106 protein-coding genes, 1 tRNA gene, 1 other RNA gene and 2 riboswitches (2 of these 110 cut by a window edge) are annotated in these 115,343 nt (G+C 41.6%); of the genes, 51 read left to right on the top strand and 57 right to left on the bottom strand.

Annotated elements, in window-relative coordinates; all coding sequences use genetic code 11:
- A protein-coding gene (ettA, locus tag C8D94_RS07415) for an energy-dependent translational throttle protein EttA (RefSeq protein WP_115123294.1) crosses the window boundary here: on the top strand, positions 1–70 show its end. Its footprint begins 1,622 nt before the window's first position; 70 of the gene's 1,692 nt are visible here — the last part of the coding sequence; the start codon falls outside the window, past its left edge; it ends in the stop codon at positions 68–70.
- 107 nt (positions 71–177) lie between these two features.
- Positions 178–2,208, top strand: coding sequence for a S9 family peptidase (locus tag C8D94_RS07420; RefSeq protein ID WP_115123295.1), 2,031 nt, complete (start codon positions 178–180; stop codon positions 2,206–2,208).
- A 52-nt stretch (positions 2,209–2,260) separates the two neighbouring features.
- Here the strand turns inward: C8D94_RS07420 and C8D94_RS07425 are convergent, their stop codons facing one another.
- From C8D94_RS07425 to hutI, 6 genes are all read right to left on the bottom strand, one after another.
- Positions 2,261–2,470: a hypothetical protein gene (locus C8D94_RS07425; RefSeq protein WP_115123296.1), complete on the bottom strand. Its 210-nt coding sequence runs from the start codon at positions 2,468–2,470 to the stop codon at positions 2,261–2,263.
- A 63-nt stretch (positions 2,471–2,533) separates the two neighbouring features.
- Positions 2,534–2,992: a helix-turn-helix domain-containing protein gene (locus C8D94_RS07430; RefSeq protein WP_115123297.1), complete on the bottom strand. Its 459-nt coding sequence runs from the start codon at positions 2,990–2,992 to the stop codon at positions 2,534–2,536.
- Positions 2,993–3,162: 170 nt separating this feature from the next.
- Positions 3,163–4,833, bottom strand: a complete 1,671-nt coding sequence (locus tag C8D94_RS07435; RefSeq protein WP_170134737.1) for a LytTR family transcriptional regulator — start codon at positions 4,831–4,833, stop codon at positions 3,163–3,165.
- Between the two features lie 201 nt (positions 4,834–5,034).
- On the bottom strand, positions 5,035–5,844 hold the full coding sequence (locus tag C8D94_RS07440; protein ID WP_115123299.1) for an MBL fold metallo-hydrolase: 810 nt from the start codon (positions 5,842–5,844) through the stop codon (positions 5,035–5,037).
- A 44-nt stretch (positions 5,845–5,888) separates the two neighbouring features.
- The gene (locus C8D94_RS07445; protein WP_115123300.1) at positions 5,889–6,887 is read right to left on the bottom strand and encodes a formimidoylglutamase; all 999 of its coding nucleotides are present in this window, start codon (positions 6,885–6,887) and stop codon (positions 5,889–5,891) included.
- A complete protein-coding gene (gene hutI / locus C8D94_RS07450; protein WP_115123301.1) occupies positions 6,887–8,125 on the bottom strand; it encodes an imidazolonepropionase in 1,239 nt (412 codons plus the stop codon). The genes C8D94_RS07445 and hutI overlap by 1 nt, the downstream gene beginning before the upstream one ends.
- A gap of 60 nt (positions 8,126–8,185) precedes the next feature.
- On the opposite strand from hutI, the gene C8D94_RS07455 reads away from it, so the two are divergent.
- The 3 genes from C8D94_RS07455 to C8D94_RS07465 all read left to right on the top strand — a co-directional run bounded on the left by C8D94_RS07455 (position 8,186) and on the right by C8D94_RS07465 (position 10,252).
- Positions 8,186–9,355: a trans-sulfuration enzyme family protein gene (locus tag C8D94_RS07455; RefSeq protein WP_115123302.1), complete on the top strand. Its 1,170-nt coding sequence runs from the start codon at positions 8,186–8,188 to the stop codon at positions 9,353–9,355.
- A 29-nt stretch (positions 9,356–9,384) separates the two neighbouring features.
- Positions 9,385–10,101, top strand: coding sequence for a bacillithiol biosynthesis deacetylase BshB1 (bshB1, locus tag C8D94_RS07460; protein ID WP_115123303.1), 717 nt, complete (start codon positions 9,385–9,387; stop codon positions 10,099–10,101).
- A 75-nt stretch (positions 10,102–10,176) separates the two neighbouring features.
- A tRNA-His gene (locus C8D94_RS07465) sits at positions 10,177–10,252 on the top strand.
- Positions 10,253–10,539: 287 nt separating this feature from the next.
- Here C8D94_RS07465 and C8D94_RS07475 read toward each other — a convergent pair.
- Positions 10,540–11,340, bottom strand: a complete 801-nt coding sequence (locus C8D94_RS07475; protein WP_115123305.1) for an anti-sigma factor — start codon at positions 11,338–11,340, stop codon at positions 10,540–10,542.
- A 1-nt stretch (position 11,341) separates the two neighbouring features.
- Positions 11,342–11,881 (bottom strand): RNA polymerase sigma factor, encoded by a 540-nt coding sequence (locus C8D94_RS07480; RefSeq protein WP_115123306.1) that lies wholly within the window; start codon positions 11,879–11,881, stop codon positions 11,342–11,344.
- 220 nt (positions 11,882–12,101) lie between these two features.
- Between C8D94_RS07480 and C8D94_RS07485 the strand changes: the two genes are divergently transcribed.
- A complete protein-coding gene (locus C8D94_RS07485) occupies positions 12,102–15,554 on the top strand; it encodes a M36 family metallopeptidase (RefSeq protein WP_115123307.1) in 3,453 nt (1,150 codons plus the stop codon).
- A gap of 205 nt (positions 15,555–15,759) precedes the next feature.
- Here the strand turns inward: C8D94_RS07485 and C8D94_RS07490 are convergent, their stop codons facing one another.
- The 6 genes from C8D94_RS07490 to C8D94_RS07515 form a co-directional block, all read right to left on the bottom strand.
- Positions 15,760–16,356: a superoxide dismutase family protein gene (locus tag C8D94_RS07490; protein WP_115123308.1), complete on the bottom strand. Its 597-nt coding sequence runs from the start codon at positions 16,354–16,356 to the stop codon at positions 15,760–15,762.
- Positions 16,357–16,438: 82 nt separating this feature from the next.
- Positions 16,439–16,918, bottom strand: coding sequence for a YdeI/OmpD-associated family protein (locus C8D94_RS07495; protein WP_115123309.1), 480 nt, complete (start codon positions 16,916–16,918; stop codon positions 16,439–16,441).
- Position 16,919: 1 nt separating this feature from the next.
- Positions 16,920–18,137 carry a bifunctional alpha/beta hydrolase/OsmC family protein gene (locus C8D94_RS07500; RefSeq protein ID WP_115123310.1) on the bottom strand — a complete coding sequence of 406 codons (1,218 nt, stop codon included), beginning with the start codon at positions 18,135–18,137 and terminating at the stop codon, positions 16,920–16,922.
- A gap of 111 nt (positions 18,138–18,248) precedes the next feature.
- Complete coding sequence (locus C8D94_RS07505; protein WP_115123311.1) at positions 18,249–18,944, bottom strand: DUF2490 domain-containing protein; 696 nt, start codon at positions 18,942–18,944, stop codon at positions 18,249–18,251.
- Between the two features lie 28 nt (positions 18,945–18,972).
- Positions 18,973–22,203 (bottom strand): VPS10 domain-containing protein, encoded by a 3,231-nt coding sequence (locus tag C8D94_RS07510; RefSeq protein ID WP_115123312.1) that lies wholly within the window; start codon positions 22,201–22,203, stop codon positions 18,973–18,975.
- Positions 22,204–22,306: 103 nt separating this feature from the next.
- Positions 22,307–23,329: a mechanosensitive ion channel family protein gene (locus C8D94_RS07515; RefSeq protein ID WP_115123313.1), complete on the bottom strand. Its 1,023-nt coding sequence runs from the start codon at positions 23,327–23,329 to the stop codon at positions 22,307–22,309.
- Between the two features lie 134 nt (positions 23,330–23,463).
- Between C8D94_RS07515 and C8D94_RS07520 the strand changes: the two genes are divergently transcribed.
- Positions 23,464–24,603 carry a vWA domain-containing protein gene (locus C8D94_RS07520; protein ID WP_115123314.1) on the top strand — a complete coding sequence of 380 codons (1,140 nt, stop codon included), beginning with the start codon at positions 23,464–23,466 and terminating at the stop codon, positions 24,601–24,603.
- Between the two features lie 91 nt (positions 24,604–24,694).
- Positions 24,695–26,161, top strand: a complete 1,467-nt coding sequence (locus C8D94_RS07525) for a MoxR family ATPase (protein ID WP_115123315.1) — start codon at positions 24,695–24,697, stop codon at positions 26,159–26,161.
- A gap of 94 nt (positions 26,162–26,255) precedes the next feature.
- Here C8D94_RS07525 and C8D94_RS07530 read toward each other — a convergent pair whose 3' ends face one another.
- The 3 genes from C8D94_RS07530 to C8D94_RS07540 are packed head-to-tail and all read right to left on the bottom strand — an operon-like array spanning position 26,256 to position 28,542.
- Positions 26,256–27,329 carry a S41 family peptidase gene (locus tag C8D94_RS07530; RefSeq protein ID WP_115123316.1) on the bottom strand — a complete coding sequence of 358 codons (1,074 nt, stop codon included), beginning with the start codon at positions 27,327–27,329 and terminating at the stop codon, positions 26,256–26,258.
- Positions 27,330–27,354: 25 nt separating this feature from the next.
- On the bottom strand, positions 27,355–28,116 hold the full coding sequence (locus C8D94_RS07535) for a sulfite exporter TauE/SafE family protein (RefSeq protein WP_115123317.1): 762 nt from the start codon (positions 28,114–28,116) through the stop codon (positions 27,355–27,357).
- A gap of 48 nt (positions 28,117–28,164) precedes the next feature.
- Complete coding sequence (locus tag C8D94_RS07540) at positions 28,165–28,542, bottom strand: LysM peptidoglycan-binding domain-containing protein (RefSeq protein WP_211308904.1); 378 nt, start codon at positions 28,540–28,542, stop codon at positions 28,165–28,167.
- Positions 28,543–28,749: 207 nt separating this feature from the next.
- Between C8D94_RS07540 and C8D94_RS07545 the strand changes: the two genes are divergently transcribed.
- A complete protein-coding gene (locus C8D94_RS07545) occupies positions 28,750–29,379 on the top strand; it encodes a fasciclin domain-containing protein (protein ID WP_245946232.1) in 630 nt (209 codons plus the stop codon).
- A 147-nt stretch (positions 29,380–29,526) separates the two neighbouring features.
- Positions 29,527–30,585 carry an AI-2E family transporter gene (locus C8D94_RS07550; RefSeq protein WP_115123319.1) on the top strand — a complete coding sequence of 353 codons (1,059 nt, stop codon included), beginning with the start codon at positions 29,527–29,529 and terminating at the stop codon, positions 30,583–30,585.
- 6 nt (positions 30,586–30,591) lie between these two features.
- Here C8D94_RS07550 and fsa read toward each other — a convergent pair whose 3' ends face one another.
- The 3 genes from fsa to ffs form a co-directional block, all read right to left on the bottom strand.
- Entirely contained in the window at positions 30,592–31,245 is a 654-nt protein-coding gene (gene fsa / locus C8D94_RS07555; protein ID WP_115123320.1) for a fructose-6-phosphate aldolase, read from the bottom strand.
- A gap of 120 nt (positions 31,246–31,365) precedes the next feature.
- The gene (locus C8D94_RS07560) at positions 31,366–32,172 is read right to left on the bottom strand and encodes an SDR family oxidoreductase (protein ID WP_115123321.1); all 807 of its coding nucleotides are present in this window, start codon (positions 32,170–32,172) and stop codon (positions 31,366–31,368) included.
- Between the two features lie 428 nt (positions 32,173–32,600).
- An RNA gene (ffs, locus tag C8D94_RS07565) (signal recognition particle sRNA small type) lies at positions 32,601–32,699 on the bottom strand.
- Positions 32,700–32,786: 87 nt separating this feature from the next.
- On the opposite strand from ffs, the gene C8D94_RS07570 reads away from it, so the two are divergent.
- The gene (locus tag C8D94_RS07570; RefSeq protein WP_115123322.1) at positions 32,787–33,824 is read left to right on the top strand and encodes a glutaminyl-peptide cyclotransferase; all 1,038 of its coding nucleotides are present in this window, start codon (positions 32,787–32,789) and stop codon (positions 33,822–33,824) included.
- 188 nt (positions 33,825–34,012) lie between these two features.
- Complete coding sequence (locus tag C8D94_RS07575) at positions 34,013–35,563, top strand: hypothetical protein (protein ID WP_115123323.1); 1,551 nt, start codon at positions 34,013–34,015, stop codon at positions 35,561–35,563.
- 4 nt (positions 35,564–35,567) lie between these two features.
- Here C8D94_RS07575 and C8D94_RS07580 read toward each other — a convergent pair whose 3' ends face one another.
- From C8D94_RS07580 to C8D94_RS07590, 3 genes are all read right to left on the bottom strand, one after another.
- Positions 35,568–36,953: a cytochrome-c peroxidase gene (locus C8D94_RS07580; protein ID WP_245946234.1), complete on the bottom strand. Its 1,386-nt coding sequence runs from the start codon at positions 36,951–36,953 to the stop codon at positions 35,568–35,570.
- Positions 36,954–37,080: 127 nt separating this feature from the next.
- Positions 37,081–38,094 carry a M28 family metallopeptidase gene (locus C8D94_RS07585; RefSeq protein WP_115123325.1) on the bottom strand — a complete coding sequence of 338 codons (1,014 nt, stop codon included), beginning with the start codon at positions 38,092–38,094 and terminating at the stop codon, positions 37,081–37,083.
- 121 nt (positions 38,095–38,215) lie between these two features.
- Positions 38,216–38,944 carry a peptidylprolyl isomerase gene (locus C8D94_RS07590; protein ID WP_115123326.1) on the bottom strand — a complete coding sequence of 243 codons (729 nt, stop codon included), beginning with the start codon at positions 38,942–38,944 and terminating at the stop codon, positions 38,216–38,218.
- Positions 38,945–38,946: 2 nt separating this feature from the next.
- Between C8D94_RS07590 and C8D94_RS07595 the strand changes: the two genes are divergently transcribed.
- On the top strand, positions 38,947–39,588 hold the full coding sequence (locus tag C8D94_RS07595; protein WP_115123327.1) for an NUDIX hydrolase: 642 nt from the start codon (positions 38,947–38,949) through the stop codon (positions 39,586–39,588).
- Between the two features lie 78 nt (positions 39,589–39,666).
- Complete coding sequence (locus C8D94_RS07600) at positions 39,667–40,470, top strand: lysophospholipid acyltransferase family protein (protein ID WP_115123328.1); 804 nt, start codon at positions 39,667–39,669, stop codon at positions 40,468–40,470.
- Between the two features lie 6 nt (positions 40,471–40,476).
- On the opposite strand, the gene C8D94_RS07605 is transcribed toward C8D94_RS07600, so the two are convergent.
- Positions 40,477–41,124, bottom strand: a complete 648-nt coding sequence (locus C8D94_RS07605; protein WP_115123329.1) for a hypothetical protein — start codon at positions 41,122–41,124, stop codon at positions 40,477–40,479.
- Between the two features lie 4 nt (positions 41,125–41,128).
- Positions 41,129–41,623 carry an RNA polymerase sigma factor gene (locus tag C8D94_RS07610; protein ID WP_115123330.1) on the bottom strand — a complete coding sequence of 165 codons (495 nt, stop codon included), beginning with the start codon at positions 41,621–41,623 and terminating at the stop codon, positions 41,129–41,131.
- A 115-nt stretch (positions 41,624–41,738) separates the two neighbouring features.
- Here C8D94_RS07610 and C8D94_RS07615 point away from each other — a divergent pair, with 115 nt between their 5' ends.
- Positions 41,739–43,013, top strand: a complete 1,275-nt coding sequence (locus C8D94_RS07615; protein WP_115123331.1) for an NAD(P)/FAD-dependent oxidoreductase — start codon at positions 41,739–41,741, stop codon at positions 43,011–43,013.
- Here C8D94_RS07615 and C8D94_RS07620 read toward each other — a convergent pair.
- The 4 genes from C8D94_RS07620 to C8D94_RS07635 all read right to left on the bottom strand — a co-directional run bounded on the left by C8D94_RS07620 (position 43,010) and on the right by C8D94_RS07635 (position 46,236).
- A complete protein-coding gene (locus tag C8D94_RS07620; protein ID WP_115123332.1) occupies positions 43,010–43,372 on the bottom strand; it encodes a hypothetical protein in 363 nt (120 codons plus the stop codon). The genes C8D94_RS07615 and C8D94_RS07620 overlap by 4 nt on opposite strands.
- A gap of 65 nt (positions 43,373–43,437) precedes the next feature.
- The gene (locus tag C8D94_RS07625; protein ID WP_115123333.1) at positions 43,438–44,550 is read right to left on the bottom strand and encodes an adenylate/guanylate cyclase domain-containing protein; all 1,113 of its coding nucleotides are present in this window, start codon (positions 44,548–44,550) and stop codon (positions 43,438–43,440) included.
- Positions 44,551–45,150: a YdeI/OmpD-associated family protein gene (locus C8D94_RS07630; protein WP_115123334.1), complete on the bottom strand. Its 600-nt coding sequence runs from the start codon at positions 45,148–45,150 to the stop codon at positions 44,551–44,553. It abuts the gene before it with no gap.
- A 78-nt stretch (positions 45,151–45,228) separates the two neighbouring features.
- On the bottom strand, positions 45,229–46,236 hold the full coding sequence (locus C8D94_RS07635; protein ID WP_115123335.1) for a DUF1028 domain-containing protein: 1,008 nt from the start codon (positions 46,234–46,236) through the stop codon (positions 45,229–45,231).
- A 167-nt stretch (positions 46,237–46,403) separates the two neighbouring features.
- Between C8D94_RS07635 and C8D94_RS07640 the strand changes: the two genes are divergently transcribed.
- From C8D94_RS07640 to C8D94_RS07685, 10 genes are all read left to right on the top strand, one after another.
- Positions 46,404–48,566 (top strand): TonB-dependent receptor, encoded by a 2,163-nt coding sequence (locus tag C8D94_RS07640; protein ID WP_115123336.1) that lies wholly within the window; start codon positions 46,404–46,406, stop codon positions 48,564–48,566.
- Between the two features lie 138 nt (positions 48,567–48,704).
- Positions 48,705–49,118 carry a DUF2141 domain-containing protein gene (locus C8D94_RS07645; protein WP_115123337.1) on the top strand — a complete coding sequence of 138 codons (414 nt, stop codon included), beginning with the start codon at positions 48,705–48,707 and terminating at the stop codon, positions 49,116–49,118.
- A 42-nt stretch (positions 49,119–49,160) separates the two neighbouring features.
- A complete protein-coding gene (locus C8D94_RS07650) occupies positions 49,161–49,787 on the top strand; it encodes a hypothetical protein (protein ID WP_115123338.1) in 627 nt (208 codons plus the stop codon).
- Complete coding sequence (locus tag C8D94_RS07655; protein WP_115123339.1) at positions 49,787–51,124, top strand: 2TM domain-containing protein; 1,338 nt, start codon at positions 49,787–49,789, stop codon at positions 51,122–51,124. The genes C8D94_RS07650 and C8D94_RS07655 overlap by 1 nt, the downstream gene beginning before the upstream one ends.
- 104 nt (positions 51,125–51,228) lie before the next feature.
- A complete protein-coding gene (locus C8D94_RS07660; protein WP_115123340.1) occupies positions 51,229–51,513 on the top strand; it encodes a 2TM domain-containing protein in 285 nt (94 codons plus the stop codon).
- Positions 51,514–51,539: 26 nt separating this feature from the next.
- The gene (locus tag C8D94_RS07665) at positions 51,540–51,842 is read left to right on the top strand and encodes a 2TM domain-containing protein (RefSeq protein WP_115123603.1); all 303 of its coding nucleotides are present in this window, start codon (positions 51,540–51,542) and stop codon (positions 51,840–51,842) included.
- Between the two features lie 24 nt (positions 51,843–51,866).
- Positions 51,867–52,196, top strand: coding sequence for a 2TM domain-containing protein (locus tag C8D94_RS07670; protein ID WP_115123341.1), 330 nt, complete (start codon positions 51,867–51,869; stop codon positions 52,194–52,196).
- On the top strand, positions 52,183–52,524 hold the full coding sequence (locus C8D94_RS07675) for a 2TM domain-containing protein (protein WP_115123342.1): 342 nt from the start codon (positions 52,183–52,185) through the stop codon (positions 52,522–52,524). The genes C8D94_RS07670 and C8D94_RS07675 overlap by 14 nt, the downstream gene beginning before the upstream one ends.
- Before the next feature lie 17 nt (positions 52,525–52,541).
- Positions 52,542–53,678: an amidohydrolase family protein gene (locus tag C8D94_RS07680; protein ID WP_115123343.1), complete on the top strand. Its 1,137-nt coding sequence runs from the start codon at positions 52,542–52,544 to the stop codon at positions 53,676–53,678.
- Between the two features lie 10 nt (positions 53,679–53,688).
- Entirely contained in the window at positions 53,689–54,447 is a 759-nt protein-coding gene (locus C8D94_RS07685) for a LytR/AlgR family response regulator transcription factor (protein WP_115123344.1), read from the top strand.
- On the opposite strand, the gene C8D94_RS07690 is transcribed toward C8D94_RS07685, so the two are convergent.
- Genes C8D94_RS07690 through C8D94_RS07700 form a run of 3 tightly spaced genes read right to left on the bottom strand, consistent with a single transcriptional unit; the run spans position 54,448 to position 57,981 of the window.
- Positions 54,448–55,179, bottom strand: a complete 732-nt coding sequence (locus tag C8D94_RS07690) for a hypothetical protein (RefSeq protein ID WP_115123345.1) — start codon at positions 55,177–55,179, stop codon at positions 54,448–54,450.
- Positions 55,166–56,794: a sulfatase-like hydrolase/transferase gene (locus C8D94_RS07695; protein ID WP_115123346.1), complete on the bottom strand. Its 1,629-nt coding sequence runs from the start codon at positions 56,792–56,794 to the stop codon at positions 55,166–55,168. Before C8D94_RS07695 ends, C8D94_RS07690 begins: the two co-directional genes overlap by 14 nt.
- Entirely contained in the window at positions 56,791–57,981 is a 1,191-nt protein-coding gene (locus tag C8D94_RS07700; protein WP_115123347.1) for an LETM1-related biofilm-associated protein, read from the bottom strand. Before C8D94_RS07700 ends, C8D94_RS07695 begins: the two co-directional genes overlap by 4 nt.
- Positions 57,982–58,143: 162 nt before the next feature.
- On the opposite strand from C8D94_RS07700, the gene C8D94_RS07705 reads away from it, so the two are divergent.
- The 3 genes from C8D94_RS07705 (at position 58,144) to C8D94_RS07715 (ending at position 60,966) form a co-directional block, all read left to right on the top strand.
- Entirely contained in the window at positions 58,144–58,863 is a 720-nt protein-coding gene (locus tag C8D94_RS07705; protein ID WP_115123348.1) for a DUF4331 family protein, read from the top strand.
- 33 nt (positions 58,864–58,896) lie between these two features.
- Positions 58,897–59,613 (top strand): DUF4331 domain-containing protein, encoded by a 717-nt coding sequence (locus C8D94_RS07710; RefSeq protein WP_245946236.1) that lies wholly within the window; start codon positions 58,897–58,899, stop codon positions 59,611–59,613.
- Between the two features lie 66 nt (positions 59,614–59,679).
- The gene (locus C8D94_RS07715) at positions 59,680–60,966 is read left to right on the top strand and encodes a tetratricopeptide repeat protein (RefSeq protein WP_115123350.1); all 1,287 of its coding nucleotides are present in this window, start codon (positions 59,680–59,682) and stop codon (positions 60,964–60,966) included.
- Between the two features lie 190 nt (positions 60,967–61,156).
- Here C8D94_RS07715 and C8D94_RS07720 read toward each other — a convergent pair whose 3' ends face one another.
- The 4 genes from C8D94_RS07720 to recG form a co-directional block, all read right to left on the bottom strand.
- Positions 61,157–61,828, bottom strand: coding sequence for an ATP-binding cassette domain-containing protein (locus C8D94_RS07720; RefSeq protein ID WP_115123351.1), 672 nt, complete (start codon positions 61,826–61,828; stop codon positions 61,157–61,159).
- Positions 61,806–62,117, bottom strand: coding sequence for a hypothetical protein (locus C8D94_RS07725; protein WP_115123352.1), 312 nt, complete (start codon positions 62,115–62,117; stop codon positions 61,806–61,808). The genes C8D94_RS07720 and C8D94_RS07725 overlap by 23 nt, the downstream gene beginning before the upstream one ends.
- A gap of 71 nt (positions 62,118–62,188) precedes the next feature.
- Positions 62,189–65,482: an amidohydrolase family protein gene (locus tag C8D94_RS07730; RefSeq protein ID WP_115123353.1), complete on the bottom strand. Its 3,294-nt coding sequence runs from the start codon at positions 65,480–65,482 to the stop codon at positions 62,189–62,191.
- A gap of 96 nt (positions 65,483–65,578) precedes the next feature.
- A riboswitch (TPP riboswitch) is annotated at positions 65,579–65,669 on the top strand.
- Between the two features lie 61 nt (positions 65,670–65,730).
- Positions 65,731–67,836 carry an ATP-dependent DNA helicase RecG gene (gene recG / locus C8D94_RS07735; RefSeq protein ID WP_115123354.1) on the bottom strand — a complete coding sequence of 702 codons (2,106 nt, stop codon included), beginning with the start codon at positions 67,834–67,836 and terminating at the stop codon, positions 65,731–65,733.
- A gap of 46 nt (positions 67,837–67,882) precedes the next feature.
- Here recG and C8D94_RS07740 point away from each other — a divergent pair, with 46 nt between their 5' ends.
- The gene (locus C8D94_RS07740) at positions 67,883–69,934 is read left to right on the top strand and encodes a M1 family metallopeptidase (protein WP_115123355.1); all 2,052 of its coding nucleotides are present in this window, start codon (positions 67,883–67,885) and stop codon (positions 69,932–69,934) included.
- A gap of 65 nt (positions 69,935–69,999) precedes the next feature.
- Here C8D94_RS07740 and C8D94_RS07745 read toward each other — a convergent pair whose 3' ends face one another.
- Complete coding sequence (locus tag C8D94_RS07745; RefSeq protein WP_115123356.1) at positions 70,000–72,039, bottom strand: T9SS type A sorting domain-containing protein; 2,040 nt, start codon at positions 72,037–72,039, stop codon at positions 70,000–70,002.
- Between the two features lie 303 nt (positions 72,040–72,342).
- Here C8D94_RS07745 and C8D94_RS07750 point away from each other — a divergent pair, with 303 nt between their 5' ends.
- From C8D94_RS07750 to C8D94_RS07765, 4 genes are all read left to right on the top strand, one after another.
- The gene (locus C8D94_RS07750) at positions 72,343–73,089 is read left to right on the top strand and encodes a hypothetical protein (protein WP_115123357.1); all 747 of its coding nucleotides are present in this window, start codon (positions 72,343–72,345) and stop codon (positions 73,087–73,089) included.
- Between the two features lie 71 nt (positions 73,090–73,160).
- A complete protein-coding gene (locus C8D94_RS07755; protein WP_147278514.1) occupies positions 73,161–73,754 on the top strand; it encodes a hypothetical protein in 594 nt (197 codons plus the stop codon).
- A complete protein-coding gene (locus tag C8D94_RS07760; protein WP_115123359.1) occupies positions 73,736–74,485 on the top strand; it encodes a sensor histidine kinase in 750 nt (249 codons plus the stop codon). Before C8D94_RS07755 ends, C8D94_RS07760 begins: the two co-directional genes overlap by 19 nt.
- Positions 74,486–74,547: 62 nt before the next feature.
- The gene (locus C8D94_RS07765; RefSeq protein WP_115123360.1) at positions 74,548–75,183 is read left to right on the top strand and encodes a response regulator; all 636 of its coding nucleotides are present in this window, start codon (positions 74,548–74,550) and stop codon (positions 75,181–75,183) included.
- Here C8D94_RS07765 and C8D94_RS07770 read toward each other — a convergent pair.
- Positions 75,180–75,725: a DUF7935 family protein gene (locus tag C8D94_RS07770; RefSeq protein WP_317047710.1), complete on the bottom strand. Its 546-nt coding sequence runs from the start codon at positions 75,723–75,725 to the stop codon at positions 75,180–75,182. The two genes, C8D94_RS07765 and C8D94_RS07770, sit on opposite strands and share 4 nt — an antisense overlap.
- A gap of 158 nt (positions 75,726–75,883) precedes the next feature.
- On the opposite strand from C8D94_RS07770, the gene C8D94_RS07775 reads away from it, so the two are divergent.
- Positions 75,884–76,960 carry a hypothetical protein gene (locus tag C8D94_RS07775; RefSeq protein ID WP_115123362.1) on the top strand — a complete coding sequence of 359 codons (1,077 nt, stop codon included), beginning with the start codon at positions 75,884–75,886 and terminating at the stop codon, positions 76,958–76,960.
- 79 nt (positions 76,961–77,039) lie between these two features.
- On the opposite strand, the gene C8D94_RS07780 is transcribed toward C8D94_RS07775, so the two are convergent.
- From C8D94_RS07780 to C8D94_RS07790, 3 genes are all read right to left on the bottom strand, one after another.
- Complete coding sequence (locus C8D94_RS07780) at positions 77,040–78,650, bottom strand: FMN-binding glutamate synthase family protein (protein ID WP_115123363.1); 1,611 nt, start codon at positions 78,648–78,650, stop codon at positions 77,040–77,042.
- Between the two features lie 82 nt (positions 78,651–78,732).
- Positions 78,733–80,019: an amidohydrolase gene (locus C8D94_RS07785; protein ID WP_115123364.1), complete on the bottom strand. Its 1,287-nt coding sequence runs from the start codon at positions 80,017–80,019 to the stop codon at positions 78,733–78,735.
- 13 nt (positions 80,020–80,032) lie between these two features.
- On the bottom strand, positions 80,033–80,479 hold the full coding sequence (locus C8D94_RS07790; RefSeq protein WP_147278515.1) for a hypothetical protein: 447 nt from the start codon (positions 80,477–80,479) through the stop codon (positions 80,033–80,035).
- 206 nt (positions 80,480–80,685) lie between these two features.
- Here C8D94_RS07790 and C8D94_RS07795 point away from each other — a divergent pair, with 206 nt between their 5' ends.
- Complete coding sequence (locus C8D94_RS07795; protein WP_115123604.1) at positions 80,686–83,010, top strand: ATP-dependent helicase; 2,325 nt, start codon at positions 80,686–80,688, stop codon at positions 83,008–83,010.
- Between the two features lie 16 nt (positions 83,011–83,026).
- On the opposite strand, the gene C8D94_RS07800 is transcribed toward C8D94_RS07795, so the two are convergent.
- Complete coding sequence (locus C8D94_RS07800; protein ID WP_115123366.1) at positions 83,027–83,584, bottom strand: thioredoxin family protein; 558 nt, start codon at positions 83,582–83,584, stop codon at positions 83,027–83,029.
- Positions 83,585–83,634: 50 nt separating this feature from the next.
- Entirely contained in the window at positions 83,635–85,254 is a 1,620-nt protein-coding gene (locus C8D94_RS07805) for an ABC transporter substrate-binding protein (RefSeq protein WP_115123605.1), read from the bottom strand.
- 59 nt (positions 85,255–85,313) lie between these two features.
- Between C8D94_RS07805 and mtaB the strand changes: the two genes are divergently transcribed.
- Entirely contained in the window at positions 85,314–86,666 is a 1,353-nt protein-coding gene (gene mtaB, locus C8D94_RS07810; RefSeq protein ID WP_115123367.1) for a tRNA (N(6)-L-threonylcarbamoyladenosine(37)-C(2))-methylthiotransferase MtaB, read from the top strand.
- Positions 86,667–86,684: 18 nt separating this feature from the next.
- On the opposite strand, the gene C8D94_RS07815 is transcribed toward mtaB, so the two are convergent.
- The 3 genes from C8D94_RS07815 to C8D94_RS07825 all read right to left on the bottom strand — a co-directional run bounded on the left by C8D94_RS07815 (position 86,685) and on the right by C8D94_RS07825 (position 91,551).
- A complete protein-coding gene (locus tag C8D94_RS07815; RefSeq protein ID WP_115123368.1) occupies positions 86,685–90,344 on the bottom strand; it encodes a hypothetical protein in 3,660 nt (1,219 codons plus the stop codon).
- A gap of 172 nt (positions 90,345–90,516) precedes the next feature.
- Positions 90,517–90,816, bottom strand: coding sequence for a GNAT family N-acetyltransferase (locus tag C8D94_RS07820; protein ID WP_115123369.1), 300 nt, complete (start codon positions 90,814–90,816; stop codon positions 90,517–90,519).
- A gap of 18 nt (positions 90,817–90,834) precedes the next feature.
- On the bottom strand, positions 90,835–91,551 hold the full coding sequence (locus C8D94_RS07825) for a pirin family protein (RefSeq protein ID WP_115123370.1): 717 nt from the start codon (positions 91,549–91,551) through the stop codon (positions 90,835–90,837).
- Between the two features lie 95 nt (positions 91,552–91,646).
- On the opposite strand from C8D94_RS07825, the gene C8D94_RS07830 reads away from it, so the two are divergent.
- From C8D94_RS07830 to C8D94_RS07840, 3 genes are all read left to right on the top strand, one after another.
- Positions 91,647–92,309 (top strand): alpha/beta hydrolase, encoded by a 663-nt coding sequence (locus C8D94_RS07830; RefSeq protein WP_115123371.1) that lies wholly within the window; start codon positions 91,647–91,649, stop codon positions 92,307–92,309.
- Between the two features lie 62 nt (positions 92,310–92,371).
- The gene (locus tag C8D94_RS07835) at positions 92,372–93,307 is read left to right on the top strand and encodes a lytic transglycosylase domain-containing protein (RefSeq protein WP_115123372.1); all 936 of its coding nucleotides are present in this window, start codon (positions 92,372–92,374) and stop codon (positions 93,305–93,307) included.
- Positions 93,308–93,338: 31 nt separating this feature from the next.
- Positions 93,339–93,710 (top strand): sulfite exporter TauE/SafE family protein, encoded by a 372-nt coding sequence (locus tag C8D94_RS07840; RefSeq protein WP_115123373.1) that lies wholly within the window; start codon positions 93,339–93,341, stop codon positions 93,708–93,710.
- Between the two features lie 5 nt (positions 93,711–93,715).
- On the opposite strand, the gene C8D94_RS07845 is transcribed toward C8D94_RS07840, so the two are convergent.
- Positions 93,716–94,435 carry a TlpA family protein disulfide reductase gene (locus C8D94_RS07845; protein WP_115123374.1) on the bottom strand — a complete coding sequence of 240 codons (720 nt, stop codon included), beginning with the start codon at positions 94,433–94,435 and terminating at the stop codon, positions 93,716–93,718.
- 136 nt (positions 94,436–94,571) lie between these two features.
- Positions 94,572–95,147: a DUF2892 domain-containing protein gene (locus C8D94_RS07850; protein WP_115123606.1), complete on the bottom strand. Its 576-nt coding sequence runs from the start codon at positions 95,145–95,147 to the stop codon at positions 94,572–94,574.
- Between the two features lie 223 nt (positions 95,148–95,370).
- Between C8D94_RS07850 and rpmH the strand changes: the two genes are divergently transcribed.
- From rpmH to C8D94_RS07865, 3 genes are all read left to right on the top strand, one after another.
- Positions 95,371–95,529 (top strand): 50S ribosomal protein L34, encoded by a 159-nt coding sequence (rpmH, locus tag C8D94_RS07855; RefSeq protein ID WP_115123375.1) that lies wholly within the window; start codon positions 95,371–95,373, stop codon positions 95,527–95,529.
- A gap of 102 nt (positions 95,530–95,631) precedes the next feature.
- Entirely contained in the window at positions 95,632–98,484 is a 2,853-nt protein-coding gene (gene carB / locus C8D94_RS07860; RefSeq protein WP_115123376.1) for a carbamoyl-phosphate synthase large subunit, read from the top strand.
- 126 nt (positions 98,485–98,610) lie between these two features.
- Positions 98,611–99,186, top strand: a complete 576-nt coding sequence (locus C8D94_RS07865) for a T9SS type A sorting domain-containing protein (protein WP_115123377.1) — start codon at positions 98,611–98,613, stop codon at positions 99,184–99,186.
- Between the two features lie 44 nt (positions 99,187–99,230).
- Here C8D94_RS07865 and C8D94_RS07870 read toward each other — a convergent pair whose 3' ends face one another.
- From C8D94_RS07870 to C8D94_RS07890, 5 genes are all read right to left on the bottom strand, one after another.
- Positions 99,231–99,602, bottom strand: coding sequence for a 6-phosphogluconate dehydrogenase (locus C8D94_RS07870; RefSeq protein WP_115123378.1), 372 nt, complete (start codon positions 99,600–99,602; stop codon positions 99,231–99,233).
- Positions 99,603–99,878: 276 nt separating this feature from the next.
- Positions 99,879–101,204, bottom strand: a complete 1,326-nt coding sequence (gene rmuC / locus C8D94_RS07875; protein WP_115123379.1) for a DNA recombination protein RmuC — start codon at positions 101,202–101,204, stop codon at positions 99,879–99,881.
- Between the two features lie 213 nt (positions 101,205–101,417).
- Positions 101,418–102,212, bottom strand: coding sequence for an ABC transporter ATP-binding protein (locus tag C8D94_RS07880; protein ID WP_115123380.1), 795 nt, complete (start codon positions 102,210–102,212; stop codon positions 101,418–101,420).
- Entirely contained in the window at positions 102,212–103,243 is a 1,032-nt protein-coding gene (locus C8D94_RS07885; RefSeq protein WP_115123381.1) for a FecCD family ABC transporter permease, read from the bottom strand. Before C8D94_RS07885 ends, C8D94_RS07880 begins: the two co-directional genes overlap by 1 nt.
- A complete protein-coding gene (locus tag C8D94_RS07890) occupies positions 103,243–104,379 on the bottom strand; it encodes an ABC transporter substrate-binding protein (protein WP_115123382.1) in 1,137 nt (378 codons plus the stop codon). The genes C8D94_RS07885 and C8D94_RS07890 overlap by 1 nt, the downstream gene beginning before the upstream one ends.
- 50 nt (positions 104,380–104,429) lie before the next feature.
- Positions 104,430–104,676, top strand: a riboswitch (cobalamin riboswitch).
- A 105-nt stretch (positions 104,677–104,781) separates the two neighbouring features.
- On the opposite strand from C8D94_RS07890, the gene C8D94_RS07895 reads away from it, so the two are divergent.
- On the top strand, positions 104,782–106,704 hold the full coding sequence (locus tag C8D94_RS07895) for a TonB-dependent receptor plug domain-containing protein (RefSeq protein ID WP_115123383.1): 1,923 nt from the start codon (positions 104,782–104,784) through the stop codon (positions 106,702–106,704).
- A gap of 94 nt (positions 106,705–106,798) precedes the next feature.
- Here the strand turns inward: C8D94_RS07895 and C8D94_RS07900 are convergent, their stop codons facing one another.
- Entirely contained in the window at positions 106,799–108,214 is a 1,416-nt protein-coding gene (locus C8D94_RS07900; RefSeq protein ID WP_115123384.1) for a S41 family peptidase, read from the bottom strand.
- 155 nt (positions 108,215–108,369) lie between these two features.
- On the opposite strand from C8D94_RS07900, the gene C8D94_RS07905 reads away from it, so the two are divergent.
- From C8D94_RS07905 to C8D94_RS07920, 4 genes are read left to right on the top strand one after another with little or no spacing between them, the layout of a single operon-like run.
- Positions 108,370–108,876 carry an RNA polymerase sigma factor gene (locus C8D94_RS07905; protein ID WP_115123385.1) on the top strand — a complete coding sequence of 169 codons (507 nt, stop codon included), beginning with the start codon at positions 108,370–108,372 and terminating at the stop codon, positions 108,874–108,876.
- Positions 108,863–109,297 carry a hypothetical protein gene (locus C8D94_RS07910; protein ID WP_115123386.1) on the top strand — a complete coding sequence of 145 codons (435 nt, stop codon included), beginning with the start codon at positions 108,863–108,865 and terminating at the stop codon, positions 109,295–109,297. Before C8D94_RS07905 ends, C8D94_RS07910 begins: the two co-directional genes overlap by 14 nt.
- Before the next feature lie 18 nt (positions 109,298–109,315).
- Positions 109,316–109,852, top strand: a complete 537-nt coding sequence (locus C8D94_RS07915; RefSeq protein WP_115123387.1) for a DUF4252 domain-containing protein — start codon at positions 109,316–109,318, stop codon at positions 109,850–109,852.
- A gap of 2 nt (positions 109,853–109,854) precedes the next feature.
- A complete protein-coding gene (locus tag C8D94_RS07920) occupies positions 109,855–110,406 on the top strand; it encodes a DUF4252 domain-containing protein (protein ID WP_115123388.1) in 552 nt (183 codons plus the stop codon).
- A gap of 108 nt (positions 110,407–110,514) precedes the next feature.
- Here C8D94_RS07920 and purB read toward each other — a convergent pair whose 3' ends face one another.
- The 3 genes from purB to C8D94_RS07935 all read right to left on the bottom strand — a co-directional run bounded on the left by purB (position 110,515) and on the right by C8D94_RS07935 (position 113,402).
- Positions 110,515–111,858 (bottom strand): adenylosuccinate lyase, encoded by a 1,344-nt coding sequence (purB, locus tag C8D94_RS07925; RefSeq protein ID WP_115123389.1) that lies wholly within the window; start codon positions 111,856–111,858, stop codon positions 110,515–110,517.
- Positions 111,859–112,136: 278 nt separating this feature from the next.
- On the bottom strand, positions 112,137–112,709 hold the full coding sequence (locus C8D94_RS07930; protein ID WP_115123390.1) for an adenylosuccinate lyase: 573 nt from the start codon (positions 112,707–112,709) through the stop codon (positions 112,137–112,139).
- Between the two features lie 9 nt (positions 112,710–112,718).
- Positions 112,719–113,402: an SIR2 family NAD-dependent protein deacylase gene (locus C8D94_RS07935; RefSeq protein ID WP_115123391.1), complete on the bottom strand. Its 684-nt coding sequence runs from the start codon at positions 113,400–113,402 to the stop codon at positions 112,719–112,721.
- A 127-nt stretch (positions 113,403–113,529) separates the two neighbouring features.
- On the opposite strand from C8D94_RS07935, the gene C8D94_RS07940 reads away from it, so the two are divergent.
- The 4 genes from C8D94_RS07940 to C8D94_RS07955 form a co-directional block, all read left to right on the top strand.
- Positions 113,530–114,198 carry a TrmH family RNA methyltransferase gene (locus C8D94_RS07940; protein ID WP_115123607.1) on the top strand — a complete coding sequence of 223 codons (669 nt, stop codon included), beginning with the start codon at positions 113,530–113,532 and terminating at the stop codon, positions 114,196–114,198.
- 32 nt (positions 114,199–114,230) lie between these two features.
- Positions 114,231–114,761, top strand: coding sequence for an SRPBCC family protein (locus tag C8D94_RS07945; protein WP_115123392.1), 531 nt, complete (start codon positions 114,231–114,233; stop codon positions 114,759–114,761).
- 9 nt (positions 114,762–114,770) lie between these two features.
- Entirely contained in the window at positions 114,771–115,145 is a 375-nt protein-coding gene (locus C8D94_RS07950; RefSeq protein ID WP_115123393.1) for a VOC family protein, read from the top strand.
- Between the two features lie 142 nt (positions 115,146–115,287).
- Positions 115,288–115,343: the 5' portion of a non-canonical purine NTP diphosphatase gene (locus tag C8D94_RS07955; protein ID WP_115123394.1), read on the top strand. Its footprint extends 520 nt past the window's final position; 56 of the gene's 576 nt are visible here — the first part of the coding sequence; the start codon lies at positions 115,288–115,290; its stop codon lies beyond the right edge, outside the window.

The raw sequence follows: 115,343 nt of genomic DNA on the forward strand, positions 1-115,343 counted from the left end.
AAACAAAAAGAAACGCTTGGGTGGCGATGTAATGCCAAAACGTATCAAGTACAAGAAACTGATACGATAGCATCCCTACTTTTGAATAGATAAAAAACCCCCGCAATTGTTGTGGGGGTTTTCTTTTGAAGCCCTCATCAAATCTTCCTATCTTTAAGCTCCTAAAATTCAATATTGATGAAACTTTCAAAACTCTTATTCCTTCTTAGCTTTTTATTCATATTCTCATTACATGCGCAAGTTCAAAGACCATTTGAATCCCTGGATGTTTTTCAACTTGAATACGCTGGTGATCCACAGATTTCCCCAAACGGAGATTATGTAGTGTACCGCCGTACGGGTTTTGATATTATGAAAGACCGTTCTGCAGGCAACCTATGGATGTTGAGTACGGACGATAGGAACATACACCATAAACTTACCTCTCGGGACGCAAACGAAAGCCGGGCACGTTGGTCGCCCAGCGGGGACAGGATTGCTTTTGTAAGCAGTACCGATAACGGCAGTGAGGTTTTTGTATACTGGACAAACTCTGGCACAATGGCAAAATTGACGCAGTTGGAGAACAGCCCATCCAACATCACTTGGTCACCCGATGGAAAACAGATCGCTTTTACAATGAAGGTGAATGCAAAAGCCCCGGTCCTGGCAAAGATGCCTCCAAAACCAAAGGGGGCCAAATGGGCAAAAGCCCCACGCATTACCGATAGGTTGAAACACGAGGCAGATGGTGCGGGATATTTAAAGCCCGGATTTACCCACATTTTCACGATTTCAGCTGAAGGTGGTGCTCCAAGACAACTTACTTCGGGAGATTTTAACCATAGCGGCACTCTCTCTTGGAGTAATGATGGCGGGAAGATATATTTTTCAGCAAACAGAAATGAGGATTGGGAATACGATTTCAGGAACAGTGAAGTGTATTCGGTAAATACCCGTACTGGCGTTATCGACCAACTTACAGAGGCCAATGGTCCCGATGGTTCGCCTATGGTTTCACCCAACGGTAAACATATAGCCTACATTGGTTTTGTGGATAAGGTACAAACCTACCAAACACGAAAGTTGCACGTAATGAATATAGACGGAACGGGGAAGCGAGTTGTTTCTGATGGAATAGATAGAAGTTTTTCAAGAGTACAATGGGGCGATGATAGTAAGGGACTGTATGTTCAATACAACGATTTGGGACTTACCAAGATTGGGTATTTGGATTTAAATGGAAAACTTACTGAAATTATCAATAATGTAGGCGGTACCACCTTGGGGAGGCCTTATGCCAGTGGAAGTTTTTCAGTTTCGAATGGTGGAAGTATTGCTTATACCCTTTCCAGACCAGACCGCCCTGCCGATGTTGCAATGATCTCAAAAAAAGGAAAAGAGCCCAAAGTGTTAACGGGCTTGAATGACGACCTCATCAACTACCGAACAATGGGAGAGGTAGAAGAAATTTGGTACAACTCTACGGTAGATGGCCGTAAAATTCAGGGATGGGTAGTGTATCCACCCAACCACGACAAATCGAAACCTGCTCCGCTTCTGGTTGAAAATCACGGTGGCCCCATTTTAAATTACGGCCCTCACTTTTCTGCTGAAATCCAGTTGTATGCTGCAGCGGGCTATGTGGTTTTTTATCCCAATCCGCGAGGGAGTACGAGTTATGGTGAGGAATTCGGGAATCTGCTCTACAACAACTATCCCGGTGAGGATTATAACGATGTGATGGATGGAGTACACGAGCTTGTTAAAAAAGGTATTGCAAACAGAGACCAGCTGTATGTTACGGGAGGAAGTGCTGGGGGTATTATGACGGCTTGGATTATTGGCAAGACCAACGAGTTTAAAGCTGCCGTAGTGGCAAAACCCGTTATGAACTGGATAAGCAAGACCTTGGTGGCCGATAATTACTACGGTTATGCCAACTCTCGCTATCCTGGACAACCGTGGGAAAATTTTGAAAACTACTGGAAGTTCTCGCCCATATCTCTAGTGGGTAATGTGGAAACCCCAACCATGGTCTTGGTGGGGATGGACGATTTGCGCACCCCGCCCAGCGAGGCCAAGCAATTGTACCATGCCTTGAAACTGCGAAAAATTGAAACCGTCTTGGTTGAGATCCCGGAAGCTTCGCATGGCATTGCAGCCCGCCCAAGCAACTTGATTACCAAGGTAGCACATACCTTGGCTTGGTTTGAGAAATTTCAATAGGAGGGGTTCGGTGAGAGGGTAGTTTTTTTAAATGTGACCTTACGAAGCTGGTTCATTCCTTGTTGCTTTTGTTCAGTTGTTCTTTCAGCATCTTGTTTTCTTGTTGTACTTTTTGGTATTTTACCAATATAAAGATTAGTAATGCTATCATTACTATCAATGCCATAGAAAGGCCTGACGTTAGTTTGCCATTGACGGCATTTTGTGCAAGTGATGTTGCAGGTATACCTAAACACAATAAAAAGGTTGAAGCTAATCTCATAGTAATTTATTTATAAGATCTTAATATACTAATTTTCAGCTTGTATCACAAGTAGCATCAAGACTATAGGTTTAGCACCAAAGATATTTTTATGAGGTCTGCCACCGAAGTTACATTCAATTTTCTGTAAATGTTTTTTCGGTGTGTTTGTACAGTGTGTTTGGAAATAAAAAGCGTATCGGCAATTTCCTTGGATTGTGATCCTTCGGCAATTAACGTGATAATTTTTTTCTCCTGATGGGTAAGTGTGGTTAGAAGCTTTGTGTTCACTCCTTTTTTTTCAAGATCGGTTTCTAAATTTTCGTACAAGTGTACCATTTTCTCCAGTTTTTTTAGTGCAGCCAGATCCTGGTGAATATAACGAACCTTTTCTTCTGGAAGCGTAACGAGGAGTTCTCTGGAATTTTTTGAAATGAAGGATTCTACAAACGAGACTATACTGGGTTTGTTCTTTTGGTGTACTTTATAGTGTATTCTTTCTGAAAGTGGAGGGTGGATTGTAAATAGTGGTTGAGACTTCATAAGTTTATTTTGAGGGGTAAAATATAGTTGCTGTTTCAGCTAAACTATATGAAATCTGCTGTAAGTGTGTGGTTTATGTCATTACTTACGTGTTTTTAGTCACGAATAACAACAGGTCCTTCTTAACATTTCACGAACAACTGGAAACTGTGAATGAAAAAAAGAGCAAATTATTTTTTTTCTGATGTGTGAAGTAGTGTTTCCTTGAGTCGCGGTTTGTAGGTTCTTGAAAGTGGCAGCCAGGTACCATCTTCCAGCATCAATTTTGTAGAGTTGATAATGCGTATAAAATCCAGATTTACAAGATACGACTTGTGTATTTGCGCAAAACCTTCGGTGGCCAAGCGTTCGTTCATTTCCTTGAGGGTGTTTCGGTCTATCTCTGGATTGGAGTTTCCTTGCGTATAAAATTCCAGGTAGTGGCCATCAGATTTTATGTATAAGAGCTCTTTGGTATTTACAACCGCCTTGCTCTTTAAATGGAGCAGGGTGGGGGAGTTTTCTTCTGCCGCGACCTTGCTGTAATTTTCCAATTGTTCACGTAAGGATTCCAGTTCCTTTTTCGACTTTTTGTTCCGAACCCAAAAAATTATCACGATGAAAAAAAGAACCAAAGAAATTAATCCTACCAAGAATGATGTGGATATGTAAAAAGATTTTTGGTTATGTAGGTTTTCAATTTGCTCATCCTTTTTTTCTACTTCGTATTTGGTAATGATCTCGTTTAGCTTTTCTACACTTTCAATTTTGTAGGCTTCGTCTCCAATTTTTCTTGCTGCCTTAATATATTTGTTTGCTTCTTTAAAATTACCCAAGGCTTCAAGAACCATAGCTCTGGCTTCGTAGGTGTCCTTAAGGTTTCCCACCAGCGTGAGTTTTTTAAAGATAGTTGTAGCACTGTCTGAATAGGCAAGTGCAATAGGGTTTTCTCCTTTTTTATGATGGTTGAGACTCTTTAGGTAGAACAGTTCTCCCAAGCGGGCCTTGGCCTCAGATTTTTTATATTCTTTTTCTACCTTGTCAAAATATACATCGGCACTATCCTGTCTGTTCAAATACATAAACGCCTTTCCTATATTCTGGTTTGCAAGGGTTTCTGCTCCACTACTATTATTGGCCTTATAGAACGCTGCAGCTTTCCTTCCGTAGTAGAGGGCAGAGTCGTGCTGTTTTAAAATGTTGTGGTTTACTGCCAGGTTGTTGTAAAACCTATAAATATCCCTGTCTATGCTATGTTTTTTTGCTAGATCCAGCCCTTGGTGGTATGTTCTTACACTCTGCTTATGGTTTTTAAGGTTGTTCTGCAACAAGCCAATATTAAGTAGAACACTGGTTTTGTAACGGTCTACCCCAAGGCTGTCCCATATATACATGGCTTGTTGGTACAGGTCCAAAGCTTTATCGTAGTTGCCCTTATTTTTAACTCCTATGGCATAGTCGCTAAGGGCTAGAGCGTGGTTTTTGGGGTCATCGCGTTCTTTTGTAATAGTGACTACCTGTTTAAAAATGGCCTGGGCACTATCTGGTTTTCCAAGCCGTACCAAGGCTACTGCTTTATTTTTGAGCAGCCTATACGTAATAGGGTGGGTTTCTGGAATGTCTCGATCGTATTCCAAACCTTTTTCAAAGTTTGTTATCGCCTCCCTAAAATCACCTTTCAAGTATTCTGAATAGCCCAACATAAAGTAGCCTTCCAAAAATCCTTTTTGCAATGTATGCTTTTTGGCGTGTGCAATGGTCTTGTTCCCAATTACCAAAAGGCTATCTGAATTATTCGTGTTTTTTCTTGCTCTTTGTACATACCCCTCAATCACCGGATCTGTGAAGGTTTGCGCTAGCATTGTTGAATATGAAGAAAAAACCAAAAGGAAAAAAATTGCCGATGGCAAAAAGATATTACGGAACATAAATTGGGGAGGGCTTCGCTAATTAATTTTCATAAAGTTAGAAAAAATATACCGGTATTTTCACCTAAGGTGCAAAAATTGAATTTTGTAACAGCTAACAGTTTGATATTTTGTTGTTTACCTAAAGCTGTGTTTCTATTGTTCTGGATACCAATCTAATTGTACAACCTCGATCTGGTTGGATACACTGGATTTTTTGATCAAATCCCGGAACACCCCAACATCGCTCATTCCCTCTGCGCCTCTGTAGTGGTAGGGGTATACTTTTTTCGGCTTAAAAGCTACCACGGCACTGGCAGCGCTCTGGACGGTCATGGTGTAAGGAAGGTTCATACATACAAAGGCAATATCTATATTTTCCAGCGAACGCATTTCGGGTATATCTTCGGTATCTCCTGAAATATAAACCCGCTTGTTGCCATCGTCAATTACATAACCGTTACCTCTTCCCTGGGGATGGAACTTTAAAGCTTCTTCCCGGAGATTGTACATAGGAACGGCATGGAACTTAACCCCCAACATCATCTTTAGCTCAGTGGAAGTCCCATTGTTCAAGATACTTGTTTGGGACTGTAGGGAGGGATTCATTTTTTCCATAACGGCCTTGGGCACTATAATAACAGTTTTTTCGGTTATAACGGCCTCTAGGGTTTCTTCGTTAAAGTGGTCGCCGTGGATATCGGTCACCAATATTACATCAGGGCTGGGTTGCCCTTCAAAAGCTTCGGCACCGCCTACGGGATCTACATATATTACATTCTCGTTCCATTGCAGTACCATAGTGGCGTGGGAGATTGGGGTAATAGCTATGCTAGTTTCAATCGCTTCAATTGTGTTTTCAGGAGTGGTGGTCTTTTCCAGTTGGGCTTCAGAAGTTTTTTGATTTGTGTCCTTGCAAGAAAAGAACACTAACAACAACAGTGAAAATAGTACGGGAGTCTTCATAACGTGGGTTTTGTATAAAGGTACAAATCAAAACCCAATAATCCCTAATGCGCAATGATATCTGAAACCAAATAGGCTATCGTCTTCCCTACTTGTCCCGCAAACAGTTCTCTGTTGGGCGCTCCTTCGCAAATGTGGATGTAGGAGCAGTGTTTCTTTTCTGAAAAATAACGAACAAACCGCCTACAGTCTTCCACACTAAAGCCACTGGGACCTATAGCACTACTACCCATCCCTGCAATGGCGTCCATATCTATTTCAAGACCAAAGGATGCTGTACAGCAGAACCCTTCAGCTTCCTGCATTGCTTCAGCAAAGCTCTTTTTTTGTGTTACTGAAATATCCTCAAAAAATGAAAACCGTACCTTTTCAGCAACTTTTGCCATGCGGTCCAATTGTACTTGGGAGGTATAATTGCGATGCAAACCAAAGATAAAATACCGCTCTAAAAACCCTTCTTGTGCAGCATAACTGAAACCATTTCCGCTGTGGCGATGTTCCAAGGCGCGAAAATCGGTATGGGCATCAAAATTTATACAGTTTATAGGGATTCCCAATGCTTTTGAAGCACCTTTTAAATTCCCAAAACTATTATTGTGCCCGCCACCAACCACAATGGGAACCTTCCCGAAGGAAACAATAGTTTCAATAATTTCAGCAAGTAGATGATCTATCTGCGAGACCAGCTCACCCAGTTTTTCAACATAATGTGTTTCACTTGTATCCAGTGCTGCTGCTTGTTGCATTTGCTGTGTACAGTCTAGCTCACCCAACACGATACAGCTGTTTGCTTGGCAATATTGGGTTTGTTGTATGTTGCATAGGGCTGATAGTAAAGCTTCCCAAGCTTTTGAAGCACCTGGTTTTCCATGATTGGCACGTACGCCAATATCTTCAGGAATGCCTAAGAGTATATATTTTTGTGGGGCATCCTTTAAGTCTTCCAACGACGAAACCGTTAGCGTAACCTGTCCAAACTTGAGTTCCCCACGGCGGGCGTTGGTGTAAGATAACAAATCTTCCTTCGTGTAAATTTTCAGCATTACTCGATTGTTTTTCCGTTTATAATTACGGTTTCAATATTGTTGTTACCAAAGTCGTAGGGTAAATACGCGTAGCTAGGAATCTCTTTTGTAACCATGACACTGGCATTTTTTCCTTTGGTGATACTTCCGTGGGTATCGCTCAACCCCATTGCGTAGGCACCGTTCAGAGTTGCAGCGTTGATTGCTTCTTCTGGGGTAAGCTTCATTTTTATACAAGCGGTAGCAACTACAAAATTCATATTTCCGCTAGGGGTAGAACCTGGATTATAGTCGGTAGCCAGGGCCAAGGGCAAGCCTGCATCTATCAATTCTCTTCCCGGGGTATAGGGAATGCTCAAAAAGTAAGAGCAGGAGGGAAGCGCCACGGGCATAGTATCGCTGTTTTGGAGTACCGAGATATCCGCATTGGTCAATACTTCTAGATGGTCCACGCTAAGTGCATCGTGTACCACCCCTGCTTTAACGCCTCCTATAGCATTAAACTGGTTTACGTGAATTTTGGGCATCAAGCCATAGCTGTTGCCAGCTTGCAGTAATTTGTGGGTATCCTCAACACTAAAGTATCCTTTTTCACAAAATATATCGATATAGTCTGCAAGGTTCTCCTGGGCTACTTTTGGGAGCATATTGGTTATAATATGATTTAAATACCCATCTTTATCTCCTTTAAATTCAGCAGGTACGGCATGTGCGCCCAAGAATGTTGTTTTTACGGTTACAGGAAAGTTATCCCCCAATTTTTTGGCCACCCGTAGCATTTTCAGTTCGGCTTCGGTTGTAAGGCCATAGCCACTTTTAATCTCAATGGCACCTGTGCCCATTCGCATGACCTGCTCCAATCTTTGGGCAGATTGTTTATATAGATCCTCTTCGTGTGTTTCTTGCAATTTTTTGGCGCTGTTCAGGATACCACCACCTTTTTCGGCAATTTCTTGGTAGCTCAATCCATTTATCCTATCTACGAATTCCTGTTCGCGGTTACCGGCATATACAATGTGGGTATGGCTATCGCACCACGTGGGAAGTACCATTTTTCCAGTACAGTCTATGGTTTTTTCTGCTGAAATATCTGCCAAGGAATCCATTGTCCCAAAATCCTTGATCGTATTATCTTCCAGCAGCAACCAAGCATTTTTTAGCGAGGGGAGTTCCTTCATAGCCCCACCGGCTATTTTTTTGGTGTCTTGTTCGCGGATTTGGAGGAGTTCCTTTATATTAGTTAACAATAATTTCATAGGCTAAATATAGCAAACCTTCATAGTATTTGATACCTTAGAACCCTAAAAATTGAAGTAATGGCAAAAACCGAAAATATGGGCGTAAACACAATTTGTACGCACGTGGGAGAAGTAGCGGACGAACAATTTAAAGGAGCTATTTCACCTTTGTATATGAGCAGTTCGTATGCGTATGAGAATGTGGATATTAAGCGCTACCCGAGGTATTTTAACACTCCCAACCAAGAAGCTTTGGGAAAAAAAATAGCTGCGCTGGAACATACCGAAGCAGGAATGATCTTTGGTAGTGGTATGGCAGCCGTAAGCCATTGTTTGTTGGCGTTTCTTCAAAAAGGCGACCATGTTGTATTACAAAAAACACTCTATGGCGGCACATACAATTTTGTGGTGGAAGAGTTTGGGAAATTTGGGATTGAATATACGTTTACGAATGGTTTTGCCGAAGAGGATTTCAGAAATGCACTACAGGACAACTCTAAGGTTATTTATGTTGAGACCCCCAGCAACCCGTTGATGCTCATTACAGATTTGGAGATGATAACCAGATTGGCCAAAGAGCACGATCTGGTCTCCATGATAGACAATACGTTTGCTTCGCCCATCAACCAAAACCCGGCAGACTTTGGTATAGACATCGTTATCCATAGTGCTACAAAATATATGGGAGGCCACAGCGATATTTGTGCAGGGGCCGTTGCCGCGAGCGATGAGCATATTGAACAAATTTGGAACCTCTCTAAAAATATAGGAGGTAGTTTGAGCGATTATACCGTGTGGCTCTTGGAGCGTAGCCTAAAAACGTTGGCACTTCGCGTAAAAGCCCAAAACCGAAATGCAAAGAAAATGGCCAAATGGTTACACAAGCACCCACTTGTAAAAAAGGTATATTACCCAGGATTGAAGGATCATCCAGACTATACTTTGGCAAAAAAGCAAATGAAGGGCTATACGGGTATGCTATCTTTTGAATTGATCCCCACGGTAAATGCGGAGACATTTATGCAATCACTACAATTAATAAAACAATCTATGAGTCTGGCAGGGGTAGAATCAACCATCTTATCCCCCGCAAAAACAAGCCACACACTACTTTCTGCTGAAGAAAGGACCCATCAGGGAATAAGTGACGGGTTGTTGCGTTTTTCGGTGGGAATTGAAGAGAAGAAAGACCTCATAGCAGATTTTGAACACGCTTTTGAAGTTGCCGCAAAAAAAGAAATAGCATAAATGTGCCGAACCATAAAATTGAATTTTAGATGAAATTAGATATACTCGCAATAGGTGCACACCCCGACGACGTTGAGATGAGTTGTGGAGGTACGTTGGCAAAAGAAATAGCCAATGGGAAAAAAGTTGGAATCCTTGACTTAACAAGGGGAGAGCTAGGTACAAGGGGGAATGCCGCGATACGTGAAAAAGAAGCAAAGACAGCTGCTGAAACTTTAGGGATTTCGGTTAGGGAGAATCTAGAGTTTGGTGATGGTTTTTTTGTGAATAACCAGGCTACCCAACTGGAAGTGATTAAAATTATACGTAAATACCGTCCTGAAATTATTCTGTGCAATGCCATTGACGATAGGCATATAGACCATGGTAAAGGAAGCAAACTGGTTAGTGATGCTAGTTTTTTAAGCGGTTTGGCAAAAATTGAGACCATCCACCAAGGAAACCACCAACATCCGTGGAGACCTAAACAGGTTTACCATTACGTACAGTGGAAAGAACTCACCCCAGATTTTGTTGTGGATATCACGGGCTTTGAGGACAAAAAGATGGAAGCTATTTTTGCTTACAAAAGTCAATTCTTTGATGAGAATTCCAGAGAGCCCAATACACCCATTTCTTCAAAAAATGCAACGGATAGTATGTTGTACCGAAATAGAAACCTAGGTAGGTTAATAGGCACAGAAGCAGCTGAAGGTTTTACGGTAGAACGATTACCTGCAGTGTCTTCAATTTTCGATTTGATTTAAAAATTTTTACTTCTTATTGTACAACCGTGATAATTGAAGTATATTTGCATCCGCTTTTCGAATGAAAAGCAATATGGTGGTTGTAGCTCAGTTGGTTAGAGCGCCTGATTGTGGTTCAGGAGGTCGTCGGTTCGAGACCGATCTTCCACCCAAAAATACAAGTCCTTCAGCAATGGGGGACTTTTTTTGTCGTACTGGGTTCATAAAGATAGAATAGGTCGAGAAGTTTATACTGAGCGTGCAGCAGTCGAAGTAAGACCGATCTTCCACCCAAAAATACAAGTCCTTCAGCAATGGGGAACTTTTTTTGTTGTACTAAGTTCACAAATAGGTCGAGAAGATTATGCTGAACGCCAAGTAAGGTCAACCTGCCACTGGAACAAAAAGGGAGGGGGTTTCCATACAAAAACACAAGTCCTTCAGCAATGAGGGGCTTTTTTATGGAGCAGTGTTAACGGTGCCCAATACGTACAGTTGTGATAGGGTTGGTGTTTCGCTTCCGCCTTCAGGTTCTAGTGTTATCCCAAAGCCTTCTGCTTCTGGGAAATTTTCTAATTTATAGAGGCCGGTATCAACGAGTGAAGCTTCATCTAACAGTCCCATACTTGTAGGTGTTAATGGTTCCATGATCAAGGACCACACTTGGTAAACTTTTCCTCTTGGGGGTGTTGGCAGTTCCTTGGTGTCTATGTACGCAACTTGCTGGTCTTTGTTGTAGAAAATTTTGGCTTTTGCTTCAGGAGCCACGTTTTGGTTTCCTGGTAGGGATATAGGTGTAAACGCCTCACTCCTTATATCTGCCAAGATAGTTTCGGTTTTTATCTTTTGTTCTGTTACGTCTTCGAGCTGTTCTTTTACGTTATTGGTTTCGGTAGTGGTAATTTCCAGTTCTTCCTGGAGTGCATTGTTCTCATTTAGAAAATAGAAGAGACCACATAGGAGCAAAATAGCTGCTGCCCATCCAGAAATTGCTTTCCAGTTGGTTGTGTCGCTGGTTTCTTTTGTGATGTTCCGTACATTTTTAATGCTGTTTAAAATATACGTCCAAACCATTGCAGAGAGTGGTGGGGCTACTCCTTCGGCAAGCTGGATGAGGGAGGATTCTATTATTTCAATTTCCTTTTTTAAATTGGGATATTGTGCAATAGCGTCCTCAACTTCCTGTACCTCATTTTCGGGCAAGGAACCGCAAACGTATAATTCTAATTTTCCGGATGCTATTAGTTCTTGTTCTGTCATGTTATTGTGGGCCTAATACTATTAAACGTAAATCGCTTAAACAATTTCTATTCCTTGTTTTTAATGTTCCCAATGGCATTTCAAGTTTTTCTGCGGCGTCCTTTTGCGTAAAACCTTTAAAAAACAGTAGGTCTATTATAGAGATACAAACTGGTTTCAGCTTGTCTACAAATTTTTTTAGACCTATTGCGTTGGTTTTTTTGTTTAGGTTATCAGAGGACGACAAAATATCTACGAAATTAGTAGTGCTCAGGTTTTTTTTACTGTTCTTAAAACTCTTGGAGCGTGTTTTGTCAATCGCGCTATTCCTAGCAATATTGAGTATCCACGTGAAAAAACGACCTTTTGTATTATCGTAGGATGAAGCGTTGTCCCAAATTTTTATAAATACGTCCTGAAGCACTTCTTCTGCAATGTCCTCGTCCAGAACAATGCTGTAAATTATTCCGAAGATCGCTTCGGAGTACATCATATACAGTTTCGAGAAAGCACGTTCGTTGCGTTCTTTCAATAAATCAATCAAATAATCCGGTTGCTCCATGTAAGGTTATAAAATTTAAGAGCACTAAGTTAATTAATTCTTGAATTAAAAACTTCAAATTTATTATTAATTAAAAAATATATAACAAAACTGGTATTAAATTCAAGAAATGTTAAAAAAAACGAGTTTCAGTTTAAATATTTGTTAAAAATTAAAAATTGTATATTTTTACATCCTTAACTTAAAATTACTTATCCTACACTTTAAATCAATTTTTTCTATGAAAAAAATAACTTTTGGAATACTATGTGTATTTCTTTCTTTTTTAATTGGCACATCGCAGGCGCAAACTTCTGCGAGTCAAATAGAAGCAGTTGTTGATCAATTGCTTGAGAATAACGAACTGCAATCCAACGATACACAATGGGTTGTTACAGACCAATCTACAAGTACAATTAGCGGCGTAACCCATGTCTACTATAGGCAAGTTGTAAATGGCTTAGAGGTTTATGGAACCGAATCTGGTATTCACCTTACAGCTTCTGGTGATGTACTTACACAAAACAATCACTTTATAAACCAAGCTACAAATAGAGCGGTTTCAGGGAACACACCCTCTATAAGTGCTGCACAGGCCGTACAAGCAGTTGCAGACCAACTAGGGTATAACATAAATGGTGGTATTTCGGTTGTAGCATCAAAAGAAGGTGTAGCACAGGAGACGCTATTGTCAAAAAGTGGAATCTCCCTAAGTGAAATTCCAGCAAAACTAACCTATCAACTTAATGATAACGACGAGCTTGTATTGGTTTGGGACCTTTCCATTCAGGAAATATCAGGTCACGATTGGTGGAGTTTACGAGTAGATGCAAACACAGGTAATATAGTAGACAAAGTTAACTGGATAGTAAGCTGTAATCTTTCACACGACCATAGTGCCGATGAAGCGGAAATATTGGACTACAACAAAAACTTGTACAATATTCCCAATTATACCGAAGCAGTTGAAACCGAAAACATGCCCCCCAATAGTTATGAGGTTATCGCAATTCCTACCGAAAGTCCTTACTTTGCACCAAGGACTATAGTAACAAGCCCCGAGGATTTAACGGCCTCTCCTTTTGGATGGCATGATACCAATGGTGTCCCAGGAGCAGAATTTACCACTACACGTGGAAATAATGTTAATGCTTACGAAGATGGGGACAACCAAGGTTTTCAACCAGATGGTGGTATAGACTTGGACTTTACTGGAGCAGGATTTCCGTTTGATCAAAACTATAGCAATGCAACACAATACGAAGCTGCAGCTATAACCAACCTATTTTACTGGAACAATATTATTCACGATGTTCTTTTCCAATATGGATTTGATGAAGCTTCAGGAAATTTCCAAGAAACCAATTATAGTGGAGCTGGTGCAGGAAGTGATTCTGTAAATGCTGAAGCTCAAGATGGCTCAGGGACATGTAATGCAAATTTTGGCACCCCGCCAGATGGTTCAAATCCAACAATGCAGATGTATGTTTGTGGCGACAAGGATGGCGATTTTGACAACTTGGTTATCGTGCACGAATATGGTCACGGAGTATCCAATAGATTGACAGGAGGCCCAAGCCAATCGGGATGTCTTGGAAACTCAGAGCAAATGGGTGAAGGATGGAGCGATTATTTGGGAGCTATCTTAACTATGAACCCAGGCGATATGGCTACAGATGCCCGTCCAGTGGGTACGTATCTTTTTGGTCAAGGACCTACTGGTGGTGGGATTAGATCATTTCCATATAGCACAGATTTTAGCATAAACCCTCAAACGTACGACTATATTAAAACTGAATCTGTTCCTCACGGTGTTGGTTCTGTTTGGGCAACAATGCTCTGGGAGCTTACTTGGGAACTTATTGCCGAACATGGCGTAGACAACAACATTTATAATTTTACTGGAGACGTAAACCTGGATGCAGGTAACGTACAAGCTCTTGCACTGGTTATGGAAGGGATGAAACTTCAACCCTGTAGCCCAGGTTTCGTAGATGGCCGTGATGCCATTTTTGCAGCAGACCAAGCCCTTTATGGTGGCGCTAACGAATGTCTTATCTGGGATGCTTTTGCACGTCGTGGTTTAGGGGTAAGTGCAGATCAAGGCTCTTCAAATAGCCGTAGCGACGGTACAGAAGCTTTTGACACACCTACTGGTGTGGCTAGTTTTGTAGCACCAGAAGACGTATGTGCATCGGCAGATGTTCTTACAGGATTATCTGGTGGTACTCCGTTTGGAGGGATGTATAGTGGACCTGGTGTAACAGACGATGGTAACGGAAATACATATTCTTTCGACCCTGGAGCTGCTGGAGTTGGTGTACACAGTATAACTTATACTGTTCAAGCTAACGATTGTACCGTGGCTTCTTCAGATTCTGATACTATTGAAGTATTGGCAATACCCAACAGTCCAACAACAACTGGAGATATGGATATTTGTGTTGGAGATGCTGCCACAGTAACCGCTACACCGGTAGATCCCGCTAATGTTATTAGATGGTACGATGCCCAAAATGGAGGGAACTTCTTATTTGAAGGCACAGACTATACATTCAATCCAACAGGAAATACTACTGTATACGCACAGGAAAACCCTCCTGGACCACTTTCGCAATTGGTGATTTCTGAACTTACACTGGAAACCCCAGATAGGCTTGAAATCCAAAACGTAGGTATTGCTCAAGATTATTCAGGTTACACTGTTGCTGTGAGCGAACAGCCTTATACTAATATAAACACCCAAAACAGTGTTGAACAAACATTGGGAGCTATGGGCGCAGATTCTGTTGTCACGTTCAGTGACGAGTCTGGTAATGCAGATTACTGGGGCGATAATATTTGGTGGGATAACGATGGTACCGGATGGATCATAGTTATCGACGATGCCGGTAATGTTGTAGACTCTGTATTCTGGAACTTCACTGCTGCCGAAATTTCTGGCCTCAATGTTACGATAAATGGATTTAATATCACTGCGGCAGATCTAGATTGGTCTGGTCCTGGTGCTGCACTTACTGCAGATTGTGGTGAATCCTTCAAGAGATTTGGTGAAACAGACTCTAGTGCAGATTGGTCTAATACGTGTGATGATGAAACCTATGGTGTGGCTGGAGATGTAGGCCTTGGCTTTGCAGGCTGTCTTGCTGAAAGAGCTCCTGCCCAAGTAACAGTAGATGCTGTTGACCCTACCATTACTTGCCCAGCAGACGAAACTGTAACGGTTAACCAAGGTGAACAATACACGTTGCCAGACTATACAGGGGTTGCAACTGCTACAGATAATTGTGCTGCTACACCTGTAATCTCACAAAACCCAACAGCGGGAACACAGGTAGGTCCTGGCGTTACACAAATAACCATGACAGCTACTGATGCTGCTGGGAATGAGGCAACCTGTACTTTTGATGTTACGGTTGAAGAGAATATACTAAGTATTGAAGAACTTTCGCTTAAAAACGGAATCGCTTTGTATCCTAACCCAACCACAGGAATGGTTACTATTAGCAACAATAGCGAGCAAGTATTGACCAATGCTGTAGTTACCGACGTAAACGGTCGAACTATTTACACAATAGATCTCTCCGGAGCAAATGCAACTACACTATCATTGGAAAATGTTGCAACTGGTTTGTATTTTGTTAGGATTAATTCTGAACAAGCAAGCATTATAAAACGAATTATCAAAAGGTAAGTCTATATAGGATATAGATTCAATAAAGCCCTGACTCTTTAGCCGGGGTTTTATTTTTGGTATTGTCTTTGTATTATATGTACCGTAGTATTGAAACATACAGTAAACACGACAGCTTACCGTGTCCCTAAAAAGAAACAAGACTATATACAAAAGCCTCTAGTGTATCACTAGAGGCTTTTTATGTATAAATAGTTGTTGTGTCTTACTGAATTATCCCTCCGCAGCTCACTCGGGCTCCTGCGGCTCCAGAAGGTTGTGAGGTGAAATCGTCAGCTCCTTTGTGTACTATAATGGCTTTACCAATGATGTTCTTGGTATCATCGTCACAGCCTATGCACCACTCATTGGTAGTCATTGTGATAGAGCCATTCCCATCGCTATCTGCTTCAAAGTTACCTATGTCCCCTTTATGGTATCCATCTGCATCTCCCCACTTTCCGTGATCTTCAAATGTAGGGTTCCAGTGACCCCCAGAAGATGTTGCATCTGCTGCTGAGCAGTCTGCTTCTTCGTGGATATGTATGGCGTGCGTACCTGGTTCCAGTCCGCTTATTTCAGCAACCATTTTTACGTTTCCACCCGTTTCAGTAAACTGGACCTTTCCGGTTGCGTTGCTATTGCTCTTCGAATCAAGGCGCAAAGTTACCTCCTTGGCAGTTAGTGCTTGTGCTTTCTTGGTTTCAGTTTGCTCAATTTCTTGTTTAACATCTTCCTCTTTTTCAGAATCTTTAGTTTCGTTCTTACAGCTTACCAACCCCAAAATTGCTACGCTCAGACAGGTTATAAATATTCGTTTCATAATTATTGTTTTTAAGTTATTGTCCTATAAATGTACAGTCTATTAAGCGTAACAACAAACTTTTAAAACAATCTTAACGATGCTATTTTGTAAGTAGTTTAAGATCTGTAAGCCCTTTTTTTAAATTTTCAGAAATCAACAAAGCTCTGTCCACTCTTTTTTGGGTGTCCTTGATACGTATGATATGATAGATGAGACTTCGTTTTTTTCCATCGGGCAATCTTTCAAAAAGCTGTAATGCCTCGTAATCTGTTTCAATAACTGCCTTAAACTCTTCGGGCATTTCAACCCCGTATTTAGTAGTGTTTTCAAGAATCTGTAGTTGAAAATACTCTGACGTGGTAACCCCCAGTTCTTTTTGGTACCGTTTTCCGAAGCTGATCAATACCTCATCGTTTCGCTTATGCAGTTTTCCGTGAAAACTAATTGTATTGCCCTTGTAAAATGCTTTGAGTGCCACACGAGAATGTTTATCCTCAATAAAAGGTTGCGCATAAGTATACGGAACTATAACCGAGTGGGTTCCAGTGATGTTTACTTCAAATTTGGGAGATTGTAACACGCTATTCTATAATGCTGGTGATTATTTGGGTTTCGCTGTGCAAGGTTTTGTGGACGGGACATTTATCGGCAATTTGAAGCAATCGTTTTACTTGTTTTTCATTTAGGTCTCCTATTAGTTTAATTTCTCTTGTAAAAGTGTCAATCTTTGCATTCTCGTTTTCACAATCATCACAATCTATAGCATGTTTTTTCCCATAGCTAACGTGTACTTCTACATTTCTAATTTTCCACCCTTTTCGCCTTGCGTACATTTGTAGGGTCATTGCGGTACAGGATGCCAATCCTCCAGAGACCAACTCGTATGGTGTAGGGCCATAATCGTCACCTCCCAAGCGCACTGGTTCATCGGCTTTAGAGTAATGATTTCCTAGCTTTAGAAGAGTTGTAAACGTATCCTCATCATCCAAGCTGGCAACAACTTGATGGCTGCTCTTAATTTCTTCTTGTAAAGGTATATCAATATATCTTGCTGCCCATCCAGCTACTACCTTGCCTACATAGGCTGCATTTTTTTTATCAATAAGTAAATGTTCCGAGCCGTCCAATGTCACAAAACTCTTAGGGTGTTTTGCAGCATGGTAGATTTCTTCGGCATTTTTAATAGAAACCGTGGCATCTTGTGGTGAGTGCATAATAAGTAGCGCTTTTCCGTCCAGTTTTGCAGCTGCTTGTTCGCAAGATTGTTTTTCAAGGTCGTCCAAGAATTGTTTTTTGAATGTAAAGTCACGACCGGCAAGGCTTACCGTGGCTTGTCCGTCTTCGACGATAGTTTCAGCTTTTTCACCAAATTGTTTTTTTACATGAATAGGATTGCTGGGCGCACCAATAGTAGCCAGGGCTTGGATACTTTCAATCTCGCTTGCGGCAAAAATCGCTGCGGCTCCTCCCAACGAATGGCCCACGAGTAGGGAAGGGGCTTTATATTCTTTTGCAAGGAAGGTTGCGGCACTTACCAAATCGTCCACATTGCTGGAAAAGTTGGTGTCTGCAAAATCGCCCTCGCTATCACCAAGACCGGTGAAATCGAACCGTAAAACACCAAATCCTTGGCTGGCCAAGGCCTTGCTTACATTCCTCACGGCACTAAAATCCTTGGTACACGTAAAACAATGCGCAAAAATGGCGAAGTTGTGCGGGTCTTGCTCCAACGGTAAATCCATACGCCCAGAAAGGGTAGCCCCGTTATGGTTGGTAAAGGTGATTTTGCTGCTTTTCATATGAAGGGAATAAAGAGTAAAGACCGTACGCAAGCTCTCTGAAAAAACAAAGGCTTACTCATTGGATCTTATAATTATTAATAATCTTTTTTTATTCGTCAAGATTTTCCTCTAACTCCCATTATCACCTTTTGTAAAATCCAGACTAAAATGTAACTGAACCAACAATCTATCAAAATCCGGTCCGTCCAAGTGGATTCTTTGGTAGCCCACGCGTGTCTTCAGCAAATCACTTATGGTATAGCTTAGTCCAACACCCAGCCAGTTTTGTGCAAAAGTAGGCTCATCGCCTACATTTAACCATATTTCGTTATAGATATCGGCACTCCACTTGTCGTAAAAAGGATACACCAATTTTCCCATATAACGGAACCAATGGCGGGTATCTGTATTGCCATTATTTACAATAAACCTATTTTCCAGCCTCGCACGGTGATCTACCTTCACTTTCCCGAGATTATGGTCTAGATAAATATCCTCTACAATCCGGTGCTCATCAAAAGAGGGCGGAATGTCACTAAGGTACGAAAAATCATTTCTGAAATACGCATATCCCAAACCAACAGATAGTCCTTCCATTATACGGTATTTTGCTCCCGTGCGGACCTTGAACTGTTGGATTTCACTGGTCAGTTCAAAAAAGCGAACTTGTGTTTGCAACCCAATAGAAAGTTTTTCTGAAGCTTTACTGCTTGACGAAAGTATATACCAAGCTCCAAATTCTTCAAATTCATTTGGTGTTTCTTGTGCTGTACTATTTGCGAATGCGAGTAGGGCCATAACGATCCCTAACAGTAATTTTCTCATAAAATGTAATGATTTTTTTATTATAGTCTTATTTTTCTAATGTAAAGGTTTTTGTCTCTTTGAACCTATCGAGTGTGATGTTTTCCATACGGGTTCTATATGCGGCCCACTCCTTATTAAAGAATGCATTGGTTTTTTGGAGTGCACTCTGTAACTCGTCCTCGGCCTGTTGGATCAAGGTGCGTTCGGTTTTCGTTAAACCGTTGGGGCGGCTCCCGCTGTACCAATTGGCCTGGCCAATACGTTGCATAACCGTAATCTCGGGGTTACGGGTTATACCTTGACGTTTGTCTTCTTTACCAATGAAGAAAGCAATGACAGAATCTATTTGTTTCACGATTTCTTTTGAAGCCTTAATCTCTTCCTTGTATCTTTTCTTATCCTCTTTTGAAAGTTTTTTGCTAAAATCTTCAGCAGAATTTTTGCTCTCCACTAGTTGTTTTACAGCATCGGCAGCGGTTTGGGTCATTTTTTCCAAGTCTTTGGAAGCATTGTAACTATCAATTATGGCTTGCTGCGGAATATCTAACCTTGGATCACTTTCTACTTTCACCGTGGTTGTGGTTGTATTACCATCAAACTCCATATCTATACGATACGTTCCAGGCTTCACCTGCGTCCCACGGGGTTCACTTTTACGCTTTTGTATTTTTCTAGATGGTCTGTCCACACCCGCTTCGTCCATACGCCAGTGCCAAGTGTAAATACCTGTACTGTCTGGTTTTTTCTGCTTTAGGGTACGTATCAACTTGGTTCCGTCATAAATCTTCATATAAATGGAGTCCTTGCTTGGTTTGCTATCTTCCATATCATCGTCGTCTTGTGCTTCTGTACCTGTCGAGCTATCATCTTCATTAGCATCTTTTTCTTCACTATCCTTTTCATCTTCGGGAGCATTAAAGTAATAGCGAATTCTTGCACCACCCGCTCTGTTTTCTGCATTGTACAACGCATCGCCACCAAAACGGCTTCCTGTGGGTTGTTGGTAGGCAGCCTGATAAGCCGTAGGCGGATCGAAAACCTTGATAGTTTCATTAAATACTGAAGAATTTTTAGCAATTTCCCGTAAAGGTTTTATATCGTCCAATACCCAAGCGGAACGGCCAAAGGTTCCTATCACCAAATCGTCCTCCCGTTCTTGAATCACCAGGTCTTTTACCGAAACCGTTGGGAAACCATTGGTCCATTTCATCCAATCGCTACCTGCGTTTGTGGAAACGTACAACCCATCATCAGTTCCCAAGAAGAGTAGATTTTTTTCTTTCGGGTCTTCCACAATACTCAGGGTATAGCTCTCAACATCGTTTTCATCAACAATACGGTTCCACGTTTTTCCATAGTTGGTTGTTCTATAGGCGTATGGGGTATAATTGAACCTTCGGTAATCGTTGGCCACCAAAAGAGCTTCGCCTTTGTTTTTGTTACTGGCCTTGATTTGCACTATCCAGCTTCCTTCTGGCAATCCAGGAAGATTCTTGGAGACATCGGTCCAGCTTTGTCCGCCATTTTGGGTGTAATGTACCCGGCCATCATCGGTTCCCGCCCAAAGCATATTTTGCTCTAGGGGAGAGGGTTCAATCACTAAAATAGTAGTATGGTTTTCTGCTCCGGTGGCATCCATTGTTAAGCCACCGCTTTCGCTCTGTTTTTGCTTTTCGGGATCGTTGGTAGTAAGGTCTGGCGAGATTACTTCCCAGGTCAAGCCCTTATTGGTAGACTTATGCACAAATTGACTTCCGAAGTAAATGGTACTAGTATCAAACGGATCGATATTTATGGCACTGTTCCAGTTAAAACGAAGAAATACCTCTGGGTCAGGATGTGTTGGCTTTACGGTATAGTTATTACCGGTTTTCCAGTCGTAACGGCTTACGAAACCTTGCTGGCTCATACTCCACCCATAGCGGCTGTCGTCACGGTCTGGCACTACGTCAAACCCATCACCAAAACTGATTTCCTGCCAATAGCTGTTACGAATACCCTGCGCTTTCCAAACATAGGCAGGCCCGCGCCAGCTTCCGTTATCCTGCATCCCGCCATAGACGTTGTAGGGAAATTCGTTATCTACATTGATATGGTAAAACTGGGCCACGGGAAGGTTGCCCACAAAACGCCAGGACTTTCCTCCATCGTGGGTGATGTTAAGACCCCCGTCGTTTCCGTCCATCATGAAACTACCATCGGTGGGATGGATCCACCAGGCGTGGTGGTCTGGATGCACACCGTTGTCCACACCGTAAGCGGGCATTAATTGTTTGAAGTTATTTCCGCCATCTTCGGAAACATTCACATACGTAAATACCGAATAGACCCTGTTTTCATTTTCGGGATCTACAAAAATATCGCTGTAGTAAAAGGGACGGTTGCCTATGTCGTTCTTGTCGTTAATTTTTTTCCAATTGAAGCCACCGTCTTCAGATTTATAAAGTGCGTTTTTCTTGGCTTCTACCAGTGCATATACAATATTGGGTTTGTTGGGAGCTATGGCAAGACCAATACGGCCTAGTTCACCTTTCGGCAAACCATCGGCATCAGTTCGCTCTTCCCAAGTTTCTCCACCGTCGTGGGTAATAAAAAGTCCAGAACCTTCTCCACCCGAATTAAAAAACCACGGGTCGCGTTTGTGTTCCCACATGGCCACGATCAATTTGTTAGGGTTGGTGGGATCCATCACCATATCGGCTACACCTGTTTTTTCATTCTGAAACAGAATTTTCTTCCACGTTTTTCCACCATCGGTTGTTTTGTAAACGCCACGCTCTGGGTGTATGCCCCAGGGAGAGCCAATGGCACCCACGTACACGGTATTGGGATCGGTAGGGTCAATGATGATTCGGTGGATGTGGCGGGTGTTCTGTAGTCCCATTTCCATCCAGTTTTTTCCACCGTCCAAACTTTTATACACACCGAAGCCACCGTTCAGGCTGTTTCTAGGGTTTCCTTCGCCAGTCCCAACCCAGATCACGCTGGGGTTGCTCTGCTGGATAGCTACCGCACCAATACTAGCGGTTTTTTCATTATCGAAAATGGGCTCCCACTTTATGCCGCCACTGGTACTTTTCCAAAGTCCACCCGATGCCGTGCCCACATACATTACATCAGGATTTTCGGTTACCACATCAATCGAGGTAACGCGACCGGACATTCCCCCTGGGCCAATATTGCGGGGTTTTATATCTTTTAGCATGTCGTTGGTGAGTTGTTGGGCCGAAAGGCTGCTAACAACCAATACAAAAATTAGGGTGAGAATATGTTTCATTTGTGTGGAAGTTTAAGGGGCCTAAAGATACCATTCTTATACCACAATTGAAAAATCCCTTTAGGGAAGCAGTTAAAGGGATTTAGGTGTTGCAGGTAGAATATTATTTTTCTTCTGAATTTGATGTATCCTCAGCTTCTTGTGCTTTTTTGGATTTGGTTTTCTTGTGTGTAGTGACCTTATTTTCCAAATCTTCTCTTGCCTCTTTCAAGTCATGGGCATTTTGAATTTCAACTTGGGTTGGGAACGGTAAATCTATACCGGCATCGTCCATGGCTTTTTGTGTATCGTGTAATACCTTGCTCCATACATGTACAACACTAGCTCTATCACTTTTGGTCCACCACCTAACGCGTATGGTTAACCAACTATCGGCCTGGTCCCAAACTAAAGTTTCTACTGGTTTTTCGGAGGTAACCCCTTCTACCTTTTCAATGGTTTCCTTCAATATTTTCATAGCCTCCATGTAGTTTTCGTCATAGCCTAATCCTACATCGTATTGGGAACGAATATATTCGTGGGCCGTTTTCACTACTACCGATGTATTGTAAACCGTATTGTTTGGAATTACCACTCTTTGTCCGTCGTAGGTTTTGATTATGGTGGCTCTGGTTTTAATCTTTTCAACAGTGCCCTCATAATTATTCACGATGATCTGGTCGCCAATTTCAAACGGTTGGCGTAGTAGTATAAGGATTCCTGCCAACCAGTTTTGCAAAATATCCTGAAATGCAAAACCAATCGCTACAGACGAAACCCCCATACCTGCAATTAAATCTGCAGGACTTAAATTGGGCGCCATAATAGTTAGCGCAATGGCAATACCACCTATCATCACTAAGTATCTTGTGAAAGCTCCCAATAAATCACCAAAGTTGGCGCGCCCTTTATTTTTAAGCAATCTTTTTACCAACCTTCCAAGCCATCGAGAAATGTAAATGAAAGCGATGAGTACTGCAATTCCAATAAGGATGTTAGGAAGGGCTTTTATAAAACTATCCAGCCATTTGTCTAATTTTTCAATTATAGATGTTGGATTTACATCTATTTCACCTTCTCTATCTTTGGGACCTGTTACATCTTCTTGTAGCAAAAGAAGATGTATGAAAAGTTTGTTTAGTAGCATATTGTTGAAGTTTTCAGCAAATTAAAGCTTCAGTTTGGCACTTGTTCTTAACAAATTCGTAAATTTTTATCTTCTAACTTTTGTTTAACAAATTACCATAGCTGCTTCAACGTAATATTCCGTATTTTTAGAAGATGAAAAAAAGTCCTCCCAAGACAGGTTTTGTATTTACTAAGCACAATCCCAAGGAACAATCTATTTTCGATAGGCTTTTTGAGATATTCCAAGAGCTTATCACACATACTTCGGGCGATTTTGACGAAGCCATAGATTGGTTGCGCCAGTTGGACGAGGAATACAAGCTGACCACACCAGACTATACCATAGACGATTTTATCCAAGAGTTGAAAGATCGTGGCTTTATTCGTGAAGTGTTTAGGCCTGACGGTTCGGGTAATGGTAAGGGTGACGGCAAGGTTTCTATTACTGAAAAGTTAGAGCGTGCCCTCAGGAAACGTTCGTTGGAACAGATCTTTGGAAAACTGAAACGTGCTGCCAGTGGAAACCATAAAACGAAATATCGTGGCAAGGGAGACGAGCAATCGGGTGAGTTCCGAAGCTATCAGTTCGGCGATGCCTTGGAGCGAATCTCGATGACTGAAAGTTTGAAAAATGCACAGATCAATCACGGGTTTGAAAATTTCAGAATGACCGAAAATGATTTGGTTGTCGAAGAAACCATGTTCAAGGCACAAATGAGTACGGTATTGATGATCGATATTAGCCACAGTATGATTCTTTACGGTGAAGACAGAATCACCCCCGCCAAAAAAGTAGCAATGGCCCTGGCCGAACTTATTACCACCAGATATCCAAAGGACACCTTAGATATTTTGGTTTTTGGAAATGATGCTTGGCCCATAAAAATAAAAGACCTTCCGTATTTAAATGTTGGCCCCTATCACACCAATACCGTAGCTGGACTACAGCTCGCTATGGATATGCTGCGCCGGAAAAAAAACACCAACAAACAGATTTTTATGATCACCGATGGTAAGCCCAGCTGCCTGAGGTTGCCCGATGGGCGATATTATAAAAACAGTGTTGGTTTGGACGAGTATATCGTGAACAAATGTTATATGATGGCTGCACAGGCCAGAAAATTACATATCCCCATTACCACGTTTATGATTGCCAGCGATCCCTATTTACAACAGTTTGTGGACCATTTTACCGAAGCCAACCAAGGCAAGGCATTTTACACAGGACTGCAAGGTTTGGGAGAAATGATCTTTACAGATTACGAGAATAACAGAAAACGAAAAATAAGATAATAGAATTCCCCTGAGGGGAGTAGGGGGATGTAGCATTTGAGTGGGCATCCCACTAACTTACCTCAAGAGGAGCCCCCATTTTTAGTAAGATATGAAAACACAAAACATAAAAACCTTAGCCCAACTTAAAAAAGCTGGCTACAGCTATAAACCAATCAAAGAAGAACTGCGCCAAAACCTGCTTCAGAAATTAATGCGCAAAGAAGTGGTTTTTGAGGGTATCCACGGTTATGAATATACCGTAATACCCGAGCTGGAACGCGCTATCCTCTCTAAGCACAACATCAACCTGTTAGGGTTACGAGGACAGGCCAAGACACGCTTGGCCCGGCAAATGGTATCGTTGTTGGATGAAATTGTACCTATTGTGGAAGGAAGCGAAATAAATGATGATCCTTTGCAACCAATTTCCCGTTATGCCAAGGAACTGATTGCTGAAAAAGGTGACGATACTCCCATTGCGTGGTTGCACCGTGACGATCGTTTTGCTGAAAAGCTTGCAACCCCAGATGTTACAGTGGCCGATATTGTTGGCGATGTGGACCCCATAAAAGCGGCTAACCTGAAATTAACGTATGCCGATGATCGTGTGATCCATTTTGGGATGATCCCACGTGCCAACCGTTGTATTTTTGTGATCAACGAGTTGCCTGATTTGCAGGCCCGTATCCAAGTGGCGTTGTTCAATATTTTACAGGAAGGCGACATACAAATTCGAGGGTTTAAACTACGGTTGCCCATGGATATCCAGTTTGTGTTTACCGCAAACCCTGAAGACTACACCAATCGTGGTAGCATTGTAACACCACTCAAAGACAGGATTGGTTCCCAGATCTTGACGCACTATCCGGAAAGCTTAGAGATAGCCCGCACCATTACCGAACAGGAAACCGCTGTTGCCCAAGCTGAAAAGCCGAATGTATATGTCCCAGATTTAGCAAAAGATATTTTGGAACAGATAAGCTTTGAAGCCCGTGAAAGTGAATTTATAGATTCAAAAAGTGGGGTGAGTGCAAGGTTAAGTATTACGGCATTTGAAAACCTCTTGAGTACTGCAGAACGTCGCGCTTTGATGAATGGCGATAAAGAGACCACCGTGCGACTGAGTGATTTTATGGGCATAGTTCCAGCAATTACCGGAAAAGTAGAACTGGTATATGAAGGTGAACAGGAAGGCGCCAGCGAAGTGGCCAAGCAGCTCATTGCCGATGCTGTAAAAACCGAATTTTTAAATTATTTCCCTAAAATTGAAAAGTTACAAAAAGAAGGCGACCCAGACGCTTATGAAGACGTAGTGGCCTGGTTCTTTGAACAATCTGGCGGGTTTGAGCTATTGGACACCCACGATGACAACGAATTCAGGATGCAGCTGGATAGGGTAGAACCCTTGGATGAAGTATTGGATGCTTTTGTTGACGACGTTTCTAAAGAAGAACGAGCCTTTTTTAAGGAAGTCATCCTTTGGGCATTGGTGGAATTCAAGAAATTGAGTAAATACAGTTTGAGTGATGGACTTCGGTTTAAGGACGTGTATGGGGGGTATATAAGTGGGCTGTAATATAGCAGGTAGTTGATAAATGGTAGGAAGACCGCCGCAACAGACTAGTAGGATATGGGCTGTTGTAGCATTTCGCCTAACGTTTTTTCGATTTCTATTTTCTGCTTATGTGTTGAAATGCTTCTATTAAAACCGAATCGTGCTTGTCCTTAACGTCTTGTAAGGTATTTTTAACCTCGATATCCACTGGAGTACCGTAGCCTTCAAAATTGTTTTTTTGTGAGTCTAAATAGCGTTGATAACTCAACGTGACTACCCAACCATTAGGTAACTTTTTTGGCTTCATATTACTATAGCTACCATTAGAGGATTCTCCAATTAACGTAACATTATCTAAAGCGCTCATGACCATGGTCAATTCATCTGCAGCACTTACTGTTTGGTCATTCAATAATACCACTACGGGTTTGTTCGTAAACCGATAACGGCCTCTTGGGCCAAAATAATTGGCTCTTAGCTTGCCAAAACTGCCATTCTTTCTGTTTTGTTTGTAGTTGCCTAAAATACGTTCTTCTAAAAAGCGGCCTATCACATTATTGGTAAAGCTGGTGTCGCCACCCATATTGAACCTAACATCTAAAATTACTGCATCAAGATCCTCAAATTCTTTGAAAATTTTATTCAGCAAAGAAGAAGTCAATTCAAAATTGAAACTTTTGTGAGAACTGAAACTACGAGTATAGCGTAAGTACCCCATAGTTTTACTCTTTGCATAAGCGAAAAGCTCTCTTCCTTTATACTCCGGACCGATATATTTTAATGAATCAAAACCTTTCTCAATGAGGGTATGCTCGGTCATTTCGTTGAACTTAACACGTCTATTTTTTGCAGGTATGGGGCCCAATCGATCGATTATTTCAGAATTTCTACCTGCATTGAAAAAAGAATCTATACTTGGAGCACGTAGGTTAACATGATCGTCACGAAAATCTGAAAGCATTGTCTTCATATATCTGAACAACGTAGTGTCGGCCGTCTGCGGATTTATTTGCACGTGGTATTTTTCATAACGAGCTTTCCAATCAATGTTCTTTTCTTTAAAACTTGCGTAATTGTTATTGAAGAAATTCCAGAATTTCTCGAAAGATTGAACGGGTTTATTTTCGTTTGTTTGGGCCTTTACAGGATACGTCATTAGAAATACGGCTATAAAAAAACACTTTTTCATAGTTCTAAAGTACAAATTTTGATTTTTATAGTTCACTTACTGCTTTAATTATCAAAACAACCCCACTAATCACCATTATGGCAATGAGCCAGCGTCTAAACTGTAATTTGCTCATACGTTTCAGCAGCCATTTTCCTATTAGGTTTCCTAAAATTGCTCCCAATCCTACGGCACTGCCCAAGATCCAGAGTTCTTTTGTCATAAGCCCAAAAAAAGTATAACTACCTAGTTGCGCGATACCCAAAAAGAAACTCTGCGCGCTTTTGGTACCTATGAGTTCTTCCTTGTCGATACCAACATTCAGTAGAAAGGGATTCAGGATTGGTCCCATCCCGCCCGTAAAGGTGCCAATTACCGAAATAAAAAAGCCAAGTGGGATAAAATACCATAGCTCTACCTTGAATGAGCGGTCTTTTTTCCCAAACCTATACTGGAAGAATGTGCTTATCAAGAACAATCCCACTACAATCTGTATCCAGTATATCTTCACCTCTGCAAACAGCCAAGCGGCAGTTAGCGCCCCTAGCATTGCCGAGGGTACATAATACCAGAAGACCGTCCAGTTTATATGCTTCCAAAATATAATGATACGGGAAGGACGGCTTATAAAACTCCCCAAGTTAATTACCTGTGCTGTTTTTGATGTTCCAATTAGAAAGTTGAGGATAGGTATTTGCATTAAGGCCCCACCACCACCACTAATGGTAGATAGGGTAAAGGCAGCTGCTCCTAAGAAGAAAAGACCGAGCAATAACCAGATAGATATTTCAGCAAAAAAATGTTCCATAAAAAATCCCGCTCAGGGCGGGATTAAAATTACAATTTTTTATGTGTTCTATAAGTTTGGGATTACCAGTTCTTGTCCAGGGTGGATCATATCTGGATTATCCAGTTTATCACGGTTGGCCTCGAATATAGCATTATACTTCATAGGATCACCGTAGTAATGCTTAGCTATTTTACTCAACGACTCTCCACTTTCAACTTCGTGACGGGCATAAACTGTAGTATCTGCTACATCTATATCGGCCATAATATCATTCGGATTTTCGCCGCCCGACTTTTTTATCTCGTCCCATAAAAGGTTTTTTTCATATTGTGTGTTTGCCACTCCCTTAATGTGGAGCTTGTCCCCTTCTACTTTTACGTCGCCATTTTGGATTTTTAGTTTTTCCCCAAGATTCAGAACGTTTTGATATTTTGCTTTTACCATGATTTTAATGTTTGATTATGACTTTAAATATACAAACTTTGGTGGTTATTTGTAGGCTTTGGGATTACTTTTACGTTAAACTTTGTTAAAGAGCCATAGAGGCAAATAAAATGGTAAATATTTAACTAAAAATTAGTGAAACCTTAATATCGAATACAGAACCCTAGACATATATTTGTTCCATTAAATCTTAAAACCAACATTATTATGAAATTGAATAAAATTTTTATGTCATTGGCTGTAGTAGCATTTTTGTTTGCATCTTGTGACGATACTAAGAAAAAAGAAGCTGAAGCCAAGGCAGAAGCCGAGAAAATGGAAATGGAAGCCATGAAAAAAGCTGAAGAAGAAGCTGAGGCTATGGAAATGGAAAAAATGGAAATGCAAAAGAATTCTATTGCTTCCAAAGCTATGGCAAACCCAAACTATTCAACTTTGGTAGCTGCTTTAAAACAAGCTGATCTAGCACAAACATTTATGGAACCAGGTGAATATACAGTATTTGCCCCAACCAACGATGCTTTTGCAAAAGTACCAAAGGCAACAATGGACAATTTAATGAAGCCAGAAAATAAGCAACAGCTACAAAACTTGTTAAAGTATCACGTAGTTAAGGGTGAGTGGAAAGCCGATGCCGTTGTAAAAGCAATTAACGATAACGATAACGCTTACAATGTAACTACCCTAGCTGGAGAAAACCTAGTATTATCCTTAAAAGATGGTAATGTAATGGTTAAGGACTCTAAAGGAAAAATGGCTATGGTTGAAAACGCAGATATGGACGCTTCTAATGGAGTTATCCACGGAGTGAACACTGTGTTGATGCCAAAAATGTAAGAATTTTAAACTTGTTTAAATGTAACCGCTTAATATACTTAAGCGGTTTTTTTGTGACAAAATTTTGTTATAAAGAGCTATTCATCTATACTCAATTTTACACATATTTTAATACCTTAGAAGAAATTAAACCTATACACAAAAATCATGATGGGAAAAAATAAGAAAATACTATACACGTGTACCGCTTCTTTGCTGCTATTAATCCTTATTGTGTATGTTTTAGTTGTTGCTAAATCCTTCTTAGCGCCCTTAACTGTTGCGATTATATTAACCTTGTTGTTGGCACCCATAGTGAGAAAACTGGAGCAGTGGAATGTTCCTAAAAACCTAGCTGCTTTGCTCACAACCTTAGCATCTTTACTAGTGTCTTTCGGTTTTTTCCTTTTGGTAATCGTTCAGACCAATAATGTTGTTGAACAGTGGGACACCATACAGGAAACCATGCAGCCCAAGATTGTAAACGCTACAGATTTTTTAATCGAAAACACCCCCGTGACACAGAAAAAAATTGATGGGTTAAAAAATAAGTTGAGCAGCTTCAGGATTTTGGGATCTACAAAACAAGCCAATAGTGCTGTAACCTATTTGTCCAGTATCGTTAACTTTTTGGGGATCTATTTGCTGGTGTTTATTTATATATTTTTTATGCTCAGGTTTCGGTTGAAATTTAAGAAATTCATATTAAAATTTTTTGATGACGAACAGCAGAGCGAGGTGAAATCTACCTTACAGCAAATTACCAATGTTGCGCAAGGATACCTTATTGGAAAATTGAAACTAATAGGTATCCTGGCAGTGGTGTATAGTATAGGATTGGGGATTTCGGGGGTAAATAATTTTATTCTGGTAGCGCTTATCTCTGCACTTCTTACAATTATTCCTTACTTAGGAAACGTAATAGGTTATTGCTTGGCATTAATATTTGGTTACCTAGTTCAAGGAGATATGTCCGTTTTAATTGGGGTGAGCGTCACCTTTGTAGTAGCACAGTTTATTGAAAGTTATATTTTGCAACCCTACATTATTGGAAACGATGTAGATGTAAATCCGTTTTTTGTGATTCTTGCGGTAATCGCATCCAATTTAATATGGGGTGTGGCGGGCATGGTGGTTGCCATTCCCATATTGGGCATTATCAATGTGGTGTTCCTTCATGTGCCAGGTTTAAAACCGTTTGGATTCTTGATCAAGAAAACCGAATAGAGACTATTAGTTTCCCTTTTTATAGTCTGCCAAGAACTTTTCAAGGCCTATATCCGTTAATGGGTGTTTGAGCAACCCCTCAATAGAGGATAGGGGGCCTGTCATTACATCGGCACCTATTTTGGCACATTCCAGCACGTGCATAGTATGGCGTATGGAGGCTGCTAGTATTTCAGTCTCGAAGCCGTAGTTGTCGTAAATCAATCGTATTTCGGCAATGAGGTTAAGACCGTCTGTCGATATATCGTCTAAACGTCCTATAAATGGGGAGACATATGTGGCCCCAGCTTTAGCGGCCAATAAAGCTTGACCCGCCGAAAATACCAAGGTGCAATTGGTCCTTATCTCGTTATCGCTAAAATATTTTATAGCCCTTACCCCTTCCTTTATCATGGGTATTTTTACTACTATTTGGTCGTGGAGTTCGGCCAATTGTTCTCCTTCTTTTACCATTCCGTCAAAATCTGTAGCAATTACTTCGGCAGAAACATCCCCATCCACGATATTACAAATATCCACATAGTGCTTCAGGATATTGTCGCGTCCCGTAATCCCTTCTTTCGCCATGAGCGATGGATTTGTAGTTACGCCATCCAAAACCCCCAATTCTTGGGCTTCACGTATCTGGTCTAAATTTGCGGTATCTATAAAAAATTTCATGCTACGATTTTAAAGTTTCAGTAAAAATAAGGAAGATAATCTTCCCTTGAAAATAATGTCAATAAGTTGTGATAAGTAGCTTTATGGGAATGGAAGATATAGGTTTCAGCAAACCAAAATTCATAATTTATAATGCCTCATCAACATTTTTTCGTACATCTTTCCAGGCAGTACACGTTTTAGCACAATTGAAAATTTTTGAAGAAAGGCACCCACCTTATAGTGTGTCTTTGGGTGCTTGGTCTCGATGATCCTGTGGATCGCTCTGGCCATTTCGGTTGGATCTTTCCCTTCGTCTACGTGTTGGTTCATCATCTGTAGTGTATTACCATAGGCTTCCTTATAGGGGGAACCTTCCATAAGAGGCGCGTGGTAACGTCCCGATGCTATGTTCGTAGCAAAGTCGCCAGGGGCAATATTGGTCATTTCTACCCCAAACTGTTTTGTTTCCATCCGGTAGGCTTCGGTGGTGACTTCCAGTGCAGCCTTGGTAGCGCTATAGATACCGCGGTAGGGAAGCCCCATATAGCCCGCGATAGAAGTTACATTAATGATGTGCCCGTTACCTTGTTTACGCATTTGTGGAAGCACAGCTTTTATCACATGTAACGGACCATAGAAATTGGTCTCAAAAGCATTTCGTATTTCTGGAGTTGGAGTTTCTTCAATTGGGCCCGTGATACCAACCCCTGCATTATTCACCAACACATCGATAGCTCCTTTTCGACTGATTATTTCGCCAATAGCATTAGCTATGGAATCAGGGTGGGTTACATCCAATTCCAACAAAGGAAAGGGAACTTCATCCTTATATTTTTCAGGACTCCTACTCGTGCCAAAAACCTGGTATCCTTTATTGTGAAGATACAATCCAACGGTCCTTCCAATTCCTGAGGATGCACCCGTGATAAAAACAACTTTTGACATAGAAAAATACTAAGTGGCAAAGATGCACAGTTGCGGGTAGTATTCCAAATTTGCTCTTAAAAAAGATATACTGGATTAATTTGGTATTCGGTAAACGCAAATTAATAATTTCCGATAGAATTAACACTGAAAATATCCTTGGCACATACTACCTAATTGATACCTGTTGAGAACAGCTAATTTTGGTAGGAAAGGAGTAGGGTTTTGCTATTGAAACATCTGGGTTTATTCCACAAAAAATGGCAAGCTACCTACATCACACCGCTACGACCGCGTACCCTTGCTGCTGGGGAGCGGCGAAATTTATAATTAAAAGTTTGAAAATATCCTTGGTGCATACTACCTAATTGATACCTGTTGAGAATAGCTAATTTTGGTAGGAAAGGAGGATGGTTTTGCTATTGAAACATCTGGGTTTATTCCACAAAAAATGGCAAGCTACCTACATCACACCGCTACGACCGCGTACCCTTGCTGCGTTCCCGCCCTGGGGGATTAAGCAGGAGCTGGTTGTGTAGGACTTGCCACTGCAAAGATAAGGTACTTTTAAGGCACTCGCAAGCATTTTTGGCATCAATTATTTTGGCTATCTTGCGTTTAAATTAACTACAATTATGAAACGTTCCAAAATATTCATATTCATATTTTTAGCATTTGCCCTTATAGGTTGTGAAGAGGAAATAAAAAATGTGGACAACTATTTCTCTATTGAAATAAGCGAGGGTAAAACGCTATTTAGTCCTAATGAAAGCGTTTCGGTATCTCTTACAAACAAGAAAAATTTGGAAATACGCAGCACACAATTTGTTTTTGACGGTAAGAATGTTGAAACAGCAAACATACCTTTGGCACAACAAAGAATGGGTAAGCATATTATAGAGGCTGTGGTAGATGTAGAGGGGAAAGAGTATACGGTTTCAAAAAAGATTACCGTAGTGGCACCAAAAAAACCCGTAGTGTATAGCTATACCATTCTTGAAACTTATCCGCACGATCCCAAGTCCTATACCCAGGGATTGGAGTTTAGCAACGATACCCTTTATGAGAGCACGGGCAAATACAAAGAATCCACACTACGAAAAACCAACTATCTCACAGGCGAAGTCCTTGAACAAATAGCCCTTGGTGACCAATACTTTGGCGAAGGCCTTACGGTCTTGGACGATAAGATCTACCAACTCACCTGGCGAAGTGGCAATGGCTTTATTTACAATAAGGATACCTTTAAAAAAACCGGGACATTTGTGTATGGTGATAGTAAACAGGGATGGGGACTGTGCAACGATGGCGAAAACATCTATAAAAGCGACGGTACACACAAGATATGGACATTGGACAAGGAAACCCTAGCTGAGCAGAAGTTTATTGAGGTATACACCAACAAAAGCAAGATAGACACTATTAACGAGCTCGAGTGGGTAGATAATAAGATTTATGCCAATATATATCAAAAAGATGCCATTGCCATAGTGAACCCCGAAAACGGTGCGGTAGAAGGCGTAATAAACCTAAAGGGACTAAAAAGTAAAGTCTCCCAATCTGCAGAGCTGGACGTCCTCAACGGGATTGCCTATAAGGGCGAACCCAACATACTGTATGTTACTGGAAAAAACTGGGACAAGCTATTTAAGATCGAGGTGGTGAAGAAATAGGTTTTGAATATCCATTTAATTACTTTAACAAGTTTACTCCCCAAACAATATTACCCTAGTAAAAAAGTTATATTTTTACTCGATAATCGAAATTCAAATATTCCGGGGCTTGCCTCGATGCTGAAAAAATATTTTCCAACCGATACCTCGCTGGCTTGTCCCGAGGTGATTTGCTAAAATTAACTTTAATGAAGTATTTATACTCATTGGCCCTTCTTGCCAGCGTTGTTCTTTGGAGCTCCTGCCGAAACGATTTTGAAACAGTCCCAAGTACGGGTAATCTGGAATTTTCCCAGGACACCGTTTTTCTGGACACTATATTTTCAAACATTGGTTCCAGTACGTATAACTTGAAGGTTTATAACCGGAGTGACGAGGATATCAGCATCCCTACCGTTGGTTTGGCCAGGGGAGAAGCTTCCAAATACCGCTTGAACGTTGATGGCTTGCCGGGAAAGAACTTTGAGGACGTTACGGTTATGGCTCAGGACAGTATCTTTATTTTTGTTGAAACTACCTTCGATATTACCACCGCAACCAATGAGAATGACTTTTTGTACACGGACCAGATAGTGTTTGATGGTGCTGGCAACCAGCAAGAGGTCGAGCTTGTTACCTTGGTGAAGGATGCCGTTTTTCTGTTTCCAGACGATTTGGGCAACGGGATGGTAGAGACACTTACCATTGGAGAGGGTGAAGATGCTTTTGAAATTGAAGGTTTCTTTCTGGACGATAGCGAACTTACATTTACCAATGAAAAACCCTATGTAATCTATGGGTTTGCAGCAGTACCAAGTGATAAAACCCTAACCGTAGAAGCAGGTGCCCGTGTACATTTTCACGCCAATAGCGGGATTTTGGTAGCAAACGGAGGTTCTATGAAAGTAAATGGCGAACCCAGCATAGATCCAGAACTGTTGGAAAACGAAGTGATTTTTGAAGGAGACCGCCTTGAACCTAGCTTTAGCGATGTGCCCGGACAATGGGGGTTTATTTGGCTTACGGCGGGTAGCACCAATAACGTATTTAATTATACCACCATTAAAAACGGAATCGTAGGTATACGTATGGATAGTAACGATGGAAACGAAACACTTACCCTTAGAAATGTCCAGATCTATAACAGTGCCGTAAATGGTATATTGAGTTTAACTGGTGATATTTATGGTGAAAATGTGGTGATAAACAACTGTGGAGAATCCTCTTTGGCACTAGCATTGGGAGGCCGGTACAATTTTAACCATTGTACGTTTGCCAATTACTGGACCAACGGTTTTAGAGATGCCACGACGGTTAGTATTTCTAATTTTGTGGCAAGTGCTGACGGAGCGATTGCTTCAGACTTAATTGAAGCTAACTTCACGAACTGCATTATCTACGGAAATGAACAACGTGAATTGGGACTTGGGAATGTGAATGATCCATCGGTTTCATTCAACTTTAATTTCAGCAATTGTTTGATAAAGTTTGAAGATCCCAATGGCGATTTTGAAGGAATTCCTGAATATAACTTTAACAACGATACACTTTATACCAACAGTGTTTTAAATGAAGATCCAGTTTTTCAAAACACAAACCTAAACAACTTCAATATTGAACAAGGTGCTTCTGGAGCCGAAGGTATCGGGCTGGGGGGGGTACAACCCCAACAGGATTTAAACGGTGTAAACCGTGATGAGAACAATCCAGATGCTGGTGCTTATGAAGCAACCGTTTTTCCCGATCCCAACGGTGGTTAGATAGTTAATCGCAGCCTAAATCTATACGGGACTGTTCATCGTTATTGGGAATACAATTACCAGAAAGTACTGCCGCTGGTGCGTAACGCGCAATGGTTGGGTCGTACAGGCCATTTTCCAGGAAATCTACAAGATAGCTTATTTCCTCTTCGGTAAGATCTAGGGCTCCAAATTGGGTTGCTATTTGCGCATCAGGCACATTTGGATTTTGTTTTACCCCAGCGTTTTTATATTCCACTACTTCACGTATACTGGTTACCGATCCTCCGTGACCGTAAAATTTGTTCATCTTTAGATTATAGAGGGTAGGTACTTTAAACTTATAATCATCTTCGGCCCTACCGGTAAATTCTCCACGACCTCGTTGTGTTTCAATATTAAAGGATTTCCTTCCTCTTCCGCCAGAAAAGATAATGGTTTCTTCAGGGTTGAAATCCAACAATCCCCAAGCGTGGAATTCGTTCGATTTTAAAGCGGGTCCAGTGTGGCATTCGTAACACTTTCCTTTATCAAAAAATACAATAGCTCCTTTTTTCTGGTTCTCAGTCAAGGCATTAACATCTCCTTTGAGCCATTCCTGCCAAGGCGCTTGGTTGGTTAAAATGGTACGGTTAAAGGCTGCAATGGCCAGGGCTGCGTTAACCTGTGAATACCGTTCCTCTTCAGGAACCGATGGGAAAGCTGCATTGAAATAGGGCTTGTAGCCAAACATTTCGGCAAATTCCTCATCAATTTTTAAACGGTGCAATGTTTGTCCAGCAATTCCCTGCGTTTCCAAGCCTTGGAAACCAAAAAGGTTTTCTGGCACCACACTGGCATTTTGTTGTACGTAAGGAGCGTTTATTCCCTGCGCGCCCAAAGCCCCGTTCCAAAGTGCAACTTCTTGATAGGCAACATTAAGGAGCGTAGGTGGTTTAATGGGCTGCACGTCTATACTGTCTCGTGGCATAGAGTTCTCGTCCATTGGAACCCTGCCTTCACCCTTAAAGCCAAAACCAATGCCTCCTTCTCCAATGCCTTGTCGTATGCCTGCCGAAAAGCCAGATGCTGCGGGATGGCAACTCGCACACGCATAGGTATATTTATTGTTTGGCATTTTAGGGTTTCCACCTGTAGCAGTTTCGTGAACCAGCAAGCGTCCCAATCTTACTTTTTCTTCGGTGATTGGATTTAAGGGATCCTGCGGTATGCTGGCGTAATCTTTTTCGTTGGGTAATATAAAATAGGAAAGGCCTTGGCCTTGAGAGTTATTCTCCAGGAGGTCTGCCAGCTCTTTGTCCAGATTTGTGGGCGCATCAGTATACTCGTCTGTCTGGCAAGAAAAAAATAGCACAGCGAGTAATAGCAATAAAAATTTAGGGTTGGTCATTACAGTAGTTGTTAGTCCCATAAAATTAAGAATTTTTTAAGAAACAATTCAAATTTCTAAAAAATCAACTTATGGGTCAAACAACATGACCATATAAAACGGTCTTCGCTAGGGGTATAGCGCTATATTTCAAAAAAAACTGTATGCTTTACAACTTGTCTGCAGTGATACGCTCTTCTTGGTTGGCAATTTCCCAAGCAGTGTGGAAGATTAGCTTGGCCCTTTTTTCCATAAGCTCGTATTCAATTTTGTCTGGCGTATCGGTAGGTTTGTGGTAATCTTCATGCACCCCGTTGAAGTAAAAAATAATTGGGATGTTGTTCTTTGCAAAGTTATAGTGGTCGCTTCGGTAATAAAAACGGTTGGGATCGTTCTCGTCGTTAAAAGTATAGTCCAATTCCAGATCGCTGTATTGTTCTGCAACCCTTTCAGAAAGATCGTGTAACCCTTGGCTCAACTTATCGCTACCTATAAGGTAAATGTAGTTAGGATTTTCTTTCTTTTCGGGAGCGATACGGCCTATCATATCGGTATTTAGATTGGCAACCGTGTTCTCCAACGGAAAAATTGGGTTTTCGGTATAGTACCTTGAACCATACAACCCGATCTCCTCACCAGTAACGTGTAGAAAAAGAATGGAGCGCTTAGGGCCTTGTCCATTTTTAACTGCTGTTTGAAATGCTTGTGCAATTTCCAGCATGCTTACGGTCCCGCTACCATCATCATCGGCACCATTGTAAATTTCGCCATTTTCCATCCCCACGTGGTCGTAATGGGCAGAGAGTACGATAATTTCGTCGGGTTTTTCACTTCCTTTTATAAATGCCACTACATTTTCTGAAGGCAACGGATTTTGTGCGCGGGTAAAATATTCGGCTGGGATGGGCTGGTAGTAGTTGTTCTTTTCTACCGGGGCTTGAATTTCTTCATCCATATAGAAATTCCTAAGGTATTCTGCGGCCATCTTTTGCCCATCGGTACCGGTCATTCTTCCTTCCATCTTATCATCGGCAAACTGGTAGAGGTGTGTTTTCAATTCCTCGGCGGTAATAGTATTGGCGTATGTTTCTGGGGTTGACTCTTTTTGTGCGGAGTCTTGGTTTTTTACGGCATTGCAGCCTGAGGCAAGAATTATTAATGCAGAAATAAGTAAAGCTTTCATCTATAAAATTTTAAGTGTGGTAAAGATACGTGATGGTAGTATGTTGTGGGCAAATTTTCAGAAATTATTAAGAAATTGAAACGTATCTTTTGTGGGTAGAGTGGACTATTGTTGAGGGTAATCAATCCACCACCTGAGCTGTTATGTACACATTTTGCAAGGGCCATTCACCATCATCACTTTCTAGTTTTGAGATTTCCTCCACTACCTCCATTCCCTTGGTTACTTTTCCAAAGACCGTGTAATTTCCGTTTAAATGACTCGTGGAGGTAAGGGGCCCCAAGAATATAAAAAACTCGAAGGGAGCCGATTTCTTATCTGGGTTTTCCCTGTATTCCTTTGCGCCTGAAACGCTACCATAAAAATGGTCCCTTCCGTTTATTTCTGCTGGTAATAGGTACGTGGGGCCTATGGCAGCACGTTTTTTGTTGGTGCTGGCAAGATCGCTGTTACCGCCTTGGATTATAAAATTTGGCACGACCCTGTGGAAAAAAGTATCGCTAAAATACCCGTTCTTTACCAAAAATATAAAATTGGCACGGTGCAGGGGCGTATCTTGGTAGAGTGAGATATAAATATCGCCAAGGCGTGTAGAGAGTTTTACTTTGGTCTCGGGATTCTCCTTGCCATACTGGGTAAAGAACCCAACCACGTTCTCGTTTGTTATTGTTGGATAGTTTGCAAAGGGATTGGTTTTTTTATTTTCTTGGGCGGATTTTTCTACTGGTGCTTCGGTGTTGGTGGTAGTTTCAGTTTTTGGAAGAATTTTTTCTTTTCCCTGGGAAGTGTTTTTGGTATCTTCACAGCTCCAAAAAAGGCCTATTAGTACTATGGCAAACAGTGTTCTCATACATGGAATTTTCAGTATTTAAAGATAAGATAGCAAAAATAGAAAAATTGGAGTTGCCCGGTGAGCAGTTTCATCTTAAAATGGCACCCATCGAACGATTGCTGGAACTCAAAAAAAAGGCCCGGCAGGCAAAAACTGCACGCAAGGCAGCTGTGATGGTATTGTTTTATCCTTCTATTGAGAGTAAAACCCGATTTGTCCTCATATTAAGAAAAACCTACAAAGGGGTACACTCTGCACAGGTAGGGTTTCCGGGTGGGAAATGGGAAGAGGGCGATACAGACTTTGAAGCCACAGCGCTGCGGGAAACCCACGAGGAGGTAGGAGTACATCCACAAAGCGTACGGGTATTGAAACAACTTACCGAAATATACATCCCACCCAGTAATTTTTTCGTGCAACCTTATCTGGGTTTTACCCACGAGTATCCCACGTTTGTCCCTCAGGAAAAGGAGGTGGAGGCTATTATTGAAGTACCCTTGGAACGTTTTATGGAAGATGCCGTAAAAATTTCAAAAACCATTACCACATCGTATGCAAAGGATATACAAGTCCCAGCATTTTTATTGGGCGGCCATGTGGTCTGGGGAGCTACTGCTATGATGCTCAACGAGGTGCGCGAAATACTGAAAAAGCTCTTGTAAGGGCTTAATTTTGTATCTTTGCATTTCGGTTCAAGTAGAATTACTGCTTACTGATTACTGAAAACTGAATACTTATCTATGGGGCTTTTTAAAAAGAATCCATTTGGACATATACTTTTCCTGAAACGTTGGCTCATCAGGATTTTGGGAGCTTTAACCCACAGACGTTTTAAGGGCTTTAACAAACTTGAAATAGACGGGAGTGAGGTGATCCGTGAATTGCCGGATACCAATGTGCTCTTTGTCTCCAACCATCAAACCTATTTTGCAGATGTTGTGGCAATGTTCCACGTGTTCAATGCCAGTCTTAGTGGTAGGGAAGACAGTATTAAAAACATTGGCTACCTCTGGAACCCAAAACTAAATCTCTATTTTGTGGCTGCCAAGGAGACCATGCAGTCCGGGTTGCTGCCCAAGGTTTTGGCGTATGCAGGCTCTGTGAGTATAGAGCGTACTTGGCGTGCCGAAGGAAAAGAAGTACAGCGGCAAGTTAAGATGAGCGACGTGAGCAACATAAAAAAAGCCTTGGATGATGGTTGGGTAATTACTTTCCCGCAAGGAACTACAAAACCCTGGAAGCCCATTAGAAGAGGAACAGCCCACATCATAAAAAAGAATAAACCAATTGTAGTGCCTATTGTTATTGACGGTTTTAGACGTTCTTTTGACAGGAAAGGATTACGCATAAAAAAACGTGGTATCCTCCAGTCCATGGAAATTAAAAAACCATTGGATATAGATTACGAAAACGATACGATTGAGCAAATAGTTGAAAAATTGGAATTTGCCATAGAGCAACATCCCTCTTTCCTAAAAGTAATTCCCCAAAAAGAACTCCAAAAAGAAGAGGAACTCAACAAGGAACGGCAGTGGAGGTATTAAGGTTTTTTAAACCTCTATCTTTTTAAGCTCTCTGTAATTACGTTTCAGTCTCTTCAGTAGTAGCCCGTAAATTAAATAATAGAAGAGCATCAATAGCCCTATAAAAACAACACCTACAATTAACTGTGCCGTAAAAAACACAGTAGTGGCCTGCTCTGGCGAAATATTATTGTAGCCATAATGCGCATCTGCCAACAATCTTTGCAGTTTATCTTGGTTAAAATAAAAATAGAGGTTTGCTCCCAATAGCGTAAGTGCCGTACCTGCAATATTGTAGTATACAAACCAGCGTACGGTTTTTCGTGTTTTTAGGATATTCTTCATCAATTCTTTTACATTACTGGTAACGCTAATGTTCTTGTAATTTTTATAGAACAGATACATAAAGACTGCAAAAACAGCGTAATTGAGGATGGTGATAGCCCAAAAAACATTTTTGAGCCCCATTTGTTCATTGAACTCTTTGCTGGAATCCGGCACCAAAAACGAAATAAAAATCCATAACAATAGTTCGGCTATGCTAATAATAAATATCCACTTAACAATTGAAGAGGATTTTTTCAGTAGCATGCTGTAAATTTCTTTATAAGTTAGCTTGGGCAGGGTATCTTCCTGCTTCTGCCAATCTTTTTTAAGTGTATCTAAAACATCCATACGCTTACGGATTAAGTATTTTTCTCAATTTTTCTTTAATTCGGTTCATTTTCACCCTTGCATTAACTTCAGTAATACCAAGGGTTTCAGAAATTTCCCTATAATTTTTGTCTTCTAAATACAGGAATACCAAAGCCTTGTCAATATCATTCAAATCCTTTACGGCATCGTACATCAGTTTTAGCTGTTGCTCTATGGTATCGTCGTATTCTTCGGCTTTAATCTTAAAGCTCACACCCTCAAAATCTTGTGTTTGTACCCTGCGTTTAGACTTTCGGTACAGCGTGATGGCGGTATTCAATGCCACACGGTACATCCATGTACTAAACTTGGAGTCTCCCCTAAATTTGGGATAAGCCTTCCACAACTGTATGGTCACTTCCTGAAACAAATCGTTGTGCGAATCTGCATCGTTGGTGTACAAACGGCAAATTTTATGCACGATGTTCTGGTTCTCCTCCAGTTGGGTTACAAACTTATGTTCAAGTTCTTTGTTCAATGGTTGATTGCTAGTTGAAACATTAGTGGGTGGGTATAGCGGTTTGTTACAAAAATCACGAATTAAAACCGAAACTTTTTACGAAGTGTTGTATTTTTAGGGATAGAAACTCCTTATGAACATTCCCAACACTTCCAAACCCCGTATCGTCATTATTGGTGGCGGTTTTGCGGGCATTTCCTGTATCAAGCAATTGCAAGGGCAGGATGCACAATTGGTGCTTTTCGATAGGCATAACTACCACACTTTTCAACCACTATTATACCAAGTCTCCACAGCGGGACTGGAACCAGATTCCATTGCATACCCGCTGCGGAAGATTTTCAGAAAAAATAAGGATTTCCATTTTAGATTGGCACAGGTTACCAAGATCAATGCTGCCGAAAATATAGTTGAAACCAATATTGGCCCTTTGAAGTATGACTATTTGGTCATTGCCACAGGCACCCGAACCAATTTTTTTGGCAATGAGGAAATGGAACAAAACAGTATGGCCATGAAAACCGTTCCGCAGGCTTTGGACATACGCAGTTTAATGTTGCAGAACATAGAGGATGCCGACAAGACCGAAGATCCCGAAGCACGTAAACGGCTACTCAATTTTGTCGTGGTAGGGGGTGGTCCTACTGGTGTTGAGCTGGCAGGTGCCTTGGCAGAATTCAGAAAGGGAATCTTGGAAAACGACTACCCCGAACTGGAAGAAGAACAAATGCACGTACACCTTGTGGAGGGAATGGAAAAAGTACTTGGCTCCATGAGCGAGCACGCCTCCAAAAAAGCACAACAATTCCTGGAACGTCTTGGGGTGGAAATCCATTTAAGTACACAGGTAAAAAGTTACGATGGGAAACTCGCTGTTACTGAAAGCGGAAAGGAATTTGCCACCGAAACCTTGATCTGGGCAGCTGGTGTGACAGGAAATCCCGTAGCAGGACTAAAGGAGGCAGTATATGTGGAAAAATCAAGGCGATACCGTGTAGACCGTTTCAATAAGATTGAAGGATACGACACTATCTATGCCCTGGGCGATATTGCCCTTATGCAAACAGGGGAATATCCAAACGGTCACCCACAAGTAGCCCAACCGGCCATGCAACAAGGAAAGGCCCTGGGAAAAAACCTAAAAAGAAAACTGAACAACAAATCCATGAAGCCTTTTGAATATACAGACAAAGGCAGCATGGCCACCATAGGCCGCAACAAAGCGGTGGTAGATATCAAGAAGCTACGCTTTGCTGGTGCTTTTGCGTGGTTTGTATGGATGTTTATCCACCTTTGGTTTTTGGTAGGGTTTAGGAACCGGGTGATAACTTTTTTTAATTGGACGTATAGTTATTTAAACTACGACAGGGCCGCACGGCTCATTATCCGTCCGTTTAAAAAAAACTAGTCTATTTTTACCTTTAAGGGGCCTCCGGAAGAAACATAATAACCGCCTACCTCATCAATGTTCACGTCCAGCTCGTCTGAGGTGTCAATGCTTTTGATGTTCACTTTCATCTCGTCGTAACTGTCTATGCTCTTTACGTTCACGTTCAACTCGTCGTAGGTGTTTATATCTACGATGCGAACGTCCATAGTATTCATTTCTGAAACGGGAACGAGCTGGTATTTTGTGGAGATTTCAGGAGCAACCGTTTTTTCTGAAGCTTGTACAGTAGGGATCCAATCAACCTCTCTCACAACATTTATGGTTAGACAGATGGCGATGATGGTCAGGATTATTTTTGTGTAGTTGTCGGTTTTCATGGAAATTGATTTTAGGTTATTTTTCTATTGAACAGTATGGTTAGCACCAAAAACAATACCGAAAATTAAGCCCTTACATAGGTAACCAGCCCGGTCTCTTCGGCTTTACCACGTAAGCTCTCATCGCCCAGTTCCTTTTTTATGATGCCTTTGGGTAAGGTATAGCAAAGGTCTGCAAAGGTCTCAGAAGCAAGAATCTCTACATTGTACACTTTGCACTGTTCTTGGATACGGGAAGTAGTGTTAAGCACATCTCCGGAGAACGCAATCTCTCTTTTTATCTTCCCTATTTCGCCCACCATTACACTTCCGCAGTGAATACCAACTTTAAACTCGGGAAAATAGCCATAGCGCTGCATATAGCGTTTTCTACGGTAGCGGAGCATACGTTTCATATTATAAAAACAACGTACGGTGTTCCCGCCCTTCAATCCATGTTTCATTTTCCATGAAATCACGATCTCATCACCCACATATTGATACACCTCGCCACGGGACTGTACAATGGCAGGGGCAATGTCCCGAAAGAAATCCTTTAAAAAGTTAAAATACTTTTTCTCTCCCAAAGCTTCGGCTATTCCTGTTGCGTTCTTGATATCGGCAAACATAAAGATGCGGCGCTCTTTCTTGGGTCTGAAATATCTACCCAACAAATAATCCGGGAACACCCCCGGGCCGTATTTTTCGTTTACCATCAGCACGATTAGGGTACCGATCACAATGAACAACCACACCACAAAATTTTTGATAAAGAGCCACGTCCTGAAAAACGCCTTGAACCGTTCCATGACCGCTGGATCGTAAAAGGGCAGCCCGAGCTCTTCGCTATAATAGTACAGCGCGCCAATGGTACTCACCACCAGTGCTCCAATTATATAAGTAATAGTAATGTACAAAAGAGCTTTCCAAAATGCGTTGTTGCGCAACCAACGGTCCATAAGGTTCACTGTTAGGGTCCCGCCTATAATGCCAGCCGTGAGCCCAACAATAAAGTTGGACCAGAATGCTTGCGAGAAGTCGTAATTGGAATCTAATATACCGTTGCTGTACAGCGTTAAAAACTCGTAAAAGAAAAGGAGGTTGGAGATAAGCAGCCAAGCAATTAGGATGTAGAGTGCCCGTTTTGTATAAAACCAAAACTGCCTTTTGCTATATCGTTTAAATCTTGGTTTGCCCACTTAGCAGTTTTTATATTTATCGTGCAGTCCTTTCCCTTCCAAGATCATTGGGGTTATTTTTTGCAATCTACTTATCTGGGTGCTCTCCCGTTTTGCCGAAGCTATATGCTCGGCATATTCCCTCTGTTTTCCTGGGGTAAGTGCATTAAAAGCATCCTTTAATTTTTTGTTTTTGGTAAAGGCATCTTCTAAGAGGGGGTGCAACGTTACGGGTTTCTTCTTTCGTTCGGGCTTCAGCTCTTTTCCTGCTTTGCAATTCTCAATGGCTTCGTTAATGTAGGAGCGCAACACGTCTTTGTTTATCGTGTCCCCTTCTTCAAAGCGCCATTGCCGTAATGCCTTTGTTTTTCCTTCTTGGGCATTTTGCAGTTTGTTGTGTTCATCCTTAAGGAACACCCCTTGGTGGAACCAGATGCCCATATGGTTTTTGAAACCGGCCAGCCCGACCAGTATTTTTTTGTTGAAGGTATATGCTGGCGCACCCCATTTTACCTCTTCGGTGAGGGGAGTGGTGAGGAGTACTTCCCTTATTTCTGTAAGGAGCTCATTCCATTTGGAATTTTTATGGATGTATGCGGTGACTTTTTCTGAAGTTGTCATTGGATATTGGATGTTTTATACCGTGAAGATAAAACATCCAAAACCATTTTACCAATAAAGATTTGTTAATTGAAAAGGTTATCGCTTCACAAACCGAAGCACCCTTTCCCCATGTTGTGTAGCTATTTTTACAAAGTACACTCCATTTTGTAAAGCTGAAACGGGAATGGTTTGTTTTCCGTTCGGGGCCTGCATATTGGCTTGGCTGTACACTCGTTTCCCTTGTATATCAAATAATTCAATATATAAAAATTGCACAAAGCTCTCTGCTGAAATTGTAATGACATCTTCCGCTGGATTTGGGAACAAGGTAATGCTCACTGCCAAATCATTTTCAGAAACCGAAAGAAACTGGTTGTATAGGTTCTGCAGTATGTCAATAGGTTCGGTACCGCTGGGTTGTTCGCCCACGTTCAACCTTAGGTAGGGGTCATTGGGATCGTCGTCTTCTTTATACACCAAAAGGTAGGCAGTAGTGGAGGAGGTCCCAGCATTGAGACAACGGGCATCGGCTCCCGCAAAATTAGCTCCTTGCAAGGCGGCCATCAGCTTATCGGCCAAAGTACCGTTGGTATTGTTAAAATTATCCTCCATATTGTCTATCACGGTTTGGTTAAGCAGGATATTTCCTTGTATGCTAAAGGTTGCACCTTGGCGGTCTTCTTTATAGTCGTCTGCCATACTGCCCGTAAAGCCTGCTACCCGTGGGTCTCCGTTGGTGTCAAAATCGGCAATGCCGTATTGCCTGAATTCCGGATTGAAGTTTTGCGAGGCGCAGGAATCGTTTGCGAGCAGGAAATCAATGATCTCCTGTGGCGATGCGCCCATTTCCATTTGGTCTATGGCGTTGTTAAGATTGCTGTTGGGTATGCATACGTAGGCTTGGGAGTTCACACCACCGCGGCCGGGGATAATATCGGTAATAATATCTATGATGCCCTGTGCGCCAATTCCCGTAACACAGGAAGCACCGGCGGAGCCAATCTCGCCCGTGGCAGGATCTACGGCGATGATGGAAAAGGTATCTTGCGAAAATGTGGTAAAACTCAGTAGGCCGGCTAGGGCGAGCGTGTATAGTTTTTTCATGATTTACTTTTTTTATTTAAAAATAAAGATACTTAAAAATTGATTAGTGGCTATGATTACAATTCAACCCAACGAAACTACAGTTCGGTTTTGTTTTTTAGCATGGTAAGGTTTACAAAGTGCATTTTTGAAGTGAATTTAAAGGCCAACCCATAAAATTTCAGTATATGTCACGCATCCACTTCATCATTATTATTACGCTCACATTGTTTTCTTTTGGTCCACTCAGGGCGCAGCAAACTATCTCAGGTACAGTGCTCCAAAAAAACGGCACACCCATCTTTGGTGCCAATGTATATCTGGAAGGTACCTACGATGGCGCCTCTACCGACGAGCAGGGTAATTTCAGTTTTAAAACTTCCGAAACGGGAGTACAAACCTTAGTGGTGTCCTATGTTTCCTTTCAACCGTTTATGATGGCGGGCGATGTGTCCCAATTGAGAGGGGTTACCATTACGTTAAAGGAAGATTTTAATTCCTTGGATACCGTGGTAATTAGCGCAGGAAGCTTGGAGGCTAGCGATAACAGTAAGGTTTCGGTATTAAAACCGTTGGATGTGGTGACCACGGCTAGCGCCTTGGGGGATTTTGTAGGGGCTCTGCAAACGTTGCCTGGAACCACAACAGTTGCCGAGGACGGCCGCCTATTTGTACGTGGTGGCGATGCGGGCGAAACACAGATCTTTATAGATGGAATCCGCGTGTTTACGCCTTACACACCCACGACCAACAATATCCCCACACGGGGGCGGTACAGTCCGTTTTTGTTCGATGGGATTACGTTTTCCACTGGTGGATACTCGGCCGAATATGGGCAGGCACTTTCTTCCGTATTGCTCTTGAACACCGTGGACGAGCCCGACCAAGAAAAGACTGAAATTGCTTTGATGACCGTGGGCGGCGGTCTGGGAAACACCCAAAAGTGGGAGAACAGCTCGTTGAGTGTAAATGCGAGCTATATTAACCTAGCGCCATACATAGCCGCGCTCCCCGGTAGGAACGATTGGCAGAAGCCCTTCGAGTCTATTGCTGGGGAAACCGTTTTCAGAAAAAAATTGAAAAACGGACTCTTTAAACTCTACGCAGCGTACGACACCACAAATTTTGAACTTACCCAAGAGGATATTGATGTAGCCGAAGGAGTCTCTTTTAAACTGAAAAACAACAACTTTTACACCAACGCCAGCTATCGAGGGGATTTGGGCCGTACTTGGAAAATACAGACCGGAGGAAGTTTTACACATTCCAAGAACGAGTTGGGAATAATTGGCTCGGACATAGACAATACTGAGAATTCCTTTCATTTTAAACTGAAATTCAGAAAGCGTTTCAGCAACCAAGTGAAATTGAGCTTTGGAGCCGAACAGTTCCTTACTGATTTCTCTGAAGACTTCAGCAATCCTTCCGTGAGTGCTAATTACGGGTACAACAGCAGTATTTCAGCAGCCTTTGCCGAAACCGATATTATTTTCAGTAAAGAGTTTGCGCTCAAGGCAGGGGTTCGTGGAGAGTACAGTGAACTGTTCAACCAGTTTACCGTTTCTCCTAGGGCTTCGGTGGCGTATAAAACTGGAAAGGATAGCCAATTGTCCGTTGCCTATGGTGACTTTTACCAGCAACCGTTTCAGGATGTACTAAAGTTTCAGCAAGACTTGGAGGCACAAAAAACGCAGCATTACATTTTGAACTATCAATACGTGGCCAACAACCGTATCTTTAGAGCCGAAGCCTACCAGAAGCAATACAGCAACCTTGTTACCTTCAATACCCCAATGCCAGGATTTGAAAGCAATTTTACCAATAACGGCGATGGTTTTGCCCAGGGGATAGACTTATTTTGGAGGGACAACCAGAGTATAAAAAATGTGGACTATTGGGTAAGTTATTCGTTGCTGGATACAGAGCGTTTGTACCAAAATTTTCCCACTGCCGCCACGCCCTCGTTTGCCAATACGCACAACGCATCGGTGGTTACAAAATACTGGATAGAGGACTGGAAGAGCCAGTTGGGTTTCAGTTACCAATACGGTAGCGGGAGGACGTACACCAATCCCAATGTGGAGGGGTTCCTTCAGGAAAAAACGAAAGATTTTAACAGCTTGAGTTTGAACTGGGCTTATTTGATTGACCCACAAAAAATCCTGTATGTATCGGTGAACAATGTGTTCGGTTTCAATAACATCAATGGGTACCAATACGCCAGTACCCCGGACGCCAGCGGTAATTTCAATAGGAGGGCGTTAAGACCCGCTCAGGATCAGTTTTTCTTTGTAGGTTTCTTTTGGACCATTAGCGAGGATGGAACCGACAACCAACTGGATAATTTGTAGAAAAAGCTAAGTGCTCTTGAATTATCGAGTAAAGCCGGGGTACAGTTCAACCTTAAAAAACTACAGTTGGGTAATACATATTTTAATCACCAGCAATTTCAGAAGATATTTGACCCCATAACTTAAAACACAGAAACCATGCAAACACTTATCAATTATTTTGCGCTCTTGCTCACGGGAATGGTGCTCAACGCACAGAACAATGTGGAGGTAACCATGACAAATTTTAGTAACGATAAAGGAACCGTAAAGGTTGGTCTTTACAACAACGAGGGAGATTGGTTGGAGAAAGAGTTCAAGATAGTGGGTTCCAAGATTGAAAACAACACAGCAAAAGTTACCTTTACCAATGTGCCAGACGGTATCTATGCCGTATCTTGCTTTCACGACCAGGATAACGATGGCGTTTTTGATATGTATTTGGGGATGATCCCTGCCGAAGATTACGCCTGTAGCAATGGGGCAACGGGAATGTTTGGCCCTCCCAAATGGAGCGATGCCAAGTTTGAGACCAAAAACAACGAAACCAAACAAATCACATTGAAGCTTTAAGGTATTTTACAACTAGCTATTATTATATTTAAACTGAAACCAATGAAACATCTATTCAACATCACCGCATTATTTTTCCTCACCATCGCTGCCACCGCTCAGACCCCGTACCAAAAGGGGATGCAAAAAGCCTTTGACATGTGGAAAGCGGGCGAGGCCCAAGAAGCCGGGAACCTTTTTGAACGAATTGCACAAGCAGAGCCGGACAATTGGTTACCACCCTTTTACGCGGCCCAGGTACTTGTGTTCGATAGTTTTTCTGAAAAGGATGAAAACAAGTTGGTGCCGCAATTAAAAAAAGCACAGGACTTGGTGAACGATGCCAAGGCAATCTCAAAAGATAATGCCGAAATCTTAGTGTTGGAAGCACAATTGCTAACGGCTTGGATTGTGTTCGATGGGCAAAAGTATGGGATGAAGTATAGCGGTAAAGTTTCAGAGTTATACAACAAGGCAAACCAGCTGGCTCCGGACAATCCACGTGTGGTACTAGGTAAGGCAGAGTGGGATATGGGTGCCGCAAAGTGGTTTGGCAAATCTACCGAACCCTATTGCAAGGATATAAAAAGAGCCATAGAACTTTTTGCTACCTTTACTCCGCAAGGCGAATTTCACCCCAAGGGTGGGCTGGAACACGCGCAGGAGGTATTGGCCCAAAACTGTAAATAATGAGTGCAACCACTTTTTTAAAGGAATTTTTAAAGGCCGGATTTATAGGGACACTTATATTTCTGGTCTTGGCGCTTATACAATTTGCCACTGGAAATTTCAGGCTTACTTGGGATACATTTTGGTACGAGTACGGAATCAATCAGATGTATTCTATATCCCTGTACCTGGTCAATGTACCCTTTTTCAATTATATGATCTCAAAGTACGGAAGCGATCTATTTAAATTTAAAAGGCTATCGCTTGCCTTTTTGGGGACCATCACTATTACCTTATCCTGCTTGTTTTTTGTAAACATGTTTATTGTTACCATTATTCGAGGCGGGACGGTTACAGGGTTTTTGGAAAATCAGCAATTGGATTATTATTGGGTGGGGTTGCTAATTGCGGTTGTGGTTACAGGTATTTTCTATGCTGTGTACTACTATAAGCACAAAAAGGAGACACAAGTACAACAGCAAAAGATTATTGCCAAGACAGCATCGGCACAGTTCGATGCGCTCAAGAACCAGTTGGATCCACATTTTTTGTTCAACAGTCTTAATGTGCTCACCAGTTTGATTGAGGAAAATCCGCAAGCTGCCACAAAGTTCACCACAGCGCTTTCTAAGGTGTACCGCTATGTTTTGGAACAAAAGAATAAAGAACTGGTCACCGTTGAAGAAGAACTGAAATTTGCACGATTGTACATGTCGCTCATAAAAATGAGGTTTGAGGACAGTATATCCTTTACTGCCCCTGAAAACGTGAGTAATCCTGAAGCAAAAGTGGTTCCCTTATCGTTACAGTTGTTGCTTGAAAATGCCGTGAAGCACAACCAGGTTACACCTTCCAAAAAATTGCATATCTCCATATTTGAAAAAGACGGTAATTTGGTGATACAGAACAACCTTCAGCCAAAAAAGATTTTACGGGAAAGTAGTGGTGTGGGGCTTCAAAATATTTATCAGCGTTACGGACTATTGACCCAAAGACCTGTTTTGGTAGAGAAATCTGCTGCCCAGTTTACGGTTACAATCCCTATGCTTACCAATGTTTCGGTAGTCCCCCAAAACCAAGAAACATATATTTCTGAAAAACGTATGGAACGTGCCAAGGAATATGTTGAGAAGTTAAAAGGCTTTTACATACACTTAACCATATACTGCATTTTCATTCCCGTGTTCATTTGGTTAAATTATAGATCTAACGCTGGTTTCCCTTGGGCTATTTTTCCCATCGTGGGATGGGGCTTTGGGGTAATGGGACACGCCTCAGAAACCTTTGACTGGAACCCCTTTTTTAATAAAAGCTGGGAAGAGCGCAAGATAAAACAGTTTATGGACGATGAGAACTGAGAGCAATTACATTTCAGTATACAAAATCTACAGTTGGGTGAGTCTCTTTTTAATTTGTGTACGTATCAGGGTACTTTAGTCCTGTAATTAGAAAACAAACAATTATGGAAACTTTCAACACATCTCAAGAAACAAAACTACAAATGGCCAGAGAGCACGTAGAGAAGCTCAAAGGCTTTTACTCACACCTTACGGTGTACTTAATTTTTGTGCCCATCTTTATAACGATCAATATCCTTGGTGGAAGTAATTTTCCGTGGGCTATTTTTCCAATAGTAGGTTGGGGCATAGGAATAGCTGGTCACGCTGCAGAAACCTATAACTGGAGTCCTTTCTTCGGAAGGAATTGGGAACAGCAAAAAATAAAGGAATTTATGGACGCCCAATAAGTTGAAACCCTTAAAAAACAATGATCATGGAATCTAATCTAAAAAAGCAAAACAAGTACCTACGTGCCAAAGAACGCGTAGCCGAACTGAAGAAATTCTACACCAGCTTGATAGGATACGTTTTGGTAATCTCTATGCTTGCCGCACTTAACTATTATACCAACGGGTGGAGCTACATGTGGTTCTTATGGGCAGCATTTGGCTGGGGAATAGGGTTGCTGTTCCAAGCCGCAAAGGCGTACCAGTGGAGCCCATTTATGGGCAAGAACTGGGAAGAGCGTAAACTTAAAGAATTTCTGGATGAAGAAGAGAAAAACCAATGGCGATAATACTCGATATTTAAAAACACAACCATGAAAACCAAAACGACCACACCCTACGAGCGCGCCCAGAAAAAGGTGTCCGCGATAAAGAACTTTTACAAACACTTGCGGGCGTATCTCATCATAAACGTATTTTTGTTGCTGTTACGGGCAAAGATCTTCAGGGTTTTTGAAGATGGTAACCTTTCCGACGTACATTTTGAGCGCTGGTTGGACCTCAACACCTACGGTACTAGCATCGTTTGGGGTGTAGCGCTGCTCATTCACGGATTGTATGCGTTTCAGTACAAATTCAATTTTTTAAAAAAATGGGAAGCGCGTAAACTAAACGAAATACTGGAAAAAGATGAACTCGAATAATTTCTCAAACAAAGAACTTACCCAAAAGCAAAAGCTCGAAAAGGCTAAAAAACGAGTTGAAAAAATAAAGGGCTTCTATTCACATGCTATTGTGTATGCCATTGTTAACCTTCTCATATTATTGTCCTCAATGGGTTTCTTCACAAATGGTTTTGTAAACCTGCACATGCCAAGTTGGGGTTATTTTACCACACCTTTTTTCTGGGGCATTGGGCTTTTTTTCCACGGATTGAGCGTATTTAAAACAGGGTTTCTGAAAAAATGGGAGCAACGTAAAATCCAGGAGTATCTCGAAAAAGAAGAAAGGGATTTTGAAAAATTCAACTAACTCTTAAAAACCAACGAATGAAAATAGTACTACACATAACAATGCTGTTCTTTGCTACAGTTCTCTCGGCACAAAGTTTCGTGATAACCAACGTAACCTTGTTCGATGGGGAAACAGTTACTGAAAATACATCAGTACTTATTGAAGACGGGGAGATTACAAAAATTTCAGAAGAAATAAGTACCACCGCCACAATAATTGATGGAACAGGTAAATTTCTTATGCCAGCAATGACCAATGGTCACGTACACGCTTGGAGTCCGCAAAGCCTTAAGGAAGCAGCACAAGCAGGAGTGTTGAACGTTCTGGATATGCACGGAATAGAGACCATGCAGGGAATGATGAAGCAATTGAGCGATTCTACCAACTATGCCCGCTATTTTGTGGCTGGAGCTGCAGCAACAGTGCCAGGGGGTCACGGAACGCAATACGGCTTCCCAACACCTACGCTCACCAAGACAGAGGAAGCAACAAAGTTTGTTGAGGATAGACTGAAGGCTGGAGCCAATTACCTAAAAATTATTGTAGAACCCTGGAAAGAAACACTCTCCCACGAAACCGTAAAAGCACTTATAGATGCCGCGCATGAAAAACAAAGTGTTGCTGTTGTGCATATCTCCAAGGCAGATGACGCAAAAAAGGTGATGGCAAACGGCGCCGATGGACTGGTGCATTTATGGTGGGACACCTTGCTCACTTCCAGCGAACTCAACGAATGGAAAAAGAACAGCAACGCTTTTATAATGCCCACCCTCCTTACCAGTAAATTATTTTTGGAGAATATCCGTCCAACAGCTCCTAAAGAAAGTATGCTGAGCGATGAGGACTTGCTCTTACAGGTAAAGAATGTGTATGAAGCAGGAATCCCTCTCTTGGCCGGTACCGACCCCCCAAACGCAGGGATAAATTATGGCACCGATCTTTACAAAGAATTGGATTTGCTCTCAAAAGCAGGAATCCCAAACCTTGAAGTACTAAAGACCGCCACATCGTTGCCACCAAAACATTTTAAGCTTGGTACTTTTGGAATGATAAGGGAAGGCTATAAGGCAGATTTGTTGCTTCTTGGTAAAAACCCGATTTTGGACATACAAAATATTGCCAGTATCGAGACTATCTGGAAAGAAGGGAAAGTTGTAGCTCAAACCAAATAAAGAACCGCTTATGAGAGTACTTGTAATAGAAGATGAAAAACCAGCGGCAAGGCGCTTACAACGTATGCTCGAGCGACTGGATGTTTCTGTAGACCATCTTCTCCACAGTGTTGAGGAGGCCATGACCTATTTTAAAAGCAATCCACACCCAGACCTTATCTTTTTGGATATACAGTTGAGCGATGGGCTTTCTTTCGAAATTTTTGATGAAGTTGATATAAAGAGCGCCATCATATTCACTACGGCCTACGACGAATATGCACTCCAAGCATTTAAGTTGAATAGTGTGGACTACCTCCTAAAACCTATTGATGAGGAAGAATTGGAAAGCGCTGTAAAAAAATATTCCAACCTGCACACCAAGCCCCAGCAGGTACAATTGAATTTTGAGGACATCAAAAAACTATTGGGCAGCAGCCCTGTGGAACGCGAATATAAGAAACGCTTTACCACAAAGATTGGGCAGCACATTAAAATGATCTCGATAGATGAGGTGGAATGTTTCTATTCTGAAAATAAGGGAACCTATGCCCACACCCTTGATGGTAGGGACTATTTGCTGGACACAACCCTGGAACAACTGGAAGACGAGCTAGAGCCCCAAACCTTTTTTAGGGTAAGCCGAAAATTCTACGTAAACATTAATGCCATAAAGGACATTATAAGCTACACCAACAGTCGTTTGCAATTAAAACTGAACAATTATAGGGAACAAGAAGTGATCGTAGCTCGAGAGCGCGTTCGAGATTTTAAACTGTGGCTGGAATAATTAAAAGGGATTGTACCTAGTGAGTACCAAGGCTACGCTTTCATCTTTTAATAGCGTTCTCACTATCCTAAAATCCCCAATTTTAGAATGCCTTAAGCACCATACATACTTGGTACGCTTCGGAAAGTGCTGCTGAAGGATTTCATAGTCAAAATGTTCGGTGGAGATGGCTACAGCTGGTTGGTCTGTAAGAACCTTTTGTATCTTTTCAATTTCTGAAGCCAAGCTACTGGGTTTCAGTTTGTGCAAGCTCTGTTTTAAATAGTAACTGGTCTTGTATCCTTCGGTTGAAAAAAGCGATAGTTTTTCAGGAAATCTCGTTTCAATTAAGATCTGCTCTTTCGGGAAGTTGTGCTTTTCTACCGTAAGGTTTAACCGCTTTAAAACCCCTTCAGCATTCGTACTGTCCAAATTTTTTATATCTAACCACACAAAAGGGTGTTCCGTACCCAGTGCAGCCATATATTCTGAAAAATCCAACCCGATTGAAGGAGCCGGCGGGTGGTTCACATCAAGGATGTTGGTTTCGGCTTGGTACACTAGGTCCAGTTCAATGGCGTCGAAGTACTTCAGCGCACTTCCTAATTTTTCGAGATCGTTTACACGGTGGGCGCCAATTTTATCGTAATAGCCCATAAATTCAATTTTCCGAGGGCTGTACTTGTACAACCAAATGCCCAGCACCGCAAGGCAGAGTATTATTGCAGTCTTTAAAAGTTTACCTTTGGTCATAATCCACCGTATCTTTAACTATTCTTTTTCTTGCCACAAAAGTACTGTCCAGCACATTTTTAGAAGCGTCGTAACCATTAAACTGAATTCCGCTAAGCCCAGCGAACGTATGCGGAAAATGCTCCAGGCTGTATTTTCTATGTTCAAATTTTTTAAAGTTCACGGGCATTTCCCTTTTATATTTTTCTGAAAACCAAAAGAGGAAAGGAACCTCGAACATGGGGCGCGTGCCGTGATATTCGTTGTGGCCCAGAAAATCCATGGTGTCGTACACCTCGTCACCGTGGTCCGAAAGATAGGTGAGCCAGGCCGTTGTATCTTCTTGTTCCAGCAATTGGATTAGTTTTCGTATTACCATATCGTTATACCGAGTGGCATTGTCGTAAGCGTTTGTTTGAATGATGGCTTTTTCTGAAGTATATTTTAAGTGTTCGTAGGGTGCGGTAAAGTGTTCAGAATTTTTGGGGTATCTTTTTTCGTACCTAAGGTGCGTCCCTATAAGGTGTACGAAGATTATTTTTTTTTCAGTTTTATGTTCCTTCAAGATTTTTTGTACGGTGGGGATGAGGTGTTCATCATAAATGTTGAAATTATAATCATCGGTAGCCAAAAAATGCCGATGGGTCGCAGCACTGCCCAAAATCGTGGGAATGCTTTCGTAAAGGCCCACTGGCTTTTGGTTGGACACCCAATAGGTTGTAAATCCTGCTTGGTTTGCCAGTTGGATAATGGAGCCGTTGGGGGAGGGTTTTGGTGTTTCTGAATCGGTTAGCGTAAGGATTTTTTCAAGAGCCAGTATGGTGTGTACGTGTGGAGAGATCACACTGTCCATAACCACAAGGTCCTTTTCAATCTTGGTGAGTTCTGGGTTCGTTTCCCTGGGATAACCGTAGAGTTGCATATGCCAGGACGAAGTGGATTCTCCAAGAACCACAATATAGGTTTGCTCTTTTTTTTGTGATGAAACATTACTAAAGGCATCACTTGTGGGCTGGGCGAGGTTGTTCTTTAAGTTTTGCTTTGCTGTTTTATATTCGTCCCATGTAGCCAAGGCAGCGTAAGGGATATTGTGGGTTGCAACGTATTTTTTTATCCCGTAGAGACAAATTACTGAAATGAACAGCAGTACGGCACATGTCCACAATTTCTTAAAAAAAGGCGTTTTGGTTGTGTTGGGTACATTTCTATTTCTTTTGAAGCTTTGCCAAAGCATTATAAAAAAAGCCACGAGCAATATACCGGCCAGTAGGATGGTTGTTGAAGAAAAATAATGCGATAAGTAATCTGAAGCCTCGGTACTATTGGTCTCAAAAATCACAAATAGAGCAGAAGCACTTATAGGGACTCCATATTGGTAGTAAAAGCTGAGTTTTAAAAATGCAAAGAATGCCAAGAACAAATATCCAAAAAGAGCCGCCAACTTAAAGACCCTAGTATTTTTTATAATTGAAATGATAGTCACCCCGGCAATGGACATTAATAAAAAGGCCAGCACTTCGTTAATGTACATATCTTGGGAGGGGATAATTATAGAACCCACCAAGAGCACCACCACCCAAGGAAAAAACAGTATTACGGTGAGTATACTTTTAAGGGTAGTATGAAATAGCTTCATTTTTTGTCAATTCTGTTCTCATGAAATGCCGAAGGTAACAATTGTGGGATAAACTTTATGAGCAAGGGCAACAATAACGAACCTCCGGGCAATAAAAATATGGTGAGTGAGGGGATGGTTTTGCAAATGTCCAAAATTTGTTCCCGTACCTTGTGTTTTTCGTCTTTAGTGAGGTCTCGGGTTGTAGATTTGCTCAATAGCATTACCAGTTCTCCGCTCTCTTCTAATTCCTTCATAAGTCGATACCTGTTTTTTAGGATAAGGGTTTTTACGGTATTGGCAGATTGTTTATAAAATTGGCGTACGGGGTGGGTGTACTCAAAAAGTTTGATCTTTTTGTTATTTCTTTCGGTTAGAAATACAAGCGCTTCAATGCTCTGTGCCAGTTGTTGGGTCGGAAATTGAAGGGTTTCACACAATTCGAGTAAAAAGGCTTCCTCATTTTGGTCCATAGTGTGGTCGTCCCAAACGGCAAGACAACAAAGGTCCAATATATAGGCACGTTCCTTATGCGATAGGGGAACCTTTAACGACGGTATTTTCTCTTCGGTTTTAAATTGTGTAGCTATAGGGGTTGCTTCAAAAAGATCTAATAACAAGCGATCGTACTTGTTTTTTTTGTGCTTGCTGTTCAATGCAGCATAACAATAGTTCAGCAAGGTTGTTTCAATGGTAACTATGTATTCCTTTAATTGTTTACTACCCGTAAGAAATTTTTCATAGGCAAGGACATCGAGATAGAGAAACCCATAGGTTATTAAGGAGGTAAAGTTTTTCTTTAACAGAGTATTGTTGTGTTGCAATCTAGTTGCCAGTACACGCTCCAATTGGGAGGTTTCACTTTTATAATTTGAAAACTGCTCTAACCAGCCTTTTTTGTTCTTATCAATCTTCTTGTAAAATGAGAGTATAGTGGGTATGGCCTCTTTGGCCTCTTTGTTGGGAAAATGCTTGCAAAAGGTATTTACTAACAAGTGTAAGAGGTTCAACTTCGAAAGCTCGAAGGTTGTCAGGGGTGAGCTTATGTGTACTTCTTTAAGTAGGGAAGCTACAGATGCACCATATATAAAACCAATTTCCTGGATTTTTTGGTAGGATATGTCTTCGGTATCGGGGTTCTCTCTAGGTGATTGATGTTCCCAAAGATGGTAAAACTTCTGTATCCAACCATTTGCCGAGGGGTTCATTAGGGATTTATGAGTGTTTTAAGGTTAGTTAACATAAGATTAACTGCAATGCTAAAACCATACCTATAATTTAGACGTAAATAAAATTGATAAGTAAAAATAGCCAAATTAATCAGCCATTTAAACTTTCGATAAAATAATTAATAATTTAAAAAAACTTTTATGAAACCAACAAAACTTTTTGCAGTACTAGGTGGAGCGGCAGTAGCCATACTATCTATTTTCCTAATCGCTGCAGATCACGTAGACGCACCTGCGGTTGCGCAAACTACTACGGACATTGCAGATGTGTACGCATTTGAAGGGTCTAACCCGAACAACACAGTATTAATTGCAACTATTCAGGGACCATTGACGCCAGGTAACGTTACCGAAATGGCAGAGTTTCCCGAAGACGTATTAGTAGAATTCAATATAGACAACACTGGAGACTTTGTTGAGGATCTTGTGATTCAAGCAATTAGAAGAGGAGACTCTATGTATTTTTTTGGCCCTGCGGCTCCAGCCCAAACAGGTCTTAACAGTACCATACAAACAACTGCTCCTATGAACAGTGTGAAGATTTCCTCTACTAGCGAAACTGAAGTTACAACCAATAATAATATGTCTTTCTTCGCTGGGCCTAGAAGAGACTATTTCTTTTTCGATTTTGATAGATTTAATCAAGTTGCAAGTGATACGCCTCCAACAGAAGGATTTCTTCCTGCGGGACAAGCAACCGACTTTTTTGAAGACTTGAATGTATTAGCTATTACGGTAGAAGTACCAAACAGTATGTTGGGTACCGCACCTGCACACGCAGCTAAGGCAACTGGTTTGCCGCAGTTCGATAACTTCCCAAATGCATACAATGTTTGGGTTTCGGCAAAAAGAAAACAATAAATAGCTAATCTGAAAAATTTAAAAATCAATAATATGAAAACAATATATAGAACATTAATAATGGCTGTCATAGCCTTGTGTACCACGACAATGTTTGTACAGTGTGCAGACGATGATGATAATGGTAACGCAATAAACGAACCCACCTGTGACGATGGAATCATGAACGCAGATGAAGAGGGAATTGACTGTGGTGGTACGTTTTGCGAACCTTGTGCAGTAGTACTAGATTTCTCTGGAACATATACTCAAGAAGACCATATGGGTAGACCAGGAATTAACACTGTATTTGGAGGATCTGATCAAGTAAAAAATAGTTTTAACGTATCAATTACTAGTGATAGAGCAACTTTCCAACCAATTTTCGAAAGTACTCTTGAAAATTATTTTGATGAATACGCGGTTGAACTAGGACTTGATCCTGCCAATGTAAACTACGAAACTAATATATTAGGATTGGATGCAACGGTATTTACCACTGTATTGGCTCAGTTTGATGCTTTGCAGGTAGCACCGGATGGAGAGACAACTTATTTCAATCCAGGTACTGGAGCTGCACTTACGGGACGTAACCTAGCAGACGATGTAATTGACATTTCGTTGATACTTATGTTTGGTGGAGATGACCTGATGAATCTGAACTTCGATGGTGACCCAGCAGGTGAACCTTTGCTTATCACAGATGGTGTAGACGCGGGAGATCGTGATTTTTCACTTGATTTTCCATACATGTCTACGGTTAATCAATAACCCACATATAAATAACCTGAAAAGAGCAATATCCCTATATTGCTCTTTTCTTTTACCCTTTAATTTATGAAACCAAGATACATTTTACTGCTATTGGCGTTTGCACTATTCTCTTGTGCCGAAGAAAAAACAGAGGTAGCGGTTACTAACCCTGAAGACTACAACAAATATTTAGCTACAGACAACCAGACTACCCATACCAATGCAATGGCAGAGAGGGATTTTTGGAATAACAAGCTCTCGGTAGATACCACGGGAGTTGGTAGCCTGGGACCTCTGGCAGGTGCTTATAGTACACTTTTTGAAACAACAGGCAACGCAAAAAATCTTTATAAAGCCGAAGAGCTCTATAAGAAAGCCATTGAAAACTCTGCCCATAACAAAGATGCTTACGTAAGAGGATTGGCGCGGAACTATATAAGCCAGCATCGTTTTAAGGATGCCGAAACCATACTCGAAAAAAGCTATAATGGCATCTCTAACAAAAAGGCAACAAGGTTGATGTTGTTCGATGTGTACATGGAACTAGGGAAATATGCTGAAGCTCAAGAGATGTTGGAAAAGATCAAGAACATGTCAGATTACAACTATCTAATCCGTCAAGCAAAATGGAACGATTACAAAGGCGATCTGGATGGGGCCATAAATTTTCTTGAAAAAGCACGTGATATAGCCGATTCCCGAAAAAGCCGCCCCCTACAACTATGGACCTACACCAACTTAGGAGATTATTACGGTCATGCCGGAAGGATTAAAGATGCATATAACCAATATATCAAAGCACTCAATATACAACCGGATAATGCATACGCACTCAAGGGAATTGCTTGGATTACCTATTCAGCTGAAAAGGATACGGCCGAGGCTGTACGAATTTTAGACAGTATCTCAACCCACCACGATGTGCCGGATTATTTATTATTGCGTTCAGAAATGGCCGAATTTGAAGGCGATACCCAAGCTAGCAACCAATATGCAGATCAATTTTTGGAAAAGATAAACGCTGGCGATTATGGTGCTATGTACAATGCGTACCTTATTGAAGCTTATGCTTCTAGCAATCCTGAAAAAGCTTTGCAAATAGCAAATACCGAGGTTGAAAACCGTGCAACACCAGAAGCTTACCATTTGTTGGCTTTGGCACAATTAAAAAATGGCGATAAAGAAAAGGCACTTACAACTATAAAAAATCATGTGAAGGGGAAAACCCATGAGCCTATGGCGTTGTACCACACAGCATTAGTGTATAAGGCCAACGATATGCCAGAAGCAGTGAAGCCCATAAAGGAAGAGCTCATGGAAGCTTCTTTTGAACTTGGACCCATAATGCACAAAAAAATACAAGCTTTGTAAAACCGAATACTGAGTTCCTTCGTAAATATAGGTACAATGGTTGGTTTTCTAGTTTGATTATACAAAACTGGATCACCAGTTTTTCAGAGTTTTTTTGTTAGTTGAAGCACCCTTCGTAAGAAGGGTGCTTTTTTTGTAGTATACTGCAAGTTTCATCTTAAGATGATTCATACAGTAATTCTTAAACTATTCAGGGCGATAAGTGATTAACATAGTCTAATTGCTGCAAATCCTGTTTGGTTGTAATGGGATGGGATAACCCCTCTTTCAGTAAAAGCGCCTTGTCTGAGATATCCAGTACATCGTTATAATAATGGTCCGTAAGCAGTAATCCTTTTGTAGCTTTCAGCTTCAGTAAAAATTCTTTTAATTTTTCTTTGTGAAGTGGTTCCAGCATAGAAAAGGGTTCGTCCATAAAAATAAAGGGATGTGGTAGATACGACAAAAGCAGTACTTCCAGATACTTTAGCTCTCCCAGAGACAGAACCCCTGTTGGTTTGTGGGTCATGGAAGCGATATATGGATCGTAAAATATAGCATCTTGGGTTGCTTCAGTTTTATGGAACAAGGGGATGGTGTCCCTAACTTTTAAATGCTTGGGTAGAAAATGATGCTGCGGCAAATAGGCAATGATCTGTTTTGGGATTACCTCATTGGGCAATATTGGAATACCATCTAGCTTCAAAGAAATTTCATTTGCTTTTAAAGTGCCAAAAAGAATTTTCAGCAAGGTGGATTTTCCAGAACCATTTCGGCCAAAAAGTCCCAAGATTTCTCCTTTGTTCAACGTAAATGATACGTCCCGAAGCACCTCTTTCTTCTTAAAAGATTTTGAAACGCTATATAATTGAAGTTTTTCCAAAGAGTAGCAGAAATAACGATAGGAACACCAAAAATATGGGCAATCCTATAATGAGATTGATCGCGAAAGAAATTTTAAAAAGTTTCAGCTTGGTAATTCCCAGATTGTAATAGGTGTACAGTTCATTTTTCCTGAAATTTTTGAAACCTACAACCCCAATCACCAAGCCTAAAGTGCAGAACAAAAAATACCCCCAAACCACCCCAAACAAAGCCAGGGCAACCAACCCTGTTGCCATAACAAAGGGGAAAACAGCCTTGTAAAATTGCCAATAGGGACGAATACTCATACTGAATTGTGAATTATTGAAAGTGACCCCTACGCTCTAAGGAATTTTTAAAGGCGGTGCCGGATTGGTCGCTAGTGGTTACAACCACTGTGCATAAAGCTATTGCTTTCTTGGTGCCACGGGAAAGCTTCGCTCTGTTTACTGTCTTCCCACCAAAATTGTTTACGCTCCTTGGGATTGTTGCCAATCTCGTTCATAGTGTCAGCATCGTAAAGACGCCCGTTTATCATTACCATTTCAACTGTGTTGGTATTTTCGATATCTTCCAAGGGGTTTTGCTCTAAGATAATTAAATCTGCCAGTTTCCCGGCCTTGAGGGACCCAACGTCTTCTCCTGCGCCTATATATTCTGCAGCATTGATAGTAGCGGTCTTTAACGCTTCAAGGTTGCTCATTCCACCTGCCGCGAGCATCCAAGTTTCCCAATGGGCTCCTAGCCCTTGCAATTGCCCGTGGGCGCCCATATTTACTTTAACGCCAGCATCGCTTAGCTGCTTAGCTGTTTTGGAAACCAAAATATGACCGTTTTCGTATTCCTTTTGGGGCACCATGGTCCTATGGCGAGAGCGGCTATCTATAACAGATCTGGGTGTGAAGGTCAATAATTTTTCGTTTTCCCAAACGTTGTCGCGCTGGTAATAATAATATTCACCATTCAATCCTCCATAATTAACGATAAGGGTAGGAGTGTAGCCTGTTCCGCTCTTGGCCCAAACTTCCAGAATGTCCTTATAAACGGGTGCTACGGGAATATTGTGCTCTACTCCTGTATGTCCATCAATCACCATAGAAATATTATGGAAAAAAGTAGAGCCACCTTCCGGCACTACATTGATTCCCTGTTCTCGAGCTGCTTGCAATACTTGCTGGCGTTGCTCACGGCGCGGTTGGTTGTAGCTTTTTACACTCTTGGCACCAAAGGCCTTGGTACGTTTAATACTGCTTCTGGCATCTTCAATATTGTTTATCACGGCTTTAAAATCACCATCGGCTCCATAGAGGATAAAGCCAGTGGAGAACAACCTGGGGCCTACCAAACCACCTGTCTTTTGTAGTTCAGAAAGAGTAAAAACCGTTTCGGTATTTGCGGAGGGGTCGTGCGCTGTGGTAACTCCGTACGCAAGATTTGCCATAAACTGCCAGTTTTGTTGTGCTGGAATTCCAGGCCTAAAAGCCCCAATGTGTGCGTGGGCATCTACCAAACCGGGCATAATTGTTTTGCCTTGTACATCGTAGATTTTTGCTCCTGCAGGGATGCTTATTTTTTGGCCTATATTTTTTATCATGTTATTCTCAATAACTATGGTAGCATGTTCCAGAACTTCATCACCTTCCATGGTAATAATTGTGGCATTGGTAAAGGCTATGGTACCAGTAGGTTTGTCTGCTGAGGCCTCCAGGCCTATCTTTAATCCACTCTCAGGCATTTCAGAAGGTGTTTCAGCTCCGCCTTTCACAAAACTGAATTTTTCCTGGAGCGTATTGTTGAAATATTCATCCCCCAGCGTCCACATCACTTTTTTGCTATTGGGTGACCAGTGTATATTAACCCCAGCATCCCTTGCAACTTGCTGCACGGGGACTGAATTGCTTTTTCCGTCAAGTGTTATGGGCTTTCCGTTCAGGACAAGAGGCGCCACATATACCTTGTGAAGATTTGAAAACGCCACCCACTTGTTATCCGGACTGGGGACGATACGGTTAGCATATTTGGAAATAAGGTGTTCTTTCTCATCATTTCCCTCAAGGTTTACGCTTATCAATTTTTTGGTGAGTTCCCCGAAATAGGTACCGCCTGTTTGTAAGAAAATTCTTTTCCCATCGCTGGAGTAGGAAGGATGTTCTCCTTTTTCAGTAATAAATCTTTCGTTTTTTCCATCTACATCAATACTGTAGATTCCTGGTTTTTTACTGAAGGTAAACCCTTGGTCACCGTTCCCTTTTTCTTTTCTGAAGAGTAATTTTCTACCATTCTGTGAGAAGGAAGGGGTACGATAAATACCTTTTGAAGACGTAATTTTAGTAGGACTTCCCCCTGCAGTAGGGGCCATAAAAATGGCACCTTTCTCAAGATCGTTCCAACTGACGTAAGCAATCTTGCTTCCATCTGGGGAGATGGTTGGTTCAAACTCAAAATCGGTGCCTGTGGTAATTCTTTTGGGAGTACCGTCCGGTAAATCCTTTCGCCAAATATAGCCCAAAGCATTGAAAATTAAAAATTTTCCGTTAGGTGCAGTTACTGCGTCCCTTATAACTTTTGGAGTGACGGATTCAGTATTTATTCGGCTTTTTGTGTAGACGGTTTCGGCAAGATCTATCTTTACTTTTGCTGTAAAGGGTATTTCAGCGACATTTAGGGTGTTGATGTCTATTTTATTGATTTTTCCTCCGCTCCAAAAAACAATTTCGGTATTGTTGGGCATCCAGTCGAAATTTGGATATACTCCAAAAATGGCCCAGGCCTCTTGTTGGTCTTTGTTCAGTTTGTCGTATAGAGGCCATTCCTCTCCACTTTCCAAGTCGTGTACATACAGCACGCTTTTTTCACGTACCCGTTTTACAAAAGCCAGTTTCTTGCCATCTGGCGAAAGGGTAGGGCGGGCTGCACCTCCAGGACCTCCAGTGATGGTCTCAGTGGTCCCATCTTCAAAATTGTAGCGCTTAATCACATAAATTTGGCTATTGGGGTCTTTGTTGTACTTAAAAAAACCACCGGGGTACATATCTTCGGAGTAGTAGAGATATTTCCCATCGTTGGATACATAGGGCTCGTTTACATCCTGCTGGTCGTTCTTGCGCTCTGTTAATTGCAGGCCGCTGCCTCCCGTGATGTGATATTGCCAAAGTTCACCAGCTCCAAGACTTCTTCCAGAAGTAAAGTGTTTTCTGGCGATTAGGTAATTTCCGTCTGGCATCCATACGGCATTGTTGAGTAGCCTGAAATCCTCTTCGGTCACTTGTTTGGGGTTGCTACCGTCTGTGTCCATCACCCAAATATTGTCACCGCCCCCTGCATCGCTGGTGAAGGATATCTTGTTCCCATCTGGACTAAATCGAGGCTGCACCTCAAAAGGAATCCCGCTACGTAAAACGGTTGCCTTACCTCCTGTAATGGGTAGTGAATAGATATCTCCCAACATATCGAAAAGGATGGTCTGCCCATCTGGGCTCACGTCCAGGTTCATCCAAGTACCTTCGTCTGTGGTAAAAGTGTGTGTCTTAAAATTGAAATCTTTTCCTGGGTTGGCTACGTCCCACTCGGTTTTTTGCTCGTCTTTATCTTTATCTTTTTTCTTATTTTTTTGGGAATACCCAGCAGTGATGATACAAAGGGAGAAAATTAAAAAGGAAAGAGTGTGTTTCATGTTAGTATAGATTGGGTGTCTAAAGTACACATTCCTAAGCTATTGTTAAAATTTAAAATCTAAGTGGTTTATATCGAATTTTTTAGCTATATTTATAATGTTGTATTGGGGTGCTTATTATAGCTGAGAACATACCCATTGAACTTGAAGGGATAATGCCCGTGCAAGAAATACAATACGCAAAGGGAACGTAAATTTCATATCTTGAAATTTGGTTCCCTTTGTTTCTTCTTAAGCTCGCCAACTCACTAACTTATATAATTCCAGATATTCTTAAACTTCACCAACTCTGCATAGGTTTGTTTTATAGATTGGTTTTGGGGTTGCTCCAATTTTGGATCGGCTTTTAAGGTTTGAAGGGCGTAGCTCCTGGCAAGTTTTAAAATTTCGCTGTCTTTTACAATATCGGCTATACGCAGGTTAAGTACACCACTTTGCTGTGTCCCCATAATATCGCCGGGGCCACGCAGTTTTAGGTCTACTTCACTAATTTCAAAACCATCGCTGGTGTGTACCATTGTTTGTAGGCGGGTCTTGGCATCGGCACTCAGTTTATGGCTGGTCATGAGGATACAGTAGCTCTGTTCGGCACCACGGCCCACACGGCCCCGCAATTGGTGTAATTGCGACAGCCCGAAACGTTCGGCACTTTCAATCACCATTACCGATGCATTTGGAACATTCACCCCAACCTCAATTACCGTAGTAGCTACCATGATTTGGGTCTCACCACGTACAAAACGATCCATTTCAAAATCCTTATCGGCCGCTTTCATTTTTCCGTGAACGATGGAAATTTGGTACTTGGGCTGCGGAAAATCACGTACAATACTTTCGTACCCGTCCATAAGATCCTTATAGTCCAAGGCCTCACTTTCCTGAATAAGTGGATATACAATATATACTTGCCGCCCTTTTTCAATCTCGTCTCGTAAAAACCGGAATACTTTTAACCTATTGGCGTCGTAACGGTGTACGGTAGTAATCTCTTTACGGCCTGGAGGAAGCTCGTCTATGATGCTTATATCCAGGTCACCGTAAACACTCATGGCGAGGGTGCGGGGGATGGGGGTGGCGGTCATGACCAAAACGTGTGGGGGCAATTTGTTTTTATGCCACATTTTGCTGCGCTGTGCTACCCCAAAACGATGCTGCTCGTCTATAATAGCAAGTCCTAAATTTTTAAACTTAACCTTATCTTCCAGCAATGCGTGCGTACCGATTAGGAGCTGCAATTCGCCATTTTCCAGATTTTGATGAATCTCTTTTCTTTGTGAAGCATTACTTGAGCCAGTTAATAACGAAACACTGATTTTCAGTTTATTACATAATTCAAGTAGGCTGTTGTAGTGTTGCACTGACAAAATTTCAGTAGGCGCCATTAAAGAGGCTTGAAAACCGTTGTCAAGTGCCAGTAGTATTGACATGAACGCAACAATAGTCTTTCCAGACCCCACATCACCCTGAAGCAAGCGGTTCATTTGTGCGTTGCTTCCCAAGTCTGCACGGATTTCTTTGATGACCCTTTTCTGTGCCTCCGTTAAATTGAAGGGTAAATGCTTGCTAAAAAACGTATTGAAATAATCGCCCACCTGTACAAAAGGATACCCTTTTATCTTCGCCTTATGTATCATGTTCTTCCGAAGCAACTGTAACTGGATGTAAAATAGTTCTTCAAATTTCAGTCTGTATTGTGCCCGTGCTAACATTTCAGTATTCTGCGGAAAATGTATGTTGAGCAGTGCTTCGTTTTTGGGCAATAGTTTTAGCGATTGTAATATAGGTTGGGAGAGGCTTTCGGCAAAGTTATTTTTGGTCTCGGCAAACAATTGCTGCAACAGGGTGTTAATTACTTTGTTGGTAATCCCGCTCTTGGAAAGCTTTTCGGTATTGGGGTACACGGGTTGCATAGCACTACGCAGGCTATTTTCATGGTCTTTCAGCAATTCCATTTCTGGGTGGGGCATGGAGAAAGTTCCATTAAAGAAATTGGTCTTTCCAAAAACTACGTAGGGTGTGTTCAGTTTTAGGTTTTCCCGAATCCATTTATGCCCACGGAACCATACCAGTTCCATGACTCCGGTTTCGTCCCTAAAAGTAGCCACAAGGCGTTTACCACGTTTTTGTTCTACAGTTTTTATGTGGGTGATCTTTCCTATTACCTGCACTTCTGCACTGGACTGCTGTAGTTGGGTGATTTTGTAATATTTGGTACGGTCCAGGTAGCGGTTTGGATACAGATTCAATAAATCCTGAAACGTATGTATACCGAGCTCTTTTTTGAGCAAATCGGCACGGTTTGGCCCAACACCTTTTAGGTAATCTATGGGAGTTTGCAGGAAATTAGGGTTCATAACACGAATTTACTTATTTTGGCAAAACAATTGATGCTACTGTTTTATGAAATATATCTTCGCCTTTTTGTTAGCAACCACATTTTGTTTTTCACAACAAACCGAAAATGTCGATTTTCAGAAAATTTCAGCAACCGTTCAACCTTTAACAGCCACCGAAAGTGTAAAGGGTTCCCTAACCGTAACGTTTCAAACCAAAAAGAGGACCGATAGTGTTTTTCTGGATGCTATCAATATGAAACTCATTACAACCGATCTTGAAGTGGGTACTATTTCAGCAACTCAGGATAAAATTTGGTTTACAGGAAAATTTCAACCCAACTCAACCTATACGGCTTCTTTCGATTATGAAGCCACTCCAAAACAGACCCTTTATTTTACGGGCGACCAAATATGGACGCAGGGACAGGGCAAATACACCTCCCACTGGCTCCCCAGTATAGATGATATGAACGATAAGATTGAATTTGATTTATCTTTTGTTATACCATTTAATAATAATCGTGTAATAGCTAATGGAGAGCGAAGAAGCGTTAAGGTTGTTGATGGTGCTCAGCTTTTCCAGTATGATATGAAAAACCCTATGGCCAGTTACCTTGTAGCCTTTGCTGTGGGCAATTTTCAGAAAATGGAAGTCGCTTCAAAAAGTGGTGTGCCTATCGATTTACACATTGCTACAAAAGACACCGCAAACTTTGAACCCACCTACCGCTACACCAAGGAAATTTTCGACTTTTTAGAAGAAGAAATTGGCGTTCCCTATCCTTGGCAAAACTACAAACAGGTGCCGGTACGGGATTTTTTATATGCTGGGATGGAGAACACCACCTGCACCATTTTTTCTGAAGCTTTTGTGGTAGACCAAATTGGCTTTAACGATCGTAATTACGTAAATGTAAATGCCCACGAACTCGCGCACCAATGGTTTGGCAATCTAGTGACCGAAACTTCCGGCACACACCATTGGTTGCATGAAGGGTTTGCTACGTATTACGCATTACTTGCCGAACGTGAAATTTTTGGTGATGATTACTACTACTGGAAACTGTACCAAAGCGCCGAACAGCTGAAAGCCTTGAGCGACGATGGGAAGGGGCAATCGTTGTTGGACCCTAAGGCAAGCTCTCTTATTTTTTACGAAAAAGGAGCTTGGGCGTTACACATCTTGAAGGAGCAAATAGGGGAGGAGGCATTTAAGAATGCAGTAGGAGCATATTTAAAAAGATTTAAATTTAAGAACGTATCTACTCAAGATTTTTTGGACCAAGTAAAAGCTGTTACGACCACCGATATCTCCACCTGGGAGAAAGATTGGTTGCAACAGACCGCCTTTAAGGCAGAACAAGCCTATAACTCTTTAATGAAATCTCCTTTTATGCAAGATTATTTTGAGGTCTCACGCTTGGCCACCCTCCCCTTGGAGGACAAGAAAATACCATTGACCACAGCACTTACCTTTCCTAACGATTTTATAGGTCAGGAAGCGGTATACCAATTGGCAAACGAACCGGTAATGAAGGCCTTGCCATTGTATGTAAAAGCATTTGAGAGCAATAATCTGTATGTCAGGCAGGCTATAGCTTTGAGCGTAGAGTCCGTCCCTGAGCCTCTAAAACCCTATTTTGAAAGTTTATTGGACGATGCGTCCTACGTTACCCAAGAAGCGGCTCTTTACCTGTTGTGCATTAATTTTCCTGAAAATGTTGCGCAATACCTTCAGAAAATGGAGGGAGTACAAGGTTTTCAGGATAAGAGTATTAGGCAGTTATGGTTGGCGCTGGCCATATTGGCTTCAGATTATAACGTTCCAGAAAAGGAGAAGTTCAAGGAAGAGTTGCGTGGTTATACTTCGGAAGAATTCAGTTTTGAGGTCCGTCAAAAAGCATTTGAATATGTACATCAATTAGGACTGTATAACGATAGGGTGCTACGTAATTTGATTAATGCTTCGGTGCACCATAACTGGCGTTTTAGGAAATTTGCGAGAACTCTTTTTTCAGAAAAAATTAAAGATCCTGCCACGAGTGAAACTATTTCAAAGGCTATGGGAACCTTTTCAGCAAAGGAACAGTCCTTTTTAAAAAACTATCCAGAATAAAAAACCCCCTACACTTTCGCATAGGGGGCTGGTCCAAAAAATAAGTTCCTCTACTTATTGATTGGTTATTCCACTACCAATTTCTTGGTAATAGTTTGCTGGCTATCTGTAACTATACTCACAAAATAAACACCACTGGCCAGCGCAGAGATATCTATAGTTTCTTGGTTGGTGTTCTGGGATAGATCCAAATGGCTGAGAATAGCACCATTCACGTTGGTAAGCTTTACCTGATTGAAGGTGTCCTGCACCATTGAAATGGTTACAGTGGACTTTGCAGGATTGGGATAAAGATTTACAAGGCTCGTAGGACCCGATCCATTTTCATTGGTTGGAAATGTAGCTCCAATGGTTCCTTGATAGGTGCCTAAAATAGCAAGTATTTGCTGTTTATCCTGTGGATCCAAGCCCACGGGTTGTGGTCCTAGGTTATTTAGGATGAGCTGGTAGGTAAATCCTTCATCCACACAATCTGCGCAACAGTTAGGGGTATACATTCCTACGAGGTAGAGCTCATTTTGTGCAAATGGAAAACCTGGGAACTGTGTTGTTAAGTCCCAATTGGGCCCAACACCTGCTGGGTTAAATAGGCTACTTCCCAAGGTGTCATTACCCCAACCGTATGAACTGCTGAAGTCTATAGTAATAGTACCTCCAGAGTATGTATCTACCGTAAATACGAACCAGTACCAAGGCTCTTGGCAAATGGCAGGATCGTAGGGTAGTTGATCGTCACTAGGGCTTATGGTGTTAATAGACCCCGTAACCTGTTGTGGATTACCTTGGTGCAATACCGAAATACTTAAATTAGGATCTATCAATTCTTGAACGGAGATATCATCTATCGCTAAGTCGTTGCCATCTCCAAGACTATCTTCGCTCAACTCGATATTAATGCGTACTTGCTGGTTTCCGCTAAAGCAGAAATCTATATTTTGCCAGTCGCAAGGATCTGTTGGGTCTGTACTGATGGTGAACGTTTGGTTAACCCCTGTATTTGTTGTTAGTGTTATTTCGGGTAGAACATCGAAGGTACATTGTGGCATATTTTTGAAGTTCGCACAGAAGCGGTACTCCTTTTCGCTATCCAACCCGGTTAAGGTCTGGCTCCAAATAATGCTACTGGAACCTGCAGGCTGGTTGGTAAGCCCATTTACCAATAAATATTGATCGTTGTTGGGATATGCAACAGGGTCTTCACAAAAGGAGTGGTCTGTTACCGTAGCTCCAAATATACTCGCGTCATTGGTAACGTTGTATTGGCTAGGTAGGTTGGCCGCGTTGGAAGTATATTGGCTATTGAATCCGGTATCCCCAAACTCGAAGTTTCCGTTTGCCACAAGGTTGTCGCTCTCGTCACAGCAGTATGCGCCTTCATTTGTTGGTTCTGGATCTTCGTTATATGTACTGTCACAATCCTGGCTTAAACAAATGTTATCTATTCCAAATTTTTCATCGCCAGCACCTACGTCAACATAAAACGAGATGGATTGCACATTTAAAATCAAGGCATCCCAAGCTGCAGCGCCTCCTGAATTAATAACCCATTGGCCATCTGCATTACTAGGAAGGTTCGTACCATCGCTAGGCTCGATGGGGGCACAAATTCGTACCCAGCCTCTTGAGACATCATAAGAACCATTCATAACGAACGTAGCTGTTGTAGTGGAGGAAAGTGGATCGTTTCCATCAGAAATCCTAAGCGTATTAGGAGTAAGGGTACCAGTTTGTATGTAGAATGTTCTGATATCAAAACAGAAACACCCTTCATCTTGGGTAAGTGCCAACCAATTACCAGCATAATCTACAGGGTTGTATATGAAACTTCCTCCATTGCCACACCCTTGGTCATCTATGTCCAAATACACATCTCCAGGACCACCAATACTGTTTGCATCATTGTAACCAACGTTTGCATTAATAGTTCCCCAATTGTTCAAAACCCCATTAACTGCGGTGCCTGTACAGCCTGGTCCTGAGACTGGAGTGATTGGGTTTGCGTTGAAATCTTCGCAGAAAGGATTCTGCGCTAGTAAGCTGCCAGATGTGAATGCAAACATAAACGTGAGCAATACGAGCATCTGTTGGTGTAAAATTGTTTTCATACTTCTTGATTTAAATTCCCTACTCTATTAAATGGCTTTTCGGTTTCCGCCGTACTAAATAATAGGTGTAAAGTAAAAGATGAAATATTTGAAAATCAAGGGTTTACAACTTGTAAGTGACTAGGTATTAACCTCTTAATTTTTTAGGAAAAACCCTCTTCGGAAAGGGGTGATTCCCCCAAAATAGATTTTTCAAAGCTATTAGTTTGCTGTTAATCAATTAGTTATACTTAATAAAGATTAAGAACAGATTTGCCTCTCAATTTTTACCGTAACTTTATGGAAACTAATTCATTAAAAATTATGAAAACACTAAGTAAACTCAATGCATGCCTTTTAGGGCTTTTAACGTTGGTACTTCTCACTGCCTGTGAAGAACCTCAGGATCCTCAACCACCAAATACAGACCCTCCTGAGCAGATCATCTCTGTTGGGCAGGCAAAAGAGATGTTTGATTCTTATAGTGATAGGCGAGTACCTATTATTAAAAGGTTTGAGGAAATGGAGGATACCACCCAAGCCTTTAACCCCACGCGTTTTGGGGAGTACGATTACCAAACTGTTAAACAGTACATGGATTTTATTGAATCTGAAGCAGCTCTGGCAGATGTTGAGATAGGCGGACTCCGTTTTTATTTGACCAATTATCCTGCGTCATCAACATTTAGTGATGGTACCGAAGTACAGTACCCACGTCAAAATTCATTTGTCTTGGTTCCTACCACAGCTGTGAACGGAGTACAAAAAGGGTTCATTACCCGTACCACACCAGATGGTGGAAGAACTATCGTGCTTATTGAGGATTTGGTACAAGAACAGCAGCAAAATTTTAGGCAGCAAAACGGAGCAAAAGATACTGGGTTAAATACAAAGGGCAGTGATAAAGGGCAGCTTGTAACAATTGTTGGGGCAAAGCCTAGATTGTTGTTCATAAACCCCTTAAGCGGAGCACCAGCTGTAATGCAAGAAGGAGGTGACGATGTAAGTTTGTTGCTTAACGAGTCTAACCTACGCCCGCCACCACCTAACCCGGACACCGATTTTGATTAAAAACATAAGGTGCGTTGGAAAACCTTTCTTTACATACCGTATTACAGTATTCGGTTACTGCACTAGAAGGTATGGCAGTACTTCTAGCTTTTATAAGTTATCCAAAGTATAGCCATACCTATCTTAGGTTTTTCCCATGGTTACTCCTATATGTATTGCTTACCGAGGTTTTTGCAATTCCTATATATGAAGCGTTTGAAACCAATGTGGTACTATATAATGTATATAATGTTGTGTTTTTTATGTACTTCTATTTCATTTTCTATAAAAAGGAAGAAAATAAGCGTAATAGGGTCTGGATAAAGACAGTTGCGGGAATCTTTATTTTGGCCAGCATTATAAACCTCTCTTTTCGATCTTTTATTTTTCAACCCCAGTTATTGGCCTATATCGTAGGGGCTTGTGCGCTTATACTTTGCATAATCCTCTATTTTATTGATATACTATATACCCCACAGATATTGAATATTAGAAAGGACTTATTATTCTGGGTTAGTACGGGGCTGTTGTTGTTTTATGTAGGATATATCCCCATAAAAGTAACCAGGCACTTTTTTGAAGAACCGGGACACGAGTTCGGGACATTAATGATTGTCCATAGAATTCTGATTTTAGTTATGAATATTTGTTTTATCATAGGATTTTTATGGACCAGAAAGAAATAGCAGCATTGGTGTCGGTAGTGATACTCTTGGTTTTGGTTGCCATAATCATTACCTTGATAACGGTATTCATTAGGCGCAAGAATAAAATGCTACAAGAGCAACATGCTGCCGAAGAAGCCTTTAGAAAAGAGTTTTCGGAGATACAGATTGAAATTAGAGAAGAGACCCTGAGAAATATAAGCTGGGAACTGCATGATAACATAGGCCAGCTAATGACACTGGCAAAGATACAGGTGCAATTGGCCAAGGATAAACCCGAGACCCTGGACCAGGCCGCAGAAACAATGGGCAATGCTATTAGTGAGTTGCGTAGCCTTTCTAAGCTAATCAACCCAGAGGCGATTAAAAGCCTTAACCTTAGAGAAGCTTTGAGGCTAGAAACAGACCGCTTTAAGCGGATGGACTATATAAATACAACATATAACATTGTTGGGACTCCATTTTCAGTTGGGACAGATAAGGAAATGATTATCTTTAGGATTTTACAGGAGTTTTTTTCAAATACCATAAAGCATTCCAAGGCAAAAAATCTAGAGGTAACATTAATCTATACCGAAGACCAATTGTTGATAAACGCAAAAGATGACGGGGTAGGCTTCCAGCACAAGGAGGATTTTTCGGGCATTGGCATCAAGAATATGACCAATAGAGCACAAGTAATCTCGGCAGAGTTCAGTATAACTTCAAAACCCAATGAAGGAACAATGCTTCGCTTGCTTTGTTGTAAATAAAAAATGTCTTACCTTTTAAACTATGGGTTAAGGCATTTCAATAATAACCTAACAAAAAAATAATGAAAAATTCAGTTGTAGTTGTAGACGACCATACCTTGCTCCTGCAGGCAATAGGTGGGTTGGTTAAAGATTTTGACGATTTTGAAGTACAATACCTATGTAAAAATGGGCAAGAGCTTCTGGATAAACTGAAAAATCCGGCAAACATCCCAGATGTAGTACTTATGGATATTAATATGCCAGTAATGAACGGTATTGAAACTACACAAATACTTACCAAGGAATATCCCCAGATTCGTGTATTGGCCCTATCGGTAGAAGAAAGTGAGGAAACTATCTTGAAGATGTTAAGAGCCGGAGCCAAAGGATATCTCATGAAGGACACCAAGAGCTCTATCCTTAACGAAGCATTAAAACAAGTATTGAGCAAGGGGTACTACCATACCAATACGGTAAGTAAATTGTTGGTAAATTCTTTGCATAAAGAAGATGAAGCTATACAGTTGAAAGAACGGGAGAAAGAATTTTTACAGCACGCCTGTACCGAAATGACCTACAAGGAAATAGCAGACAAAATGTTCCTGAGTCCCAAAACCATTGAGGGGTATAGAGATTCCATATATGAAAAACTGAATATAAAAAACAGGATAGGCCTTGTGTTATACGCTATAAGAAACGGTTTATTCACCCCTTAAAACAATTCGGCCACTTCTTTTTTAACGTAGGCCAAAGCCTTTTGGGAAGGGGTTACTTCTTCCATAAAATGGCGCAGTAAATACTCCCGCAATGCATCGGCACCATTATCTTTCTCATGCATGGCTCCTTGGCGTATTAGGTGTATTGTGGCATTTTTTGCGGCACTTATTAAATTCCAACATTCTGGTGAGACATAAATTTGTTGGGTTACATTGTGCTCAAATTCTTTTTCTATAGTATCTATTAGTAGCGATTCATATTTTTCTACATCACTTGAAAAAGGTTTTATGCGAACCAGCAAGCTGTTTGGGTCTATTCGCTCCAGGAGCAAGGTTAACCGTTCATAGGACTGTAGTCTCGTGGGTAATATCTTATTCTGTGCCTCCTTTTGGATTAAATAGCGGCGGCGACCCTCCTCGTTCTTGGTGTGTCCCCTAAAAAAGAAATACGAGATTATTCCTACCACTATGGCTGGTAAAAGGTACGCTACATAACTGAATACTTGTCCAAATTCTTCCATGCTTCTTATAATTGCATACAAACTTAAGTGGTTTTGTGAACTTGTACAACAAGGACTACAGTAATAATAGGTAAAACCACCTTTTTGAAGGGTTAAACAACTGAAAGTCAATACTTTTTGTCTTTTTAAACCAAATAGTCACTACCTTGTAACTAATTAACTCTTAAACCTTTTTCAAAATGAAAACTTTTTTAGTTGGCGCAGCAGCGCTATTGTTTACCATTGTATCATTTGCACAAGTATTTATTACCCAGCCAGGGAGTTTCAACTTGGCTAACGGTACCCAGACAGGATTTGGCCAGCAGTCTTTTATAGACCAACCTGGCGACAACAACGTGGCATTTACGGATCAAACTGGATTTTTCAACCTTTCAGACATAGACCAGTTGGCAGATTTTAACAATGCTCTTGCATTCCAGACTGGTGTGGGATTGACTTCAACCTTGGTACAAGATGGGGACGATAATACCGCGAACATAACCCAAAATGGTTTCTTTTCTGCTTCGACTATAGAGCAAGTGGGAGATTTGAACAATGCAGATGTGGTTCAGTTTGGGGATGATAATGAATCCCTGTTGACACAGATGGGCAATGATAACGAAGCAGATATTGAACAGGACGGAGACCAGAACTTCTCCAATGTGATAACTATAGGGAACCGAAACGATGTTTCGGTAGATCAAGATGGAGATATAAACCAAGCAGATGTGGTGCAGTTAGGAAACCGAAACAATGTAGACGCTAAACAGGATGGCTTCGGAAATTTTATAATGTCCGAACAATTTGGAAACCGTAACAGAAACAATGTAGACCAATCTGGAGATACAAACTTTGCCGTTTCACTGCAGGATGGTAACCGAAACTTTATAGACGCTAACCAAACAGGCGATAACAACGAGTCTTTTTCCTATCAAGCAGGTAATAGGAACCGTAATAATGTGGTACAGTTAGGAAATAGCAATCTATCACAGGTATCTCAAGTAGGAAATAGAAATAGATCTTCTGGGACGCAGGCTGGAGACCAAAACCTCAATAATATAGACCAACAAGGGCTGCGTCACTTCAGTAGTGCGCTTCAATTAGGAGATTTGAACAAAAATGAAGTGTTGCAGCAGGGAAGCGACCATACTGCTACGGTATTGCAAAATGGTGACATGAACTGCACCAAAATATTTCAGTTAAGCACCGGAGGGCCGCATTCAGTAACTGTGTTACAGCCTGGGAATAATAATATTGCTTGTATTTTACAACAGTAAACCCAGGCTTGTACATATAATAAAAGCGATGGGATCATGCCCCGTCGCTTTTTAAATTTACGGTAGTTACACTGAAATTTCAATACCGAACCTCTTCTTTCTTCATCGCTTTTTTCACAGCTTTCTTTTCAGTTTTAATGTTGTAGCTACCGCCAAGGTAAGGACAATTGGCGATGTTTTTAATGCCCGTAAATGGCACGTCAACCTTGTGATAATAATAAATATCTGCTAAGGAGTTGATTAGGTCTTTGTCCCCTGTAGCCATATCAACATCATCCATTGTGAACTGTGCAGGGTGTTCGTAACCAGCAGCATGGGTCATCTCCAAAAGCTCTTTCCTGAAATTCTTGAAATAGAAACTTGTCCGTATAGATTTTGCATCTACATTGATTCCTCTTTGTTTCCACTTATCTTGTGTAGCAACACCGCTGGGGCAACGGTTGGTATGGCATATCTGTGCTTGTATACAGCCTATGGCCATCATAGCTTCGCGGGCTACATTTATACAATCAACTCCCATGGCAAAGGCCATCACGGCTTTGGCCGGGAAGCCTAATTTACCGCTACCCACAAATACGGTACGTTCGCAAAGGTTATGCTTTTTGAATATTTGGTACACCGCAGAAAACCCATATATCCAAGGAAGTGCCACGTGGTCTGCAAAGCTTGGTGGTGCTGCCCCGGTACCCCCTTCGCCACCATCTATGGTGATAAAATCTGGACCTTTACCGGTAGCTTCCATCTTACTTGCTAGTTCTTCCCAATTTTCCAATTTCCCTACTGCGGCCTTTATCCCAACAGGGAGTCCGGTAGCTTCGGCAATATTTTCCACAAAATCTATAAGGCCGTCCACCCCATCAAAAGCAGAGTGGGTAGGAGGAGAGAGCACGTCTTTTCCTTCAACCACGTTTCGTATTTCAGCAATTTCGGCAGATATTTTTGAACCGGGCAATACCCCACCTTTGCCAGGTTTTGCTCCCTGAGATAGTTTTACTTCTATGGCACGTACCTGTGGATTATCGTTAACGAGTTGCACCATACGCTCCATAGAGAAATTTCCTTTGCTATCCCGAACACCAAAATATCCCGTTCCAAAATGAAATACTACATCACCTCCCTTTTTATGATAAGGCGAAAGGCCACCTTCACCAGTATTATGGTATGCGTGGGATAGTTTGCAACCAATGTTCAAGGATTCTACTGCTCTGGCAGACAGTGACCCAAAGCTCATTGCCGATACATTGATCACCGATGCTGGCCTAAATGGACGCTTTCTTCTGCCTTCACCCATTACTTTTGCACAGGCGAGAAAATAAGGGTCTTTTTTGTTTACATGCTTGCCCGCTACCTTAAAGGGCATCATGGCATTCTTTACAAAAATATAGTTTGGTTCGTAAATGTCACGGTCTGTCCCAAAGCCTTCGTAATTATTTTCATTTTTTGCCGAAGCATAAATCCATCCCCTTTCAATACGGTTAAAAGGTAGCTCCTCACGGTTATTGGCCACGATGTATTGCCTAAGCTCTGGGCCAATACTCTCCAACATATACCTGATATGTCCCACAATGGGGAAGTTGTGCAAGATGGTGTGTTTTTTCTGAAGCACATCATAAAGGGCAACAAGGAACAGTAATAGCAGAACCCAAGCCCACCAGGGGATGTCTCCTAAAAATTGTAATAGTTCTTCCATAAATAAAATTGCTGCTTTTTGCTTTTAGTAGTTATTGCGAATATAATTGATAGATACTCTTGTAATAACCCCGACCATGGCATTATTGTGTATTTAAATAGTCTAGTGCTATCTGGGTCATTGTTTTAACGCCCAGCAGCATTCCAGCATCGTCAATTTTGAAATCAGGCGTGTGGTGCGGGTAGGCCTCAGTATTCCCGGGGGTCATTCCGCCCAAGAAAAAATAGAAACCAGGTACCTTTTCCTGAAAATAGCTGAAATCCTCACCACCAGTAGTAGCTTTCATCAATTGTACATTTTCTTCCCCAGCCGTTTTTTGAAGTGTTGGCAGCATCTGCGCCGTTAGCTCTGGATCGTTGTAGGTTACAACGGTATTGTTCTGCCAGTCTATGGTTGCTTCGCCGCCGTAGGCTTTGGCAATATCGCTTGCCATTTCGGTCATTCTGCGGATAATCAATTCGCGCATTTTTGGATCTAGCGTTCTTACAGTGCCTATCATTTCAGCAGACTCTGGGATAATATTGAAACGCACACCACTTGTAATCTTTCCAACGGTTATCACGGCAGCTTCTTCTACCAGTGGGCTCTCGCGACTTATGATAGTTTGGAACCCATCTATAATTTTTGCCGAGATCAAGATAGGGTCCACTCCGGTCCAGGGTGCAGAGCCGTGGGTTTGTTTCCCTTTTACCGTAACCACAAACCGTTCTACGGCCGCCATCGTCCCCCCCGGCTTGTACTTAATGGTTCCTACGGGAGTCCCAGAGTTAATGTGCAGTCCAAAGATGGCGTCAACATCGGGATTCTTTAACACGCCTTCCTTCACCATAAGCTTTGCGCCCCCTTCCTCGCCAGGTGGTGGGCCTTCTTCAGCAGGTTGGAATATAAATTTTACGGTACCGTTTATCTTATCCTTGTTTTTGGAGAGTACCTCGGCAACTCCCATTAGTATTGCAATGTGGGTATCATGGCCGCAAGCATGCATCACGCCTGTTTCGGTGCCCAAAAAAATATCGGTCTTAGTGCTTTTAAAGGGAAGATCGTTTCGTTCGGTTACGGGCAGGCCGTCAATATCGGCTCGTAGTGCAACTACTTTTCCAGGGTTTTTACCTTTTAGGATCCCAACAACGCCTGTTTTTGCAACACCCGTTCGTACTTCCATACCTAGAGACCTTAGATGAGCTTCAATTTTTTTTGCGGTATTGAATTCACGGTTGGAAAGCTCTGGGTTTTGGTGAAAATAATGGCGCCAGTCTATCACTTGGCTTTCAATACCTTCAATGTCTTTAAGGAGTTTGCTGTCCATTTGGGCTTTGGCCAGATAAAAAGAAAAAGGGAGTAGCAGTAGAAGAACGATTAGTTTTTTCATAGAGAAGGCGGGTTTATTTTTTTATATCTGAAATCTTCAAAAATAGTGAAGTATCATTGTTTGATTCGACCTCGTAAATCTCAAAAACTGTTTTTCCGTCATTCCAGACTGCATTTCCGTTTTCAACAGTTGGCTTTCCAAGGTGTTCATATTCAGAAATTTTTGATGCCTTATCAGCATTTTTATAAGCTTCAAAAATTATAGACCCAATCACACCATCACTATCTGGAACTAGTTCTATGGACGTTGCTCCATCAAAAACATTTTCTTTCAAAAAATATCGAGTGTTTTCTACTTTGTAAAGATGATTATGATCGCTAAGGTTTTCTCCTAAGTTAATGTGTCCAAGCCTCCCCAGGTTTACATGCCTGAATATTGCTTCACTGTTGTTATTCTGCACAGTACCACAAGAATGAAATATAGGTATTGTTATGATGAAAAAAACTAAATGCAGTTTCATATATAGATGTTTAATCTGGATGTTTTATAGAGACCAGTGATATTTCACTTTAGATATGAGCTAAAGATATTCAAATTTCAGTAGAACAAAAACGAAAAAACTTGTTTATAATTTCTGAAATTTCAACAGGGGAAATCTCTACGAAATCGTTATTTTTCGGCTTCATTTTCGGCATTGGTTTCAATGTCCATTTCAGCTTTAAAACAGTGCAAGATTACCTAGAACAACTCAACGATGCCCAACGCGCACCTGTGCTCCAAAAAGACGGTGCCATGATCGTGATTGCAGGGGCCGGCTCCGGAAAAACCCGAGTGCTTACCTACCGTATTGCCTATTTAATGGACCAAGGGGTGGATGCCTTTAACATCTTGGCACTTACTTTTACCAACAAGGCAGCACGGGAGATGAAAAAGCGTATCGCACAAATTGTGGGCAATAGCGAGGCCAAGAATCTTTGGATGGGTACCTTCCATAGTGTTTTTGCGAAGATCCTCCGTTTTGAGGCAGACAAACTGGGCTATCCCAACAACTTCACTATTTATGACACCCAGGATTCCCAGAGTGTGATTCGGGCCGTGATAAAGGAGATGAACCTGGACAAGGATGTGTATAAATACAAGCAGGTATATTCTAGAATTTCCAGCTATAAAAACAGCTTGATAACGGTTAAGGCATATTTTGGCAATCCAGAACTCCAGGAAGCCGATGCTATGGCCAAGATGCCACGCTTGGGCGATATCTACAAAAGTTATTGTGATAAGTGCTTCAAGGCGGGCGCAATGGATTTTGACGATCTATTACTGAAAACAAACGAACTACTCACCCGTTTTCCCGAAGTGTTGGCAAAATACCAAAATCGTTTCCGCTATATTTTGGTAGACGAGTACCAAGATACAAACCATAGTCAATACTTGATCGTTCGTGCGTTGAGCGACCGGTTTCAGAATATTTGTGTAGTGGGTGACGATGCACAGAGTATCTATGCCTTTCGTGGTGCCAACATCAATAACATCCTGAATTTCCAGAAAGATTACGATAATGTGAATGTATACCGCTTGGAACAGAACTACCGTAGCACAAAAAATATCGTGAGCGCTGCAAACAGTATTATTGAGAAGAACAAAACCCGACTGGAAAAAGTGGTTTGGACCGCAAACGATGAGGGAGCCAAGATAAAGGTAAACCGAACGATGACCGATGGTGATGAAGGCCGATTTGTAGCCAGCAATATTTTTGAAACGGCCATGAACAACCAGTCCGGCTATGGAGATTTTGCCGTACTGTACCGTACAAATGCACAATCTAGAGCGATTGAGGATGCCCTTAGAAAAAAAGACATTCCGTACCGTATTTACGGCGGCCTCAGTTTTTACCAGAGGAAGGAAATCAAGGACGTGATAGCCTACCTGCGGTTGATTTTGAACCCCAAGGACGAAGAAGCCCTAAAGCGTGTTATCAATTATCCCGCAAGAGGTATTGGACAAACTACCATGGAACGGTTAACGGTGGCTGCCAACCACTATGGTCGCTCTATGTTTGAAGTCATAAAAGCGCTGGATAAAATAGGGGGAAATCTGAAAATTAACAGCGGTACCAAAAATAAGCTGCAGAATTTCACAACGATGATCGAGAGCTTCCAAGTGCTGAACCAAACCTATAATGCATTTGAAATTGCTGAACACGTCACCAAAAAAACAGGCCTTGTCACCGAATTAAAAAAAGATGGTACCCCCGAAGGCATAGCCCGTATAGAAAATATTGAAGAATTACTGAACGGGATGCGCGATTTTGTGGAAGAACAAAAAGAACTCGCAGATACCTCTGGTTCCTTGGCCGAATTTTTGGAAGATGTAGCCCTCGCTACAGATTTGGATAACGACAAGGGAGATGAAGACAGGGTCGCTCTAATGACCGTTCACCTTGCCAAAGGACTCGAGTTTCCATACGTGTACATCGTTGGGATGGAGGAGGAATTGTTCCCAAGTGGGATGAGTATGAACACCCGTGCCGAGCTGGAAGAAGAACGGCGCTTGTTTTACGTAGCGCTTACAAGGGCCGAAAAGCAAGCGTATTTAACCTATACCCAGAGCCGCTACCGTTGGGGAAAATTGATAGATGCCGAACCCAGTCGTTTTATTGAGGAAATTGACGAGAGCTTTTTGGAATACCTTACACCCGTAACCGAACAACGCTACAAACCGTTGATAGATGCCGATATTTTTGAGGATGTGGACCGAAGCAAATTACGATTGCGAAAACCAACCTCCGGCACCCCACCCAAAGGCCCCACCGAAGAGCAATTGCGTAAACTCCGTAGGTTAAAACCAGTCACCAGTAGTACCAACAAAAACTTTAACGCCAAGGACGCCAATTTAAGTGAGGGTACTTGGGTAGAACACGTACGTTTTGGAAAAGGTAAAATAATGAAGATTGAAGGTGTAGGTGCAGATACAAAGGCAGAGATCAATTTCGAAAATGGGGGCCTTAAAAAACTGTTGCTGCGCTTCGCAAAGCTGAATGTACTGGAATAGATTATAGCTTTCTATTTTACGCTTTCCATTTTATATTGCAACCCATACTTGGTTTTTGTTCTTTTCGTTGTGGGTTGTTGTTTAGGATATTGTCCATAGCCTCTCTAATGTCACGACCATTTACGGGAATTCCGTTTCCAGGTCTGGAATTGTCCAGCTGCCCACGGTATACTAGCTTTAAGTCTGTATCGAACAAAAAGAAATCTGGGGTACAGGCTGCTTTGTATGCTCTGGCTATTTCTTGTGTTTCATCAAAAAGATAGGGGAAGGGGTAGTTCTCTTTTCGGGCCAATTCCCACATGTATTTTGGTGCATCCTGCGGATAGTTCTCAATATCGTTACTGCTTATGGCCACAAAGCCAAAACCAGTTACACGATAGTCGTTTGCCATACGTACCAATTCTTCATTAACGTGTTTTACAAAGGGACAATGGTTGCAAATGAACATTACTAAAGTTCCTTTTTCGCCCTTTACATCCTGCAGGCTTACAGGTTTGTTGGTAACGGCATCTACCAAGATAAAATCTGGAGCTTTGGTGCCAAGGGGTAACATATTTGAAGGAGTCAATGCCATAGAATTCTTTTTACAATTAGTAGTGAATATAAGCTATTTGTTACGTTCGTTCATTTTTCCTTTCTCACATGTTTCAGGAACAGAAAATTTTGGGGATTGATTCCCAGCCCGTTTACTTTCTTTGATACAAACCGAACGGCCACATCGTAATAGAGTGGTACCACGGGAGCTTCGGCAATAACAATACTGTCCATTTTTACATATAGGCTTTTGCGTAGTTCAATATCCGAAATTTTTTGGGCGGCTACATACAAACTGTCAAAAACCTCATGTTTAAAATGTGTATAGTTTGGACCGTTCGGTGTAAAGTTTCCGCTGTAAAAAAGGCTCAAGTAATTTTCGGCATCGGGATAATCGGCAATCCAGCTGGCCCTAAAAATATCGAGCTCCCCACTGCTTTTCATCTGTCGAAGTGTAGAGGGGGGCATTACGTCAATGGCTACGTCTATTCCCAGTTTTTCGAGTTCGCGCTGTATGTATTCGCAAACATCCAGATATTGACTATTGGTTCCTATTGTTATCTTCGGTTCAGTGTCATTGGTTTCAGTTTTGTATTTCGCAATAAGTTCCTTGGCTTTTTCAGGTTTATAGGAATATCCTTCGGCACCCAAAGACCCTGGTAATCCCTTAGGAATAAAACCATAATTGGCTGGAATTCCCATCCCGTTGCGTAAATAGGTTACCATCTTTTCTCGGTCAAAACCATAATTTATTGCCTGGCGCAACCATTTGCTCTGTATCTCCGTTGTATTTGAGGGCATGAAAAACCCAAGGTACTCGGTGTTGAGGTAGGGGGTAGTTATCAATTTGGTGGTACGTTGGTATTTTGGTTGTAACTTCCCGGTAGTGGTAATAATCTCGTCTTTGTAGGAGTTGTCCAATCCACTTACAAAATCTAATTTTCCCTGTGCAAATTGTAAAAATTCACTTTGTTTATCGGGTAAAAAAGTTATTGCTACAGCCTCTAAATAAGGAAGTTGGTTTCCCTCCGTGTCGGTTTCAAAATAACGGGGATTTTTACGCAATACTAGCTTCACGTTTTCCTCCCACATCTTAAATTGAAATGGTCCCGTACCCACAGGATTTCGTCTAAATTCATTTCCGTAACGCTCTACCGCCTCTTTGGGAACTACAGAACAGTACCGCATAGAGAGCAATCCCAGAAACGCAGGAAAAGGTTGCTTTAACTGTATAACCAGCGTTGTGTCATTTACCGCTGTATAGTGAGCTACATTCTTAAGTACCCAGCTCCCAGGGGAAGCTACCTTAGGTGATCGTAACCTATTGAAGCTATACACAAAATCTTGTGCTGTAACAGTTCTGGTACTATCTTTCCCAAAAACGCTGTTGGTGTGAAAAAACACATCGTCCCTAAGGGTAAACGTATACGTTAATGTAGTATCGTTCACCTCCCAAGATTTTGCTATGTCTGGCTGTATTTGCAAGGAGTCGTTCAATTGCACCAAACCGTTGTAGAGTTGGTTCGTGGGCCAGATGGTTTGCGGGTTTCTTGCAAAAGCTGGATCCAAGGAAGCAATATTGCTATGTTCATTATAACGGAAAACCAAATGGTCTGGGCGTACGGTTTCCCTATTGGAACAAGAAATGCAAAGCATTGCAGTGCAAAACACTGAAAACAAGAAATATAGTTTGACCTCAAGTACCTTCATAAATTTTTGGCAACCAATTTTAGTTTGTATTTTTGCCGCCCCGGTGCTAAAGTACAACAATGAAACCGTCAAAAAAAGTTGCATATTACACATTAGGCTGTAAGCTCAATTTCAGCGAGACTGCTACCATTGCCCGTAATTTCGAGGGTGAAGGCTTTGATCGTGTAGATTTTTCTGAAAAAGCAGATATCTACGTGATCAATACCTGTAGCGTCACCGAAAATGCCGACAAGCGTTTCAAATCCATCGTAAAAAAAGCACAAAAAGCAAATCCTGAAGCATTCGTGGCCGCAGTGGGTTGCTATGCGCAGCTAAAACCAGAGGAACTCGCCGATGTTGATGGTGTGGATTTGGTGCTGGGCGCTACTGAAAAGTTTAAAATAACCAGTTACATTAACGAGCTGTTAGCCAACCCCGAACGAAACCGTGGGGAAGGAGCGCAGGTACATTCTTGCGAGATTGAGGATGCCGATTTTTATGTAGGAAGTTATTCCGTAGGCGACCGTACCCGTGCATTCTTGAAAGTGCAGGATGGTTGTGACTATAAATGTACCTATTGCACGATTCCATTGGCGCGCGGGATTTCACGTAGCGACACCTTGGAAAATGTACTGAAAAACGCTGCTGAAATTTCAGCCCAGGGCATCAAGGAAATTGTTTTGACGGGGGTGAACATTGGCGACTACGGAAAAGGGGAGTTTGGCAACAAGAAGCACGAACATACATTCCTGCAATTATGTGAGGCCTTGGATAAGGTAAAAGGGGTGGAGCGTTTGCGCATATCTTCCATAGAACCCAATTTACTGAAGAACGAAACCATAGATTTTGTAGCACAATCCAGAACTTTTGTACCACATTTCCACATCCCATTGCAAAGCGGAAGCAACGATTTGTTGAAGCTCATGCGCCGCAGGTATATGCGCGAACTGTATGTGGATAGAGTTTCAAAAATAAAGGAAGTGATGCCAGACGCCTGTATTGGGGTAGATGTGATCGTGGGCTTCCCAGGAGAGACCGAAGAACGCTTTTTAGAGACCTATCACTTCTTGAACGAGCTAGATATCTCCTATCTACACGTTTTTACCTATTCTGAAAGGGACAACACCCCAGCAGCCCAAATGGAAGGGGTGGTGCCCAAAAAGGTGAGGGCCAAACGCAGTAAAATGTTGCGCGGACTTTCAGCAAAAAAGAGACGGGCTTTCTATGAGAGCCAACTTGGGTCCTCCCGCACCATTTTATTTGAAGGCGAGAACAAAGCGGGCTACATACACGGATTTACCGAAAATTACGTAAAAGTAAAAGCCCCGTGGAATCCGGAGCTTGTAAATACAGTACATCAGGTTACGCTAACCGAAATAGATGAAGACGGCCTAGTACGTTTTGAATATGCAAAAGAGCCTATTTTGGCTTAGGTTTTTTTAGTCTCGATTTTATTGCGTAATCAACAGGCCTACTTGTATAATTTGGTCTTCTTCTGAAACGAAATATCCTGCTTTAAAGGCAAGCGAGTTCAGACCGCTTAACCAAATTCCTCCCCCAAACGAAGTGTGCATAGTATCTGAAGTATCCACATCGCTCCAAACCCTTCCATAGTCAAAACCACCATAGGTTCCCAATGTTATTGGAATTACAGAAGTTGTTAATCTGGCAAGGCGGAGTTTTAAATCGGTTGTGTGATAGAACGAAGTTTCGCCGGTAAAGCGCTCGTTTCTATAACCCCTAAGGCCATTATTACCACCTATGGAAGGAGCGTGGTAAAAGTAGTAGTTATCCCCAATGTTGGTTCTTACGGCTGCAGAGGTGCCCAATACAAGGTTTCCGGAAGGAATTAATCCTTCTTCAAAACCAACCTGCAATCCTGCATAGCCAAAGGCATTGTCACTGTCTTCAATATTGCTTTTGTACCCTATTACGGCATCAAAATTAAATGCTTTGGAAGGGAAATCCATTGCATTTTGGTTTCGGTAGCTAATGAGTGCCTCACCACCTGCATAGTTCTGCATTTCAAAAACATTTGAATTTACAGCATTGGTAGAAGGTGTGAATAATCTGTCCGGATTATTTTGTACTTCAAAACTTTCAAACAGTGCTTTAAAAGTGAGGGTTTTGTATTTAACACCTGCACTGGCTTTGATCTGTTGCATACGGGCACGATTAAAATCCCTGTCCTCATCATCTGCATTGCCATCATAAGAGGTGCCGTTACCAAAACCGAAAAATTGATTGGCAAAAGAATCGCTTGTAAAATAGCCGTCTACCACCAGATTCCATTGTGGGAATATGTTGGCGAACTCACCGTCGTAATCCAGCTCTACCGCTTGGAAATTGAAATAATAATTGGCCAATAGCGCGTGTTGGTATCTAAATGGGTTTCCGTTGAAACCATAATTGGTATAGGTGTCCCTTGCCCCTAAAAAGAAACCATCATCTACCTGAAAGCCAATATTCGGCAAGATTACGTGGTTATTTTCCTTGAAGTACCTCCAATGATAGGTGTTGGTTTCATAAAGATTAGTAAACTGATGCGCTGGTGTTTTTTCATCAAACTTGGAATCTTCGTATTTCCAATCGTACACTTTTACTTGGCGTGTATTCTCAATGGTGTATTTGTCCTTTCCATAACCACCTATTATGCGCACCTTGATGGGATTATTGCCCCTGCCGGTTACCGTGAACTCATCATCGTCATTGAGTCCATATATCCATATTTCCTTTGTTTCATCCTTATCGAAGGTTCTATCTAGAATTACGGGATCTTTTTCATCCTTAATGGCTCTTTTAATGATGACTTGGGTTTTTCCATCTTCAAGACGAATTATTTCGAACTTGTCGTCCTTGTCGGTCCCATGGATTGCTACGGTTCGATTTAAATAGTTTCCGTATTCTTTGGCATACTGGTCCAGCTTACCCAATCTTGATTTAAGATCACTTTTCAATCTTTCAGAGGTTTCATCCTGGACCTCTGGTGGCAGGTTTTCCCACGCTGCATCAATTTCGGCTTCGCTTAGGTGTTGCTGTATATATCTTGCTTGTTCAATCCAAGCATCGGTACCAAACTTGGTCATAAACGTACGATCAAGGTTGTTGCCCTCACCATTATACCATTTTATATCGCGGATGTCATCCTTATAGCTTTGCCAAAAGCGTGTATCCGGCACTACCATTTTTACAATGGTCAACATAACGCCGTCAAACTTTGAGAATGCTGCGTCTCTATCGCGGGGTATAGGGATAAAGCGGGTAGTATCATCGTCAATCTCATATTCGGCGAAGCGCCATTGGTCTTGGTGGCGGTCCCAATCGCCAATGAGCATATCGAACAACCGTGAACGGATCCAAATTTTTTGGTCTACACTATATTTCTCATCCTCTCGCAGTTTTTCAAGTACATCGGTAGCACTCTCAAAGGTTACCACGGTTCCTCCACCGGGGTTTGCGCGATTGTAGCCTTCAAAATCTTCTTGTCCATCGTCCGGGCGTTCTTCTATCCAGTATAGGGCATCTCCATATTTTTCGCCCAAATCATCAAGGTTGGGTTGTTTGGGTACGTAGGCCAATTCTATGTTGGCGTGATTCACATTAATTTCTTTTGCCATTGGGTCTAATACCAATTGCATAAAGGGATGTGTTGTGGTGAAAAAATCGTAGACAACGGTTTCGGCAAAAGTACCGCGGTATTCTTCTGGCTCGAAAGTGATTCCTTTTACCTTGAATTTCAGGAACTTGAATGCATCTTTTTCTAACCCTCTAATGGCGTATTCCGCACCATTTTCATCTTTCAATTTTGCTGAGTAGGTTTGGTGCCCGCCACCAGCTTCCTTTACAGTAAGGCCGCCTCTGTATTTGGTGAGGTCTGCATTGGTTGCGGTTACGGGGATGCCGTAATATTTTCTGAAACGATCGCCCCACATAAACTTATAGAAACCAGATTTTTCTAATTTTTCTTCTTCAGAAACAATAGGTACTTGAACCGTTTGTGAAGTAAACGGAGGCATTGGGGATTTTAACTCGTCATTGGGGAAAGCTGCGGTCATTGGGAAGGTTTTTTCACCTTCTTCGGTAATAAAAGTGACTTGCGAGCTGCCATCCTCAAAATATTGAATCATCCCAAAGCCCTCTTTTCCATAGGTATATTGGCCTTCGTATATCAATTGCCCTCCCACAGCTGTTATCCGTGCCTCTTCTCGTTTCGTTTTTGAAGCTTTGCCCAAAGAACCACTTATTACTTGGTGAGCCCTGTCCTTGGAAGTAAGGTATTGGAGGCTGTTTTCGTGACCAGATACTAGCGTTACCCTATCCAATTCCTGAACGAGAGCAGCCACTTTTATGGCAAATTCCTGATACCTCTGGAAGTATATCTTATCTGGGTTCATTCCTCCTTTGTAGTTGTTGGCATACATACCATTGCTGAAAATAGGGTGGCTCATTACGATGACAAGATTCTTGCCTCTTGCATCTTTTATCATACCTTCCAGTTCTTCAATAAACCTGCGCTGTGTCTTTATGTCGCTACATTTTTGGTTGATGTATTCCACACGGTCCCAATTGCTTATATACCACTTGGAGTCTACCAAAATCATATCGATGGCATCGTTTATCTCTCGGTATTCTAGCGGGCAAACATTGTTGGGCTCTACCTCAACTTTTTTAAGGTCTTGGTCTTTGATATAATCCTCAACCCACTCAATCTGCTTTGCGTTTTTGCTTTCCCACTCGTTGGTTCCTGGGATAAAATATGTTTTACCCTTGAACGAATTGGCCAGGTCCAATTGCTTTTTTAGCAGTTGTAGGTTTTGCTCTTCGTTTTCAAAATCTTTGGAAGTATAGTTTCCCGTGAAAAGTAGCGTGCTGTTTTTGCTCGCTTCGTTTAATTTTTGCTGAAGCTTGGACAGGATGGCATCATTATAAGTACCGTTATAATTACCAAGTCCTCCTGCTATGAAAAAGGTATGTGTGGGGCTCTTGGAGGTTGTTGTTTCTTGTAGTGAGGTTGCTTTTTGTTCCTTATAGCTGGCACAAGCAGAAATAATAAAAATGCCTATAAAAATTGAAGTGAGTCTATAGATGATTTTCTGGGTAGTATGCTGCATAAAATGGTTTCGGTTATTTTAATAAGATATAAATGTACTGTAGTAAGTTAAGACAGCCGACTATTTTAGCATTACTTTCACGCTTAAAGTTTTCTTAAATACAGCAATTGCTTTGCATAAAAAAACCTCCAATTATAGTGATTGAAGGTTTAGGAAGTGGCATCTGGTTTGCTTAAATGCTTATGCCCACTGGGAGCAGGGATTTGTATTTTCTTCGGTTCTTGCGCATAAAACCAGCTATTTCTGGACTTGTGGGGACAAGGCTTATGCCCCTGTCCTTCACTTCTTCGAATACGGCTTTGATAAATATGTCCCTAAAACCTTGATCCTCCATATCTTCTGGCATATCATATTTGGTCAAGAAGATTTTTCTATCTTGTAATGCATACTCTATGCGAGCCATGTTGTCACCTACTTCCAGCTCGAACTGGCGCAGGAATTCGTTATCGGTTATTTCAACATCTTCGATCATAATCAAGGGATTTAAATTTTAATTCATTGGTACTTCTATGAGCAGTGCTTTACTTCCGGTGGTTGCTGAAATTGTAATGGTATCTGCGTCCCATATTCCAATAGCATCACGCTCGTTAAGTGTTTCATCTTCAGCGATTACAGTGCCCTTTATTACCATGAGGTAAATTCCGTGAGCTCTGTTATGTACTTCATAAGTGGTTTTTGTTGTTTCGGTGAATTCTCCTATATTGAAATAGGCTTGTTGGTGTACCCATAGTTCATCTTCATTTGCGACACCCTTCGGTTTTACAACGGTACTAAAGGTGTTTTTATTTAAAAGAGGTGCTATTTTCTTTTGCTGGTACCTAGGTGTTACGTTCTCTGTCTCTGGAAATATCCAAATTTGAAAAAGCTTTACAGGTTCGTTTTGGTTTGCATTAAGCTCACTGTGTTCCACACCACTACCAGCACTCATTATTTGTATATCACCACTTTCAACAATACCTTCGTTGCCCATGGAGTCACGATGTTTCAATGCTCCTTCCTGCGGAATGGTAACAATCTCCATATTTTTATGGGGATGTTTGCCAAAACCCATTCCACCAGCAACTACATCGTCGTTGAGCACACGTAATTTCCCAAACTGTATTCTTTCGGGATCGAAATAGTTTGCAAAACTGAACGAATACCGCGCTTCTAGCCAACCATAATTTGCGGAACCTCGCGTTTGTGCAGGATGTAACAACTTTTTCATGGGAACCCCAACAATTAGAAATACTACTTAGTATCTTTGTAATGCAAAGTTACGGAAAAATCCTCTAGTTAGGGTTGTATTGTAGAAGTTACAGCATGAGCGAAGAAAAAACACACGTTTATTTTGTACCGGGTCTAGCGGCAGGGAAAGAAATTTTTAAGAATATACGTTTGCCAAAAGACCGTTTTGAGATGCACATCCTAACATGGCAAATCCCTGAAAAAAAGGAGCCTATTGCCAAATACGCCAAGAGGATGGCCTCCCAAGTAACACATAAAAGTGCCGTACTTGTTGGGGTAAGCTTTGGTGGTGTGGTTGTACAGGAGATGGCACATTTCCTTCAGCTAAGAAAACTCATCATAATTTCCAGTGTGAAGAACCGAAAGGAACTCCCCAGAAGATTGAAGGTGGCTAGGGCTACCCGCGCCTATAAATTGCTGCCCACCAAAATGCTCCTCAGTGCAGAAGACCTCACAAAATATTCGGTGGGGCCACGGTCCAAGAAACGATTGGCGCTGTACCAAGCTTTTTTGCACGTTAGAAATGAAAGATATTTAAACTGGGCCATAAAAAATATGGTGTGTTGGAAGCCCAAGGAGAAAATTGAGGATATTGTACATATACATGGAGATGGCGACATAATTTTCCCAATAAAAAATATCCAAGATTGTGTTGTCATTGAAGGAGGAACCCATATAATGCTATTGAACAAGGGCGGTGAGGTTTCAAAAAAAATTATAGAGGCTATTAGCTCATAAAAGCTGTTAAAATCTTGAAGTAGGTTAGTAGTTTCTTTATCTTTAATCAAAAATTTTAGATTATGAGTTTATTTTCAAAAGCAGGTTTGTTAGTGGTAGTTGGTTTTGTGAGCGGATTATGCGTCAATGCCGTCCAGGAACCGGAAACCACAGATGAGACCCTTCAAAAAAGGTTGGTGAACGATTATAATGTTTACGCCCTTCCACTTCCTGAAACTATGAACTTTGCTGGAGAGGCTGTACCATTGGACGATCCTAATATACGAGAACGTATGGATCGTGAACTCTTAGTGAATACCTATTGGCAGTCCAACGGTTTGCTCATGTTCAAGAGAGCAAATAAATATTTTCCTATTATAGAACCTTTGCTTGAAAAATATGGTCTTCCGGATGACTTTAAATATCTGGCCGTAGCCGAAAGTGGATTGGACAACGTACGTTCTCCTGCTGGGGCAGCGGGTTTCTGGCAGTTTTTAAAAGGGACTGGACGTGAATATGGCCTCGAGGTGAACGATTACGTAGACGAGCGCTACAATCTAGAGTTGGCAACCCGTGTGGCTGCAGAATATCTTAAAAAATCCAAAGAGCGGTTTGGGAGTTGGACATTGGCCGCTGCAGCCTATAATGCGGGCAACGCAGGCGTCAATAAGCAACTAGAAAGACAGAAACTGGATAATAATTATTACGACATATTGCTCAATTCTGAAACGAGCCGCTATGTTTTTCGTATACTTGCCTTTAAGGAAATTATGAGCAATCCCAAGAAATATGGGTTCAATTTTAGGCAACAGGATCTCTATACAGCTGTTCCTTCCTATAAAGTTAAAGTAGATACCGCTGTAACAGATTTTGCAGATTTTGCAAAAAAATTTGATATTAACTATAAAATACTGAAATTGCACAATCCTTGGTTACGGGATACTTATTTGAAAAATGCCTCTGGAAAAGAGTATTTTATCGAAATTCCCAAAAAAGGATATTATAACACAGGACAATAGCGCAGATTAAAGCTACAGCAAACAACCAACAATGAACATTACCTTATTACTCTCTTTATTGATAATTGGCCTTTTGGCTGGAATTTTAAGTGGTTTTATGGGAGTAGGAGGGGGAGTGATCATGATTCCCTTGATGATGTTGTTCTTAGGGTACGATCAACACGAGGCACAAGGATTGAGTCTTGCCGTCTTGGCAGTACCCGTAACTTTTGTGGCAGCTTATACATACCATGTGGGAGGGCACCCGGTAAACTGGAAGTATGCCATTGTAATAGCGTTGTGCTTTGTAGTGGGAGGCTGGATTGGCTCTAAGTTTGCCGTTAAGATAGACCAAGCTGTGCTTAAAAAGATATTTGCCGTGGTCTTGGTAATTGCGGCAATCAAATTATTCTTTGGGAAATAAAACAGTTAATTCTTTTCGGTACCAATAACCTCTAGGCTGGTCTGTATAGTAACCGTCGGTCTCAATTTCTGGACGCTTGCAAAAAAGGAATCGTAGTTGTCTTCATACGACACCTCATAATCGGTATTATAAGGATGTATAACGGTACGCTTAATATCTATAATCTTTTTGTTTTCATCCAACAAGAAACAAGTAGGAAGTCCTAAACTGTGCTTCATCTCCTTTACAACTGCAGCACCTTTGTTTTCAAGTTCGTCTACATATACTACGTGGATGTTCTTTTTAAAGTCCCTTGAGGCTTTTCTTGCGTTTTCTTTTGTGTCCCAGTACAACACTACAAAATCGATATTGTCTCCATAGCTATGCGCAATGTCGTTAAGAGCAGGAATGGTTCCTGAACCCGGAGTGCACCAAGAGGCGGTGCTCAATAAAATCATTGGTTTTTTAAAATCGTTAAGTTCGATTTCTTTTCCAGAACGTTTTCTCACCTTAAAATTATCAAGATACGATTTAAGGATTACATTTTGTACTAAAGAGTCGTACAAGAAGTCTGCCCGAACGTAATCCTTATCGTGGTATGCAAGCTTCGAGTTCTTAACGTACCTTTTTATGTTTTTGGTAATTTCTTGAGAGAACATAGGTTTTACTTCAGCAACTTCCTCCTCTTGGGAAACCGCTGTAAGTGAAACAAGTACTAAAGCAAGTAGAAGTAGTTTTTTATACATACACAATCTTTACCAAATAGTAGTGCAAAGGTATAAAACGTTGCTAATTAGCCTACTGCTTTTAGATTAAAAGGTAAAAAAGTCGTCAAAATACACGCTTCAAGAAAGTTTTTTCTCACAAAACTAGGTGTACGGATTAACGCCTGCTCTTTCTACCTGCTCTGGCACTGCGTTGGCCAAATTGTTGTCTGGGCATATTGGCACGCTTCATTTGTTGTTTCATCATTTTAATCTGCTCGTCCATCATGTTGTGCTTGTCCAGTTTTTTGGCTTCAGCCAGGAGTATTTCGGCTTCACGTTTCCTATTTTTTGTCATGGCAATTCCAGCTAGGTTCAATTTTGCCATAGCAAGGTCTGCGTCCATGTTCAACCCTAGTTCTATAGATTTTTTGAAGTATTTTTCGGCCTCGTTCATATTGGTTTGTGAAACCATGAGTCCGTTTAGGTAATTATAGTATCCTTGTTGCTTTCTAACCAGGGATGCTTCGGGATTCTTTATTTTGTCCAACCATTTTTTGGCTCCTTGAAAATCTTGTTTCCGCAGTCTAAGGAATGCCAATAAAATGATTTCATTCTTAAAATAGAGGAACATAAAGATTAAGGAGAGAAGTATGTACATAATCCCATTCCCTATATTTCCCTCGACAAATTGCCACACGGCCAATCCAAGGACTCCTGCGGCCAATACTAACTTTATATTTTTGTTGAACATGCTCTGTGCTTTTTTAAGGACTGCAAAGGTACATATTTCCTCAAAGAAGTGATTATCTTTCCCTTTTGAAAAAGGAGGACAGAGCATATTTTTCTGAAACTGAAATTCTTTTGAATTATTTTTGATTTTACATTTGTCGGGCATAAAAAAGATTGTATATTTGCACCCGACTTTTAAGACAGGTCACAAAAATTAGTTATTTAGAAGAATTAACCCTAGTACAATGAAAAGAACATTTCAGCCATCAAAGAGAAAAAGAAGAAATAAGCACGGTTTTAGAGAGCGTATGGCATCTGTAAATGGCCGCAAGGTTTTAGCTGCCCGTCGTGCTAAGGGTAGAAAAAAATTATCTGTTTCTTCTGAGCCACGTCACAAAAAATAATGTTGATAAGTTATACATAAAAAAGGTGTTGTTTGTAAACAGCACCTTTTTTTTATACCCTAGCGAATCGTAATTTTACAGCACAAAAAAAGTTCTTATACTATGCCCAAAAACGAGAAATTAAAATCTATCCTCATTATAGGTTCTGGACCAATTATTATAGGCCAAGCCTGTGAGTTTGACTATTCTGGATCGCAGTGTTTACGCTCTTTGCGTGAAGACGGTATTGAAACCATCCTCATAAACAGCAACCCTGCCACTATTATGACGGACCCGTCCATGGCAGATCACGTTTACCTATTGCCGTTGACCACAAAATCCATTGTAAAAATCCTGAAGGAACATCCACAAATTGATGCCGTATTACCTACAATGGGGGGGCAGACTGCGCTAAACCTTTGTATCGAGGCAGACGAAAAAGGAATATGGGAAGATTTTGGTGTTAAGATCATAGGGGTAGATATAGATGCCATCAATATTACCGAGGATAGAGAGAAATTCAGAAATCTTATGGAAAAAATAGGTGTCCCCATGGCACCTCAGGCTACAGCGACTTCCTACCTCCAAGGAAAGGAAATTGCACAAAAATTTGGCTTTCCGCTGGTAATACGTTCTTCGTTTACTCTGGGTGGAGCAGGAGCATCCATCGTTTACAAAGCCGAAGATTTTGACGAACTCCTTAAACGTGGACTCGAAATATCTCCCATCCATGAGGTAATGATAGACAAAGCCATGATGGGCTGGAAAGAATACGAGCTGGAATTGCTTCGTGATAATAATGATAATGTTGTAATTATCTGTACCATTGAGAATATGGACCCCATGGGAATCCACACGGGAGATTCTATTACCGTGGCACCAGCAATGACCCTGAGCGACCGTACCTTCCAACGTATGCGAGATATGGCAATACACATGATGCGAAGTATTGGCGATTTTGCCGGAGGTTGTAATGTACAGTTTGCAGTAAGCCCAGACGAAAAAGAAGAAATAATCGCTATAGAGATAAACCCACGTGTGTCACGATCTTCTGCGCTGGCCTCCAAGGCAACAGGATATCCTATCGCAAAGGTTGCTTCAAAACTTGCCATTGGATATAACTTGAACGAACTGAACAACCAGATCACAAAATCTACTTCGGCATTGTTCGAGCCTACGCTGGACTATGTAATCGTGAAGATTCCGCGTTGGAATTTCGATAAATTTGAAGGATCCGATAGAACCCTAGGCTTGCAAATGAAGGCCGTGGGAGAGGTAATGGGCATTGGCCGCTCCTTCCAGGAAGCTTTGCACAAGGCTACACAATCGTTGGAAATTAAACGAAATGGTCTTGGAGCCGATGGAAAAAGCTACACCAACTACGACCAAATTCTTGAAAAACTAGAACACGCCAGCTGGGACAGGGTTTTTGTAATCTACGATGCGATACAAATGGGCATCCCCTTGAGCCGAATCCACGAGATAACAAAGATCGATATGTGGTTCTTACGCCAGTATGAAGAACTATACCAACTGGAAAAAGAAATTTCAACATACACACTAGATACACTTCCAAGAGAATTGCTGCTAGAAGCCAAGCAAAAGGGCTATGGCGATAGGCAGATAGCACACATGCTGAAATGCTTGGAAAGCCAAGTGTACAAAAAACGAGAAGAACTGAACATTCAGCGTGTGTACAAGTTGGTTGATACCTGTGCTGCCGAATTCAAGGCCCAGACTCCTTATTACTACTCAACTTTTGAAAATGAAGTTGAAACAGCCGATGGGAAGTGCTTTGTTGAAAACGATAGTAAGGTTACAGACAAAAAGAAGATAATCGTACTGGGTTCTGGCCCCAATCGAATTGGACAAGGAATAGAGTTCGATTATTGCTGTGTGCACGGTGTATTGGCAGCAGCCGAGTGTGGGTACGAAACTATTATGATAAACTGTAACCCAGAAACCGTCTCTACAGATTTTGACGTGGCAGACAAATTATATTTTGAACCAGTTTTCTGGGAGCATATCTACGATATTATCCGTCACGAAAAACCAGAAGGGGTAATCGTACAGTTAGGAGGGCAAACTGCCCTGAAATTGGCCGAAAAGCTAGAGCGTTACGGTATCAAGATTATGGGAACAAGCTATCAATCCTTGGATCTGGCCGAAGACCGCGGAAGTTTTTCAACCTTACTGAAAGAGAACAATATTCCCTACCCGAGATTTGGTACTGCCGAGACTACCGATGAGGCATTACAACTAGCCGACGAGTTAGACTTTCCATTGTTGATACGCCCTTCCTACGTTCTAGGTGGACAGGGGATGAAAATTGTAATCAACAAAAAAGAACTGGAGGAACACGTTGTGGATCTGTTGCGTAAAATCCCTAACAACAAACTGTTGCTGGACCACTATTTGGACGGAGCCATAGAAGCCGAAGCAGATGCAATTTGCGATGGGGAAAATGTGTACATTATAGGTATTATGGAGCATATTGAACCCTGTGGCGTTCACTCTGGAGATAGTAATGCTACCTTGCCACCGTTCAATTTGGGTGACTTGGTGTTGGAACAAATTAAGGACCATACCAAAAAAATAGCCCTTGCCCTGAATACCGTGGGACTCATAAATGTCCAATTCGCCATTAAAGATGATAAGGTGTATATAATTGAAGCCAACCCACGAGCTTCCCGTACAGTACCTTTTATAGCTAAGGCGTATAAAGAACCTTATGTAAATTATGCGACCAAGGTGATGCTGGGAGAGAAAAAAGTGACCGATTTTAACTTCAACCCACAGTTGGAAGGGTATGCTATAAAGCAACCGGTTTTCAGTTTCAATAAGTTCCCTAACGTAAATAAACAATTGGGACCAGAGATGAAAAGTACAGGTGAGAGTATCTTGTTTATTGAAAGTTTAAAAGATGATGAATTCTACGAGCTCTACTCCAGAAGAAAGATGTACTTGAGTAAATAGGGAGGCAAAAGCTGTACTAAACTCAAGCCATATATTCAAACTCCCTTCAATTCTGAAGGGAGTTTTTTGCATTTCAGCCATTCAGTATCTTTTTTGTACATTGTAACAACTTAAAAATCAAATAGTATGAAAAAAATTACGCTTTTATGTGCAATATTGGTAGCAGTATCTACAACAGCTCAAACAACATTCGATGTAGCATGGGATCAAATGGTAGGGGCTGATGGAACATTTACTGTTGAAGCTGGAGATACCGTGCGGTGGACTTGGAACAATGGCAACCCACACAGTGTAACCTCTATCGCTGGAACCGAAACATTTGATAGCGGTGTTATCTCAGGAATGGGTACCGAATTTGAATTTACATTTTCTTCGCCTGGAGCGACCGATTATCAATGTGATGTCCATTTTAATTCTATGACTGGTACCATTACAGTCTTACAAACTATGGGTGTTGATGAAAAATTTGCAGTAAATGTACAGATGTATCCAAATCCTGTAGAAGATGAAATGGTCATAAAATCGCTATACCACTTAGCAAATTATGAGATTTTTGATATGTACGGAAAAAAAGTGAGCTGGGGCAATGGCAATACAAATTACACTTCATTGAATATTGCACATCTAGATGCTGGCGTTTACTTTTTAAAGGTCACCTCTGAAGAAGGCCTACAAACCACTAAAAAGATGGTAAAAAAATAAACCTTCATAGTTCTCTAATTTAGCCCTGCCAATAGGTAGGGCTTTTAATTTTGCCGCTCAAAAAAAGGTGAAGATTCTTCTTCTACCCCAGTAATAAAATATTTGGTATCTCCCCAAAATACAAAGGTGCCATAGCGCTCCACATAATTCACCTTTACATAGCGACCCTGTAAGTCTTGCAAATCCTCGATCACTTCCTTTTCAGAATCGAGCACGGAGAACTGGAATATCTGTGCCCCGCTAATGCCTTGGCTTATCTCACCTTCCCAAGTCTTGAACAATACCCCCTTATTACTGAATTTTATGAGTTCCCCAGCCCTGGTTCCCTTGCTGTAAGGTACATAAGCTACAAAAGCAAAATACAACAGATAAATTGCCACTAGACTTCCAAGTATTATAAATAGTATTTTTTTCATCGATGGTGCCCGCCTATACGGGTAGTTTTTAGATTAATTCAAGAATTCCTATAGTTTCGATATAGATGTACGGCTCTTGCTAAACAAGCCCAGCTAACTAATAAGCCAATAACCAAGCAAACTATCCCAAGCCCTAAATTCATAGATACTTGATAGTCTTTTTCAAATTCTTTTGTTTGGGAGCTATATATCATCGCTATTCCCAAACCAATGGGTGCCAAGCCAAAAACTGTATAAAGGGTCAATTGTATGGCGACCCAAATTCTCTCTAAAAGATTAATCCAGTTCATCTTGATCCTCTGCTCTTTTCAGTAATTTATCGTCTATATTTTTACTGGCCTTGGCCCCAAGTTTTTTTAGTTTTTCTACACGGCGAATTAAATTGCCACGGCCCGTCAATTTTTTCATAGCGCCTTCGTAGCTGTTTTGTACGGTGCCTATCTGTTTGCCTACTTTAATAAGTTCGTCTGTTAAATTAGTAAAACTATCGTACAAAGCTCCTGCTTGGGTAGCGATTTCCAGTGCGTTTTGTTTCTGTCTATCGTTTTGCCAAAGGTTGTCTACCAATCTCAGTGCGGCGAGCAGGGTGGAGGGTGTTACAATAATTACCTGCTTGTCAAAAGCATTTTCATAGAGTCCCGGCTCGTTGGCCGAAGCTATCGCAAACGCAGGTTCAATAGGGATGAACATAAATACTGTATCCGGACTTTCGTCCACTAAATATTGATAATTCTTATCACTCAGTTGCTGCACGTGCCGTTTTATGGACGCTATGTGCTGTTTTAAATAGCGTTGCTTTTCTAGTTCATCTTCTTCTGAAACAAAACGTTCAAAATCTACCAGCGATACTTTGCTATCTATGATCATTTTCTTGCCATCGGGCAGATGGATGAGCACATCTGTCTGTAAGCGTTTGCCCTCGGGATTGTTATGGCTGTCTTGCAGGGTGTATTCCCGGTCGCGCTCCAAGCCAGATTTTTCAAGGATTCGAGTCAAGATCAATTCGCCCCAGTTTCCTTGCATCTTACTGTCTCCCTTTAAGGCTTTGGTAAGATTATCGGCATCCTTGCTCATTTGCTGGTTAAGATCTGCCAGGGTCTTTATTTGTTGTCGCAATTCGCTATGGCGCCCCAAACTTTCCTTGTTGGTTTCTTCCACCCGCTTTTCAAATGTTTTTATCTTTTCCTGCAATGGGTTGAGCAATGTTTCCAAGCTCTCTTTGTTCTGCTCCTTAAATTTGGTAGATTTTTCATCCAAAATCTTATTGGCTAGATTTTCAAATTCCTTGGTGAATTTTTCCTGTAGTTTTTCTACTTCGGCTTTTTGCTCACGGTTTTTTTGTTCAAGGTTGTCAAATTGAGAATTTCGCCTAACCAGTTCACTATTTAAAAATTCTTTTTCTTTTCTAATTTCCTCACGTTCGTCAAGAACAGTTTGAAAACGCTCTTCCAGTTTCTCTTGCTGAAAACTAGCCTGTTGCAATCGTTCTTCCAGTTTTCCAGTTTCAGTCTTTAGTTTTAAACGTGCAAAGAGATGGCCTAAAAATGCGCCTATAACCAAACAAATGGCGGCAAGTAATAGAAAAAGTAGTGTTTCGTTCAAGGTTTAAGTAATTGAGTTGATAAGATAATTAGCATTCTAGGTTATAAAGTTATTGAGAATTTACTTTAAATAGAACAAATCACGAGAATTTTAATAATCGTTCAAACGTACGGGGCCACCACTGCCTCTTCCTGTTGAAACTGCTCAGATTTCTTTTAAAATAGCTATGGAAATTTGGGAACCTTCTTTTTTCTTGGGGGTTGTACTGGGGTACTATTTTTTAATAGAAAATCGCCCCGTGGTTTTATCAAACGCAATGGTCTCCTTCGGGAAAAGCGCGTCGAAACTACCTTTTTCAATAAGTTTACAGGGCTGGTCGCATGCTAAGGATGTCTCGTTCATTATAAGCATTGTGTCACTTAATTGTATGGCCAAATCTATTTCATGGGTAGAAAATAGAATGGTTTTTCCCGTTTCGGTTGTAAGCTGCCTTAGCAATTTCAGAATGTAAGCGCGATGGTATAGATCTAGGTGGGTGGTAGGCTCGTCCAAAACAATCAAAGGCGTGTCTTGGGCTAAGGCCCTGGCAATGGCGACGCGTTGCAGTTGGCCGTCACTCAGCTCAAAACATTTTTTATGGGCTAATTTTTCGGTATCTGTTATTTTTAGGGCGTAACGTATTTGTTTTTTGTCAGTTTCGGTCAATGACCCCATCCAGTTGGTATAAGGCTGTCTTCCCAATGTTACCAATTCTTGGACCGTCAAATTTTTGGAAGCTGGAACTTCAGTCAAGACCACGCTCAATTGTGTGGCGAGTTCAAGACTGGAAATAGCTGAAAGATGCTTCCCATTAATCTCCACCTTTCCCGAAAGCGTGGGTTGCATCCCCACCAAACTGCGCAATAGTGTAGATTTTCCCACACCATTTGCACCTACAAGTCCTATAAGTTCACCTTCGTGTATGCTGAAGTTGATATGTTCGGCAACAGGGAAGGATTTCTTTTTACTGAAATATCCCACCGAGAGTTCGGTAGCTTCTAAAACGATATGCTTTTTTTCAGCAGTCATTAAAACAACAATTTACGTTTGCGAACCAACAGCCAAATGACTACCGGAGCCCCTACTAACGATGTAATAGCATTGATGGGTAATGTATATTCACTTCCCGGTAATTGTGCTACTGTATCGCAGAGTAGCATTAAAATGGCACCAGAGAGCATCACAGCGGGCAATAGCGTAAAATGATTGGAACTTTTAAAATACTGGCGCGTAATATGTGGTACCGCCAACCCTACAAAAGCTATGGGCCCCACAAAAGCGGTTATACCACCCGCCAAGATACTGGTCGCCAAAATTATGAGCACTGTGGTTCTTTTTATCCGTACGCCCATGCTTTTTGCATAGTTTTCGCCCAGAAGGAGCGCGTTCAATGATTTTCCACTACTAAATGCCAATAGGAACCCTAGGAAACAACAAAGTACCATTATTGTAACACCGCTCCAGGATTGGTTTCCCAAACTCCCAAAGCTCCAGAAGATATACTGTTGCAGTTTTTCGGCATTGGTAAAATAGGAGAGTACCGAAACCACTGCCGCGGTCACACTACCAAACATCAACCCAATAATTAAGATGGCCATGGTGTCTTTAATCTTGAACGTGACCGCCAGTACCGCAAGGAGCACCAAAAAGCTTCCAAGGGCCGAAGCTACTACCAAACTCCATTGACTCAACAAAACACTTCCAAAAAAACTGCCAAACGCACCTGCGCCCAGAATTAAAATAGCAACGCCTAGACTAGCGCCACTGCTCAGTCCCAACACGAAGGGACCAGCCAAAGGATTGCGAAACAGCGTTTGCATGAGTAAGCCCGAAACTGCCAATGCACTGCCCGTTAACATAGCTGTGATGGCTTTGGGGAGTCTATATTCTGCGATGATAAACTGCCAAGTCTCTTTGGTGGCTTCTTGCCCAGAAATAGAGCGCAACACATCCTCCAACGGAATGGCCACCGACCCCAAACTTACATTGAGCAACAAAGCAAATACCAGCAATCCAGCCAGTAGCCAGAAATAAAGTATATGTTTTTTTTGGGCTTGCATCAATCTAGTTTGCTGAAAAAGTAAAGTTCGTAATCCTGGAGCAACTCGGGATGGAATATTTTTATCATATCTTTAAGTACTAAATCCGGGCGGTTTGGTGCCAATTCGTAATACACCACTCCTCCCGTAGCACCTTTTTTTGTAGTAAAGCTGAACACATTGTTTTGTTGAAATGCCTCAAATTGCGCATATACCTTACTATGTTCCTTCATTTGTGAAAGACTGGTAAACTGTCCAGGGCCAATCCAATAGTCGGCTTTTTGTCCCTTTTCCAAAACCGATTCGATATGTAAGGAAATACTCCCCGTACCCTTGGTGTCGCTCCAAAGATAATTGGCATTTGCATCTTGGATAAAACGAGCGGCCCAACTATCCCCTTGTGGTAAATACCAGACATCTTTATACATCGCACCACTTAAAACGGTTGGTGTTTCTTTTGCGTTTTGGGCAATTTTGCGTGCTGCAATATATTCAGTTTTAATATGGTTGAAAATACTGTCTGCGGTTGCCTCTTTGTTGAAGAGAACACCAAAAAACTTGATCCATTCGGCTTTGCCCAAGGGGGTGGTTTCGGTCCAATCGGCGTTGTACAATACGGGAATCCCAGTTCTTTCAATGGTCGCCACGGTTTTATTGTCGCCTTCCACGGCAAAGGTTACCACGGCGCTAGGGGAGAGGTCTATGAGTACTTCGGCATTAATGCTCTCGTTCTTTCCCAATTCTGTAATTTCAGCATTATCAATTCTGTTTCGTGTTTTTTCCGAAGAAATATAATCCAGGTTGGGGAAGCCTACCAGTTTATCTGAAACACCAAGGGCTTCCAAAGAGGGAATATGGGTCGTGGAAGTTACCACAATAGATTTTAAAGGTACTTCCACTATGGCATCAAACTGTGATTGAAATTCTACTACCGTTCCCTTTTCGACCAGTGCGTAGGTAAATTCTTTTTCGGCCCCTGGCCAAGGGTTGGTAATGGTAAGCGTTTTATATCCCTTGTGGTCTTGTATGCTGAAACCCTCGGCAAAATCTGTTTGTATTTCTGAAACTTTTTTTAGCTCTCTTTCAGGTTGTCGCATTTCATTTTTACAGGATAGCAGTACTACTGAAAATGCTAAAAATAAGATGCTTTGTTTCATTTCAGAAAAAATAGGATTGTATTGGGATGGTAAAGATAACCAAAAGTACTACTTTCGCATCGAATTTTGGTTGGCGTTCATACGTCATTAAAAGGGAAATAGGTGCTAGATACTCGTACTTTGTACTTCATACTTCGTACTTTTTTAAAATCCTATGCTGTTCCCGCAACTGTAAGTCGGCTCAAACGTTTTTTTTGAGCTTTGTGTTTCTTCAAAAACCACTGTCCCATTAGTTATTGGAACGGGAAGGTAGCACGCCAGACAAGCCAGGAGACCTGCCAGAGTTCAACATTTTGTCGAACCTTCGGGAAAAAGGGAGATAAAGTTATACCGCTGGGTAGGGTGCGATCAGTATCTTTTGGCGGTATGCTGCATCACTTGCTTCTCGGTAAATTTTTAAGAATGAAAAAACTATTTTTTACCGGTTGCGTATTTGTATCACTTTTTGCAACTGCGCAACAAGCCGAACCACTGGATACAGTGCTTTTGGACACCAAAATCCCCCTCGCGAGAAAAAACAGCGGGAAAGTAATTTCAAAAATCACCAAAGAACAACTGGAAGCCCGTCCAGGAGCCTCGGTAGCCGAAGTGCTCAATGAAGTTTCGGGTATCGAAATCAATGGTGCACGTAGTAACGATGGCCAAAACCTTGCGTATTATGTGCGCGGTGGGAGAAACCGTCAAGTAGTGATTATGGTAGATGGCGTGCAATTGAACGACCCTTCACAAATTGCGAACGATTACGACCTTCGATTAATCCCCGCCAATGCCATTGAAGAGATTGAAGTACTGAAAGGCGCGAGCAGTGTTTTGTACGGTTCTGGAGCTGCAACGGCCGTTATAAATATTACGACCAAAAAAACTTCTGAAAAGGACATTGCGGCCACATTTACCAGTACCTTGGGAAGCAATCGCCCTACGGAAACAGAAGCTAAAAATTCAAAGTTTGAAACCTTTACCAATAACGTAAACGTGAGCGGTACGCTGAATAAGTTTTTCTATAACGCAAATTTCAGCAACCGATACACAGACGGGCTGAGTGCCGTGGCCGCCCCGGCAGATTCCACCAGATTTGAGAGTGACGTTTTTGACCGTTTCAACACACGGTTGAACTTGGGGTACAAGTTTTCGGATAGTATTACGATAAGCCAGTTTGTTTCGGTGGACAAATATAAAGCAGATTTTGATGATTTCGACTATACCGATGCCAACAACCAATCTATTACCGAGCAGATTAAAACTGGTGGGCACTTTGAGTGGAAATACAAAAACGGGACCTACGTTTTTAACGATAGCTACCAGTGGATAGACCGTGAGATCGTGAGTGGGTTTCCTTCAAAATTTGAATCGGAAAGCTATAGCTTGGACACGTACCTGAACCATCGCTTTACCAACAATTTCCAGGCAGTTCTTGGGCTGAACGTGAATTTAAGTGAGTTCACTTCCTTTACGATACCGTTTGGTGAAACCACTTTTGTAGAGCAGGTACATGCCGACACGGCCAATTTTGATATAATTGATCCCTACTTGAATTTGGTGTACATCACAGACTTTGGACTGAACTTGAATGCGGGAGTTCGTGCCAATATCCATAGCGTGTACGATACCAACGTGGTGTACCATTTTAACCCTTCGTATAATATAAACTTCGGAAACAATACTGTAAAGATTTTAGGATCGTATAGTACAGCGTACATCACTCCATCGTTGTTTCAACTGTACGACCCACAATTTGGGAATGAAGAGCTAATGCCCGAGGACAACCGAACGATAGAAGGAGGTGTAGAATTTTCAAGTGGTAAAAATTTCCGTGTGAGTGCTGTATATTTCAATCGAAACGAGGAAAACTTTGTAGATTTTGTGACCATAGATCCAGAGAATTTCATCTCTCAATATCAGAATATTGATGAAACTTTTGAGAGTAGTGGGGTAGAGGTGGAAATCTTTGGAAAAATAGTAGAAAATTTAACGGCATCAGCAAATTACACCAATACACAAACAGATGAGCGTTTTGCGCTGCGCATCCCAGAGCATAAGGCAAACGTAGCGATTAAGTATACATTGGGTAAGCGGGCAACGATGGGCTTGAGCTATCAATACGTTGGGGAGCGTGAAGATAGATTTTTCAATCCTGAAACGTTCGAAAATGAAACAATCGCTTTAGAGAGTTTCAGCTTGCTCAATTTTAATATTTCTGGGCAAATAAGCAAAAACCTGCGATTGTTTGCGGGCATTAGCAATATTCTCGACACCGAATATGAAGAAATCTACCGTTTCCAAACACGCGGAAGAAATGTACTCGCTGGATTTGAGTTGAAATTTTAGAACCCTTATCCCAAAAAAACAGGGTAGAAACTATACCCAAAAAAGGCTTGCGATTTTCTTTCGCGAGCCTTTTTTAGTTGCTTTATTTTAGGATTTATTGGTTTTCAGCTAGCATGAGCTGGTGCAGCGGTGAATTTTGTTTGCTTTCTCCTACTTCTTCCAGTGCATCAACGGGTTGTTTTGAGGAAGACCTTCCTGGGAAGATTTCGGCTAGACAGGCTTCCAATAGTGGTTCCCTTTCATCTCCCAAAACACCTAGATTTGAATAATCCTCGGGAATGAGCACATCTGGGTCCAAGCCTTCAGTATAATCGGTCACACCATTTACGTTTACGGTTTTAAATACCAGGGGAAGCATAGCATAGGTATGGTTTGGGTTAGCCTCATTGAAACTGAATGCAGGCGCAGGGGCATCAAACAATAAGAAAGAAGCTTGGAATTTCCCTGTCGTGGTAGCACCTACCTGAATTACGTCTATATAGGGTGATAGTCCGTTGATGACCAACTCACTTGCCGAAGCTGTACGTCCTGTAGTTATAACATATACACGGGTTAGGTTAAGGCTATTAAGAGCCTCACCGGTTGTGAGCACACCATCAAACAGTCCGGGTTCAGCATATTCTTCTTGGCGGTCCTCGTTCCATTGTTCGTTGTAGAACACTTGCCCTTGGAATTGTCCCGTGATCATCCCGGCCAAATCGGTTGCGGTACTAACAGAGCCTCCACCATTGTATCGAAGATCTATAATAAGTTCAGTTATCCCGTCTGCTTGGAACTGTGCAAAGGCAGCGTTGAGCTCAGGGTCGAAATCGCGCGTAAAGGCATTGTACATTAAATACCCTATCGGCTGGTTTTCAACCGTGAGTGTATTGGCAATGAACACCGGATTTTCGGTATAGGGGGCTTTGGTAAGCGTAACGGTTTCGTTGATTTCGACAATGTTTTCTCCTTCAAACTCTGCAAGTCCAATGGTGTAGGTAGTGGGTTCTAAAAGTTCACGGAAATTATCCTCGGTAATCTGCTGGCCGTCCACACGGTTAAAAATTATCCCTCGTTCCAAACCTTTTGCTTCAGCATCGGTGTTGGGGAGTATATACCGTACGTAACCAAATACATTGCCACTACCGTCCGGATATAGGATAAGCCCATATTCCATCCCGTTATTTTCAGTTACCCCGTTTAGGGCGTTGATTAGTTCTACATAATCATCTGTCACAAAACTGAAACGGTCTACGGGCGATTCCAAAAAGTCGAACAGTGCTTCAGGTGAGTCAAAACTCTCCAGGAAGGTATTTTTTTCAGCATCGTTTGCAAAAAAATCGTTGGCCAGTTCTGGTGTATCTGCCTTGTAGAGATAGAAAAAGTTGAGCCCACGGTAAATAAAGTCTTTAATTTCTGAAGATACTTCGGCACTCAGCCCTGAGGTAAGTTCATCGTCATTATCCTTAAAGCAGGAGGTGAAAAGTACGGCACAGAGCAGTACGAGGAGAATTGATTTCTTTTTTAGCATAGTTCTTTTTTAAATTCCAAACTGGATTTCTAATTTAAAATAGTTCAGTTTCAAATGTAACAAAATTTCAAGTAGTTCGTCGTAATTGTAGAAGGCTCCTTAACAGGGTTTTCGCTAACCATTACAAAAAGTGTTCCGACTATTCGGGAAAGAGGATGAAACAAGGAGAATTTTTAAGTACCGTACTTCCGTTTAAGGATAAGTTGTACAGGCTTGCCAAGAGAATTCTCGTTTCCAATGATGAAGCCGAGGACGCCGTACAGGAAGTGTATTTGAAACTCTGGAAGAATAAAAGGAGTATCAAGAACTACAATAATCCAGAGGCATTTGCAATGACGATGACGAAGAACTATTGCCTGGACAGGTTAAAGTCGAAACAAGCAGGGAACCTCAAGATCGTGCATAGCAATTACCCGCATTCGCAAAACGTAGCACGCCAAATAGAAGCGAACGATGGGGTAGCACTGGTCTTTAAAATAATGGAAACCCTGCCCGAACAACAAAAAATAGTATTGCAATTACGAGATGTAGAGCAGTTTGAGTTTGCCGAAATAGCAAAGATGCTGGACAGTAACGAGACCGCAGTTAGAGTAGCGCTGTCACGTGCCCGAAAGACCGTAAGAGAACAATTAATACAATATAATAATTATGGAATTAGCTAAGATAGAGCAACTTTTGGAAGCTTATTTTGAGGGAAACACCACCCTTGAAGAAGAAGCAATCTTGCGAGCGTATTTTACCAAAACCAATGTAGCCCCACACCTACAGCAGTACCAGCCCATATTTGCTGGTTTTGCCCAGGCGCAGGGTGAACGTTCGGTTCGTGAGATCGTTCTTCCTAAAGGGCCTAAAACAGCTTCACGCTGGTGGGTGGGCATTGCCGCAACATTACTGGTGGCCATAGGAGTGTTCGGGTTTTTTAACCAAGAACCTACCTTGACTGCTGAAGAAAAAGAAGCCCTTGCCGCTTTTGAGAAAACAAAGGAAGCCTTTAAGCTGATGTCCCAAAATTTTAACGAAGGTGCCGAGGAGCTCGTGTACATTCAGAAATTTAAAGAGACCAAAAACAAAATTTTAAAATAAACCCTAATTACAAATACGATGAAAAAAATAGCAATTATAATCGCTTTAATGGTAGCACCCTTACTGGTGAATGCACAAAGTCCTTTCGATGCTTTTGAGAATGCAGACGATGTTACAAGCTTTGTCGCTACCAAGAAAATGTTCAAATTATTGAGCAAGATGGATTTTGACTCCAACGACCCAGAGGTAAAGGAATACCTTGAGCTGGTGAACAACCTTGAGAACGTTCGTATTTTCACGACCGAAAACCCAAGCGTACAAAAAAGGTTGAACGATGCCGTAGCCAAGTACGTGTCTGGCAATACATCCCTATCAGAACTGATGCGGGTAAACGACGACGGTAAAAACGTGAAATTTTACAGCAAAGAAGGTAAAAACGATAATTTCGTGACCGAACTTTTAATGCACCTCACAGGAAATATCGATGGGAAAGAACGTACCGTGGTAATGAGCATCACTGGTAACATAGATTTGAAAAAAGTGTCTAAATTAACTAAGGACCTTAATGTTCCCGGTAGCGAAGAATTGAAGAATATAGACAAGCAAAAATCATAACCATGACAACAGTAGTAAAGTATATAATAGGATTGAGCTTGCTTGCACTGGGAATGCTTTCCTGTAATAGTGAGCCGTCTCTCCAGAAATATCTTGTTGAAAAACAGGATGATGACAAGTTTATGAAAGTGGATCTGGCAACCAGCTTATTACAGAGCGAAGAAGCCAATTTTACTCAAGAAGAAAAAGATGTGCTCAACTCTGTAAAGAAGATCAATGTTGTTGCTTATCCGCTGAAGGGTAACACAGCCGAGTACGATGTGGAACGAAAAAAACTACAAACCATCTTGGCCAGCGAAAAGTACCAAACCCTTTTAAAAATGGGCTCCAATAAAAGTGGAGCCACATTAAAATTTACGGGTGAGGAAGATGCTATTGACGAGCTGATAGTTTTTGCGACCGACAGTGAAAAAGGTTTTGCCGTGTTTCGCCTTATTGGAGACGATATGGAACCCGATAGCTTGGTGAAATTGATGAGCTCGATAGACCGGGGCGATGTAGATGTTTCACAACTGAAAAGCATAGGAAACATGTTTGATATGGAACTTGAATAATAAAAACCAATTACTGCCGTTTTGGTGGTATATCAATACAAAAAACTGCTATGGTAAAGTAGTTTGAAAAAGAAGGAGCTTCAGTATTTTGCTGAAGCTTTTTTTATGTTAGATTCCTGTATAGTTTGAAGGTGTTATTACCCGCATTTCTGCTTTTATTCCTTCTGAAACATCTAAAGTTTCAATAAAGTCGGCTATCGATTTTTGGGTGATGGCCTCATTGGTTCTCGTCAAACCTTTCAGTGCTTCATAGGGGTTTGGGTATGCTTCACGGCGTAAGATGGTTTGTATCGCCTCGGCGACAACGGCCCAGTTATTCTCTAGGTCTTCAGCAAACTTAGCCTCATTTAGCAATAGTTTGTTCAAGCCTTTTAGGGTAGAAGCAAAAGCAATTAATGTATGTCCCATGGGCACACCTATGTTGCGTAATACGGTACTATCGGTTAGATCACGTTGCAAACGGCTCACAGGTAGTTTTGCGGAAAGATGCTCGAAAACCGCATTGGCAATCCCTAGGTTTCCTTCACTATTTTCAAAATCTATCGGGTTTACTTTATGTGGCATCGCACTGGAGCCCACTTCACCCTTCTTTATTTTCTGCTTAAAGTAATCCATAGAAACGTAGGTCCAAATATCACGATCTAGATCTATGATTATGGTATTGATACGTTTTAAACAATCGAACAGCGCTGCCATATGGTCGTAATGCTCAATCTGGGTGGTAGGGAAAGAATGGTGCAACCCTAGGCGTTCTTGAACAAATGATGTTCCAAAAGCTTTCCAGTCTACATCTGGATATGCAACTTTATGGGCGTTAAAATTTCCTGTGGCACCACCAAATTTTGCAGCGCTTTTAATATTGTCCAATAAGTCGAACTGCTCTTCCAAGCGAGTCACAAAAACTTCTATTTCCTTTCCTAGTCGAGTAGGGGATGCGGGTTGGCCATGCGTACGTGCTAGCATAGGGACATTTGCCCATTCGTTTGCCAGTTGCTTCAATCTATTTTTTACTTCAAGAAACTGGGGTACATATACCTCGTTCATCGCATCTTTCAAAGAAAGTGGAATGGCCGTATTGTTAATGTCCTGGGAGGTGAGCCCAAAATGAATAAATTCCTTGTACTGCTGTAGACCAAGAGCATCGAATTTTTCCTTGATAAAATATTCCACAGCCTTTACATCGTGGTTGGTCACTTTTTCGGTGTCCTTTATATGTTGGGCGTCCTCGGTGGTAAATTTGGTGTAAAGCTCACGTAATTCTAAAAACAAAGATGTATTAAAACCTTCCAACTGCGGAACCGGCAATTCCACCAAAGCGATAAAGTACTCAATCTCTACCTGTATGCGATATTTAATGAGGGCTTCTTCCGAAAAAAACGGAATGAGCGATGCGGTCTTGGAGGCATAACGGCCGTCAATTGGTGAAATAGCTTGTAGGGATTGGATGGACATGATGCTGTATTTAAGATATTTGGTTATGTTTTAGTCCTGAAAATAAAGGTGCAAAGATACGATAAATTGAACTTGAAATCGAAGTAGAAACTGAAATCGAATTTTCTTTAAGTGGGTAGTGGGTAGAACACACTTAAAGCTGCTGGTAGTTTACGGGCAGTACAGTAGTTGGCCGCTAGTAACTATTAGGACGTGGCTGGGACCACTGGAAGTAAACGGGCTGCTGTGCTCGCACTGCTCATGTTGTATATCTGTTTATGCCTTACAATTTTGCGGGGCTATTTATTTTTTAGTTCAACGATAAGTTCCAATGTTTTTTTGCCTCTGCTTTTGTAACCAGCGCTTCCTTGGGGTAAGTTTTGTTGAATAATGGTAGCCAGTTCGGGGTGTATCCAGTCTGTTTCGGTACCTAGATAGTATAGGGCGGTCATTGCACGTGCTTGGCATGCTACTTTTTGGTTGGTTATCATCCAGTCGAAGCAACACTCGGTCATTATTTCTTTGTGTCTGGGCAAAAATACGTTCTGATATGTTTCGAATGCCTTTTCGTAGTAGCCAATGGTGAGCAATTCACAAATAAGTGCAAAGGAGCGTAACTGCCCGTCACTTTTTGCGTCTGGCAAATTTTCAAAGAAAAAATCTAAATACGGAAGGATACAGATTAGGTCTTCCCTGCACACAAATTCTAATACCCACGTGGCCTTGGTAGCCAGTTTGGTGTCATCATGAAAACAAAATTGTAACAACTCCTCTAAGTTTTCAGGGTGTTCCAAAACCCAATGTGCGGCTTTGAGCCTGTTCTTTCGGTAGGCTTTCTCGTAATTTATGTGTTGGAACAATTCAGAATTCACGGTAAAAGCTTATGCTAGGGTTTCAATATCCTCTATCGCTTTTGGGACGCCCGTTGTGGCATTTTCAGCAAATACCTTAATATGGGCATTACTCTGTATAGAAGGGTTTGGATCTATAAAATAGCAGGGAGCTCCTGGTTGTGCATATTGTATCAATCCGGCGGCGGGATATACCTGCATAGAGGTTCCCACGATCATTACAGCATCCGCTTGTTCAACAATTTCAGCAGCAACCTCAATAAGTGGAACAGCCTCTCCAAACCAAACTATGTGTGGTCGCAATTGGTGGTTGTGCTCACAAAAGTCACCTACATTTAAATCGGTTTTCCAGTCTAGGATTAAGCCTTCGTCAAAAGTACTTCGTACCTTTAGTAATTCGCCATGCAGGTGCAATACGTTACTGCTTCCCGCACGCTCGTGCAGATCGTCCACATTTTGGGTGATTATGGTTACTTTGTGGTTTTCCTCCAGGGCCGCAAGGGCTGTGTGCGCGGTATTGGGCTCCACTTCTAGCAACTGGCGACGGCGCTGGTTGTAAAAATCCAGCACAAGTTCTGGGTTATTTGCAAAGCCTTGCGGCGATGCAACGCTCATAACATCGTGTCCTTCCCATAGGCCATTACTGTCCCGGAAGGTCTTTAGGCCGCTTTCGGCACTAACTCCAGCTCCTGTGAGTACGGCAATTTTCAAAATAAAATAGGATTTTATGGTTGAGCGTACTAAGGTAGTTACTTAGGATTACAATTCCACATTAATGTAAATGCGGTTTGTAAAAACACGTCATGCCGATGAACATTTTTTCAGTAATTTCGTAGCAGTTATGAGCAAGACAGACCAAAAACTATTCCACTATCTCCAAACCTATTTAACCGATAGGCGCAAGGCACTCTTCAAGGAAGTACTTTCCAAGCGTACCCGTCATTTTACCGTCGTGACCGAAGATGTATACCAACTCCACAATACCAGTGCGGTGATGCGCACCTGCGATGTTTTTGGCATACAGGATTTATATGTAGTAGAAGAGAAACTGGGCAAGCGAATTGACAAGGAAATTGCCATGGGTGCACAAAAGTGGGTAACCCTGCACCGAAAGGACAACATAAACAACTGCATGGAAGATTTAAAGCAAAAAGGGTACCAGCTCATAGCCACTACACCCCATAACGATTCTACCTATTTACATGATTTTGATGTAACCAAGAAGGCAGCTTTTTTCTTCGGAAAGGAAAGCTATGGGCTTAGCGATACTGTACTGGAGCAGGCCGATGGTTTCTTAAAGATACCTATGTATGGGTTTACCGAGAGTTTGAATATTTCGGTCTCTGCTGCAATTATCCTTCAGGATGTGGTAACCCGGCTAAAGCAAACCGATATTGCTTGGCAACTTTCCGAAGCAGAGAAATTCGATATAGAAATGGAGTGGATGAAGCGTACTATTAAGAGCCAAAAAGAGATCGTTGAACGTTTCATGAAAGATAAAAAAGTGTAACTTTAGCCAACAACCACCAAAACCCAACCAATATGATTTTTCTATATATTTTAGGTATTGTCCTAGCAATACTAATTATCCTCGTACTCGTAGCGCCCAAGCATTACGATGTACAGCGGAGTGTTTATATTGACCGCCCTGTTGCCGAAGTGTACAATTATCTGAAGAGTGTCAAGAATCAAGACCATTGGTCTCCATGGAAAAAGAAAGACCCAGGAATGCACCAAGAATTTGTAGGGACGGATGGTACTGTGGGCTTTGTATCGAAATGGGACAGCGACCACAAACAAGTAGGTGCCGGGCAGCAGGAAATCACCGCCCTTGCTGAAAATGAGCGCGTAGACACCCATATTACCTTTTTAAAACCTTTTAAGTCCGAAAGCGATGGTTATCTCTTAACAAAACCAGAGGGACAGGGCACCAAAGTAACCTGGGGCTTCACGGGAACCCATACGGTACCTATGAATGTGATGATGCTATTTTTTAATATGGACAAAGCAGTTGGGAAAGATTTTGAAGAAGGCCTGGCCGATTTAAAGCAGCTATTGGAGCAAAACCCTTAAACAGTAAAAATGGAACAAAACACCTTTGCTTGGGTTGAGATACCCGTAAACGATATGAAACGTGCCATTGCTTTTTATGAAAAAGTTTTGGACGTAAAAATACAGCCGATAAATTTCGGAGGACTAGAAATGGGATGGTTCCCTAATGCGGGCGATGCCTATGGTGCCACTGGAACACTTATTAAGCAAGAAAGCTATATACCCAGCCAAGAAGGACCGTTGGTCTATTTTTCAAGCCACAATGTCCAGAACGAACTGGACCGTGTTGAGAGTGCCGGCGGAAAGATTTACCAACCCAAAACAAAGATTTCCGAAGAACACGGGTATATGGGTGCTTTTATAGATTCTGAAGGGAATAGGGTGGCATTGCACTCAAAAAAATAACCCACAACCCACAACCGCCAACCCACAACTGATAACGAAAAACGCACAACCCACAACCCACAACTGATAACGGAAAACCCACAACCGCCAACCTACAACCGCCAACCCACAACCCAGCCCTCTCAAATTCTAACTGTTAAAAATGAAACTAGTCTTCGCCACCCACAACCCAAACAAATTCAAGGAAGTAAAACTCCT

The organism is Marinirhabdus gelatinilytica, assembly GCF_003353425.1.
In the GTDB taxonomy this organism is placed as follows: Bacteria; Bacteroidota; Bacteroidia; order Flavobacteriales; family Flavobacteriaceae; genus Marinirhabdus; species Marinirhabdus gelatinilytica.

Coding starts and splice junctions, on each gene's coding strand:
- C8D94_RS07420 (WP_115123295.1), top strand. CDS start 178: ATGAAACTTTCAAAACTCTTATTCCTTCTTAGCTTTTTATTCATATTC.
- C8D94_RS07425 (WP_115123296.1), bottom strand. CDS start 2,470: ATGAGATTAGCTTCAACCTTTTTATTGTGTTTAGGTATACCTGCAACA.
- C8D94_RS07430 (WP_115123297.1), bottom strand. CDS start 2,992: ATGAAGTCTCAACCACTATTTACAATCCACCCTCCACTTTCAGAAAGA.
- C8D94_RS07435 (WP_170134737.1), bottom strand. CDS start 4,833: ATGCTAGCGCAAACCTTCACAGATCCGGTGATTGAGGGGTATGTACAA.
- C8D94_RS07440 (WP_115123299.1), bottom strand. CDS start 5,844: ATGAAGACTCCCGTACTATTTTCACTGTTGTTGTTAGTGTTCTTTTCT.
- C8D94_RS07445 (WP_115123300.1), bottom strand. CDS start 6,887: ATGCTGAAAATTTACACGAAGGAAGATTTGTTATCTTACACCAACGCC.
- hutI (WP_115123301.1), bottom strand. CDS start 8,125: ATGAAATTATTGTTAACTAATATAAAGGAACTCCTCCAAATCCGCGAA.
- C8D94_RS07455 (WP_115123302.1), top strand. CDS start 8,186: ATGGCAAAAACCGAAAATATGGGCGTAAACACAATTTGTACGCACGTG.
- bshB1 (WP_115123303.1), top strand. CDS start 9,385: ATGAAATTAGATATACTCGCAATAGGTGCACACCCCGACGACGTTGAG.
- C8D94_RS07475 (WP_115123305.1), bottom strand. CDS start 11,340: ATGACAGAACAAGAACTAATAGCATCCGGAAAATTAGAATTATACGTT.
- C8D94_RS07480 (WP_115123306.1), bottom strand. CDS start 11,881: ATGGAGCAACCGGATTATTTGATTGATTTATTGAAAGAACGCAACGAA.
- C8D94_RS07485 (WP_115123307.1), top strand. CDS start 12,102: ATGAAAAAAATAACTTTTGGAATACTATGTGTATTTCTTTCTTTTTTA.
- C8D94_RS07490 (WP_115123308.1), bottom strand. CDS start 16,356: ATGAAACGAATATTTATAACCTGTCTGAGCGTAGCAATTTTGGGGTTG.
- C8D94_RS07500 (WP_115123310.1), bottom strand. CDS start 18,137: ATGAAAAGCAGCAAAATCACCTTTACCAACCATAACGGGGCTACCCTT.
- C8D94_RS07505 (WP_115123311.1), bottom strand. CDS start 18,944: ATGAGAAAATTACTGTTAGGGATCGTTATGGCCCTACTCGCATTCGCA.
- C8D94_RS07510 (WP_115123312.1), bottom strand. CDS start 22,203: ATGAAACATATTCTCACCCTAATTTTTGTATTGGTTGTTAGCAGCCTT.
- C8D94_RS07515 (WP_115123313.1), bottom strand. CDS start 23,329: ATGCTACTAAACAAACTTTTCATACATCTTCTTTTGCTACAAGAAGAT.
- C8D94_RS07520 (WP_115123314.1), top strand. CDS start 23,464: ATGAAAAAAAGTCCTCCCAAGACAGGTTTTGTATTTACTAAGCACAAT.
- C8D94_RS07525 (WP_115123315.1), top strand. CDS start 24,695: ATGAAAACACAAAACATAAAAACCTTAGCCCAACTTAAAAAAGCTGGC.
- C8D94_RS07530 (WP_115123316.1), bottom strand. CDS start 27,329: ATGAAAAAGTGTTTTTTTATAGCCGTATTTCTAATGACGTATCCTGTA.
- C8D94_RS07535 (WP_115123317.1), bottom strand. CDS start 28,116: ATGGAACATTTTTTTGCTGAAATATCTATCTGGTTATTGCTCGGTCTT.
- C8D94_RS07540 (WP_211308904.1), bottom strand. CDS start 28,542: ATGGTAAAAGCAAAATATCAAAACGTTCTGAATCTTGGGGAAAAACTA.
- C8D94_RS07545 (WP_245946232.1), top strand. CDS start 28,750: ATGAAATTGAATAAAATTTTTATGTCATTGGCTGTAGTAGCATTTTTG.
- C8D94_RS07550 (WP_115123319.1), top strand. CDS start 29,527: ATGATGGGAAAAAATAAGAAAATACTATACACGTGTACCGCTTCTTTG.
- fsa (WP_115123320.1), bottom strand. CDS start 31,245: ATGAAATTTTTTATAGATACCGCAAATTTAGACCAGATACGTGAAGCC.
- C8D94_RS07560 (WP_115123321.1), bottom strand. CDS start 32,172: ATGTCAAAAGTTGTTTTTATCACGGGTGCATCCTCAGGAATTGGAAGG.
- C8D94_RS07570 (WP_115123322.1), top strand. CDS start 32,787: ATGAAACGTTCCAAAATATTCATATTCATATTTTTAGCATTTGCCCTT.
- C8D94_RS07575 (WP_115123323.1), top strand. CDS start 34,013: ATGAAGTATTTATACTCATTGGCCCTTCTTGCCAGCGTTGTTCTTTGG.
- C8D94_RS07580 (WP_245946234.1), bottom strand. CDS start 36,953: ATGGGACTAACAACTACTGTAATGACCAACCCTAAATTTTTATTGCTA.
- C8D94_RS07585 (WP_115123325.1), bottom strand. CDS start 38,094: ATGAAAGCTTTACTTATTTCTGCATTAATAATTCTTGCCTCAGGCTGC.
- C8D94_RS07590 (WP_115123326.1), bottom strand. CDS start 38,944: ATGAGAACACTGTTTGCCATAGTACTAATAGGCCTTTTTTGGAGCTGT.
- C8D94_RS07595 (WP_115123327.1), top strand. CDS start 38,947: ATGGAATTTTCAGTATTTAAAGATAAGATAGCAAAAATAGAAAAATTG.
- C8D94_RS07600 (WP_115123328.1), top strand. CDS start 39,667: ATGGGGCTTTTTAAAAAGAATCCATTTGGACATATACTTTTCCTGAAA.
- C8D94_RS07605 (WP_115123329.1), bottom strand. CDS start 41,124: ATGGATGTTTTAGATACACTTAAAAAAGATTGGCAGAAGCAGGAAGAT.
- C8D94_RS07615 (WP_115123331.1), top strand. CDS start 41,739: ATGAACATTCCCAACACTTCCAAACCCCGTATCGTCATTATTGGTGGC.
- C8D94_RS07620 (WP_115123332.1), bottom strand. CDS start 43,372: ATGAAAACCGACAACTACACAAAAATAATCCTGACCATCATCGCCATC.
- C8D94_RS07630 (WP_115123334.1), bottom strand. CDS start 45,150: ATGACAACTTCAGAAAAAGTCACCGCATACATCCATAAAAATTCCAAA.
- C8D94_RS07635 (WP_115123335.1), bottom strand. CDS start 46,236: ATGAAAAAACTATACACGCTCGCCCTAGCCGGCCTACTGAGTTTTACC.
- C8D94_RS07640 (WP_115123336.1), top strand. CDS start 46,404: ATGTCACGCATCCACTTCATCATTATTATTACGCTCACATTGTTTTCT.
- C8D94_RS07645 (WP_115123337.1), top strand. CDS start 48,705: ATGCAAACACTTATCAATTATTTTGCGCTCTTGCTCACGGGAATGGTG.
- C8D94_RS07650 (WP_115123338.1), top strand. CDS start 49,161: ATGAAACATCTATTCAACATCACCGCATTATTTTTCCTCACCATCGCT.
- C8D94_RS07655 (WP_115123339.1), top strand. CDS start 49,787: ATGAGTGCAACCACTTTTTTAAAGGAATTTTTAAAGGCCGGATTTATA.
- C8D94_RS07660 (WP_115123340.1), top strand. CDS start 51,229: ATGGAAACTTTCAACACATCTCAAGAAACAAAACTACAAATGGCCAGA.
- C8D94_RS07665 (WP_115123603.1), top strand. CDS start 51,540: ATGGAATCTAATCTAAAAAAGCAAAACAAGTACCTACGTGCCAAAGAA.
- C8D94_RS07670 (WP_115123341.1), top strand. CDS start 51,867: ATGAAAACCAAAACGACCACACCCTACGAGCGCGCCCAGAAAAAGGTG.
- C8D94_RS07675 (WP_115123342.1), top strand. CDS start 52,183: ATGAACTCGAATAATTTCTCAAACAAAGAACTTACCCAAAAGCAAAAG.
- C8D94_RS07680 (WP_115123343.1), top strand. CDS start 52,542: ATGAAAATAGTACTACACATAACAATGCTGTTCTTTGCTACAGTTCTC.
- C8D94_RS07685 (WP_115123344.1), top strand. CDS start 53,689: ATGAGAGTACTTGTAATAGAAGATGAAAAACCAGCGGCAAGGCGCTTA.
- C8D94_RS07690 (WP_115123345.1), bottom strand. CDS start 55,179: ATGACCAAAGGTAAACTTTTAAAGACTGCAATAATACTCTGCCTTGCG.
- C8D94_RS07695 (WP_115123346.1), bottom strand. CDS start 56,794: ATGAAGCTATTTCATACTACCCTTAAAAGTATACTCACCGTAATACTG.
- C8D94_RS07700 (WP_115123347.1), bottom strand. CDS start 57,981: ATGAACCCCTCGGCAAATGGTTGGATACAGAAGTTTTACCATCTTTGG.
- C8D94_RS07705 (WP_115123348.1), top strand. CDS start 58,144: ATGAAACCAACAAAACTTTTTGCAGTACTAGGTGGAGCGGCAGTAGCC.
- C8D94_RS07710 (WP_245946236.1), top strand. CDS start 58,897: ATGAAAACAATATATAGAACATTAATAATGGCTGTCATAGCCTTGTGT.
- C8D94_RS07715 (WP_115123350.1), top strand. CDS start 59,680: ATGAAACCAAGATACATTTTACTGCTATTGGCGTTTGCACTATTCTCT.
- C8D94_RS07725 (WP_115123352.1), bottom strand. CDS start 62,117: ATGAGTATTCGTCCCTATTGGCAATTTTACAAGGCTGTTTTCCCCTTT.
- C8D94_RS07730 (WP_115123353.1), bottom strand. CDS start 65,482: ATGAAACACACTCTTTCCTTTTTAATTTTCTCCCTTTGTATCATCACT.
- recG (WP_115123354.1), bottom strand. CDS start 67,836: ATGAACCCTAATTTCCTGCAAACTCCCATAGATTACCTAAAAGGTGTT.
- C8D94_RS07740 (WP_115123355.1), top strand. CDS start 67,883: ATGAAATATATCTTCGCCTTTTTGTTAGCAACCACATTTTGTTTTTCA.
- C8D94_RS07745 (WP_115123356.1), bottom strand. CDS start 72,039: ATGAAAACAATTTTACACCAACAGATGCTCGTATTGCTCACGTTTATG.
- C8D94_RS07750 (WP_115123357.1), top strand. CDS start 72,343: ATGAAAACACTAAGTAAACTCAATGCATGCCTTTTAGGGCTTTTAACG.
- C8D94_RS07755 (WP_147278514.1), top strand. CDS start 73,161: ATGGCAGTACTTCTAGCTTTTATAAGTTATCCAAAGTATAGCCATACC.
- C8D94_RS07760 (WP_115123359.1), top strand. CDS start 73,736: ATGGACCAGAAAGAAATAGCAGCATTGGTGTCGGTAGTGATACTCTTG.
- C8D94_RS07765 (WP_115123360.1), top strand. CDS start 74,548: ATGAAAAATTCAGTTGTAGTTGTAGACGACCATACCTTGCTCCTGCAG.
- C8D94_RS07775 (WP_115123362.1), top strand. CDS start 75,884: ATGAAAACTTTTTTAGTTGGCGCAGCAGCGCTATTGTTTACCATTGTA.
- C8D94_RS07780 (WP_115123363.1), bottom strand. CDS start 78,650: ATGGAAGAACTATTACAATTTTTAGGAGACATCCCCTGGTGGGCTTGG.
- C8D94_RS07785 (WP_115123364.1), bottom strand. CDS start 80,019: ATGAAAAAACTAATCGTTCTTCTACTGCTACTCCCTTTTTCTTTTTAT.
- C8D94_RS07790 (WP_147278515.1), bottom strand. CDS start 80,479: ATGAAACTGCATTTAGTTTTTTTCATCATAACAATACCTATATTTCAT.
- C8D94_RS07800 (WP_115123366.1), bottom strand. CDS start 83,584: ATGGCATTGACTCCTTCAAATATGTTACCCCTTGGCACCAAAGCTCCA.
- C8D94_RS07805 (WP_115123605.1), bottom strand. CDS start 85,254: ATGAAGGTACTTGAGGTCAAACTATATTTCTTGTTTTCAGTGTTTTGC.
- mtaB (WP_115123367.1), top strand. CDS start 85,314: ATGAAACCGTCAAAAAAAGTTGCATATTACACATTAGGCTGTAAGCTC.
- C8D94_RS07815 (WP_115123368.1), bottom strand. CDS start 90,344: ATGCAGCATACTACCCAGAAAATCATCTATAGACTCACTTCAATTTTT.
- C8D94_RS07820 (WP_115123369.1), bottom strand. CDS start 90,816: ATGATCGAAGATGTTGAAATAACCGATAACGAATTCCTGCGCCAGTTC.
- C8D94_RS07825 (WP_115123370.1), bottom strand. CDS start 91,551: ATGAAAAAGTTGTTACATCCTGCACAAACGCGAGGTTCCGCAAATTAT.
- C8D94_RS07830 (WP_115123371.1), top strand. CDS start 91,647: ATGAGCGAAGAAAAAACACACGTTTATTTTGTACCGGGTCTAGCGGCA.
- C8D94_RS07835 (WP_115123372.1), top strand. CDS start 92,372: ATGAGTTTATTTTCAAAAGCAGGTTTGTTAGTGGTAGTTGGTTTTGTG.
- C8D94_RS07840 (WP_115123373.1), top strand. CDS start 93,339: ATGAACATTACCTTATTACTCTCTTTATTGATAATTGGCCTTTTGGCT.
- C8D94_RS07845 (WP_115123374.1), bottom strand. CDS start 94,435: ATGTATAAAAAACTACTTCTACTTGCTTTAGTACTTGTTTCACTTACA.
- C8D94_RS07850 (WP_115123606.1), bottom strand. CDS start 95,147: ATGTTCAACAAAAATATAAAGTTAGTATTGGCCGCAGGAGTCCTTGGA.
- rpmH (WP_115123375.1), top strand. CDS start 95,371: ATGAAAAGAACATTTCAGCCATCAAAGAGAAAAAGAAGAAATAAGCAC.
- carB (WP_115123376.1), top strand. CDS start 95,632: ATGCCCAAAAACGAGAAATTAAAATCTATCCTCATTATAGGTTCTGGA.
- C8D94_RS07865 (WP_115123377.1), top strand. CDS start 98,611: ATGAAAAAAATTACGCTTTTATGTGCAATATTGGTAGCAGTATCTACA.
- C8D94_RS07870 (WP_115123378.1), bottom strand. CDS start 99,602: ATGAAAAAAATACTATTTATAATACTTGGAAGTCTAGTGGCAATTTAT.
- C8D94_RS07880 (WP_115123380.1), bottom strand. CDS start 102,212: ATGACTGCTGAAAAAAAGCATATCGTTTTAGAAGCTACCGAACTCTCG.
- C8D94_RS07885 (WP_115123381.1), bottom strand. CDS start 103,243: ATGCAAGCCCAAAAAAAACATATACTTTATTTCTGGCTACTGGCTGGA.
- C8D94_RS07890 (WP_115123382.1), bottom strand. CDS start 104,379: ATGAAACAAAGCATCTTATTTTTAGCATTTTCAGTAGTACTGCTATCC.
- C8D94_RS07895 (WP_115123383.1), top strand. CDS start 104,782: ATGAAAAAACTATTTTTTACCGGTTGCGTATTTGTATCACTTTTTGCA.
- C8D94_RS07900 (WP_115123384.1), bottom strand. CDS start 108,214: ATGCTAAAAAAGAAATCAATTCTCCTCGTACTGCTCTGTGCCGTACTT.
- C8D94_RS07905 (WP_115123385.1), top strand. CDS start 108,370: ATGAAACAAGGAGAATTTTTAAGTACCGTACTTCCGTTTAAGGATAAG.
- C8D94_RS07910 (WP_115123386.1), top strand. CDS start 108,863: ATGGAATTAGCTAAGATAGAGCAACTTTTGGAAGCTTATTTTGAGGGA.
- C8D94_RS07915 (WP_115123387.1), top strand. CDS start 109,316: ATGAAAAAAATAGCAATTATAATCGCTTTAATGGTAGCACCCTTACTG.
- C8D94_RS07920 (WP_115123388.1), top strand. CDS start 109,855: ATGACAACAGTAGTAAAGTATATAATAGGATTGAGCTTGCTTGCACTG.
- purB (WP_115123389.1), bottom strand. CDS start 111,858: ATGTCCATCCAATCCCTACAAGCTATTTCACCAATTGACGGCCGTTAT.
- C8D94_RS07940 (WP_115123607.1), top strand. CDS start 113,530: ATGAGCAAGACAGACCAAAAACTATTCCACTATCTCCAAACCTATTTA.
- C8D94_RS07945 (WP_115123392.1), top strand. CDS start 114,231: ATGATTTTTCTATATATTTTAGGTATTGTCCTAGCAATACTAATTATC.
- C8D94_RS07950 (WP_115123393.1), top strand. CDS start 114,771: ATGGAACAAAACACCTTTGCTTGGGTTGAGATACCCGTAAACGATATG.